General features: G+C 44.2%; 99 protein-coding genes and 1 riboswitch (2 of these 100 running past the window's edge). Of the genes, 74 read left to right on the plus strand and 25 right to left on the minus strand.

Annotation, left to right across the window (positions count from 1 at the left end):
* Window positions 1-630, minus strand: the 5' portion of a protein-coding gene (locus tag ACXHJ2_RS09665) for an ArsR family transcriptional regulator (protein WP_165080706.1). 288 nt of this gene lie to the left of the window's left edge; 630 of the gene's 918 nt are visible here — the first part of the coding sequence; its start codon is at window positions 628-630; its stop codon lies beyond the left edge, outside the window.
* Between the two features lie 451 nt (window positions 631-1,081).
* On the opposite strand from ACXHJ2_RS09665, the gene ACXHJ2_RS09670 reads away from it, so the two are divergent.
* From ACXHJ2_RS09670 to ACXHJ2_RS09690, 5 genes are all read left to right on the plus strand, one after another.
* On the plus strand, window positions 1,082-2,224 hold the full coding sequence (locus ACXHJ2_RS09670) for an MFS transporter (RefSeq protein ID WP_165080704.1): 1,143 nt from the start codon (window positions 1,082-1,084) through the stop codon (window positions 2,222-2,224).
* A gap of 81 nt (window positions 2,225-2,305) precedes the next feature.
* A complete protein-coding gene (locus ACXHJ2_RS09675) occupies window positions 2,306-3,031 on the plus strand; it encodes a phosphonate ABC transporter ATP-binding protein (protein WP_025365016.1) in 726 nt (241 codons plus the stop codon).
* Window positions 3,028-4,362, plus strand: coding sequence for a hypothetical protein (locus ACXHJ2_RS09680; RefSeq protein ID WP_165080702.1), 1,335 nt, complete (start codon window positions 3,028-3,030; stop codon window positions 4,360-4,362). Before ACXHJ2_RS09675 ends, ACXHJ2_RS09680 begins: the two co-directional genes overlap by 4 nt.
* Window position 4,363: 1 nt before the next feature.
* Window positions 4,364-5,062, plus strand: coding sequence for a response regulator transcription factor (locus ACXHJ2_RS09685; protein ID WP_016820715.1), 699 nt, complete (start codon window positions 4,364-4,366; stop codon window positions 5,060-5,062).
* Window positions 5,059-6,489, plus strand: coding sequence for a sensor histidine kinase (locus ACXHJ2_RS09690; RefSeq protein WP_165081196.1), 1,431 nt, complete (start codon window positions 5,059-5,061; stop codon window positions 6,487-6,489). Before ACXHJ2_RS09685 ends, ACXHJ2_RS09690 begins: the two co-directional genes overlap by 4 nt.
* A 79-nt stretch (window positions 6,490-6,568) precedes the next feature.
* On the opposite strand, the gene ACXHJ2_RS09695 is transcribed toward ACXHJ2_RS09690, so the two are convergent.
* The gene (locus tag ACXHJ2_RS09695) at window positions 6,569-7,795 is read right to left on the minus strand and encodes a glucose-1-phosphate adenylyltransferase (RefSeq protein ID WP_165080700.1); all 1,227 of its coding nucleotides are present in this window, start codon (window positions 7,793-7,795) and stop codon (window positions 6,569-6,571) included.
* Window positions 7,796-8,030: 235 nt separating this feature from the next.
* On the opposite strand from ACXHJ2_RS09695, the gene glgB reads away from it, so the two are divergent.
* Window positions 8,031-9,956: a 1,4-alpha-glucan branching protein GlgB gene (gene glgB / locus ACXHJ2_RS09700; RefSeq protein WP_165080698.1), complete on the plus strand. Its 1,926-nt coding sequence runs from the start codon at window positions 8,031-8,033 to the stop codon at window positions 9,954-9,956.
* 21 nt (window positions 9,957-9,977) lie between these two features.
* Window positions 9,978-11,420 (plus strand): glycogen synthase GlgA, encoded by a 1,443-nt coding sequence (glgA, locus tag ACXHJ2_RS09705; protein ID WP_165080696.1) that lies wholly within the window; start codon window positions 9,978-9,980, stop codon window positions 11,418-11,420.
* Window positions 11,421-11,504: 84 nt separating this feature from the next.
* Here the strand turns inward: glgA and ACXHJ2_RS09710 are convergent, their stop codons facing one another.
* Both ACXHJ2_RS09710 and ACXHJ2_RS09715 read right to left on the minus strand, forming a co-directional pair.
* On the minus strand, window positions 11,505-12,575 hold the full coding sequence (locus ACXHJ2_RS09710; protein WP_165080695.1) for a glycine-rich domain-containing protein: 1,071 nt from the start codon (window positions 12,573-12,575) through the stop codon (window positions 11,505-11,507).
* Window positions 12,576-12,613: 38 nt separating this feature from the next.
* A complete protein-coding gene (locus ACXHJ2_RS09715; protein ID WP_165080694.1) occupies window positions 12,614-13,792 on the minus strand; it encodes a M20 family metallopeptidase in 1,179 nt (392 codons plus the stop codon).
* A 148-nt stretch (window positions 13,793-13,940) separates the two neighbouring features.
* Between ACXHJ2_RS09715 and ACXHJ2_RS09720 the strand changes: the two genes are divergently transcribed.
* From ACXHJ2_RS09720 to ACXHJ2_RS09730, 3 genes are all read left to right on the plus strand, one after another.
* Complete coding sequence (locus ACXHJ2_RS09720) at window positions 13,941-15,404, plus strand: ABC transporter substrate-binding protein/permease (RefSeq protein WP_165080693.1); 1,464 nt, start codon at window positions 13,941-13,943, stop codon at window positions 15,402-15,404.
* Window positions 15,391-16,113, plus strand: coding sequence for an amino acid ABC transporter ATP-binding protein (locus tag ACXHJ2_RS09725; RefSeq protein WP_013371435.1), 723 nt, complete (start codon window positions 15,391-15,393; stop codon window positions 16,111-16,113). The genes ACXHJ2_RS09720 and ACXHJ2_RS09725 overlap by 14 nt, the downstream gene beginning before the upstream one ends.
* A 230-nt stretch (window positions 16,114-16,343) precedes the next feature.
* Window positions 16,344-16,524: riboswitch (cyclic di-AMP (ydaO/yuaA leader) on the plus strand.
* Between the two features lie 6 nt (window positions 16,525-16,530).
* The gene (locus tag ACXHJ2_RS09730; protein ID WP_165080692.1) at window positions 16,531-17,199 is read left to right on the plus strand and encodes a 3D domain-containing protein; all 669 of its coding nucleotides are present in this window, start codon (window positions 16,531-16,533) and stop codon (window positions 17,197-17,199) included.
* A 199-nt stretch (window positions 17,200-17,398) separates the two neighbouring features.
* On the opposite strand, the gene ACXHJ2_RS09735 is transcribed toward ACXHJ2_RS09730, so the two are convergent.
* Entirely contained in the window at window positions 17,399-18,205 is an 807-nt protein-coding gene (locus tag ACXHJ2_RS09735; protein ID WP_165080691.1) for a polysaccharide deacetylase family protein, read from the minus strand.
* A 301-nt stretch (window positions 18,206-18,506) separates the two neighbouring features.
* On the opposite strand from ACXHJ2_RS09735, the gene ACXHJ2_RS09740 reads away from it, so the two are divergent.
* The 5 genes from ACXHJ2_RS09740 to ACXHJ2_RS09760 all read left to right on the plus strand — a co-directional run bounded on the left by ACXHJ2_RS09740 (window position 18,507) and on the right by ACXHJ2_RS09760 (window position 22,121).
* Window positions 18,507-19,529: an NADH:flavin oxidoreductase/NADH oxidase gene (locus ACXHJ2_RS09740; RefSeq protein WP_165080690.1), complete on the plus strand. Its 1,023-nt coding sequence runs from the start codon at window positions 18,507-18,509 to the stop codon at window positions 19,527-19,529.
* A gap of 86 nt (window positions 19,530-19,615) precedes the next feature.
* Complete coding sequence (locus ACXHJ2_RS09745; RefSeq protein WP_013371430.1) at window positions 19,616-20,284, plus strand: PspA/IM30 family protein; 669 nt, start codon at window positions 19,616-19,618, stop codon at window positions 20,282-20,284.
* Between the two features lie 129 nt (window positions 20,285-20,413).
* On the plus strand, window positions 20,414-20,821 hold the full coding sequence (locus ACXHJ2_RS09750; protein ID WP_013371429.1) for a DUF350 domain-containing protein: 408 nt from the start codon (window positions 20,414-20,416) through the stop codon (window positions 20,819-20,821).
* 24 nt (window positions 20,822-20,845) lie between these two features.
* Window positions 20,846-21,352 (plus strand): DUF4178 domain-containing protein, encoded by a 507-nt coding sequence (locus ACXHJ2_RS09755; RefSeq protein WP_017427734.1) that lies wholly within the window; start codon window positions 20,846-20,848, stop codon window positions 21,350-21,352.
* A 13-nt stretch (window positions 21,353-21,365) separates the two neighbouring features.
* Window positions 21,366-22,121 (plus strand): DUF4247 domain-containing protein, encoded by a 756-nt coding sequence (locus ACXHJ2_RS09760; RefSeq protein WP_025674568.1) that lies wholly within the window; start codon window positions 21,366-21,368, stop codon window positions 22,119-22,121.
* 138 nt (window positions 22,122-22,259) lie between these two features.
* On the opposite strand, the gene ACXHJ2_RS09765 is transcribed toward ACXHJ2_RS09760, so the two are convergent.
* Window positions 22,260-22,487: a helix-turn-helix transcriptional regulator gene (locus ACXHJ2_RS09765; protein WP_013371426.1), complete on the minus strand. Its 228-nt coding sequence runs from the start codon at window positions 22,485-22,487 to the stop codon at window positions 22,260-22,262.
* 265 nt (window positions 22,488-22,752) lie between these two features.
* Between ACXHJ2_RS09765 and ACXHJ2_RS09770 the strand changes: the two genes are divergently transcribed.
* The 4 genes from ACXHJ2_RS09770 to ACXHJ2_RS09785 are packed head-to-tail and all read left to right on the plus strand — an operon-like array spanning window position 22,753 to window position 24,809.
* Window positions 22,753-23,466, plus strand: a complete 714-nt coding sequence (locus ACXHJ2_RS09770) for a hypothetical protein (RefSeq protein ID WP_040103619.1) — start codon at window positions 22,753-22,755, stop codon at window positions 23,464-23,466.
* 28 nt (window positions 23,467-23,494) lie between these two features.
* Window positions 23,495-23,965, plus strand: coding sequence for an accessory gene regulator ArgB-like protein (locus ACXHJ2_RS09775; protein WP_369126322.1), 471 nt, complete (start codon window positions 23,495-23,497; stop codon window positions 23,963-23,965).
* Window positions 23,938-24,069: a hypothetical protein gene (locus ACXHJ2_RS09780; protein ID WP_013371424.1), complete on the plus strand. Its 132-nt coding sequence runs from the start codon at window positions 23,938-23,940 to the stop codon at window positions 24,067-24,069. Before ACXHJ2_RS09775 ends, ACXHJ2_RS09780 begins: the two co-directional genes overlap by 28 nt.
* A 5-nt stretch (window positions 24,070-24,074) precedes the next feature.
* On the plus strand, window positions 24,075-24,809 hold the full coding sequence (locus ACXHJ2_RS09785) for a hypothetical protein (protein ID WP_013371423.1): 735 nt from the start codon (window positions 24,075-24,077) through the stop codon (window positions 24,807-24,809).
* Window positions 24,810-25,077: 268 nt separating this feature from the next.
* On the opposite strand, the gene ACXHJ2_RS09790 is transcribed toward ACXHJ2_RS09785, so the two are convergent.
* The gene (locus tag ACXHJ2_RS09790; protein ID WP_016820733.1) at window positions 25,078-25,293 is read right to left on the minus strand and encodes a helix-turn-helix transcriptional regulator; all 216 of its coding nucleotides are present in this window, start codon (window positions 25,291-25,293) and stop codon (window positions 25,078-25,080) included.
* A 25-nt stretch (window positions 25,294-25,318) separates the two neighbouring features.
* On the opposite strand from ACXHJ2_RS09790, the gene ACXHJ2_RS09795 reads away from it, so the two are divergent.
* From ACXHJ2_RS09795 to mobB, 3 genes are all read left to right on the plus strand, one after another.
* A complete protein-coding gene (locus ACXHJ2_RS09795; RefSeq protein WP_257125911.1) occupies window positions 25,319-25,621 on the plus strand; it encodes a helix-turn-helix domain-containing protein in 303 nt (100 codons plus the stop codon).
* A 195-nt stretch (window positions 25,622-25,816) separates the two neighbouring features.
* The gene (locus ACXHJ2_RS09800) at window positions 25,817-27,094 is read left to right on the plus strand and encodes a molybdopterin molybdotransferase MoeA (protein WP_039276066.1); all 1,278 of its coding nucleotides are present in this window, start codon (window positions 25,817-25,819) and stop codon (window positions 27,092-27,094) included.
* The gene (gene mobB, locus ACXHJ2_RS09805; RefSeq protein WP_016820736.1) at window positions 27,091-27,642 is read left to right on the plus strand and encodes a molybdopterin-guanine dinucleotide biosynthesis protein B; all 552 of its coding nucleotides are present in this window, start codon (window positions 27,091-27,093) and stop codon (window positions 27,640-27,642) included. Before ACXHJ2_RS09800 ends, mobB begins: the two co-directional genes overlap by 4 nt.
* Before the next feature lie 8 nt (window positions 27,643-27,650).
* Here the strand turns inward: mobB and xerS are convergent, their stop codons facing one another.
* Entirely contained in the window at window positions 27,651-28,751 is a 1,101-nt protein-coding gene (gene xerS, locus ACXHJ2_RS09810; RefSeq protein ID WP_016820737.1) for a tyrosine recombinase XerS, read from the minus strand.
* A 109-nt stretch (window positions 28,752-28,860) separates the two neighbouring features.
* Here xerS and ACXHJ2_RS09815 point away from each other — a divergent pair, with 109 nt between their 5' ends.
* The 3 genes from ACXHJ2_RS09815 (at window position 28,861) to ACXHJ2_RS09825 (ending at window position 34,310) form a co-directional block, all read left to right on the plus strand.
* On the plus strand, window positions 28,861-29,370 hold the full coding sequence (locus tag ACXHJ2_RS09815; RefSeq protein ID WP_017427739.1) for a GNAT family N-acetyltransferase: 510 nt from the start codon (window positions 28,861-28,863) through the stop codon (window positions 29,368-29,370).
* Between the two features lie 228 nt (window positions 29,371-29,598).
* Window positions 29,599-30,771, plus strand: a complete 1,173-nt coding sequence (locus ACXHJ2_RS09820) for a M20 metallopeptidase family protein (RefSeq protein WP_165080689.1) — start codon at window positions 29,599-29,601, stop codon at window positions 30,769-30,771.
* A 467-nt stretch (window positions 30,772-31,238) separates the two neighbouring features.
* Complete coding sequence (locus ACXHJ2_RS09825) at window positions 31,239-34,310, plus strand: X2-like carbohydrate binding domain-containing protein (protein WP_165080688.1); 3,072 nt, start codon at window positions 31,239-31,241, stop codon at window positions 34,308-34,310.
* A gap of 284 nt (window positions 34,311-34,594) precedes the next feature.
* Here ACXHJ2_RS09825 and ACXHJ2_RS09830 read toward each other — a convergent pair whose 3' ends face one another.
* Window positions 34,595-35,512: an AEC family transporter gene (locus ACXHJ2_RS09830; protein ID WP_019687395.1), complete on the minus strand. Its 918-nt coding sequence runs from the start codon at window positions 35,510-35,512 to the stop codon at window positions 34,595-34,597.
* A gap of 240 nt (window positions 35,513-35,752) precedes the next feature.
* Here ACXHJ2_RS09830 and ACXHJ2_RS09835 point away from each other — a divergent pair, with 240 nt between their 5' ends.
* Both ACXHJ2_RS09835 and ACXHJ2_RS09840 read left to right on the plus strand, forming a co-directional pair.
* Window positions 35,753-36,664 (plus strand): copper amine oxidase N-terminal domain-containing protein, encoded by a 912-nt coding sequence (locus ACXHJ2_RS09835; RefSeq protein WP_016820741.1) that lies wholly within the window; start codon window positions 35,753-35,755, stop codon window positions 36,662-36,664.
* Between the two features lie 155 nt (window positions 36,665-36,819).
* A complete protein-coding gene (locus tag ACXHJ2_RS09840; RefSeq protein ID WP_016820742.1) occupies window positions 36,820-37,608 on the plus strand; it encodes an SDR family oxidoreductase in 789 nt (262 codons plus the stop codon).
* 90 nt (window positions 37,609-37,698) lie between these two features.
* Here ACXHJ2_RS09840 and ACXHJ2_RS09845 read toward each other — a convergent pair whose 3' ends face one another.
* Window positions 37,699-38,427 (minus strand): DsbA family oxidoreductase, encoded by a 729-nt coding sequence (locus ACXHJ2_RS09845; protein WP_151255993.1) that lies wholly within the window; start codon window positions 38,425-38,427, stop codon window positions 37,699-37,701.
* 209 nt (window positions 38,428-38,636) lie between these two features.
* On the opposite strand from ACXHJ2_RS09845, the gene ACXHJ2_RS09850 reads away from it, so the two are divergent.
* The 11 genes from ACXHJ2_RS09850 to ACXHJ2_RS09900 all read left to right on the plus strand — a co-directional run bounded on the left by ACXHJ2_RS09850 (window position 38,637) and on the right by ACXHJ2_RS09900 (window position 50,745).
* Window positions 38,637-39,665: a LacI family DNA-binding transcriptional regulator gene (locus ACXHJ2_RS09850; protein WP_017427745.1), complete on the plus strand. Its 1,029-nt coding sequence runs from the start codon at window positions 38,637-38,639 to the stop codon at window positions 39,663-39,665.
* A complete protein-coding gene (rbsK, locus tag ACXHJ2_RS09855) occupies window positions 39,658-40,536 on the plus strand; it encodes a ribokinase (RefSeq protein WP_017427746.1) in 879 nt (292 codons plus the stop codon). The genes ACXHJ2_RS09850 and rbsK overlap by 8 nt, the downstream gene beginning before the upstream one ends.
* On the plus strand, window positions 40,536-40,970 hold the full coding sequence (gene rbsD, locus ACXHJ2_RS09860) for a D-ribose pyranase (protein ID WP_165080686.1): 435 nt from the start codon (window positions 40,536-40,538) through the stop codon (window positions 40,968-40,970). Before rbsK ends, rbsD begins: the two co-directional genes overlap by 1 nt.
* A 31-nt stretch (window positions 40,971-41,001) precedes the next feature.
* On the plus strand, window positions 41,002-42,483 hold the full coding sequence (locus tag ACXHJ2_RS09865) for a sugar ABC transporter ATP-binding protein (protein ID WP_165080684.1): 1,482 nt from the start codon (window positions 41,002-41,004) through the stop codon (window positions 42,481-42,483).
* A gap of 1 nt (window position 42,484) precedes the next feature.
* Window positions 42,485-43,453: a ribose ABC transporter permease RbsC gene (rbsC, locus tag ACXHJ2_RS09870; RefSeq protein ID WP_017427749.1), complete on the plus strand. Its 969-nt coding sequence runs from the start codon at window positions 42,485-42,487 to the stop codon at window positions 43,451-43,453.
* A gap of 34 nt (window positions 43,454-43,487) precedes the next feature.
* Window positions 43,488-44,408, plus strand: a complete 921-nt coding sequence (gene rbsB, locus ACXHJ2_RS09875; protein WP_165080682.1) for a ribose ABC transporter substrate-binding protein RbsB — start codon at window positions 43,488-43,490, stop codon at window positions 44,406-44,408.
* Window positions 44,409-44,629: 221 nt separating this feature from the next.
* Window positions 44,630-45,637 (plus strand): ABC transporter substrate-binding protein, encoded by a 1,008-nt coding sequence (locus tag ACXHJ2_RS09880; protein ID WP_165080680.1) that lies wholly within the window; start codon window positions 44,630-44,632, stop codon window positions 45,635-45,637.
* A 32-nt stretch (window positions 45,638-45,669) separates the two neighbouring features.
* Window positions 45,670-47,385 (plus strand): ABC transporter ATP-binding protein, encoded by a 1,716-nt coding sequence (locus ACXHJ2_RS09885; RefSeq protein WP_165080678.1) that lies wholly within the window; start codon window positions 45,670-45,672, stop codon window positions 47,383-47,385.
* Window positions 47,386-47,422: 37 nt separating this feature from the next.
* Window positions 47,423-48,403, plus strand: a complete 981-nt coding sequence (locus ACXHJ2_RS09890; protein WP_165080676.1) for an ABC transporter substrate-binding protein — start codon at window positions 47,423-47,425, stop codon at window positions 48,401-48,403.
* Between the two features lie 229 nt (window positions 48,404-48,632).
* Window positions 48,633-49,697: a FecCD family ABC transporter permease gene (locus tag ACXHJ2_RS09895; protein WP_017427752.1), complete on the plus strand. Its 1,065-nt coding sequence runs from the start codon at window positions 48,633-48,635 to the stop codon at window positions 49,695-49,697.
* A 1-nt stretch (window position 49,698) separates the two neighbouring features.
* Window positions 49,699-50,745, plus strand: a complete 1,047-nt coding sequence (locus tag ACXHJ2_RS09900) for a FecCD family ABC transporter permease (protein WP_039276047.1) — start codon at window positions 49,699-49,701, stop codon at window positions 50,743-50,745.
* A gap of 80 nt (window positions 50,746-50,825) precedes the next feature.
* Here ACXHJ2_RS09900 and ACXHJ2_RS09905 read toward each other — a convergent pair whose 3' ends face one another.
* On the minus strand, window positions 50,826-50,993 hold the full coding sequence (locus tag ACXHJ2_RS09905) for a hypothetical protein (RefSeq protein WP_007432475.1): 168 nt from the start codon (window positions 50,991-50,993) through the stop codon (window positions 50,826-50,828).
* Between the two features lie 359 nt (window positions 50,994-51,352).
* Complete coding sequence (gene aiiA / locus ACXHJ2_RS09910) at window positions 51,353-52,108, minus strand: quorum-quenching N-acyl homoserine lactonase AiiA (protein WP_165080674.1); 756 nt, start codon at window positions 52,106-52,108, stop codon at window positions 51,353-51,355.
* A 468-nt stretch (window positions 52,109-52,576) separates the two neighbouring features.
* Between aiiA and ACXHJ2_RS09915 the strand changes: the two genes are divergently transcribed.
* The 5 genes from ACXHJ2_RS09915 to ACXHJ2_RS09935 all read left to right on the plus strand — a co-directional run bounded on the left by ACXHJ2_RS09915 (window position 52,577) and on the right by ACXHJ2_RS09935 (window position 58,342).
* Window positions 52,577-53,533 carry a tyrosine-type recombinase/integrase gene (locus ACXHJ2_RS09915; RefSeq protein ID WP_165080672.1) on the plus strand — a complete coding sequence of 319 codons (957 nt, stop codon included), beginning with the start codon at window positions 52,577-52,579 and terminating at the stop codon, window positions 53,531-53,533.
* Between the two features lie 206 nt (window positions 53,534-53,739).
* Window positions 53,740-54,741: an ROK family protein gene (locus tag ACXHJ2_RS09920; protein WP_013371398.1), complete on the plus strand. Its 1,002-nt coding sequence runs from the start codon at window positions 53,740-53,742 to the stop codon at window positions 54,739-54,741.
* A 33-nt stretch (window positions 54,742-54,774) separates the two neighbouring features.
* On the plus strand, window positions 54,775-55,995 hold the full coding sequence (locus tag ACXHJ2_RS09925) for an MFS transporter (RefSeq protein ID WP_013371397.1): 1,221 nt from the start codon (window positions 54,775-54,777) through the stop codon (window positions 55,993-55,995).
* A gap of 565 nt (window positions 55,996-56,560) precedes the next feature.
* Window positions 56,561-57,367 carry an HAD-IIB family hydrolase gene (locus ACXHJ2_RS09930; RefSeq protein ID WP_058710923.1) on the plus strand — a complete coding sequence of 269 codons (807 nt, stop codon included), beginning with the start codon at window positions 56,561-56,563 and terminating at the stop codon, window positions 57,365-57,367.
* Between the two features lie 69 nt (window positions 57,368-57,436).
* Entirely contained in the window at window positions 57,437-58,342 is a 906-nt protein-coding gene (locus ACXHJ2_RS09935; RefSeq protein ID WP_165080670.1) for an ROK family protein, read from the plus strand.
* A 146-nt stretch (window positions 58,343-58,488) separates the two neighbouring features.
* Here the strand turns inward: ACXHJ2_RS09935 and ACXHJ2_RS09940 are convergent, their stop codons facing one another.
* On the minus strand, window positions 58,489-60,450 hold the full coding sequence (locus ACXHJ2_RS09940; RefSeq protein WP_025678946.1) for an endonuclease MutS2: 1,962 nt from the start codon (window positions 60,448-60,450) through the stop codon (window positions 58,489-58,491).
* A 720-nt stretch (window positions 60,451-61,170) separates the two neighbouring features.
* Window positions 61,171-62,385, minus strand: coding sequence for an MFS transporter (locus ACXHJ2_RS09945; protein ID WP_040103641.1), 1,215 nt, complete (start codon window positions 62,383-62,385; stop codon window positions 61,171-61,173).
* 395 nt (window positions 62,386-62,780) lie between these two features.
* On the opposite strand from ACXHJ2_RS09945, the gene ACXHJ2_RS09950 reads away from it, so the two are divergent.
* On the plus strand, window positions 62,781-63,884 hold the full coding sequence (locus ACXHJ2_RS09950; protein ID WP_013371391.1) for a DUF3900 domain-containing protein: 1,104 nt from the start codon (window positions 62,781-62,783) through the stop codon (window positions 63,882-63,884).
* 123 nt (window positions 63,885-64,007) lie between these two features.
* Here the strand turns inward: ACXHJ2_RS09950 and ACXHJ2_RS09955 are convergent, their stop codons facing one another.
* Window positions 64,008-64,937 carry an L-lactate dehydrogenase gene (locus ACXHJ2_RS09955; protein WP_025678944.1) on the minus strand — a complete coding sequence of 310 codons (930 nt, stop codon included), beginning with the start codon at window positions 64,935-64,937 and terminating at the stop codon, window positions 64,008-64,010.
* A gap of 232 nt (window positions 64,938-65,169) precedes the next feature.
* On the opposite strand from ACXHJ2_RS09955, the gene ACXHJ2_RS09960 reads away from it, so the two are divergent.
* The 11 genes from ACXHJ2_RS09960 (at window position 65,170) to ACXHJ2_RS10010 (ending at window position 75,569) form a co-directional block, all read left to right on the plus strand.
* The gene (locus ACXHJ2_RS09960) at window positions 65,170-66,561 is read left to right on the plus strand and encodes an amino acid permease (RefSeq protein ID WP_025678942.1); all 1,392 of its coding nucleotides are present in this window, start codon (window positions 65,170-65,172) and stop codon (window positions 66,559-66,561) included.
* 164 nt (window positions 66,562-66,725) lie between these two features.
* Window positions 66,726-67,976 (plus strand): WD40/YVTN/BNR-like repeat-containing protein, encoded by a 1,251-nt coding sequence (locus ACXHJ2_RS09965; RefSeq protein ID WP_129549407.1) that lies wholly within the window; start codon window positions 66,726-66,728, stop codon window positions 67,974-67,976.
* 152 nt (window positions 67,977-68,128) lie between these two features.
* Entirely contained in the window at window positions 68,129-68,311 is a 183-nt protein-coding gene (locus tag ACXHJ2_RS09970; protein ID WP_013371387.1) for a hypothetical protein, read from the plus strand.
* A 188-nt stretch (window positions 68,312-68,499) separates the two neighbouring features.
* On the plus strand, window positions 68,500-68,895 hold the full coding sequence (locus ACXHJ2_RS09975; RefSeq protein ID WP_013371386.1) for a DUF2500 domain-containing protein: 396 nt from the start codon (window positions 68,500-68,502) through the stop codon (window positions 68,893-68,895).
* Window positions 68,896-69,029: 134 nt separating this feature from the next.
* Window positions 69,030-69,779, plus strand: a complete 750-nt coding sequence (locus ACXHJ2_RS09980; protein WP_013371385.1) for an SDR family NAD(P)-dependent oxidoreductase — start codon at window positions 69,030-69,032, stop codon at window positions 69,777-69,779.
* A 119-nt stretch (window positions 69,780-69,898) separates the two neighbouring features.
* Window positions 69,899-70,321 carry a cell wall hydrolase gene (locus tag ACXHJ2_RS09985; protein ID WP_013371384.1) on the plus strand — a complete coding sequence of 141 codons (423 nt, stop codon included), beginning with the start codon at window positions 69,899-69,901 and terminating at the stop codon, window positions 70,319-70,321.
* 62 nt (window positions 70,322-70,383) lie between these two features.
* Window positions 70,384-70,857: a spore coat protein GerQ gene (gene gerQ / locus ACXHJ2_RS09990; RefSeq protein ID WP_025678937.1), complete on the plus strand. Its 474-nt coding sequence runs from the start codon at window positions 70,384-70,386 to the stop codon at window positions 70,855-70,857.
* 388 nt (window positions 70,858-71,245) lie between these two features.
* Window positions 71,246-72,547, plus strand: coding sequence for a hemolysin family protein (locus ACXHJ2_RS09995; RefSeq protein WP_185156515.1), 1,302 nt, complete (start codon window positions 71,246-71,248; stop codon window positions 72,545-72,547).
* A gap of 200 nt (window positions 72,548-72,747) precedes the next feature.
* Window positions 72,748-73,770 carry a biotin synthase BioB gene (bioB, locus tag ACXHJ2_RS10000; RefSeq protein WP_165080666.1) on the plus strand — a complete coding sequence of 341 codons (1,023 nt, stop codon included), beginning with the start codon at window positions 72,748-72,750 and terminating at the stop codon, window positions 73,768-73,770.
* Between the two features lie 36 nt (window positions 73,771-73,806).
* Complete coding sequence (locus ACXHJ2_RS10005) at window positions 73,807-74,919, plus strand: glycerol dehydrogenase (protein ID WP_064964151.1); 1,113 nt, start codon at window positions 73,807-73,809, stop codon at window positions 74,917-74,919.
* A 158-nt stretch (window positions 74,920-75,077) separates the two neighbouring features.
* Window positions 75,078-75,569, plus strand: a complete 492-nt coding sequence (locus ACXHJ2_RS10010; RefSeq protein ID WP_025678931.1) for a hypothetical protein — start codon at window positions 75,078-75,080, stop codon at window positions 75,567-75,569.
* Window positions 75,570-75,644: 75 nt separating this feature from the next.
* On the opposite strand, the gene ACXHJ2_RS10015 is transcribed toward ACXHJ2_RS10010, so the two are convergent.
* A complete protein-coding gene (locus ACXHJ2_RS10015) occupies window positions 75,645-76,877 on the minus strand; it encodes an aminopeptidase (protein WP_040103648.1) in 1,233 nt (410 codons plus the stop codon).
* Window positions 76,878-77,040: 163 nt separating this feature from the next.
* Between ACXHJ2_RS10015 and ACXHJ2_RS10020 the strand changes: the two genes are divergently transcribed.
* The 9 genes from ACXHJ2_RS10020 to ACXHJ2_RS10060 all read left to right on the plus strand — a co-directional run bounded on the left by ACXHJ2_RS10020 (window position 77,041) and on the right by ACXHJ2_RS10060 (window position 87,543).
* A complete protein-coding gene (locus tag ACXHJ2_RS10020; RefSeq protein ID WP_165080664.1) occupies window positions 77,041-77,337 on the plus strand; it encodes a hypothetical protein in 297 nt (98 codons plus the stop codon).
* 126 nt (window positions 77,338-77,463) lie between these two features.
* A complete protein-coding gene (locus tag ACXHJ2_RS10025; protein WP_064964149.1) occupies window positions 77,464-78,267 on the plus strand; it encodes an MBL fold metallo-hydrolase in 804 nt (267 codons plus the stop codon).
* Between the two features lie 136 nt (window positions 78,268-78,403).
* A complete protein-coding gene (locus ACXHJ2_RS10030) occupies window positions 78,404-79,423 on the plus strand; it encodes an aldose 1-epimerase (protein WP_165080662.1) in 1,020 nt (339 codons plus the stop codon).
* A gap of 153 nt (window positions 79,424-79,576) precedes the next feature.
* Window positions 79,577-80,287, plus strand: a complete 711-nt coding sequence (locus ACXHJ2_RS10035; protein ID WP_165080660.1) for a FadR/GntR family transcriptional regulator — start codon at window positions 79,577-79,579, stop codon at window positions 80,285-80,287.
* Between the two features lie 99 nt (window positions 80,288-80,386).
* Complete coding sequence (locus ACXHJ2_RS10040) at window positions 80,387-81,931, plus strand: 2-isopropylmalate synthase (RefSeq protein ID WP_165080658.1); 1,545 nt, start codon at window positions 80,387-80,389, stop codon at window positions 81,929-81,931.
* 168 nt (window positions 81,932-82,099) lie between these two features.
* Window positions 82,100-83,488, plus strand: coding sequence for a class II fumarate hydratase (gene fumC, locus ACXHJ2_RS10045; protein ID WP_165080656.1), 1,389 nt, complete (start codon window positions 82,100-82,102; stop codon window positions 83,486-83,488).
* Window positions 83,489-83,689: 201 nt separating this feature from the next.
* Window positions 83,690-85,156: a potassium/proton antiporter gene (locus tag ACXHJ2_RS10050; protein WP_165080654.1), complete on the plus strand. Its 1,467-nt coding sequence runs from the start codon at window positions 83,690-83,692 to the stop codon at window positions 85,154-85,156.
* Window positions 85,157-85,375: 219 nt separating this feature from the next.
* Window positions 85,376-86,497 (plus strand): phosphodiester glycosidase family protein, encoded by a 1,122-nt coding sequence (locus ACXHJ2_RS10055; RefSeq protein ID WP_019687364.1) that lies wholly within the window; start codon window positions 85,376-85,378, stop codon window positions 86,495-86,497.
* Between the two features lie 41 nt (window positions 86,498-86,538).
* Complete coding sequence (locus ACXHJ2_RS10060) at window positions 86,539-87,543, plus strand: copper amine oxidase N-terminal domain-containing protein (RefSeq protein ID WP_165080652.1); 1,005 nt, start codon at window positions 86,539-86,541, stop codon at window positions 87,541-87,543.
* A gap of 114 nt (window positions 87,544-87,657) precedes the next feature.
* Here the strand turns inward: ACXHJ2_RS10060 and ACXHJ2_RS10065 are convergent, their stop codons facing one another.
* Window positions 87,658-88,197, minus strand: a complete 540-nt coding sequence (locus ACXHJ2_RS10065; protein ID WP_165080650.1) for a helix-turn-helix domain-containing protein — start codon at window positions 88,195-88,197, stop codon at window positions 87,658-87,660.
* Between the two features lie 270 nt (window positions 88,198-88,467).
* On the opposite strand from ACXHJ2_RS10065, the gene ACXHJ2_RS10070 reads away from it, so the two are divergent.
* Window positions 88,468-88,881 (plus strand): DoxX family protein, encoded by a 414-nt coding sequence (locus tag ACXHJ2_RS10070; RefSeq protein ID WP_165080648.1) that lies wholly within the window; start codon window positions 88,468-88,470, stop codon window positions 88,879-88,881.
* Between the two features lie 49 nt (window positions 88,882-88,930).
* The gene (locus tag ACXHJ2_RS10075; protein WP_165080646.1) at window positions 88,931-89,797 is read left to right on the plus strand and encodes a VOC family protein; all 867 of its coding nucleotides are present in this window, start codon (window positions 88,931-88,933) and stop codon (window positions 89,795-89,797) included.
* 72 nt (window positions 89,798-89,869) lie between these two features.
* On the opposite strand, the gene glsA is transcribed toward ACXHJ2_RS10075, so the two are convergent.
* A complete protein-coding gene (gene glsA, locus ACXHJ2_RS10080; RefSeq protein WP_165080644.1) occupies window positions 89,870-90,808 on the minus strand; it encodes a glutaminase A in 939 nt (312 codons plus the stop codon).
* A gap of 177 nt (window positions 90,809-90,985) precedes the next feature.
* On the opposite strand from glsA, the gene ACXHJ2_RS10085 reads away from it, so the two are divergent.
* The 3 genes from ACXHJ2_RS10085 to ACXHJ2_RS10095 are packed head-to-tail and all read left to right on the plus strand — an operon-like array spanning window position 90,986 to window position 103,889.
* A complete protein-coding gene (locus tag ACXHJ2_RS10085; RefSeq protein WP_238791022.1) occupies window positions 90,986-94,429 on the plus strand; it encodes a non-ribosomal peptide synthetase in 3,444 nt (1,147 codons plus the stop codon).
* Window positions 94,430-103,021, plus strand: coding sequence for a non-ribosomal peptide synthetase (locus tag ACXHJ2_RS10090; RefSeq protein WP_165080642.1), 8,592 nt, complete (start codon window positions 94,430-94,432; stop codon window positions 103,019-103,021).
* Window positions 103,008-103,889, plus strand: a complete 882-nt coding sequence (locus ACXHJ2_RS10095) for a glycosyltransferase family 17 protein (protein WP_165080640.1) — start codon at window positions 103,008-103,010, stop codon at window positions 103,887-103,889. The genes ACXHJ2_RS10090 and ACXHJ2_RS10095 overlap by 14 nt, the downstream gene beginning before the upstream one ends.
* A 110-nt stretch (window positions 103,890-103,999) precedes the next feature.
* Here ACXHJ2_RS10095 and ACXHJ2_RS10100 read toward each other — a convergent pair whose 3' ends face one another.
* The gene (locus ACXHJ2_RS10100; protein WP_043885972.1) at window positions 104,000-104,302 is read right to left on the minus strand and encodes a hypothetical protein; all 303 of its coding nucleotides are present in this window, start codon (window positions 104,300-104,302) and stop codon (window positions 104,000-104,002) included.
* A 295-nt stretch (window positions 104,303-104,597) separates the two neighbouring features.
* Between ACXHJ2_RS10100 and ACXHJ2_RS10105 the strand changes: the two genes are divergently transcribed.
* The 5 genes from ACXHJ2_RS10105 (at window position 104,598) to katA (ending at window position 109,318) form a co-directional block, all read left to right on the plus strand.
* Complete coding sequence (locus tag ACXHJ2_RS10105) at window positions 104,598-105,503, plus strand: NUDIX hydrolase (protein ID WP_058830842.1); 906 nt, start codon at window positions 104,598-104,600, stop codon at window positions 105,501-105,503.
* Window positions 105,504-105,534: 31 nt separating this feature from the next.
* Window positions 105,535-106,017 (plus strand): NADAR family protein, encoded by a 483-nt coding sequence (locus ACXHJ2_RS10110; protein ID WP_013371357.1) that lies wholly within the window; start codon window positions 105,535-105,537, stop codon window positions 106,015-106,017.
* 5 nt (window positions 106,018-106,022) lie between these two features.
* On the plus strand, window positions 106,023-106,922 hold the full coding sequence (locus ACXHJ2_RS10115; RefSeq protein WP_165080638.1) for a TIGR02452 family protein: 900 nt from the start codon (window positions 106,023-106,025) through the stop codon (window positions 106,920-106,922).
* Window positions 106,923-106,971: 49 nt separating this feature from the next.
* Entirely contained in the window at window positions 106,972-107,574 is a 603-nt protein-coding gene (gene cysC, locus ACXHJ2_RS10120; protein ID WP_165080636.1) for an adenylyl-sulfate kinase, read from the plus strand.
* A 286-nt stretch (window positions 107,575-107,860) separates the two neighbouring features.
* The gene (gene katA, locus ACXHJ2_RS10125) at window positions 107,861-109,318 is read left to right on the plus strand and encodes a catalase KatA (RefSeq protein ID WP_165080634.1); all 1,458 of its coding nucleotides are present in this window, start codon (window positions 107,861-107,863) and stop codon (window positions 109,316-109,318) included.
* Window positions 109,319-109,439: 121 nt separating this feature from the next.
* Here katA and ACXHJ2_RS10130 read toward each other — a convergent pair whose 3' ends face one another.
* The 6 genes in view from ACXHJ2_RS10130 to nikA are tightly spaced (at most 5 nt apart) and all read right to left on the minus strand, a layout consistent with a single transcriptional unit that may run on beyond the window.
* Window positions 109,440-110,750 (minus strand): MATE family efflux transporter, encoded by a 1,311-nt coding sequence (locus ACXHJ2_RS10130; protein ID WP_165080632.1) that lies wholly within the window; start codon window positions 110,748-110,750, stop codon window positions 109,440-109,442.
* On the minus strand, window positions 110,717-111,559 hold the full coding sequence (locus ACXHJ2_RS10135) for an ABC transporter ATP-binding protein (RefSeq protein WP_137078583.1): 843 nt from the start codon (window positions 111,557-111,559) through the stop codon (window positions 110,717-110,719). The genes ACXHJ2_RS10130 and ACXHJ2_RS10135 overlap by 34 nt, the downstream gene beginning before the upstream one ends.
* Entirely contained in the window at window positions 111,552-112,388 is an 837-nt protein-coding gene (locus ACXHJ2_RS10140; RefSeq protein ID WP_165080630.1) for an ATP-binding cassette domain-containing protein, read from the minus strand. Before ACXHJ2_RS10140 ends, ACXHJ2_RS10135 begins: the two co-directional genes overlap by 8 nt.
* A gap of 5 nt (window positions 112,389-112,393) precedes the next feature.
* On the minus strand, window positions 112,394-113,248 hold the full coding sequence (gene nikC, locus ACXHJ2_RS10145; RefSeq protein WP_165080628.1) for a nickel transporter permease: 855 nt from the start codon (window positions 113,246-113,248) through the stop codon (window positions 112,394-112,396).
* Window positions 113,245-114,189 (minus strand): nickel ABC transporter permease, encoded by a 945-nt coding sequence (gene nikB / locus ACXHJ2_RS10150; protein WP_165080626.1) that lies wholly within the window; start codon window positions 114,187-114,189, stop codon window positions 113,245-113,247. The genes nikC and nikB overlap by 4 nt, the downstream gene beginning before the upstream one ends.
* A 1-nt stretch (window position 114,190) precedes the next feature.
* A protein-coding gene (nikA, locus tag ACXHJ2_RS10155; protein WP_165080624.1) for a nickel ABC transporter substrate-binding protein crosses the window boundary here: on the minus strand, window positions 114,191-115,343 show its 3' portion. Its footprint extends 383 nt past the window's final position; 1,153 of the gene's 1,536 nt are visible here — the last part of the coding sequence; the start codon falls outside the window, past its right edge; the stop codon is at window positions 114,191-114,193.

Below are 115,343 nucleotides of genomic sequence, written 5' to 3' on the forward strand. Positions count from 1 at the left end.
TTCGGGAATATCTACCGGATACTGGATCAGCAGTGTACGGGTGTAAAAGCAGTATGAATTAATTGGGCGATTATGAACGACCGGAAACAGCACTACTGTATCGAGGTCTTCCATATGTGGCACGACTAGTCCAGCTGTCGCATATTCAACAAGTGCTTCCGGTTCCATTTTACTTAACAGCATGCGCTTTTCCGCAGCATCTTCTTCTGCCAATACACGCAGTTCGCCTTCCAAGGCCCGAAAATAGTCACGATCCCACAATCTGAGGAGCGGTGCATATACCTTACGAATGCGTAAAGATTCTTCAAAGGTTAAAAAAGGAATATGCGGAACAAGCAACTCAAACATATCCTTATCCGGTCCGTGATCCAAGTAAGAAATATAGTCGGATATTTCATCTGATTCTGGTCGAAGCAACGCCCAGGCATAGAGTGCGTCATAATCGCTAAAAGGGCAATCCTGAGCTGTAGCTAGCTCAGTACGAACTTCCTGTTGTAATCGTGCATCCACCTTGTCGATCCATTCATGGCCCAAGTCCATATCTTGGACCCACTTTTTAGTTACATAGGCCATAAAGCTGCCGAGCAATTCATAAATTGGGGAAGTGTCTATTTTAATTTGATAACTCATGGAACCAAATGCCTCCTATTCTGTCTTCTAGCCCAGAGCGGTGAACGTAAATAAAGCCCGTCCATAAGCAAAACATGAGCATTTTGAAATTGCCCACTCATTTATTATGGCTTGTTCTGCCAGGCATTGTCCACTATAATATGAAATAGTGCGTTGTGACGTGAACTTGGTCGGATTGAACATACGAGGCTCTTAACCGAGGAGTCGGATACATACCAGACTAGCTCTATCCGTAAAATCGTCATCTCAGATGGCGATTTTTTTATTTCTCTCTTTAATACACTAAAATTAAACGCTAAAAACATCTTAATATGTAATATATCGATTTTTAAAAAATCATGGTACACATCGTGATAAGATTTATTATTGATTATGGTATCAAATGCAAATCATTTCTAAACATTCATTTTATGATGTTAATAATTTATTTGTTCGAGCAGGAGGAGCTGGGATGTCGTCGTCGTTACGTGTTCATTATTTTATCTTAATTGCAGTTATTATTGTTGCTGGATTATGTCAGGGTTTACTATTGCCCATTCTGTCGATCTCTTTGGAACAAATGGGAGTTTCGTCTTCGCTAAACGGAATGAACGCGGCTGCACTGTATATTGGTTCATTCGCAATGACACTGGTGGCTGAACGGACTTTGGGGTGGCTGGGATTTAAAAAGCTGATGGCTGGTGGTCTTGTGCTTGTGCTGATCACGCTAATCCCTGATATTCGGGTTTGGTTCGTACTGCGCCTGCTAGTAGGTATTGGTGACAGTGCGTTGCATTATTCTGCGCAGTTGTGGATATTGCTGGTAACTCCAGCAGAGAATCGAGGCCGCAACATTTCCTTTTATGGTATGTCTTACGGTCTGGGTTTTGCATTAGGCCCGTTGGGATTATGGCTACTCGATTATGGAATGCTGGTTCCATTTGCTGCGTTGGCTTTTTTGTGCTTACTTGTGTTGCTGCTGGTGTTAATCAAGCTACCTGACTCCAGACCGGAGAAGCAGGAAACTGAGGCGCGTCCCGCAAAAAGATTCCGGCGCAGCTATAGCTGGGCATGGTACGCTCTGTTGCCTGCATTTCTCTACGGTTATATGGAAGCGAGCCTGAACAGTAATTTTCCAGTCTATGGCCTCCGTATTGGCTTCCATACCGATGAAATTGCTGCTTTGCTGCCTTTCGTTAGTTTGGGGGGCTTAGTGCTGCAACTGCCTTTAGGTATATTAAGCGACCGTTGGGGACGTAAAAAGGTGCTAATGAGCGTAGGTATAGCGGGAGGATTGACCTTCATATTGCTACCATGGAGTGGTAATCATTTTATGTTCACTTTGGTATTGCTGACCATCGCAGGTGGATTGGTAGGCTCCTTTTTCTCACTTGGTTTGGCCTATGCAGCTGACCTGTTGCCCAAATCATTTTTAGCGGCTGCGAATGTGCTGGCATCCTTTCATTTTAATCTAGGAAGTGTGATCGGACCTAATATTAGCGGAGGATTGCTGGACATTGGAACTCAAGGCAGCATGTTTCTAGTCCTTGGAGGTAGTTACATTGTTTTTGGATTGTTAGGTTTGTTTTCCCGAATAAGAGTACCAGCTGTTTAAAACTGCGGTTTGCATGGTATTTGTTTCACAATTACTATAAAATATAAACATGTATTGATGGCGGACAAAGGGGAATCATAGATGATTAAAATTCGGAAGCTGACCAAGCAAGTGGGGCCTGAACGTACCCCGTTACTTCGAGGGATTGATACTGAAATTCATCAGGGTGAATTCATTGCTATAGTGGGGCCAAGCGGAAGCGGTAAAACGACACTTCTTCGCTGTCTTGCTTTACAGGAGCCTTGGGAAGAAGGCAGTCTGATTGTAGGAGGCAATGATGTACTGAAATCCGGGTGGACGGGCAAGATGAAATTAAAACGGGAATGGGCATATCTGGAGCAAAATCCGCATCTTAATATGAATCGGACCGCTCTTAAAAATGTGCTCATTGGCAGATCGGGTCAAACCCCCTGGTGGAGAATGGTAACTGGCATGGTGCGTTCTGACGATTATATGGGAGCGATGGACGTTCTGGAGGATTTGGGTCTGTTGGATAAGGCGCATGATAAATGCGACAAGCTCAGCGGCGGCGAACGTCAGCGGGTAGCGACTGCGCGTGCTCTCGTTCACGGAGCTAAGGTTATTTTAGCTGATGAGCCTGTAAATGGACTTGATCCTGCCTCAGCAGCGCATGTACTGGAAACCTTTCGCAAGCTGTGTTCTGACGAGCGAGTAACAATCATTACTGTACTACCGCTGGAAATGGCTGAACGTTTTGCTTCCCGAATCTGGGGTCTGAATGAGGGCGAGCTGGTGTTTGATATCCAGGGAAGACGATTGACACAGGCAGAAAAGAACAAATTGTGAAGGGGACGGCAAGAGAAGTGAGAATAATGCTGTTGAAAATGGTGGCTGGCTGCTGCTCCTTGCTGCTCCTTGCTGGATTTTTAAGCGGCTGTAATGTGATTAGCGATCCGATTTCGCTGATGCAGACACCAACGATGTCTGATGAGAAACAACAGCTGAATGGAGCAGTAAATACGCAATTAGGGGCGGTACAGCCTTTAAGGCCGAATGATCCGGATGATCCTACGCCAATTCGGACGGGAGATTTGAATAATGATGGTATAGACGAAGCGGTGCTTTTTTATGAAACACCAGATGAGAGCGTAAAAATACATGGTGCCTTGTTTGAAGATCAAGGAGGAACGTGGGTAAAGAAGCTCACATTTGATGGGGAAGGCACGGTGTTGGAATCATTTAAGCTTGTAGATTTAACGAATGACGGTACGCTTGATATTGTAGCAGGTTTTTCGAGCGGAGACAGTGGCGAGAACGGGGACCAGAAGGGTCTTATCGTATACTCTTATACTGGAGGAACGTTAGAAAAAATATATGCAACAGGCTATACGGACTTCGTTGTAGACGATTTTAACCATAAGAAGATGGATTTGAACGGGGACAATCTGAATGACTTAACGATTATCTTGCTCCGTCGTAATGAATTTTTTACCGTCAAAACATTCCAGTTCAGCGGAGGGACCTTTAAGGAAATCGGATCGTTGGAATTGGATAGTCAGGCTCTAGGTGTCTACAATGTCGTCGCTGGTAAGGTAGCTCAGGGTAGGCAGGGAATCATTATAGATACAAAGATTGCCCAGACGACTACAGTATCTAATGTTATCGTGATGGATCACGGCAAACTCAGAAAGCTCAATCTTATGGATGTTACCTTTAAGGATGCCACCATCGCCAGTGGTGATGTGGATGGTGACGGTATTCTCGAATTTGGGAATTTAGAGAAGCCTAAAGGCTGGAGCAACAGGCCGCTGGATGAAGTTCCGTATTTTGTATCGTTCTATCAGTGGGATGGGGTCAAAGGAACGATTTTCAAACAGCAGCAGTATCGTGATTCTAATGAACAGGTCTATTTCAGGCTGCCAAAAGAGTTACACGGCAAGGTGACTATTGATCCGAAGGTTTCAAGGAAAGACAGCTATTTGCGGTTTATTTTGGATGATACAGACAAAACGATAGCGGAAATTAAATTTTTCTCATTGTCACAATGGGAGCGAAACAATGAAGGCTATAGCCAATTGTGGCGAACGAACGCACAGGTAGTTGGTATCAAGCGATCCAGCGAGCTGGAACCACGTAAAACCATTAAAAACAAGATGGGGGAAAGGCAGGTAGAATAGAGTGAGTAAAGTTTTAATCATGGAAGACGAGGAATCGATCCGTAGCTTTATCGTTATTAACTTGAAACGTAACGGTTTTGAGGTGCTGGAGGCGGCAGATGGGCATGAGGCTCTGAATATTTTGAACACGGTGCGGGATATTGATATCGCGCTGCTTGACGTGATGGTGCCTGGGATGGATGGTTTTGAGGTTTGTCGGAGAATTCGGGAAACGAATGAGCGTATTGGCATTATCTTTCTAACAGCCAAGGTTCAGGAACAGGATAAAGTGTATGCCTTGTCTGTAGGGGCTGATGATCATGTGAGCAAGCCTTTCAGCCCGACAGAGCTGATTGCACGTATTCAATCGTTATTGCGTCGGGTGAATGTACATCGTGAAACAGCAGCCAAGGTGTCATTCCAGTCCGGTCCGTTTACGCTGGATTTGATAGCTAAACAATTTAAGAAAAACGGACAGCTGATCGAGCTGACACCGACAGAGTTTTCGCTGATTCAGTTTTTTCTGGAGAAAGAAAATACGCCGCTCAGCCGAGATGTACTACTTGACCACGTATGGGGCAAAGAATATATGGGTGATCCGAAAATTGTCGATGTGAATATCCGACGTCTGCGGCAGAAAATTGAAAACAATCCATCCGAGCCAGCTTTTTTACAAACTGTGTGGGGACATGGATATAAATGGAAAGGTCAGTCTCAATGATCAAAAAGGGAATTCGCCGACAGATTGTGCTTCACTATTTTTTCGTAGTGTTCTTGGCGCTTCTGTTAGTAGAGGTCATTTTTATGTTTGCACTCCGGTCGTATTATTATGACACCATTTATAAAAAGATCGAGAACCGTATCCAATCGGTAAGTGAATTTGCATCCAAATTTAAAGAGCCGGAGCAATCATTACAATCGTATTTGTTGGATACATTTTCTCTGCCCAACACTGAACTACAATTGCTGGATGAACAGGGGAATGTAATTGATAACTCGACAAATTTTGCTGCAGATCTAAGTGTGCAAACCAGTGATGTGACACAAGCCTTAGCTGGAGATACAGGCAAATGGATCGGAAAGCAACCGAGTACGGGACAACAGGTAATGGCGGTATCTCAAAAACTGGACAATATCGTCGGGGATCAGGTGTATATTATCCGGTATACGACTTCGCTGGAATTAGTAAATGACAAGTTATTTATCATTACATTATTTTCGGTCGGAATCATGGCGGCTGTACTGATTATTGTATTTGTAGTGAGCACGGGGCTTGCCAATTCCATTGTCAGACCGATTAACAATATTCGTGATGTATCTGCTCAGATGGCCCAGGGTCGATTTGATGCACGTATCAAAGGCGATTATCGCTATGAACTGGGTGAACTGGCATCGACGTTGAACTACATGGCACAAGAGATTGTCAGAACAAATCAAATCAAGGATGATTTTATTTCATCCATTTCTCATGAACTGCGTACTCCGCTTACTTCCATTAAGGGCTGGAGTGAAACGTTAAATTCTGGTGGGTATGACCCGGAAGAAACGAAGATCGGGATGCAGATTATTTCCAAGGAAACGGATCGGCTGATCGGTTTGGTGGAGGAAATTCTCGATTTTTCTAAACTGGAACAAAATGCCATGAAGCTCGTGATGGGAACAGTTGATCTTCGAGAGCTTTTGCAGGAAATTATGCTGAATGTATGGGCTAAGGCAGAAATGAAGCAGATTAAGCTCCAATTGGATTCGGAGGAAACGACATATCTTGTTCATGGAGACGGTAACCGTCTGAAGCAGGTATTTTTGAACATTGTAGATAATGCTATCAAGTTTTCGCATGAAAGTTCGATTATTTATCTGTCTCTTCAACGTACTAAGGGCAATATCGAGATATCGGTACAGGACACAGGGATTGGGATTAGTGAAGAAAACCTTGCCAGAGTAAGAGATCGCTTTTTCCAGGTAGACCACCAAAATGGGGGAACGGGTCTGGGATTGGCAATCTCGCAACAATTTGTTGAGCGTCATCACGGTCAGATGCTCATCAGAAGTGAATTGGGAGCTGGAACGACCATTACGGTTTCATTGCCTGCTCTGCAAGCAGAGCCATCCCCGGAATCACCACAACTCTCAGAAGGGCAAATTTAAAGTCAATTGTAAGAGATAATGATAAAAACAGCCAGTCCTCACTTATTGGAGGGCTGGCTGTTTGAAATTTTAGGGAGAGTTATGAAGTAAAGCCTTCTGCGCGCAAGCGTGTATTACGCTCATACACTTCTTTTAGCATACGTGTAGTTTGCGGCCGTACTGCCATTTTCCCAAATACTGTTTCGTTGGGGCCGATAACCATAATTTCGCTCGGATTACCTTTAATTATAGCGCCGTCACGAATCACAGCACCTTCACCGATAATTGCGTGCTCAATATGCACGTTGCGCCCAATACGTGTGTCAGGCATAACGATACTTTCCTTAATGGTTGAGCCTTTTCCCACCTCGACGCCACTAAACACTACGGAGCGCTCAATTTGGCCTTCGACTTGGCAGGAATCATGGAGGAGGCTATCCAATGACTGCATTTTACCACCAAGCACCTTTTGCGCGCTCAGCCTTGTCCGGCGTTCACGCGTATACATCGGCCAGTCTTGACGCTGAAGGTCAATCGCGCAATTTTCTTGCAGCAGGTCCATGTGGGAGTCCCATAGGCTTTTAACTGTACCTACGTCTTTCCAGTAACCCTGGAATTCATAAACGTATAGAGATTCTTGGTCCGCCAGCATTTTAGGAATGATATCCTTGCCAAAATCATGACTAGATTGAGGATCCTGTGCGTCTTCCAACAGGTAATTTCTTAAGTAATCCCATTTGAAAAGATAAATCCCCATAGATGCCAAATTACTTTCGGGTTTCTCCGGCTTTTCTGCAAATTCAGTGACGCGCAGATCCTCATCGGCGCTCATAACACCAAAACGGTGTGCTTCATCCCAAGGAACCTCCATAACAGAAATAGTTGCCGCAGCTCCTTTTTCCTTATGGTAGTTCAGCATTTCGCGATAATTCATATAGTAAATATGATCACCGGATAAAATAAGCACGTGCTCTGGATTTTGGCTGTCAATATATTCGATATTCTTATGAATAGCATCTGCCGTTCCTAAGTATTCAGCGTTACCTGTATTATAAGATGGAAGCAGGGTAATTCCTTTGTCATCCGTTTTTGTAAGTCCCCATGGAGTCCCATCCCCAATATGTTCGTGCAAGGATTCCGCCTCATATTGCGTCAGTACACCTACAGTATCAATGTTTGAATTTACGCAATTACTGAGAGGAAAATCGATAATCCGGTAATGACCGCCAAAAGGTACGGCGGGTTTTGCAATCGTTGAAGTAAGGGGAGCAAGACGGCGTCCCTCTCCGCCTGCCAGCAGCATGGCAATGCATTCTTTATTAAACATTTCGTTTCCCTCCCGGTTTAGTTGTCTGTTGTAGTACATACATAAACGGTATGGGGTACTCTTGAACCATCAGGTATATAAGATTCCCCAAAAACTAAGGTTTATTTTTTTCCTAGTCATTTTTCTGTTCATTGTGGCTAGAATGGGGTAATAACTCAAGTCAGCTTTGACCCAAAAGCGAATGCATTACCGATTCATACATTTTTACTTACAAACATAAAAGGGTGGTGACGTGATGACAGACCAAACTCTTCCGCAACAGACTATATCATCGGAAGATATTTATTTGTTTCATGAAGGAACGCTTTATCACAGCTACCGATCTTTGGGTTCCCACCTTACTGTGGAGAACGGAGAACAGGGCGTTCGTTTTACGGTCTGGGCTCCTCATGCTCTCCATGTCGGGCTTGCTACAGATCGCAACAACTGGAATGGGGAACAGGATTCCTTATATAGGGTTCCCAAATCCGGATTTTGGAGTCGTTTTTTTCCGGGGATATCCCAAGGAACATTTTACAAATACGATATTACAGGTCCAAATGGTGAACGATTTCTGAAAGCCGATCCTTATGCCGTACGTGCTGAAGTGAGACCAGCTACAGCTTCAGTGGTAGCTTCACTGGATGGTTATGTTTGGAACGATGCAGCTTGGCGCCGCAAACGTAGAGCACCTTATGGTAAACCTCTACATATATACGAGCTTCATCTAGGCACTTGGAAGCAAAAAGCAGATGGTACGTTTTATACATACAGGGAGATGGCTGAGCTTCTTGTGCCTTATGTAACTGATATGGGGTATACACATATTGAGCTGATGCCGCTGAGTGAGCATCCGTATGATCTTTCCTGGGGCTACCAACTCACCGGGTATTTTGCACTCACAAGCCGTTATGGTGAACCACATGATTTTATGTATTTGGTGGATCGTTGCCATCAGGCGGGAATTGGAGTGATTATGGATTGGGTTCCGGCTCATTTTGCCAAGGATGCTCATGGTTTGAGACGATTTGACGGATCGCCACTGTTCGAATACGCGGACCCGCTAATTGCGGAAAAGCCTGGCTGGGGAACGCTAACGTTCGATTATAGCAAGCCAGAAGTACGTTCTTTTTTGATCTCCAATGCATTGTTCTGGATGGATGTGTATCATATTGATGGCCTGCGTGTGGATGCAGTGACGAGTATGCTACGACTGGATTTTGAAAAGCAGGAAGGACAATATTGTCTCAACTCCAAGGGAGGGATTGAAAATGAGGAGGCTATCGCCTTCCTTCAACAGCTGAATGAGACGGTATTCCGCTATTATCCATACGCACTCATGATGGCAGAGGAGTCCAGCGCTTGGCCGATGGTGACCTCCCCAGTAAGCGATGGAGGGCTCGGTTTTAATTACAAATGGAATATGGGTTGGATGAACGATACACTTGATTATATGGAATCAGCGTTTGATCAACGACCCGATCGCCATAATTTGCTGACATTTCCCATAGCCTATGCGTACAGCGAAAATTTTACACTGCCATTGTCACATGATGAGGTTGTTCATGGTAAAAAGTCGCTGCTTGATAAAATGCCGGGCACCTATGAACAAAAATTTGCCGGGCTACGGGCGCTTCTTGGCTACCAAATGACCTCACCAGGTAAAAAGCTTTTATTCATGGGAGGGGAATTTGGTCAATTTATTGAGTGGAAGGATGAGGATCAGCTTGACTGGTTTTTGCTGGACTATGACAGTCATCGGTCTCTGCACGCATATGCGAAAGCACTGAATCATTTATATCTTCAGGAGAAGGCATTATGGGAATTGGACCATTCGTGGGACGGCTATCAATGGATTGAAGCTGAAGACCGTGGGCAGAGTGTGATTACGTATTTACGTAAAGGCAAAAAAACGGGGGATACGCTGGTTGTCCTTATTAATTTTCAGCCTGTGCAAAGAGAAAATTATCGAATTGGGCTGCAAAAGGCAGGAAGCTATATGGAATTACTGAACAGCGATCATAAGGACTTTGGGGGAAGGGGTCAGCTCAACTCCGGAGCGATACGTACTTCCAAAATCCCTTACCACGGACAGCTTCACAGCTTGGAGGTGACGATTCCACCTCTAAGCATCGTTATACTCAAGAAGACACCACCACGTAGGTCTAAAAAAGCAGATTAACCACATAAGGAGGAAGCACATATGAACATTTTGTTTGCGGCAGCAGAAGCACATCCATTTATTAAAACAGGCGGGTTGGCTGATGTTATTGGCGCACTGCCAAAGGCACTTCATCAGGCAGGATGCGACGTCCGAATTATCTTACCTAAATATGCGGGCATTCCTGATACCTATAAGAAGTCTCTGCGTCCGGTAACGGTCAAGCATGTAGCTGTAGGCTGGCGTGATCAGTATTGTGGAGTAGAGGAGCTGACGTTGGACGGGATTAGAGTTTATTTTATAGATAATGAATATTACTTCGGTCGTGACGGCATTTACGGTTATATGGATGATGGCGAACGCTTCTCCTTCTTCAACCGGGCGATTTTGGAAGTGCTGCCTGAACTGAATTTTCGGCCGGATATTGTGCATTGTCATGACTGGCATACGGCGATGGTTCCCCTGCTTCTGAATGCTAATTATCAACATTTGCCCTTTTACAACGATATTCGCACGGTGTTTACGATACATAATCTGTTGTATCAGGGTGATTTTCCATATGAGGTCTTAACGGAGCTACTTAACTTGGATGGAAGCTATTTTACTTCCGAGGGTGTGGAGTATTATGGCAGACTTAATTTTATGAAAGGTGGGCTTACTTACTCGGATCATGTCACAACCGTGAGTCCAACCTATGCAGAGGAGATTCAAACTGAATTCTACGGATACGGACTAGAGGGACTACTTCGTAAATTAGGACAGCAGGGACGCTTAACGGGGATTGTGAACGGAATTGATACCCAAAGCTACAATCCTGCCACAGACAATCGTATTTATACGAAGTACCGCACAAGTCTGGCAAAGAAAAAGGAAAATAAAATTGCCCTGCAAAAGGAGCTAGGTCTGCCGGTGCGTCCGGACGTACCTTTGATTGCAATGGTAACTAGACTTGTGGATATGAAGGGGCTGGATCTGGTTACGAGAGTGCTTGACGAAATCTTGTATTATGACGATATCCAGTTTGTCGTGCTGGGAACAGGGGACCCGGCTTTTGAGCACTGGTTCCGGGAAGCGGCAGGACGATATCCTCTGAAAATGTCGTCCCAGCTTGCTTTTAGCGAGCCACTGTCACGAAAAATATATGCGGCAAGTGACATGTATCTTATGCCATCGAAGTTTGAACCTTGTGGGATTAGTCAACTGCTGGCGCTTCGTTATGGAAGTATTCCCATAGTGCGAGAAACTGGAGGGCTGAACGATACTGTGCAGGCTTACAATGAACTCACAGGTGAAGGAAACGGTTTTAGTTTCACGAACTACAATGCACATGACATGCTGCATACCATTCGTCGTGCTGTTCATTACTATCGCCAACCTGAGCATTGGAACAAGCTTACACAGACGGCCTTTGCAGGAGAGTACAGTTGGGATGTATCGGCCGAGGCGTATATGGATATTTACCGTTCGTTAGTAAAGACCGATTAAACAGGTAGGATATCATTTTGTGCTATTAAAAAAGGGAATGCCTTTAGCCAGTGTCCGGCTGAGGAATTCCCTTTTTTGCTGCGGTCAGTCGCCCCCGCCCCCACAACTGCTTCCACACGAAGATCCGCTGCTACATGAGGAATGACTCCCGGAATCGCCTGAATCGTGGTGAGAAGAGCCTCCACTATGAGAACTGTCATGGGAGGAATGATGGTGCGAGTGGTGTGTATCCCAGTTCGAGCAGCCGCTTGCGGAGCTACAGCCGGATGAGCTGGCTAGTGCGGCACTGCTGGTGGAATCTGGGTGCATGTGTATGGCAAATTCATCAGGCCGATACCATGAATACCACACAACAGCTAAGAGCAGATAGTCAACCTGCAAATAGTTGACCTTGGGGAGTTGCTTGCCCTCAGGATCATCTACAGCTTTATTTACTCGCTCACGAAGGTGTTGGACTATCTTATGAACCGCTTGTTGTGTCTGCTCTGAAATACCCATATTCTCACGTATATTCCATCGGTCACCTAGTGGTTGCGCTGAAGCTGTCATTTTGTAATAGTGTGAAAGCTCATCGTTCGGTAATGGATGATTAAAAAAAGTTCCCCACAAACTGGCGCTATAGCGATTCCAGCCAAAGCATTCGACATATAACCAGTCAAACCACGCCCGCTCCTCTGGCATCGGCTGAGAGCCGCCCGAATGGGGTGCATGGTGAAGCATACGACCAAAAAAAGCATCCGAAAACTGCTGGTATTCGCGCGTAAACATTAACATTTCGTGCCATAGTTCATCCACATCACTACTGAACATAGGCACCCGATTCATAATGGCGCATAGCATGAAGTATCGCTTTAGCTCATGCCAACGCCAATCATATTCTTGTTCAGTCAGGCTAGGGTGGGCTTCCATGACACGTTGCTTTACGTTATGAGCATAGGAGGCTGGAATGGATCGCTCCAACAGTTGCTTCAGCTCCGTAATCTCTCGATGACGCTCCTGCGTAAGTGACGAAGGAGAGGGGGAGCTAAGGAAAAATGCATTCCGGCGCCGCGTACTTCTGTTTCCACGATTCCTGCGTATAGCACGGAATATAAACCAAAGAATGATGAGGTCAACCACAATAAACAACGTCCAAAAGCTACTCATACTATTCATGAGGGCACTCCTTTCTACCAGAAGACGGATCTCCGAATTTAGCTTTTGCTATTCAGCTGAGCGAATTCTTTTTTAATCTGTGCCAGCAGTTCAGAATTTGTGATTACATCGCAAGCCGTCCATGCCAAGGTCCTCGCCGCCAAGAGCATTCCTTCCATTGCGCGGTCCTGCATTGCCAAATCGCGGAATTCTGGTGTATGCAAGGCATGCTTCTCGTCAATAACTTGAATGTACGGGTGGATTGCAGGGCAATGAAGTGATACATTTCCGATATCCATTGAGCCATGATCTTCGCCTTCCGTAATATCTTCTTGCGCAATGCCAGCCTGCACCAAATTTGCAGTAAAGGTGTCGGAGAGAACACGGTTAGTCACCATTTCATCGTAAGAAGTCTCATAATTGGATGTTTCCAAACGACACCCGGCTTGTAAAGCAGCTCCTTCAGCAATTTGAATAACACGACGGGTAAGCGGGTTCAGTTCCTGGCGTGTCGCGGCCCTCACGTAAAATTGGGCTGAGGCGTAATCAGGAATAATATTGGCAGCCTGCCCACCCTGATTAATGATGCCATGGATACGTACCGTACTTTTCACCTGTTGCCGAAATGCGTTAATCCCGTTAAACGTTTGAATCACAGCGTCCAAAGCATTAATCCCTTCGTGCGGACTGGCCGCAGCGTGAGCGGATTGACCAAAAAATTCGAACTGCACAGCATCAATCGCTAGCGATTTGCCTGATTTTTCGTAGCGGTCAAAGGGATGTGTCATCATAGCTATGTCGCAATCATCAAACAACCCGGCCGCCGCCATCGGAACCTTTGCACCGCGTGTTTCTTCGGCAGGTGTGCCGTATACACGTACTTCTCCACCAGTCTCGTCGATAATCGATTTGAGACCTACGGCAGCGCCTGTACTCATCATACATATCAAATGGTGCCCACAGGCGTGTCCTAGCCCTTTCAGAGCGTCGTATTCTGCCAGAAAAGCAATGATTGGTCCAGGCTTGGTTGCTTTGTAAGTAGCAATAAAGGCTGTTTCTATACCCAATACGGGTGCCTGAACGTCAAATCCGTGAAAAGCAAGTTCTTCTTTTAAACGGGCAGAGGCCAAGAATTCCTCGTTTCCAAGTTCAGGGTTTGCGCCAATATATAACGAAATGTCCTTAAACCGCTGGGCATGCTGTTCAATGGTGTGTTGAATGGTCTGTTTGAAATTCATGCTAAAAACTCCCTTATATATGCTGTAATGTAGGTACTGCGATAGATATACTAAAATTGTACTATAACATTCATTGCATAATCATGCATATTCATTTATAATGACACAATCTTATTTATTATAAAGAATTTAAGGAGAGAAAAAAAGATTGAAAAAGGCATATCGTTTTACCGCCCTGGTTTTGTCGGCGGTTATCTTACTGTTGGCTGGTCTTCCCATGCTCACTGCATACGGATCGGAAGAAAAGCCACAGAAAAAACTTGTAGTGGGCATGAGTGCTGACTTTCCGCCGTATGAGTTTCATAAAGTTATTAACGGTCAGGATACCATTGTTGGGTTTGATGTTGAAATTGCCAAGGAAATCGCCAAGGATCTGAATGCGGAGATGGTCCCAGAGGACATGAGTTTTGACTCTTTGCTGCCTGCTCTGCAAAGTGGTCGCGTAGACTTGGTACTGTCCGGTATGACACCGACGGATGAACGCAGAAAGAGCATTGATTTTTCGGATGTATACTATCGTTCCAAGCAAGTCATTATGGTACGTCCAGAGGATAAAGACAAATATTCAACGATGGCTGCTCTAAAAGGAGAGAAGCTCGGTGCGCAGAAGGGGAGTATCCAGGAAGAAATTGCGCAAAAAGTGCCTAATGCTTCTGTAACCTCATTGGATAAAATATCCGATCTGGTACTCCAGCTTCGGACCAAGCGTATCAACGCGGTTGTAATCGAAGATACCGTTGCTAAAGGTTACACGCTAGATGGTACCGTAACACTTGCCAAGGCAGTACCTGAGGATGAAGGAGCAGAAACTGCTGTAGGCATCCGTAAAGGAAATGCGGAATTGCTTGCTTCAGTAAATAAAACGTTGGCTCGCCTGAAAGCGGACGGTTCGATTGAGAAGTTTTCTACAGAAGCGAGTGCACTGTCTGCAGACCGACAAGTTTCTTCGAATAGCATTGTAGATATATTTTTGAAATATCGCAGTTTTTACGCTACGGGTATCGGCTACACCCTATTGCTGTCTGCGCTCGGAGTACTGTTCGGGTTCATTATTGGCCTGATCATATCCTTGCTGCGGATGAGTGGTATTCGTATTATCGAGTGGCTAGGTACCGCATATGTAGAGATACTGCGCGGCACACCTATGCTGGTGCAGCTTATGATCATTCATTACGGAGTTGCTTTGACGTTGGGTGTTAATTTTACGCCACTCCAGTCCGGTATAATTACATTGTCTCTGAATAGTTCGGCATATTTAGCTGAAATTTTCCGTGCTGGTATTCAGGCCGTAGACCGTGGACAGATGGAAGCTGCCCGCTCGCTCGGGATGGGACGAGGCAAAGCGATGCGACACGTCATTTTACCGCAAGCATTTAAATCTATATTGCCTGCTATTGGTAATGAGTTCATTACGATCATTAAAGAATCTTCTATTATTTCGACCATTGGGATGGTGGATATTATGTATCAAGCCCAGGTCATTAAGAATATTACCTACGAAGGCTTGAGTCCGTTCGTAATCGCAGCCGCTATTTATTTTGTAATGACATTCAGCTTATCTAAGCTGTTGGGTTTATGGGAAAGGAAGTTGAGAGCCAGTGATCACCGTTAAACAACTGCGTAAATCATTCGGTAAGAATGAAATTTTAAAAGGTATTGATATAGATATCGCCAAAGGTGAAGTTGTCGTCATTATCGGCCCGAGTGGTTCGGGGAAAAGTACGTTTTTACGTTGTATGAATCTGTTGGAACAGCCAACAGAAGGGGAAATCTTGTTTGAGGGTGAGCCGATTACGGCCCGTGGTCATAATATCAATGCGACTCGGGAGAAGATGGGGATGGTTTTCCAGCATTTTAATCTGTTTCCGCATAAAACAATACTGCAGAATCTGACGCTTGCACCAACGCAGGTGAAGAAGCAATCGGGGAAAGAAGCGGAGAAAATTGCACTGGAGCTCTTGCGGACTGTGGGTCTTGAGGATAAAAAGAATACCTACCCGAACCAGTTATCTGGTGGTCAAAAGCAACGTATTGCGATAGCACGTGCTTTGGCCATGCAGCCGCACGTAATGCTGTTCGATGAGCCTACTTCTGCCCTTGACCCTGAAATGGTTGGAGAGGTTCTGGACGTGATGAAGAAGCTCGCTGAGGGCGGCATGACGATGGTGATCGTGACGCATGAAATGGGCTTTGCCCGTGAGGTAGGGGATCGAATCATCTTTATGGACAACGGTCAAATTATAGAACAAGGTACGCCTGAGCAAGTTTTCGGTACTCCAAGCCATGACCGTACCCGTGATTTTCTTGCTAAAGTGCTGTAAGAAAATGCTTTTATGAAATATTAACAAAGCCCTCTCGTGATAATGTTTCACGGAGGGCTTTTCTCTTTTTGTCACCATATCTCCATATTTTCGTAACAAAAAACCGATTTTTGATGACAAAATTGTAATGAGTATAGTATGATGTTCAAGGTTCCCAACATTTTCATGCAGATAAGGTTACAAAATTGTGATATTATGCAGTAAGCCAAAACTTACCGGAGCAGCAGCAATGATAACAAATGCTCAATGCTGGGCTCAAACCGTGGGAAGTGCGGGGGACGTAACAACGGCAATTATTCCAATGCGTCATAAGATGTTGTGGAATATGCCTAGGGGTGAATTGCACAAGCATAGGGCTTCTCCTGAGTCCGAATCCGACAGCTAACTTCGCAGGCATAACAGAGGAGGTACATAGCTTTGAAACATTTAAAACATATTGGAAAAAACATGAAATTTGCGGTGCTTGCCGCAGCTATTGCAGGACTGGCCCAGACAGCTGGAGTAGCAGATGCTGCTTCGCTTCATACTGCCAAAGAAGGCGATACCTTCTTTTTGCTTGCTCAACGTTATGGGGTATCGGTAGATGAGTTGACGAAGGCTAACCCTGATATTGCGTCCAACAACATATATGCAGGTCTGCAAATTAAAGTTCCAGACGAAAAAAGTGTGAAGGCGGCTTCGGATTCGAAGCCACAGCTTCTTACGGAGAAAGCACCAGCGAATGAGAGACCAACAATTGAAGCATGGGGCAAAACGTTCAATTACAGTAAAGTAGTTGATGTTAAAGCAACAGCATATTCAGCCGCAGCTGATGAAAATGGCAAATGGGGTGCAGTCGATTACTACGGCAATCCGCTTAAACTAGGTACAATTGCGGTAGACCCGAAAGTCATTCCTATGGGAACAAAGGTGCTAGTTACAGGCTATTCCCATCCGGGCTTGCCCGACCATTCTTTTGTGGCCGTTGCCCGTGATCAGGGCAGCGCTATTACCGGAAAGCGGATTGATATCTTTATCCCTGGCAACAAATCATTCGTGAACGATTTCGGTTTCCAAAATGTGAAACTGTACGTCATTGATAAATAGCAGTGTGCATATGTTTAATTTCATTAAACATAATAAATATTATGTAAACTTAATATTATAGCATACAACATATAACTGGGACGACTTCTTATCAGGTCTGGTCGTTTATCGTAAAAAAGGCTGTCTTACAAGCAGAAACATTCTGCTCGTTAAGGCAGCCTTTTTACGTTGTTGGTATATGCGAGGCTTAGACATACTGTTATTTTCGTTCCGATGTGTGAAGTAGCCGGGGGACTGTGACAAACTTGTAGCCCTTAGCTTTTAAAGAGTGGATTAGACCCGGCAAAGCTTGGACAGTACCTTGTAAGTTGGAACTTTGACCTCCACCTGCATGCATTAAAATAATGGAGCCAGGTCCGGTAGCCGGGATCACGTTGCGCTGAATCTGTGTTTTGCTTAATCCCTTCCAGTCTAGAGAGTCCACATTCCAATTGACGATCATGTACCCATGACGACGTGCCCACTGGATTTGAGGCTCCGTGATTTCACCATAGGGTGGTCGTATCAATCTGGGTCGAAAACCTGCGCTGGCTTCTAAAATGCGTTCTGTTTTTGTAATCTGGTGGTGAAAGCGCTCTGGTGTGGCCTTTCTGAAATCCGGATGAGTATAGGAGTGGTTTCCTATAGCATGGCCCTCGCGGATGATGCGGCGTATGATCCCCGGATGCTTTTCCGCACGATGGCCGACGATAAAAAAGGTAGCTTTGATACCGTTTGCGTGTAATACGTCCAAAACCTGCGGCGTATACCTTGAATCGGGCACATCATCAAAGGTTAAGGCAATTTGGCGGGTGTGCGGGCCGCACATTTTAAAAATGTCCGCATGCTTTTTTCGTAGCATCGCTAATGTTGGAGCAGCTCGATCTTTACTTTGATATACCGAAGTAGCGGCAGCAGCTTCCTTGGGATGGGGCGTTCCGATGTTGGGAGACGTATCCGCGTGAACGGGAAAACTTGAAAATGCTAGTAACAGTGCTAAACATGGCAACACTCCCCTGTACCGCATTTATATTCCCCCTTTCCGTGCGTGGTACCTAGTGGTGCTCTCAGCTATTATGTACCTGTCCTATTAAAATTATGCTGGTGATTGAGTGAAGCCCTACACGACTGAAGAGAAGCACATCATGAAGCGGATATCTGTGAAGATGACGAAGTAAACGGACATATTCTCTTAAACATGACCGAAAACTGAAGCATTTTCGCAAGTTTTAGCCTTACAAAGGATTCGGTATACCGTGACAGCTGGTGTATAATGGGGATGCTATTCATAATGATACAGACTGGAATTGAGGGAAGGATGGATAAAAGTGACCGACTTGTTTACTCCTTATCAATTAAAGGGGCTTTCCTTAAGAAATCGGATTGTCATGCCCCCAATGTGCCAATACAGCGTGGAGGCCAAGGACGGCAAACCGACGGATTGGCATTATGTCCATTATGTGAGTCGCGCGGTAGGAGGGACTGGGCTCATAATTGTGGAAATGACAGCGGTTCATCCGGATGGACGCATTACGGATCGTGATTTGGGCATTTGGAGTGACGAACATATTCCTGCATATCGCAAAATTGTAGAGGAAGTCCACAAGTATGGTGCCAAAATTGCCATTCAATTAGGCCATGCCGGACGCAAGGCCGAGGATGCTGAGACACCTGTAGGCCCGTCCTCGATCCCCTTTAGTGAACGCTTTAAAGATCCCCACACTTTGACGAGAGCAGAAGTCAAGGAACTGGTTCAGGCCTACAAAGAGGGGGCTCGCCGGGCGGTAGAAGCTGGTTTTGACACGGTAGAGATTCATGGTGCTCACGGCTATCTGATCCATCAATTTCATTCCCCTTTAACCAATACCAGAGAAGATGAATATGGGCAGGATTTGTCACTGTTTGGTGTTGAGGTGATCCGTGCTGTTAAAGAGGTACTTCCTGCTGATATGCCTGTGCTAATGCGGATATCTGCCAAAGAATATGTCCAAGACGGATATGATGTTGAATACATAGCAGCCATAGGGGAACGATATCGTGATGCAGGTGTAGACATTTTCCATATTTCTTCTGGTGGTGAGGGTCCGATAGGCTCCAGCGGAGGCCCGTCTGCGCGTGCTGGTTATCAGGTCGATTTGGCTCATACCATCCGTGAAAAATTGAATGTGCCTGTCATTGCTGTCGGCTTATTGGATGATTATGAGGATGCCCGCCGAGTCGTTCAGCAAAATGAAGCTGATCTGGTAGCCATAGGGCGTGCCATGCTGCGTGATCCCTATTGGGCGCTGCATGCTTCACGGGCGCTAAAAGTACAGGCAGATATCCCAGAGCCTTATCTACGCGGTTTTTAGATATTTTTGAAACCTCTTTGCAAAGCTTGCGTAAACATGTGTACAGAGCTTAAAATTTAAGCATTCAATTCTAGGAGGAACTTCACATGTCTATTTTCAAACGATTAAGAGATCTTACGATGTCTAACATTAACGCCATTATCGACAAGGCAGAAGATCCAGTTAAAATGACGGATCAATACATTCGTGATATGCAAGAGGATCTGGAAGACGCAGAGAAAGCGGTAGCCGCTCAAATTGCTATTGAAAAGAGATTCAAACAGCAATACGAAGAACAGGCAGCTTTGGTGAAAAAACGCGAAGAACAGGCTCATACGGCTGCAAAAGCACAAAATGTGGATCTTGCTCGTCGTGCGCTGGAAGAAAAGAAATCTGCCGAACAAAAAATGAACGAGTTCCAAGCTGGTTATGAGCAAAACAAAGCTGCAGCTGACAACCTGCGTGGTAAGCTGGATGAAATGCGTAGACAGCTGACTGAAATGAAAAACAAGCGCGAGACACTGGTTGCCCGTTATAACGCAGCTAAAGCGCAAACTGAAATTAACAAAGCTATGAACGGTTTTAGCTCGGATACGGCAACTGCTGGATTGAAGCGTATGGAGGAAAAAATGCTGCAAGCAGAAGCACGTGCTGAAGCGAGCAACGAAATGGCTTCCAAGGAAAAATCGCTGGATGAAGAGTTCAAAGAGCTGGATAAGAAAAGTGCTGTGGACGATGAACTTGCTGCTTTGCTGAAACAATACGAAAACAAATAAGAACTTTTAAGCATTGCCGCTAGTGTGAGGGCTCAGTAAGCGAAGGAGAAACGTTTTCTCCTTCGCTTTTCCCTGCCTGGGGGCGTAAATCAATATATGTAGTCAAGAAGATGTGGAGGATGGTAGCAAATGCATTTTTTAGAAACGATGAAAGCGATGCTGGTATGGACGGGCGCGGGTGCTATTTTGCTGTTCGTATTAATGTATGTCGATTCTTTATTTACAAAGTATAAGGATTTTGCCGAAGTAAAAGCCGGAAATATGGCCGTAACGGTACGGATGATTATGAAGCTGATTGCACAAGGATATATTTTATCAGGTTCAATTGCTACCGCTAATAATTTGCTTGAAGCGCTTGTGTATTCTGTGATTGCCTTTATTATCCTGCTTGTTTTGGAAGTGATTGTGCGTCTGCTGTTGAGATATTGGGCACAGTTTGATCTGGATAAAGGTACCCAGGAAGGTAAAATTGGTTTCGGTCTGTTTTCGGGAGCGCTGCATTTGGTTGGTGCCTTGATCATTACAGCATGCTTCTAGGCAAAGTAAGGAGGAAATATGACCATGAGTGTATGGAAACGAATTTCAAATCTATTTGCTAAGCCTGAACCGCCGAAAGCGGAAAAAAGCATGCTTCACTTAAATCCAGGGGATATTTGTGAGGTGTCGCTTGTCACCTATGAAGTGGTAGGTCGTGTACATAATCGTGCTCGGAATGCTGTTGTTTTGACGCTTCAGGATGGTAATCAAGTGAGTTATCTTCATATTGAGGAACGGGAAACACTGCAATTCGGACTTTATCAGGCCATCGATGGCAGACTAGACAACCCGGAGGAAGTACCGACCATTTTAGAACTGGATGATACAACGTATCATTTGGAAGAACAGTATTTTGGGCATGTTACCGTTATGGGCCGTGCTCCTTTCCGGCAGGGTGGAGAGCAACATGTTTGGCAGTACCAGTCTGATGATTACCATCTATTGCGGGTAGAATGGCAGGACGGTCGCTTTATGCTTTATGAAGGAGAAGAAGTGATTACCGGAGACGTCAAGGTTATTCGGGCAAGCTAGGAGAGGGTTACACATGAGCAAACGCACCTGGCAATATGCATTAAAGGTCATTGTGGCGCTGAGCTTGTTCGTATCCGTGTTAAGCGGCTGCGGCGCGCCAAATGTGAAAGATACGTATCCGCTGGAATCCGTTAGTGGTAGCGGAAACTCGACCTCGTACGTGTATCGGGCGGCAGGCAAAACGGTTCCCGAAGTAGCGGAGGAATTGAAAGAACAGCGTACACCGGAACAAATGTCACCTCAGAGCAATGAGCGGATGTTTCTGGTATATAGTGATGAGTGGTACCATTTGCAGCAGGATCCAGCTAAGAAGGAAGACACACTCATTGAAATTGATAGTAAAAAGTATGTCGAGCAAAATTACAGTTCCAGCTTTCTAAAAGGATACTTAACTGCAACTGTGCTGGATGCTCTGTTCGATTCGTTGCGGGGGTCTGGCTCCTATCGAGGTTATTCGAGCAGAGATGTATACCGACCTTCACAAGGGCAATATCGTGCTCCAACAGCACAGGAGAAAAAAGCGATCCCGCCGATAACGGTGGAGCGAAAAGGCTCAGTTACCCGTAGAGGGAAAAATTCGGATTCCAGCGTTGGATCAAGCGGGAGTCTATTCGATAGAGGCTCCAGCAGTTCACCGAGCAGAGGCTCGATTTCACGTGACCGAGGCAGCAGCGGCGGTTCCAGCATATTTGATTCGCCGCGCAAATCGTATAGTAAGCCTAAAACACGCAGCGGCTCAGGTAAAATCAGCCGACGAAGTCGACGATAATGGTAATGTTTTATATTCTTCTAAAGTTGTTTGCGGAACTGTGAAGCTGTTGCACAGTTCCTTTTTTTGTTGTTTGATATAACCTACAGTGAATTGAACGGATGCTCTCACTTCGATTTTATTACCGTCTACTTTGACCTACACTTGATCAGAGCTTATGTGCTCAATGCCATCGTCTTCGATGATGTTACTTTTTTTGATATGGAGATGACGAGCTATCTTTTCTATAGCACCCATTCGTGGTTCAGAAAGTCCGCTCTCCCAAGCTGAAATTGCTTTATTGGTAACCCCAGCGATCTCAGCAAGCTCTTGTTGAGTCAAATGATATTTTATACGTAATTTTTTAAAATTGTCACTTAAAGCCACTATAATCCCTCCACCCCAAATTAAGTAGATTATAACCTTGATATCGAAAAAAAACCAACATAATACATTAGCAAAAGCAACGTCGCTCACTTGGGGGGATTTTTTTGTTAGCACGAATGGGTGTCGAGTTTGAAGAAGAAAGCCATAGAAAGAAAATTTTACCTCATATTTATACAAAAAATGACAGTTTACTAGATTATTTCATTGCCACATCTATTAGTAAAATATACAATTACATCAGGCGAAATAGGAGGATGATGTAACTGTGTTATCTGCTTTTTTATATATTTTACTTGGTTTTTTCGATGCTTTAGCGGCAGTTACTTTGGTCTTGAAGCTTTATATGCTTCCGGTGTGGGAAAATCGAAGAAAAATACTTTTCTATGCAATTGGCATAGCTTTCTTTTCCTTTCTCATGAGAGAAGTTATAGGCATGCCTAAATTTGATTTTCCGCTTCAGTATTTGTTAATGGTTCTCTTTTTAAGATTTGGTTTAGGGATCAAAACATATCTTGCAGCATTTTCTGCTGGTTCTGGTCTAACAGCTTACATTAACCTACAGCTATTTGTATATATATTTGCAAATTTTTTCGGAGTAGCACAACCTGATATTATTAATAATACTTCTGGTTCTTCCATTTACGTTATACAGTTAGCTTCTATTTTTACTGCGTACTTTATTTCTTTTGTCATGGGGAAATACAACTTTGGTTTCTCATTTATCATTCAGCCCCCACATGATTTTTTGAAAGGTGAAAATTACCTATCACCCCTTAATAAAATGTTCATCATAGGCTCCCTAATATCATTTGTCACTATTCTTGTTACTTTGTATATGCTCTATAACTCCAATACGATAGGACTACTTTCCATCTCATTGCTAACTTTTGGAATTTCGTACTTCTTTTCAGAGAAAGGAGATTACGAGGATGCTAGAAACGCTATCGAGGCACATCGCATCAGAAATAAAGAAAGCTGATCCTGATGGACCTACAAGTGTAGAAGTGATGGAGTATGCGATTGGTATAAAAATAACCGAAATTTCGGCAGTACTAATGGTTGCAGTTATAGCCTGGATAACAGGACATTTTTGGGGGGCATTACTAGCTCTGGCTACGATCATGTTTGTAAGGAGATTTTCAGGTGGGGTACACTTCAGCAACCTTACCCTTTGTGTCTGTTTTACAACGGCCATATGTGTAACTATACCTTTTGTTTCTTTAGGTTTATCAACAATTTTGATAATTAACGCTTGTTCATTATTAGTGTTTGTAGTATATGCTCCCAATCATTTTATCTATATTAATAAGACCAAATATCACAAGTATTATAAAACGATATGTATTTTGGTTTGCATATTAAATTTTTTTGTACAATCTCACATAATATGTTTATCTATAGTTATACAAGCATTCAGTATTCTTCCTTTATGGAAAGGAGGTGAGCGAAAATGGATAAGAAATTGGCGAGAGTTTTAAGTATAAGCCTTGGGAAATACGCTAACGAGTCTACCAAAAAAGAAAAAACAATATTTGGCGCTAAACCGGTACCAGCTGAGCTGAAGAAAACAGAAAAGAACTGAATTTAATGGAAGAGGGAAAGCGAATCCTAGCCACTCCATTGCTTGATGACAATTCACTTGGAGATTGCTCTTTCTTTTGTGAAAATCACCTAGTTGCGATTGAATTGTGGAAGCCTAAAAGCAATTATCACATCCCGCTTTTTCATACTTCTCATGGAAGATTTACAGTTCCCACCACCCTCCATGAATGTTCCGTAGGCTTACCCACTTTTTGCAATTTGGACGGATCTAATTTGGTTAACATCACACAAGTGGACAAGATCGTTACGGGAGATTATGGAGGGGGGCAGGTTGTTTTTAAAAATCAAGACATCAAAGAAAGTATAAATTCAGCCAATTTATCTCGATGGAAACAAATATATGCGGATGCAATGAATGCCGATAGAGAAATTCGTTATATTTTCGGATCGGAAATCAAGGTAGTGGGTAAGGCAACAGTGAGTGGTTTTTTTAAGGTAGGGAATATGCTTAGTGTGGATATGTGGGAACCTAAAAAAAATTACTATGTCCCGCGTTTCCACTCTGGAGATCGCTCTTATACAATCGGGCTAACCGCACAGGCTTGCAGGGAAGCTTTTCCGTATCTATATCCAGCTTATAAAGATACCCTGATAAATCTCGACTTGGTTTGTGAAATTGAGTCTAACGCATTTGGAGGGCTGGTACGATTCGAAGGATCTGACTTCACATGCTCGATGTCTCATAATAAACTTAAAGCGCTTAAAAAACTGTGGAAATGACCCATGAAAATTCAGGGGTCATTTTTATTACCAGATTTAAATGAATAAGTCAATAATCAGTTAGACTAGGATAAGCCGGACGGGTTCGATTTAATTCGACATATTTCCCGTTTTTAATCATTTTCCATGTGATAAAATTGATTATGAAAAAAATAACAATCTTTTAAATTAAGGTGAAACAATCTACATATAAGAAAAGGAGGGTGAAAGCGGGATATATATTGTAAATGCCGGCATGTACAAATGCCCCGAAGGAAATGCCTGTTTGTCAGGCAAGTTCCCACTCATATAAGTCCTCAGCTTTACACTCTAATATCCTAGAAATGAGGACTGCCGCCTCGAATGACATTTTGTCACGTCCCGCGATCCAGTTGGATATTTGTTGCCGCGAATATCCAGTTCGTCGGGCGAGCCATGATTGAGTGCGTCCATGAGATTTGAGCTCCTCTTTCAAAAGGCATTTCCCCCGAGTAAGTTTTTGCACCTTACTTGCTCCTAACAGGGGAAAAGTGTTTCGTTCAGAGTATACAGGTAAATTACTTTTTTATCAATTATATTGTGGAGTTGATTGGATGGTTGCAGATAAAAATGAAAATGTAACTTGCACTAGCTTTTATACAATAAAGATGGCACGACTCGCTTCAGGTTATAGTGAGTTAATAGCTTGCAATATACTTGGTATGTCAATGAATGAATTAAAACATATAGAGGAAGATTCATCGGATTTAACAATAGCTCGAGCGCAGCAAATGTCCTCGTTGTATGAGGTTTCAATAGATTCAATCTATTTCGGTAAAAATAATCTAACTTAATATACGTAGAAAACTGACGTAATGACATGCAAAACAAAAAAGCAAAATCTACCAAAAACAGCCGCGATATGATATTCAGGCTGTTTTTTGGCGGATAGAGACTTGCAGTATCCAATAAACACCGTTCGGATTTGCCAGATAACGGTTTTAGCGTTATAACAGAAAGAGGGTATTTTAGAAGAACGGAGTGAGAACATGAATCAGACGCCATTAAACACAGAAAAATTCCAACGTAAAGCAGTTAAGGTGGAAGAAGCACAAAGCAGGATAGCTAGCTATGTTCAACAGGGTGAAAGGGAGGACGTAGGGCTCGAGCAAGCACATGGTCGCTATCTGGCGATGGATTTGACTGCGCCACATCCGTATCCCCGCTTTCGTCGTTCTGGTATGGACGGCTATGCGATCCTTGCCTCGGACACTGAAGTCTGTTCGACCGGTCAGGAAATCTGGCTACACGTGATTGATGAAATTCCTTGTGGCACCGTATCGGACAAGCGGGTGGAGACGGGAATGGCAGTCCGCATCATGACAGGAGCACAACTACCTGAAGGAGCGGACACGGTGGTGATGCTGGAGGCGACACAGCTGCGTGAGGAAAATGGACAGACATATGTTGGCTTGAAGAAGCGTATGGAAGTTGGCAAAAATGTGACACAAATTGGTCATGAGATTAAGGAAGGTCAGCTTTTGCTCAGTAAGGGAACTTGCGTGGGAGCGGGGCATGTCTCGGTACTGGCTACTTTTGGTGTACATCGGGTGCCTGTTTACAAGAAGCCAAGGGTGGCTGTCTTTTCCACTGGATCAGAATTGCTCGCAGTGGATGAGCCGTTACAACCGGGGAAAATTCGAAACAGTAATACATATATGCTGGCTTCTCAAATTAGAGAGGCAGGAGGAGAGCCGTTCATTCTGCAAGCCATTCATGATGATTTGAACCTTGCTCGTGCTTCTGTCCGAGAAGCGATAGCTGCCTATGATATTGTGGTTACGAGTGGTGGAGTGTCGGTGGGTGATTTTGATATTATGGGTGACCTCGTACGACAGAAAGATGTGAATATGCTGTTCAACAAGGTTACGATGCGTCCAGGTAGTGTAACCACAGCCGCAGTGATAGACGGTAAGCTGTTATTTGCGCTCTCTGGCAATCCCGGTGCATGCTTTGTAGGCTGTGAGCTGTTTGTACGACCAACTATTCAAATGATGTTATCTTCGGCACATCCGTATTTGCAAACCTGGACGGCGAAGCTAGGAGCAGATTATACGAAGGTAAACAACTATACCCGCTTTGTACGCAGTTCTCTGGAGATACGTAGTGGGCAAGTATATGCGATTCCTGCGCGAGTAGATGAATCCAGTGCTATGGTTACGATTAAGGACAGCGATTGTCTGATCGTAGTTCCTCCCACAACAGAAGGCTTGCACGAAGGTGAAGAGGTGCACGTACTGGTGCTTCAAGGCGGACAGGTGACGTGAAAACGAAATATCCATTTGTATGTCAAATCGTCGGATTCAAAAATACAGGAAAAACAACCTTCCTCGGAGGTTTGATTCGTTATGCGCAGCAGTCAGGACTGCGTGTAGCTGTGATCAAGCATGATGGTCATGAATTTGAGATGGATCATGAGGGGACAGATACGTATAAGCACCGACAGGCGGGTGCCGAAGGCGTAGCGATTGTTTCGGCAGGAAGAACTGCCATTTTAGAGGAACATAGTCGGCCTGTGATCGGACTCATCCGGCATTTTCAGGCCTATGACTGTGTGTTGCTGGAAGGTTTCAAGCAGGAAAAATATCCGAAGCTGATCATGGTGCGGGAACAATCGGATGCGCAGCTTGTTCAGGAACTGACAAATGTACAGGGAGTAGTAGTTTGGGAGTACCACATGGATTGGGCTCAGGACTACTACTCAGATGAACAAACGGTGCAAATATTTCCTGCCGATGCCAGCGAACCGGCAGGCTGCTGGCTACTCGAACAGATTCAGAGGCACAAAATGGGATTCCAGACAGAGCAGGGATGAGAGGGCCACTAATTAGCGGAGTCAGTCTGAGTCTCTATCCGTCGTTCGATCGCCTGAGACATCGTTTTGTCAGTCAGGTGGGCATAGACTTCCGTTGTTTCTGTCGAAGCGTGACCCAGCTGTTCCTTGGTTTTGTAAATATCATTTTGTAAATAATAGTCAGTAGCAAAGGAATGACGGAGCTTGTGAACGGTCAAATAGGGCTTGCCGAACCGCTTGGCGTATTTGATGATCATTGCTTGAATCGCTCTTTTAGTCATCCGTTTGCCCTCAGCCCTGCCGTTGGGTCGCGCGACAAAAAGAGCTTTTTCTTTTTTTGGAGCGCGATAACGGGTATGTCTTAAGGATAAATAAAGTGCGAGATCATCTTTGGATTGCTCGCGGAAATATACTGGCGTTTTAAAAGTTTCATCGTTATTTCCTTTACGGTACACATACAGCAATTTATTGTTTATATCGAGATCGTCCATGTTCAAGTTGACGATTTCGGATACACGCAGTCCCGAGTTCAGAATAAGACTTGCGATACAGGCATCTCGCTCCTTGTTCAATTCATAGGAGTATAGGGCTTGCTTGTTATCAGCCAAATCTTGTCCATAGCCTTCATAAATATAGCCGATAAATTCAAGCAGTTCTTCCTCTTCCAGTATTTTCCCTTTGAGCTTGGCGGCCGTATCCTTGGGTTTATGTACGCGCTTAATTTCGACTTTGGCCATAATATTGCGCTTGAGCAACGGATAAAAGTTTTCATCCTCAGCGATTTGGCTCAAATAATGAAAGAGTGAACGCAAGGACGATAGCTTACGTGAAATGGTGATGCGGGAATTGGAGCCTTCGCGTTTGGTAGACAGGAACAAACGAAAACCTGTAATGCTATCCATATGGAGTGTCTCTAATTCTTCCAGTGTCACTTGGGCATTCGTTTCTCCGGCAGACAAGCCTTCCGAGCGAAGCCATGAAAAAAAAGCTTCGTAATCCCGCACATATTCCAGCAAAGTAGAGGGGGATAGGTCGGGAAGCTTGTAATCCATAAATTGCTGTACGTACCATGGCAAATCCGGCAACTTTTCATCCAGTTTGCGCCGGTCGATGATCTTTTGTATGTTCATAGGGTTCACCTCGTCCGGTCATAATACATGTATTTTAGCATATTTTGAACAGCACTGGATGGGAGTAATCAAAGTAAAGAACAAGCTGACCGCCAAGAGAGGTGAAAGTATGGGATATAATATCAAATCAGAATTGAAGCTGTCCATAAAGAGTGTACCAGAGTCGCAGAAGGACATTATTGTCCAGCTCATGCAATTTTACTTATACGATTTTACAGCCTATCTGCGAATTGATGTCACTGAGAAGGGGACATTCCCGGCTTATCCAGACTTGTATCAATACTGGACGAGCGGCGAACAAAAGCTGCCTTTTTTGATCTGGAGACAGGATATTCCTGTGGGCTTTGCACTCGTTGACCGAATGTCTAGCAATCGAGAAGCTGACTATTACATGGCTGAGTTCTTTGTACTTCGTCCTTATCGACACAATGGCGTGGGCACTTGGGCGGCTCATGAGCTGTTTGGACGTTTTAATGGGCGATGGAAGGTGACTCAGATGAGCACGAATAGACCAGCCCAATCCTTTTGGCGCAAGGTCATTGGAAGCTATACGAATGGTGAGTATAGGGAGCAAACACATCCAGTACGAGGGAATATAAGTCAGTTTTTCAATACATGAAAAATTCATAATAGAAAACCACCAGAAAAAAGCCGAGGAGAATATTTTGTCGGCTTTTTTGTTGTCATTTCAAGCCTTCTGTTCATGGATCGTTCCAATTAGAACTTGCATTGACATTGGTAAAAACGCAGGTATACAGTTATTTGGTAATTCATATATAACTTATTGGAATCATTTATGGTAAGATAAGGATAGAAGTATATAAATTCAATAGGAAAAGAGGGTAATATGCTGGAGAAATGGGTTCAGGAACTAAAAGATGGTGAACAAGAACTGATTGCGTGGAGAAGATATTTGCATCAGCATCCAGAGCTTTCTTTTGAGGAAACGAATACATCTGCATTTATCGCAGACCAATTACGCTCTTTTGGTATTGAAGTAAGAACGAATGTCGGTGGAAACGGTGTGCTCGGTTTTTTAGAAGGCGGGCAGCCAGGTAGAACGATTGCATTTCGTGCTGATTTTGATGCACTTCCTATTCAGGATGAAAAGGATGCGCCTTATAAATCGACCGTTCCCGGTGTTATGCATGCTTGTGGACATGATGGTCATACAGCTGCGTTGCTAGGAGTGGCACGAGTGTTAAGCCATCACCGTGAGACACTGAAGGGAAAGCTTGTGTTTATTTTTCAACATGCCGAAGAAAAACCGCCTGGCGGAGCCAAATTCATGATTGAGGATGGTTGTCTGGATGGGGTGGAAGCAGTATATGGTATTCACCTTTCCTCGGAAATTCCACTGGGCAAAATCGGCTTAAAGAGTGGGCCGGCAATGGCTGCTGCCGATGCCTTTTCAATTGAAATCAACGGCAAGGGCGGACATGGCGCCAGACCGCATCAGACAGTGGATTCCATTGTTATTGGAAGTCAAATTGTGAACGGACTACAACAGGTCGTGAGTCGCAGAGTGGACCCTACGGAATCAGCAGTGTTAACGATTGGGGTATTTCAAGCAGGAACTGCCTTTAATGTAATTGCAGATAAAGCCAAAATTGAAGGGACCGTACGTACGTTTAATAAGGATATACGCAAGGAAGTCGAAAACGAAATTCGTAGTATCGTAAAAGGTCTAACGGATGCTTATCATGCGGGATACGAAATTGATTATTTGAATGGTTATCCTGCTCTGGTGAATGCCGATGCCGAAACAGAACGGGTACGTGAGCTAGTCAGTAGGCTGTATGGAGCAGATGCTTTTATGGACTTAAAACCGGCCATGGGAGCAGAGGATTTTGCCTATTATCTAGAACAACGACCTGGAGCTTTTATTATTGTGGGCGCTCGTAATGAGGATGAACGAACCCATTTTGCTCACCACCATCCTCGCTTTGATTTTGATGAGCGTGCGTTACTCATCTCAGGACATATTTTTTTAGCGCTGGCGCTTGAATATTTGCAGTAATTTCAACCTATTAATGAATAGCCATAGCATTACGGAAGCCCGAACCGCGCATAGCGCGGTTTTTTGCTGTAAATCAAAGTATTTTGGTACCTCGTTCAAATGAAATTTAAAGAAAATAATTCATTATATGAAAAATTCATATTAGCAATTTATAAGAGGTATCAACTGTAAGTGGAAGCCAACTCTTTTATTACAAGTTATCAAGCAGAAGATCCTATTACATTATCTTGATTTTTCACACAAGGAAATGAGAAAAAGATGACGAATCTTTTGAGCAGACACCGATGTAAGCGCTAACAAAAAAGAGGTTGCAAATCTATTGGATTACTGGAGGTGAGCTTGAGAGAACGCTTGTTTGATTGATGAATGGAATAATAACGATAGGAACGAATCCGCAATTGACTGCTTACTTTTAGCTCGAAATGACTTGCATTTTTAAATGATTACGGAGAAGGAGGTTGAATTCATTGACTAAGGCAAAAAGCAGGTTGAGAATTGTATGTTTGGCGCTTATAGTAGCGGGTGCTTCCTGGACAGGCATGATAGCACCCACCCATGCTGCTCCAAGTGACGATTATACTTGGAAAAGTGTCGTTACAGGCGGTGGAGGTGGTTTTGTACCTGGTATTATTTTTAATGAAACGGAAAAAGATCTGATCTATGCCCGTACAGATATTGGAGGAGCTTACCGCTGGAATCCTGCGAGTGAAAGCTGGATTCCGCTGACGGATTCTGTGGGCTGGGAGGATTGGAACAAAAATGGTGTCGATGCACTAGCCACCGACCCTGTGGATCCGAATCGTGTATATATAGCTACAGGCACGTATACTAATTCCTGGGATAAACAAAACGGGCAAATTATGCGCTCTACCGACAAGGGGAATACGTGGCAGATGACAAAGCTCCCCTTCAAGGTAGGAGGCAATATGCCGGGACGCTCGATGGGTGAACGTCTGACAATTGATCCGAATAAAAACAATATATTATTCTTCGGAGCTCGAAGTGGTAATGGATTGTGGAAAAGCTCCGATTACGGGGCGACCTGGAGCAAGGTGAGTAGTTTTCCGAATCCGGGGACGTATGTACAGGACCCTTCCAATGAATACACCAGTGATATTGTCGGTTTAGCCTGGATCACTTTTGACAAAAAAACGGGCTCTTCCAGTAAAGCAACACAGACCATCTATGTGGGTGTCGCAGATAAAAAGCAAAGTGTCTATCGCAGTACTGATGGCGGGACAACCTGGTCTGCTATAGCGGGCCAGCCTACAGGCTTTTTGCCACATCACGGCGTTTTATCGCCAGATGGCGACCTGTATATTTCTTACAGCGATGGAGCTGGACCGTATGATGGAACAAAGGGTGAGCTGTGGAAACTGAATACAGCCAGTGGACAGTGGACTAACATTAGCCCCGTTGCCAGCAGCAGCGCAGACAATCATTTTGGATATGGTGGACTGACAATGGACGCCCAGAAGCCAGGTACACTTATGGTTGCAACGTTGAATGCCTGGTGGCCGGATGAAACGATTTACCGCAGTACTGATCGTGGGGCAACCTGGAGCCCTATTTGGGAATTTGATGGTTATCCAGCTCGTAAGCTGAAGTACAATCTGGATATATCCGGTGCGCCTTGGCTGACTTTCAATGCCAATCCTGCACCGCCGGAAGTATCGCCCAAGCTGGGCTGGATGATTGGAGATCTGGAAATAGATCCATTTAATTCAGATCATATGCTGTACGGCACAGGAGCTACGATTTATGGCTCTAAAAATCTGACCAATTGGGACAAGGGAGGTAAGCTGGACATTTCGGTAGCCGCTAAAGGGGTAGAAGAAACGGCGATTTTGGATTTGGTGAGCCCTCCAACTGGAGCTCCTCTGGTGAGTGCAGTGGGTGATGTCTCCGGATTCAGACATGACGATCTGTTCAAGGCTCCTGCTAAAATGCTGGATAATCCAACCTTTACAAGCAGCGAAAGCATTGATTATGCCGAGTTGAACCCTTCTTTTATGGCTAGGATAGGTAAAGCAGACTATAAAAAAGATCCAAACGCCAAATCTATCGGATTATCCAATGATGGCGGAGCGAACTGGTACAAAGCAAATAGCGAGCCTTCCGGTACGGCAGGAGGAGGAAGCATCGCGGTAGCGTCAAATGGTAATGGATTGCTGTGGAGTACATCGGACAAAGGTGTATTTTATTCCAAAACCGGAGGAAACTCATGGACAGCAAGCACGGGAGTTCCAGCTAATGCAAAGATCGCCTCTGACCGAGTAAATCCTAACAAATACTACGCGTTTGCTGCTGGGAAAATATATGTAAGTGTTGATGGAGGCGCATCCTTCACACCATCCACAGTTACTGGTTTGCCAAGTGTAGGTAATGCAGATATTGGTGCTGTACGAGGAGCGGAAGGAGATGTGTGGTTTGCTGGAGGCTCCGAGGACGGAGGGCCATACGGCTTATGGCATTCCAAGGATTCAGGTGTTACATTCACCAAGCTTGATCATGTGCAGGAGGCGGATTTTGTAGGCTTTGGCAAAGCAGCACCCAATCGCACCAATGCAGCAGTGTTTATCGTTGGTAAAATTGACGGTACACGTGGATTTTATCGCTCGGACGATGCTGGCACAAACTGGGTACGCATTAATGATGATAAGCATCAATATGCTCGTGTGACCACCATTATTGGGGATCCTCGGGTTTACGGACGTGCTTATCTGGGAACGAATGGCCGTGGCATTCTGGTGGCAGATCGTGTGAGTGGTGATCAGCCATCTACCGGACAAGCAAGTATTACACCGACGGCTGCAACCTATGGAGTGGCTAACAGTAATACCGATATTACTGTCAAGCTTACTCTTAACGGTAATACACTAGAAGCGATCAAGCAGGGAAGTGTGGCACTGAACAAAGGTGAAGATTATACGGTTAGTGAAGAAACAGTTATTCTTACCAACAAGTATTTATCTAAACTTCCTAAAGGAGAGACAACGCTCAACTTCCATTTTAGTACAGGCAATGATGCGTTGTTCACGATTACGGTGAAAAGGGATACGCCAAGTGAGCCGGGAACAGGCGAGGGTGCTCTGAAGGTGCAATCCTTCAATGGGAATGTATCTGCAACAAGTAATACGATCAGTGCCAAGTTTAAAATAACCAATACAGGAAGCTCACCCGTTTCCCTAGCAGACGTGACATTGCGTTATTATTACACCGTTAACGGGGAGAAATCACAAAACTTCTTTACGGATTGGTCTAGCATCGGTACAGGGAATGTCATTGCTAACTTCAGAACATTAACCGATGCAAAGCCAGGTGCAGATTCTTATGCAGAAATTGGTTTTAAGTCGGCAGCAGGTTCTTTAGAGCCTGGTCAGAGTGTTGAGCTACAAACCCGGATATCCAAAGCGGATTGGAGCAATTATACACAAACTGATGATTATTCCTTTAATCCCACAGCAAATAGCTTACAAGATTCCACTAAAATAACCGCTTACCTGTCTGGGATCAAGCAATGGGGAATTGAGCCTTAAATCTTCATAAAATAATCTTAAGTCAGCCACTCTAATGAGCGAGCTGGCTTTATTTTTGGAGGAATCAGAGGTTTAAATTCAAACACATAAATATTTCACTATATGAAAAATTTATAATAGAAAAAGATTCCTTCTCGCATACCATCATCATCAAACAAACACACCACTATAAACAGAAAAAGGGGTACAGTCACGAACATGTGTTCCTATTTTGATTGAAAAAGAAACGCTCCTGTCCTCAGACAAAAAGCGTTACAAATCAAGCTTTATATTTATCATACACCTCAAGTAAGATGACGAGATATTGAAATTAACAGAGTCATCGTAATGACATTCACAATCGTAGAAAGTAATACTGTCTGTGCCGCAAAGTCAGGTTCATTTTTATATTCTTCTGCCAAAATACTCGTGTTAACACCGGTAGGCATACCTGATGCAATGAGCAATGCTTGAGCGGGAATCCCCTTAAGATCTAGAAAAAACACGAGCATAAAGCCAACTATTGGACCTGCAATTAGGCGTAATACCATACTGATATACACGGCTGTCCGGCGCAAATGAAAAGGATACTGCACAATTTGTGCTCCCAAAGTAAGCAGAGCCACTGCGACCATCGAATGGCTAATATAATTTAGAGGCTCAGCCAGCAAATTAGGCAATGGACTGTGCAGTAGATTCAGGAGCAGGCCCAGCACAAGCGCGTAGGGGACAGGCATTTTCAAAAAATTAATTAAAATTTTTCGTGTATTGGCCTTACCGTTCTGTACAACAAAAGTACCATATGTAAATGTAACAAAGCTTTGAAAAGTCATAATCAGAGCTTGGACAGAAATAGCCAGCGGATCACCTTTAAACACCAACTGATTAATTGGTAGACCATAATTCCCTGAATTATCTAGCATGACACTGTTTGTAAAAGCTCCACGCATTCCGGGGCTGTATTTCAGAGATCTGGCAACAGTAGTACTGATTACGTACAGAATAGCTATGTACAGGGCATAAAAAAGTGAAACCTCACCCATGAGAATTAAAGAAATTTCAGAGTTATAAAGACCGGTAAACACAACTGCAGGGGTGATATAATAAAAATTAATTTTAGCTAGGGTATACAAATCCAATCGAAAATAATATTGCATGATACAGCCAAAACCGATAAGGACAAAAATAGGTAAAACAACGTCTAAAAGAATGGTGCCGAACATGTCTGTCTCCACTTCTTTCTATTATGCGAATGTAAACGTTAACCCTTAAAATACACGTGCATTTCCCATTATACTGTGGAAATAGGTTCACGCATAATAAAATTTATTATATTGGATTAGCCATCAGTCCCTGCAAATGCAACACTAGTAAAAAAGGGCTTCATATTTAGCTTATAGTAGCCGTTAATATATGTAGGTTACATTTAAACCTGGTCTTTTACTATAAGGAGGAAGCGCATCATGAGAAACACTTGGACAGCATTATTAGCGTGTATACTGGTCTTGGGACTGGCAGCAGGAACAGCCGAAGCCAAACAGGGGCGCGGAAATGGTCAGGAGAACAAACAGGAAGCAAAGGCGTCTGATAAAGACCGGAATGAAAAGAGCAACAAAAAAGATAAACACGACGAAATCAAAAAGAACACCCCTGTTGCAGTAACGGATGATACATACGGGGAGTCCAAAGACCATAAAGGTCACAAGGGACACAACGGGTACAATGGTCTGCTTCAAGCAGTAGAAAATACAAAAGATAAGCCGGCAGGAGCGGTTATTGCGAATCTGCTGCTTACAAAATACCCGGATCGTTTGACCTCGGAGCAGGTAGCTGAACTTGAATTGATCCGAAATTCTGACAAAGCACTAACTAAGGCTGCTGAGCTACTGGATAAAAACGGAAATGTAACAGATGCCGTTTACATGCAGGAGGAGGCAGTTTTGGCTGATGTGTCCAATCTGGATAGCTACAAAAAGCTGGATGTATTCTCAAGGAAGGCTGGAAGGTCATCAGGTATGAAGCTGTTCGTGAATGGTGAAAAATATGATGCCGAACCGATTAACCGCAATGGCACCACACTTGTTCCTTTTAGAACAGCTTCCGAAGCCCTTAATGCCAAAGTTTCCTGGGATCCGAAAGAAAAGGCTGTTACTGTCAGTCGCAACGGCGTGTCCGTCAAATTATTCGTGAATAGCGCCAAAGCATATATTAACGGTCAGCCGTATTCTATCGAGCAGCCAGGATCCATAGTGGATGGAACTACAATGGTACCTGTAAGGGTAATCGGAGAGGCTTTGGGAGCAAATGTTAAATGGGAGCCTGAGAGCCAGTCCGTTGTTGTATATGAGCAGTCAACAATATCTGAAGCATTATAGTGCTATAAACCAAGAAAATAGTGTATAATAGAAAAGGCGCCTGACTAAATGTCAGGTCCTTTTTTGTGTTGCCTTGCTACTTTGTACCTAGCTATTAGCATTATGTGCTGGTCATGTGTACAATTAAAGAACACTGAGAAAAGGGAGTGTCATAGATGGATTTAGGATTAACGGGGAAAGCAGCCTTTGTTGCAGGTTCCAGTAAAGGACTCGGCAAGGCAAGCGCAAGGGAGCTGGCACGTGAGGGTGCGAATGTTGTTATTTCTGGACGAAATGAAGCAGAGCTTCAGCGGACTCAGGCCGAATTACAGGAAACAGCGAGTGGTCGCGTTGAATATGTAGTTTGTGATGTAACCAAACCTGAACATATCTCCCAGGCCATTCGCCGTACAGTTGATTGGTTTGGCACCGTCGATATTTTGGTTAACAATGCGGGCGGCCCTCCTGCGGGCACCTTTGATGATTTTACAGACGAAGTATGGATGCAGGCCTTTGAGCAAAATTTACTTAGTCATATCCGGTTGATCCGTGAGGCGTTACCCTATATGAAAAAACAACAAAGTGGTAGAATTTTAAATATCGCCTCATCATCAGTGAAGCAGCCGATTCCGGGCCTGATTATTTCCAATACACTACGTACTGGAGTTGCCGGATTGGCGAAAACATTGTCCATGGAATTAGCCCCATATAATATTCTGGTACATACTGTAGCACCAGGAAGAATTGCAACCGATCGCGTACGTAGCTTGGACGAGCATCGAGCCGAAAAATCCCACCAAACGACGGATCAAGTTCGCAAACAAGCAGAAGAGGGCATTCCGTTGGGACGGTACGGAGAGCCTGAAGAGTTTGGTAAAGTCGTTGCTTTTCTGGCGTCATCGGCTTCATCCTATTTGACTGGCAGCACCATTCTTGTGGACGGCGGAATGATTAAATCACTATAAAAAAATAAAGAAGCGTGCCGCATCAGGTTTAATTGGTGCAGGCACGCTTTTTCATAAGTTATCTAAAAAGAGGTTTAGTTCATTGACTGGTCAGCTCTCGCGGCTTGGAAGTTCGCACCCGTCATCGGTACATACACTAGTTTCATCCTGTTTGGACAAGCTGCCGCTAATCATAGTGAAAGGAGAACGTTCATCCCATGCTTTTTGAAGCGCATCGTGAAATACCTCCTCAGGCTGAGCACCAGAAACAGCAAATTTTCGATCAAATACAAAGAATGGAACACCCTGAACGCCTAACTTAGCACCTTCAGTTTCATCAGCTCTAACTTCGTCGGTAAAGCGGTCACCGGCTAATATGGCAGCGGCTTCGTTATGATCCAAACCAACTTCGGCTGCCAACGCTGCCAGTACTTCATGATCCCCAGTATGCTTGCCTTCCATGAAGACAGCCTGAAATAAACGCTCGCTCAATTCCAGCATTTTGCCTTGTGTGTGAGCCCAATGCGTTAGACGGTGAGCATCGAAAGAGTTTGTCGGCACCATGGCATGAATATTGTACTCCAGACCTGTAGAACGTGCGTTTTCGGTCATGCGATCATTCATGGCATGAGCCTCTTGCAGACTAACGCCATATTTTGCTGATAGTTCCTCATTAATCGTCTTACCACTATCTTTCACAGCATTCGGATTTAATTCAAAACTCTTGAATGTCAATTGAACCTCATCGCGATGTGGGAACTGCTGCAAGACTTGCTCCAAACGGCGTTTGCCAATATAACAGAACGGACACATATAATCAGACCAAACTTCGATATTCATCAGGAAATGCCTCCATATATATATTTTATTGAGCAACTGAGAGTGAATCAGCATACTTTAGTATAAGCGAAAAGGTGAAACTTCATCAGTTACAAAAAGATTATACGGCTATTGCTTTCGATGTGCAAATAATTAATGCTTGTCAAAAAATAAATGCTATGATATTTTATATCTGTAACCGGTTACACAATTGGAGTTGAACCTACATTATGACAACAATTAAGCAGGTAGCAAGTTTTGCAGGTGTTTCCGTGGCGACCGTATCCCGAGTTATTAATGAAACCGGCTATGTCCACGAGGATACACGGCGAAAAGTTGAAGCTGCGGTGAAGCAGCTAAATTACAAGCCTAATGAAGTTGCACGTTCTCTGTATAAAAAGAAATCCAGATTAATCGGCCTGCTGCTGCCGGATATTACAAACCCTTACTTTCCCTTGTTGGCTCGTGGGGTGGAGGATCGAATGCAGGAAAATGATTTTCGTATTATTTTCGGTAATAGTGATGAGGATCGCCAAAAAGAATTAGATTACATGGATACTTTTGTTCAGAATAATGTTGTTGGGGTTATTTCATCTACCAATGACCCTGCTGCCGACTGTTACGCCAAACTGAAAATACCAGTCGTTTTTCTCGATCGGACTTCCAGTGACAGTCTCTCCGTTTATGCGGATGGAGCTCATGGCGGTCGCTTGGCTGCACAGGCTATGGTTGCCCGTGGCAGCAGACAAATTACAGTCATGCAGGGTCCTGCTCATATTCGTCCAGCACAAGATCGTTTTCGCGGGGCAGTGGAAGAGCTTCAGCATTCTGGTATTGCTTACCATATCGTCGAGACAACGTCCTTTTCGTTCAAGGAAGCTGAGTTATGGGCCAAAGAGCTGTTCAGCAAGTATCCGGATACGGACGGAGTTATTGCCAGTAACGATATTGTAGCTACCGCGGTGATGCATGAAGCACATAGATTAGGAAAGAAAATCCCGGAAGATGTTCAAATTATCGGGTTTGATGATATACCATTAAGCAGCTTGTTATTTCCGCCATTATCAACAATCCGGCAGCCTGCTTATGAAATGGGCTGGGAAGCGGCAGGTCTGCTCATTCAATTGATTGAGCAGTCGCAAGCAACGAAGTCAAGTGTACCTAATCTACATTCGAAAGTACTTACCTATTCAAGCATACAATTGCCCGTCAAATTTATCGAACGGGAAACAACGAGAAAGGTGGATCATCATGGCTAAAATTTCGGTTATCGGAAGCAGTTCGATGGACCTCGTAGTTACTTCTTCCAAACGCCCTGGTGCTGGTGAAACGGTATTGGGAGAAAGCTTTACAACCGTACCTGGCGGTAAAGGAGCCAATCAGGCAGTAGCTGCAGCACGACTCGGGGCGGACGTTACGATGATTGGACGTGTAGGAGACGACCATTTGGGACAACAGATTTTACGCAATTTTGAAGAAAATCATGTTCATATTAACTATGTGAAACCGGTTACACATATGGAAAGCGGTACAGCACACATTGTACTAGCCGAGGGTGATAACAGTATTGTCGTGGTAAAAGCAGCGAATAATGAAGTTACACCCGCTTACGTGGAAGAAGCGCTTGATGTTATTCGAAGTTCGGATATTGTATTAATTCAACAGGAAATACCGGCGGAGACGATTGTTTATGTAAGCGAAATTTGTGCGAAGTATCAGGTACCCTTGCTGCTGAATCCAGCCCCGGCTCGTGAGGTGGAAGAAAGCGTAATTGCCAATGCAGCCTACATTACGCCAAATGAGCATGAAGCCGCCATCATGTTTAAGGATATGAGTCTTCAAGAAGCGCTGCGCAAATATCCGAACAAGTTGTTTGTAACGGAAGGCAGCAACGGTGTACGGTTTTTCGACGGAGAACAGGAAGTTGTAGTTCCTACTTACAAGGTCGAAGCCGTGGATACAACAGGTGCAGGAGATACGTTCAACGCTGCTTTTGCGGTGGCACTGGCTGAAGGAAAATCGCTGGCAGACAGTGTGAAATTTGCTAATCGTGCTGCGTCATTGTCTGTTACCAAATTTGGAGCGCAAGGTGGAATGCCAACCCGTCGTGAAGTAGAGGAGCAATTATAATGAAGAAACATGGAATTCTAAACAGTCATATATCCAAAATATTAACGGATCTCGGCCACACGGACTTTATTGTCGTGGCTGATGCCGGCTTACCAGTTCCTGAAGGCGTTACCAAAATTGATTTGGCATTGAAACTGGGTATTCCGTCCTTTCAGGACGTTGTTGATGTCATTGCCGCAGATATGGTGATTGAAAAAGTAACACTGGCTGAAGAAATCAAACAAGAAAATGAACAAGCGTTACAGTATATTATGCGCACCTTTGCAGGAGAGCAAGTAGAGCATTCACAGATCATTCAGCCGACTGCCGTCATTGAGTTTTGCTCACATGAACAATTTAAGACATTAACTCGGCAAGCCAAAGCTGTCATCCGTACAGGAGAGGCTACGCCGTTTGCCAATTGTATTTTACAGGCAGGAGTTCTTTTTGGATAAATTAGTGTTGAATAAAAAAGGGGGGAACAGCATGCAGATTCAAATGAAAGGAATTCACAAAGCCTTTGGAACCAATCAGGTACTAAGTGGTGTTGACTTTGATCTCCGTGAAGGAGAAGTACATGCCCTCATGGGTGAAAATGGTGCAGGCAAATCAACGCTGATGAATATTTTAATCGGACTGCATCGACGCGATGAGGGAACGATCATCATTGACGGTCAGGAAACCTATTTTGCCAACCCCAAGGAAGCGGAGCAAAAAGGAATTGCTTTTATTCACCAGGAACTGAATGTATGGCCAGAGATGACGGTACTGGAAAATCTATTTATCGGCAAGGAAATGACTTCTAAATGGGGATTACTAGATAGCTCTAAAATGAAAGCGCTAGCAAATGAGCAATTTAGCAAGCTTTCAGTAAACCTTCCTTTGAACGGTGAAGCAGGCGAGTGTTCAGTGGGTCAACAACAAATGATTGAAATAGCCAAAGCACTCATGACGGATGCCAAAGTGATCGTAATGGATGAGCCGACAGCAGCCTTAACCGAACGGGAAATACAAAAGCTGTTTGAGGTTATTACTTCCTTGAAAAAAGATGGTGTTTCAATTGTGTATATTTCTCACCGGATGGAGGAGATATTCGCGATCTGTGATCGGATTACCATTATGCGTGACGGAAAAACCGTAGATACTCAAGCGATCCCCGATACGAATTTTGACGAGGTTGTACGGAAAATGGTTGGCAGAGAGCTGACTGAACGCTACCCGGTAAGAACGCCTTCTTTGGGAGAAGTGGTGCTAGAGGTCAAAAACGCATCACATAAAGGTCTATTTGAAAATGTGAATTTTACAGTGCGCTCTGGGGAAATTGTAGGTTTTTCGGGCTTGATGGGCTCGGGACGGACCGAGATCATGCGGTCGTTATTTGGACTGGATACTTTGGATCGTGGTGAGATACACGTACGTGGGAAAAAGGTGTCTATTCGCAAGCCGGATGATGCAGTGAAACTAGGGATTGGCTTCATTACAGAAGATCGAAAAGATGAGGGCTTAGTGCTGGATTTTTCTATTCGGGAAAACATGGTGCTGACGAATCTGTTCAGTTTTACATCAAAAGGATTTATATCAGGCAAAAAAGAGATGGATTTTGTTAATACATTAATTAAGCGCTTACAAATCAAAACCCAATCAGCCGAAGCGACGGTTGGCAGTTTGTCAGGTGGCAATCAGCAAAAGGTGGTTATTGCCAAATGGGTAGGTATCGGTCCCAATGTGCTCATTCTTGACGAACCGACGAGAGGCGTGGATGTAGGAGCCAAACGGGAAATCTACCAGTTGATGAACGAACTGACCGAACGTGGAGTCGCAATTATCATGGTATCCTCAGAGCTTCCCGAGGTACTTGGCATGAGTGATCGTATTGTCGTGGTACACGAGGGGAAGATCAGCGGAGAGCTAAGCAGGGAAGAAGCCACACAAGAAAATATTATGACGCTAGCTACAGGAGGACAGTAATATGACAACTATGAATGAAGCAAAAGGTAGCAAAGGCATTCAAATATCACAAATCACACAGAAGCTTGGCCCATTGTTGGGGCTCATTATTTTGGTGATCATTGTATCGGCCTTAAATCCCAGCTTTTTGGAACCGCTTAATATTTTGAATTTGTTGCGCCAGGTATCTATTAATGCGTTGATTGCGTTCGGTATGACCTTCGTTATTCTTACAGGCGGAATCGATTTGTCCGTTGGCTCTATATTAGCACTATCCAGTGCGTTTGTCGCAAATATGATGTTGGCCGGCTTCGATCCGATTTTGGCGATTATCATTGGCTGTGCATTGGGTGGCGTGATGGGAATGGTCAACGGCTTGATGATTACGAAAGGTAAAATGGCTCCGTTTATCGCCACACTCGCAACCATGACTATTTTTAGAGGATTAACATTAGTTTATACCAACGGTAACCCTATTACGGGGCTCGGAGATAGTCTGGTATTTCAATTATTCGGTCGTGGTTATCAGTTTGGTATTCCGGTCCCGGCGATTACGATGCTCATTACCTTTGCTGCTCTGTGGATCATTCTGCATAAAACACCTTTCGGACGCAAAACGTATGCCATCGGCGGCAACGAGAAAGCTTCGATTGTTTCAGGTATTAAAGTACCACGTGTAAAAATCTGGATTTACTCTTTGGCGGGAATGCTTTCCGCATTGGCGGGTGCTATCTTGACCTCACGCTTGAATTCAGCGCAGCCGACAGCAGGTGCTTCTTATGAACTGGATGCCATTGCGGCTGTCGTATTAGGTGGAACAAGCCTTTCGGGAGGACGCGGACGGATTGTAGGTACATTAATTGGTGTGCTAATCATCGGGACACTAAACAACGGCTTGAATTTGCTGGGGGTTAACTCTTTTTACCAAATGGTCGTAAAAGGAATCGTCATTGCTATTGCTGTATTGATTGATCGTAAAAAATCCGCATAATACACCTAAACTGCATAGAAGGAGACACACAAATATGAAAAAGCTTACATTAATCATGACGGCCTTGCTGCTCCTGCTCATGACAGGGTGTTCCCTGGAACCGCCCGAATGGGCGAAGCCTAAAGCGGCTGCAGACCTGAAGGACATTAAAATCGGCTTGTCGATCTCAACCTTGAATAATCCATTCTTCGTTTCCCTCAAAGACGGAGTTGTTGCAGAGGCCAAAAAGCAAGGATTGCAGGTTATTGTGGTCGATGCACAAAATGATTCTGCGAAGCAAAGTAATGATGTGGATGATCTGATCCAACAGGGAGTAAATGCGTTACTCATTAATCCGACAGATTCGTCGGCTATCTCCACTGTGGTACAGTCAGCGAATGCTTTGAACATTCCTGTAATTACGCTGGACCGTTCCGCTGACAAAGGTGATGTGAAAGCGCTAGTCGCTTCAGACAACGTCGAGGGAGGACGGATGGCTGCCAGATACGTGATTGATCAAGTCGGAAAAGGCGCCAAGGTTATTGAGTTGGAAGGCGTTCCAGGCGCATCGGCTACCCGTGAACGTGGGAAAGGCTTCCATGAAGTGGCAGATAAGGACCTGAAGGTCATCGCCAAGCAGTCGGCTGATTTTGATCGGACCAAAGGTTTGAATGTGATGGAAAACCTGCTGCAAGGCAACCCGGATGTTCAGGCGGTATTTGCCCACAATGATGAAATGGCGTTGGGAGCGATTGAAGCCATTCAAAGCTCTGGTAAGAAAATTCCAGTCATCGGTTTTGATGGTAACGAGGATGCGCTTAAATCAATTAAGGAAGGGAAACTAACAGCCACCGTGGCTCAGCAACCTGAGTTGATTGGACAATTGGCAGTGCAAGCAGCCAAGGATGTACTTCAAGGTAAAACCGTGAAAACATCGATTCCCGCCAAACTGGAGTTAGTGGATCAATCCAAATAAGAATGGGCATGGAAACCAACCTATGAAGCATTCGAACTGATGCAAAGAATACGCATCAGTTCTTTTTTTTTGGATATTTTGCCAAGACGATATATACACATGAATGGAAGTTTTTAATTTTTGTATTGTAAGAAGAGACGGTAAAAGATAGAATAACACTTGTATGATAATGAGAATCACTATCATTTTATGAAGGCATATATCTAAGGAGGACGTATATTGTGCAACAAAAGAACAGATTAAAAAGAGGAATTATGCTTGGTTTTGCCGTTTTTTTGATGGTTGTATTGGCTGCATGTGGAAATGCACCAAGTAGTAACCAGACCAATGACAAGAGTGGAACGGATGCCCTTAACGGACAATCCAAATCAGTTGCCGCGCGCGAATATGTTGATGCCACTGGCAAAAAGATCAGTATCCCTGCAAATCCACAGCGGGTTGTCACGACACAATATTTGGATGAGATGCTGGCTTTAGGTGTTAAACCAGTAGGGGCTGCTTCTCATGTGTTAGAAGGCGACTATTTGAAAGGTAAGATTGACGGGATTGCTGATATTGGGAATCCGACAAATTTGGAAAAGGTATTAGAGCTACAACCTGATCTGATTATAGCAACAGAAGATACCTCGCCAGAAGTGAGGGAGCAACTGGAGAAGATTGCTCCAACCGTAGCCGTTTCTTTTGGAGATGGAGATGTATTTAAGCAGCTGCGGGATGTCGCAGCCGTACTGGGTAAGGACAAGGAAGCCGATCAGTGGATTGCTAGTTTTGACAAAAAGGCTGAAGAAGGTCGAAAAAAGCTGACTGGAAAATTCAAGAAAGATGAAACGATTACCATTTATATGACCTACGGTAAGGACGTGCTGAGAGTGTACGGGGCGCGAAATGTAGGACATGTCATCTACCGTTCACTGGAATTGAATCCTCCAGAGTACATACGTCAGAAGCTCGCAAAGGACCCGAAGTATAACTTTGTATACGATAGCATTTCGATGGAAAAACTGCCTGAACTGTCAGGAGATCGTATTATTATGCTGGTTTACGATGAAGCGACTAAGGACGGAATGTTGAAGGAAATTGAACAAAGTGCGCTGTGGAGAAATCTCCCGGCTGTCAAAAACCACAAAGTGTATTTCATCAAGGCCGATCCTTGGTTTACCTACTCACCACTGGCTATCGATCAATCACTGGATGAGGCCGTTAACATGTTTTCCGTCGAACCTAAATAATCAGCTCATTTAAATAGGAAGGGAGAAGTCTTATGCTAAGACGATTTTTTGAATATTACCGTCCCTACCGGACTTTGTTTATCATTGATTTTACTTGCGCCATACTAGCTGCACTGCTGGAACTGGCTTTTCCACTTGCAGTCAATCGGGTAGTTGATGATTTGCTACCCAGTGGAAATTGGAAATGGATTTTATTTGCCTGTTTATCTTTGCTTGGGATTTATGTCGTAAGCGCCGGATTGAATTATGTCGTTACCTATTGGGGACACAAGCTGGGGATTAACATTGAGTCAGATATGCGTAAAAAGCTGTTTGATCGAGTACAAAAGCAATCCTTTCGCTTTTTTGACAATAACAAAACAGGCCATCTGGTCTCCCGTATGACCAACGATCTGATGGATATTGGAGAGATTGCCCACCACGGACCAGAAGATTTGTTCATTGCACTGATGACTCTGGGCGGGGCTTTCGGTATCATGCTTAGTATTAACTGGAAGCTGGCTGTGCTGACATTCATTATTGTTCCACTGATGATCTACCTGTCTTTGTATTTTAGTCGCAAAATGAATGCTGCATTCCATCGTATGTTTTCTGATATTGCGGATTACAACGCCCGGATTGAAAATAACATTAGCGGTATCCGTGTTGTTCAAGCGTTTTCCAACGAAGCACATGAAATGGATCGTTTTGCTGAGAATAATGGACGGTTTCGTAAAACAAAGCTGATCGCATATCGCATTATGGCATGGAATTCTTCAATTAGCTTTATTCTGATGAAGCTGGTCTCGTTGTTTGTGCTTGTATGTGGAACATGGTTTGTTATTAAGGGGCAGATGTCCTATGGGGAATTTATCGCATTTGTAATGCTGTCCAATGTATTCCTCGCACCCATCAAACAAATTAACTCTGTCATTGAAACGTACCCCAAAGGAATTGCCGGCTTCCGACGTTACTTGGATTTGCTGGAAAGTGAATCTGACGTAGAGGATCTTCCAGGTGCGAAGACCGTTAAGCATCTCAACGGAGATATTCAATTTGAAGGCGTAACGTTTGGCTATGAAAACAAAGACAAGGTACTGCGCAAAGTGGACCTTGCTATTCATGCAGGAGAAACTGTAGCTCTTGTGGGTCCTTCAGGAGCAGGCAAAACGACACTTTGCAGCTTGCTGCCACGCTTCTATGATGTCGAGGAAGGCAGCATTAAGATTGATGGTATGGATATCCGTGAAATGAAGCTGGATTCGCTGCGGTCCATGATTGGAATCGTACAGCAGGATGTATTCCTTTTTGATGGAACGATTCGTGAAAATATCGCTTACGGCAAACTTGATGCTTCAGAAGACGAAATCTGGGATGCTGCCCGTCGAGCCCAGATTGAAGAACTTGTTCGATCCTATCCAGAGGGGCTGGATACGATGATCGGTGAGCGAGGCGTAAAGCTGTCCGGTGGTCAAAAGCAACGTTTATCCATTGCCCGGATGTTTCTGAAAAATCCGCCAATTCTCATTTTGGATGAAGCGACATCGGCATTGGATACAGAGACAGAAGCTGCAATTCAGCAAGCCCTGACAGAGCTATCTCAAGGTCGCACGACACTCGTGATCGCCCATCGTCTGGCAACGATCAAAAATGCTGACCGTATTATTGTAGTTGCAGATCAGGGGATTGCCGAGCAAGGAAAACATGAAGAATTAATGGCTGTAAAAGGTGCATATAGCCGCCTGCACCAAGCTCAGTATGGAACGTAAGAGTCAATTGCGACTTCGTAAATAGAGAGAGGAATGAATGAGTTTGACAAAGAAAATGTGGATTGTGACGATGCTTTTGTCAGTCATTGTCATTCTTAGCGCCTGTAGTGGAAAGGTAAATCAGCCAGACGAAAAGCAAAATCAAGCTTCTGGTGAATCAAAGTTAGCTGCAACGAAAACAGTTAAGACGATTCATGGGGATATTCAGATTCCGGTTCACCCTCAGCGGATTGTAGTAGATATGTACCAGAATGATTTATTAGCATTAGGAATTAAACCTGTGGGAAGTGTTAAATATTATCTGGATAATCCGTTTTCGAAGGATCTTGTACAAGGCATTGCAAGTATTGGAGACCGCGGTAGTGTATCCATTGAAAAAGTATTGGCTCTACAGCCGGATATGATTCTGATTGGTTCCAAGGATGCTTCTGAATATGGAAAATATAGTAAAATTGCTCCGACGATAGTCATCCCTTATGGAACATACAAGAATGTGCATGAGGAACTGACAGCTTTTGGTGAGCTGCTGGGAAAAGAACAGGAAGCCAAAACATGGCTTGCCCAATACGACCAGCGATTGCAAGCTGCACGTGACAAATTAAAGGGAATTGTTCAACCCGGGGATACTTTCACAGTAATGGAAGCCACAGATAAAGAATACTATGTATACGGTGATAATTTTGGCAGAGGAGGACAGGCGGTTTATAGAGGATTGAATTTGACACCTCCACCACTTGTCCAAAAAGAACTATTAGGCGAGACTCAATGGAAGTCAATTTCCAAGGAAGTTATTAATCAATATGCTGGCTCTTACATTTTTCTGACGGTTAACAAGGATTTGAGCGGTTATGAAGGAGACAGCATATGGAAATCACTGAGTGCGGTCCGTAATGGGAAGGTTTTTGAGCTTCAGGAGGATCGATACTGGTACTTCGATCCTATCGCTATTATGGGGCAAGCTGAAGAATTGGCAGATATGATCGTCCAGCGGAATAATGAAAACGTCTCACAGAAGTAATGGTTTCGGTAATGTTGGCAGCCCTTTGGTATTTTTGCCGGAGGGCTTTGTTTTTTCACAAAATAGCAGGGCATTAGAGAATCGTCGAAATTTTGCTATTGAAGCCGTTGCCACATTAATTTACAATAGTAAAGATTGCATGATAATAATTCTCATTATCAAACATTATCTCCACTACAGGTTTTCGTGATACCTACATACTATTCAACAGTAAGGGTGAACCATAGTTATGAAATTATCAGAATCTTCGGATAGTCCTGCTCAAAGTAATCACAATCAGCCGCCGACTCAATTTCACTCGCGGCCATGGGCGGCTTCGCTTATCCTGACAGCCGGATTAGCACTGTTAGCGTTCGGTATCGCTCTTTCTTTATCATTTGGTGCAGCCTCAATCAGATTGGAGGAGGTCTGGAACGCCGTCTTTCATTTTAATCCTGAGCTGCAAAACCATCAAATTATATGGGAAATCCGTCTACCTCGAATTCTGGGTGGTGTGTTAATCGGAGTTTGTTTTGCCGTAGCAGGGGCCATTATGCAGGGAATGACCCGCAATCCGCTTGCGGACTCTGGCTTGCTTGGGCTGAATTCGGGCGCCAGCTTGACGATGGCGATTTGCTTTGCTCTTTTTCCGGGTACTTCCTTTTTGCAGTTAATGTTGTATTCTTTTGTAGGTGCAGCCTTGGCGGTTGTGATGGTCTATGGTACAAGCGCTATTTCCAAATCAGGTATTACGCCAGTTCGTCTTGTATTGGCGGGTGCAGCTGTCACGGCGTTGCTGTCTGCCTTAGGTGATACGATCAGTTTATACTTTAATGTTGGACAGGATTTGGCCTTTTGGTACGCTGGGGGACTTAGTGGAACTAAGTGGGTTCAGCTAGGCATTGTCGTTCCGTGGGTTGTGGCAGCTTTTATCGGTGCTCTCATGTTATCACGCTCTATTACGTTACTTAGTCTAGGCGATGAAATTGCGTTGAGTCTTGGTCAGCGAACTGGGATGGTAAAGATCGCCGGGATGATTCTCGTATTGATCCTGGCAGGTGCCGCGGTATCGCTGGTTGGTTCTATAGGCTTCGTGGGTTTGATTATTCCCCATATTACGCGCAAACTGGTTGGGGTTGATTATCGCTGGATTATTCCTTGTTCGGCTATAATGGGAGCTTTACTTATCGTTTTTGCCGATCTGGCGGCCCGTATGATTAACGCACCTGAGGAAACACCAGTGGGCGTACTTATTGCCTTAATTGGTGTTCCATTCTTCCTTTATCTGGCACGTAAAGAAAGGAGGGCACTGTAAGATGAGTAACGTTACGAATGGTGCTATTGCCAAAGCAAGTCACCGTAAAAAAATCCATGATTGGATCGTTGTTATCATTTTGCTTGTATTGCTCGTTGCTGCATTCACCATAAGCGCGAATACGGGAACGATCCGGCTTTCGCCAATGGAGCTTTTTAGAACCTTGTTCGGACAAGGGACTCCACAGCAGGAATTAATTCTCTTTGAATTCCGGTTGCCGCGAATGGTTATTTCCATTCTGATCGGCGCAGGTTTGGCTGTTTCCGGTTGCATCATGCAGGGGGTATCGCGTAACAGCCTAGCGGACCCTGGTATTCTGGGGATTAATGCAGGTGCCGGGCTGATGGTTATGCTGTTTGTACTGCTTTTCCCATCGATGCAAACGATGAATTCATTATTTTTACTTCCCGCTCTTGCACTCATTGGATCGGGAGCGGCTGCTATTCTGATTTATGCTCTTTCTTACAAAAAAGGCGAAGGTATTTCTCCGACAAGGCTATTGCTGAGCGGAATTGGGGTAGCGGCGGGTATCAGTGCTACCATGATCATTATGACTCTTAAGTTAACACCTGAAAGCTACACGTTTGTAGCTAATTGGTTAGCAGGAAGCATATGGGGTTCAAATTGGAAATTCGTAATGGCTCTGCTGCCTTGGCTAATTGTATTGCTTCCTTTCGCATACTATAAAGCAAATGTTATGAATGTGCTTAATTTGGGGGATCAGACGGCATCCGGGTTAGGTACACCTATCGAAAAGGAACGTATTCTTCTCCTCGCGGCTGCGGTCGGACTGGCTAGTTCAAGTGTGTCGGTTAGTGGCGGAATCGGTTTTGTCGGTTTGGTAGCTCCACATTTGGCAAGAAAGCTGGTGGGTCCGAAGCATAAAATGTTGCTTGTAACGTGTGCTTTAGTCGGAGCACTTCTGGTACTCGTAGCGGATACGATCACACGAGCCTTACCTTTACAGAAAGAAATTCCGACAGGATTAATTGTTGCCATCATAGGTGCGCCATACTTCTTATATTTGCTGAGTCGCTCAAAAGGATGAAAAATAAAAAATAACCTTCAACACCACTAAGGAAGTGGAACTGAAGGTTATTTTTTTATTTCTTGTAGCAGCCTTTCATCTCAACGGGAAGTATTCAAGGCATGAGAGGTTTGATGCAGCTCTCTGATCATTTTATGCAACGTGTAATTTTCCTGCCGTGTCACACCGTGTTGATTTTCCTGAACCAGCAGCTGATGAATGTTTCGTTTTAAAATCTCACTTCGACGTTCCAGCATTTCGGTACTCATAAATAAATGAACACTCCCTTTGTCATGAATAAATCTACATTTTAGAAATAAGCATAGACTGAATATAAGGTTGCCTTTCGACTTCTTTAAGTATATCGTGCTGGATGATCAAGGGAAAACGGAACGAGACAGCAAAATACTTATCCTCATCATCCATACCGTGTCGACAGCTACTCACCCCATGAGTTCTTAGATATACTTCCTTATGCTGGCGATAACAGGAGATTAGGGACAATTAGCTTCACATATATGGAATCACTTATCAATTTGCTGGAAGCTGTGGTGAGGAGCCAACCAAAACTGCAAAGGTTACAACTACCTAATGAGAAGAAAAGAATAAGAGGCTACAACATTTATCATTATTTATATTGTGGATATACCGGCTGAACAGCTACTTGCTCAGGATCATGACCGAAGAACAACAGACTAGGCTTGACCTCCTGCACAATCTGCTGAATGCGGGCAATTGACTGGCGCGTCTGTTCACGGTCAAAGCCGTCAAATGGCACGTCGTTTGCGTAATTCTCCTGAGTGTAGGCAACATCAATCGTCAGCATGATCGGACCCGATTCCTTTGTTGTGATCAGCGCGGACTGATGACCCGGCGAATGACCCGGAGTATAGAGCAGTTGCAAGCCCGGAACCAGCTCATGGTCCCCTTGGAGCAGTCGGTAATTCAAGGTTGTCTGCACGCATTCCGGCGGCGCATACTCTAGATTACCGATCGCAGCGTCTGCTTCGGTCTGCTGCACATAAATCGGTGTATTCGGAAAATGCGGATTGCCTCCGGCATGATCCATATGCATATGGGAGATAACGATGGCATGAATATCGTCTGGTTGATAGCCGATCCGATCCAGTACTGCCACGATACTATCATCGGCTGTCATACGGGGGATGAAGCGTCCTTCAAACGGTGTATTTTTAAAATAATCTGGGTTGTCGATAAACGAATCTGGCATACCGGTATCTATGAGGATCGGACCGTGATCTGTCTCCAGCAGATACGACCAGATTTGCAGGCGCACCAGTTCACCAGGCTGTGCATGATGGTTGAGTGAGGAGCGATCAATATCAAGCTGACCGACCGGTAACCAGTACAATTTGTTAATCATACAATCATCCTCCAGTCTTAGTTTACATAATAATTATTATGTAGTTAATGAACGGAATTACAGCTGGCAGAAAGTGATGCTTGTATTTCATTTGTAAGATGGTGCGATGGAACCTCATGCTTTCGCAGTAATCCCGCACTTTCAAAAATTAATTTCTAATAGTTTAAATGATAGGGTATGTAGGCGTCCAGCAGGAATCTGCCGTCACACAGGCCAGTACGTGCGGATGTATAATAGGATGAGCAAAAAAGGGTAAGTACATAGGCTGGACAAGAGGGACACGCTTTATTTATACTTAAAAAGTGCTCAAAAAAACTGCGTATAATATAAATTATACGCAGTTTAGGTTTAAAACGACTTTTATATGCTCTCCTGCATAAGATGTCGATTGGATTGTCGATAAAAATCAGACGAAGATGATCGTTTTACAGCATATTTCGAAATTTGAACTGAATGGGGGTAAGCGGAATGAAAAAAGAATTACGACATATGGAGCTAGATACGATAGAAGAAATTGATGAAGTGTATGCTGAAAAACTGGAAGCTTTTTTGATTTGGATGAAGGATGCGGGGTATACGATACATACGCAAAAAAATTACATGGGGGATGTAAAACAGTTTTTACGTACGTTGAGTGATAAATCACTTGACCAGGTGAAAAAGATTCATGTGATGTCGTATTTGTCTAAAGCGCGGGAAGGAGGCGCCGGAGATAGTACACGAAACCGGAAGCATGCAGCGGTGAACAGTTTTTTTAGAGCGCTACAGGAATTTGAGTTATGCAGCGCAAATCCGGCAGCGGGAATCAAAAAAGCAAAAACTGAAAAGAACCGTATGCCTGTCTATCTGGATGAAAAGGATATTCAGCCGTTCTTGCTCGCGGTGGAAGGGAAATATGCAAATCGTAATATGGCTATCTTTCTGCTCATGGTCTACATGGGATTGCGGGTGGGGGAGGTTCATTCGTTGAATGTCTCAGATTACAGTCGAGAAAGACGCACATTAGATGTGTTCGGTAAAGGGCGTAAGTGGCGTACCCTGCCAGTACCGGCGGCTGTATGTGATTTTGTAGAGCATGCATTGGAGGAAAGATTGACGCCGTGGAGAGGTAAGGAAGACGCGATGTTCATATCCCAAAAAGGTCGCCGTCTGGCGGTGCGTTCTATTCAACAGATTGCTACAGAAACGTTTGAACGATTCCAGCAAGATAAGGGCACAGAACGTCGGGAGGCTTATTCCAGTCATAAGCTGAGACATACATTTGCCACGATGCTTTTACGCAAGGGAGCAGATCTGCGTACAGTGCAAGAGCTGCTGGGGCACTCATCCATTCAGACGACCACGGTATATACACATGTCACTGATCGGGAAAAAGAAAAAGCGATGGATAAACTGGATATTCAGATACCTATAACGGGATTGTAAGTATATTCACCAATGCATTATGTCATGAAACGAAGTTGGTTTACGTAACTAATATTATGTAAACAAATTAAAAAAGAATTGAACCGATCTTGAAAATGGCATCTGCCTTGACAAAGGTAATATTTTGCTACAAAATTAGTGGAACCACTTTATAAATATGGTTTATGAAGTGGTTCCACTAATTTTGTAAAAGAAGGAGCACCGATATGGAAAAAGCTAATACAAATTTAATTAAAGAAATAAATCTGAATCTGGTTCGCAAAGTATTAAAGCAGATCAGCAAGGCCACAAAGCCCCAACTGGCCGCATTGACTGATTTAAGTGTGGTGACTATCAATACGCTTATGCAGGAATTGCTTAATAATGGAGAGATTTTTGAAGATGAGATTGTGCCTTCCAACGGTGGTAGACATGCATTAACCTATCGTTTTAATTATGAGTATAGTCTGGCACTGATTATACATATTAATGAAAAACAAGGAACGGATGTAGTATCAACCACGGTCGTTAATTTAAACGAGGACGCTCTCATGAAAGAAGAACATCCCTTTCAAATTTTTGATGATGCACAATTTTATTCCACGATTCAAGGCATCATTTCACTTTATCCTTCTATTAAGGTTATTGGTATTGGAATCCCGGGACAATCGGTTGATGGAGAGATTACAGTCAGCAGCCATGAAAGGTTGAATGGAATCCGGTTGGCAGAGGATGTGCAGAGCAAATTTGGTTTGCCCGTTATGGTGGAGAATGATGTAAATGCGGCTGTATGTGGATACGTTTACAGAGAACAGTTAGATGAAGATCAATGTGTGCTAGCTATCTATTTTCCTGAAAATTCTCCACCAGGGATGGGGATTTATTTACGCAATGGAGTTTTAAAGGGCAAACATGGATTGGCTGGTGAAATCAAATTCCTCCCGTCTATAGTGTGGGATGAAAGCAAGGGAAGAGAAGTTTTTTTCAATAGTATATGTGAAATAATTCAAACATTACAATCTATATTTGATCCTGATCAAATTGTAGTCTATAGAGAGAATATAGAAGAAGACTCTTTCTTTCGTTTTTTGGAAACCTACAAAGCTAAGCATGAGATGCCTTTGTATCCTGACATTGTTCTCTCCGATTTATTTTATGAGGATTTTAAAACAGGGTTGAGAGAGTTAACCCTAAAAGAATTAGAGCGTCCTATTATTGTTTTTAGATAATGACATCTATCGTTTGAGCAGAGGAGGAGAAACATGATGGCAACCTGGTTTCTGATTATTATTTATCTAGCGTTTATTAGCTTGGGAATCCCGGATTCCCTGTTTGGGGCAGCATGGCCTGTGATGTGGCCGGAACTCGGGGCTGATTTTGGGTCAGCCGGAATAGTATCCATGGTCGTTGCAGGCGGAACCATTGTATCAAGTCTAGCCAGTGGAACTATCATTGAAAAAATAGGTACAGGCAAGATTACTCTAATGAGCTGCTTTTTGACTGCAGGAGCGTTACTCGGGTTTTCTTTTGCACCTTCATTGTTCTGGCTCGTACTCTTAGCAATTCCTCTTGGCCTCGGCGGGGGAGCTGTAGATGCAGCACTCAATCAATATGTGGCTACTCATTATAAGGCACATCATATGAGCTGGCTGCATTGTTTTTGGGGTGTTGGAGCTACGATGGGACCAATCATTATGTCTTTCTACATTTCGAACTACAATTCATGGAGAAGTGGCTATACAGCCGTATCCATGATTCAGTGGGGACTTGTTATTATTTTGCTTATTACACTGCCATTATGGAAACGTGTAAACGCGATACAAGATTCGATTATTTCTGAAGCTCAATCAGACTACTCACAGATGGATCACAATATAGCACAAGTTGAGAACACACCCAAACAAAATCTAATTCGAATGAAAGGAGTTAAGAACACGCTCGTTGCTTTTTTGTTTTATTGTGGTGTAGAGGCAACGGTAGGTTTATGGGGAGCCAGCTTTTTGGTAGGGGCTAGAAACATCCCAGCTGAAACTGCTGCTGGTTGGGTATCTTTGTACTACGGTGGAATCACGGTAGGCAGGCTGATTACGGGGTTTGTAACTTTAAAAATAAATAATCGTATCCTAATCCGGATTGGCCAACTTACTGCTGTTGCAGGCGGACTCATTTTGCTGTTTCCGTTGCCTGTTGCCTTTTTATTGCCCGGTTTTATCCTTATTGGATTAGGGCTTGCACCGATTTATCCTGGACTTCTTCATGAAACGCCAACACGGTTCGGTAAGGAAAACTCCGCCAAACTCATGGGTTATCAGATGGCAGTTGCTTATACAGGCACAACATTACTCCCGCCCATTGTTGGGCTGATAGCATCTCAGGTAAGTATTCATTTTTTTCCGGTTGCAGTCCTTGTTTTCCTTCTTTTTATGCTACTCAGTTCAGAACAAGTGAATCGTATACTGAGAAAGAGAATTTTGAAGGGTTAAGACAAATTACAACTTGACTTGAAACGCGTTTCATCAGTTAAAGTAAATGTATACCCTAAAAGAGAAAGGAGAGCACTCTATGATCTCACTCATTTTATTATGTTTAGTTATATGGTGTGGTACTTACTGGTGCTTAGCATTATCAAGACAGCCTATGGATGTAAAACCTTACCGCTCCATCGATGATTTTTTTGAGTAGCTTTATAATCACTTAATAAAGGTACTTTTTTTACCATCTTTATTAACGTCTTTAATTAAATCTTTTATGAAGTGGACTGGAACTGTATCGAGCTGTTTAAATGGATTAGATGTTGTATAAAAGTTGCAGATACGACAGAAGGGAGTGCGACAATGTGGGGATTGAAGGAGTCTTATGCGTTACCGTTTTATGCATTACGTATTTCATAATCAGTAGTTTGGCCCATTCTTCTTTTGTTCAAAAGCTTGCAGCACGTAAGTTTGAGAATTTTAATAGAGACTTTGATGTTGATCCCTGGAATGAACATAAAAAAACGTAAGTATGAACTGACAATGAGTGTATCAAACAACTAAGGGAGGCTTATTTATGTTTAAACTGGTAGTAAGTGATTTGGATGGTACTTTTCTGAACAATAGTGGCACGTTTGATATTGAATTATTCAATCAAGTGTATGAAGAAATGCAAGAAAATAATATCTCCTTTGTTGCTTGTACAGGTAAGCAATGTGAAAGAGTAGAAGAATTGTTTGGTGAACATGGAAAAGGGATCTGGATTTTAGGAGACAGCGCGACTCGCATTAAAAAGGATGGAGTCGTTGTAAAAGAGTTTACAATTGAACGTAATTTAGCATTACAAGCGATCAATCAAATTGAAGCTTTTGCTAAGGATTTTATTATCATAGCATGTACAACAGAAGGAGCTTATGTTCACTCTCATATTCAAGAGGAATATTACAAAATTGTGAAGGGCTCCTACAAGGAAGTGCTAAAGATTGATTCATTTGATCAAATAAACAGCAACTTTCTTAAAATAACGGTTTACGATCCATCCGGGAGGAGTTCCTTGTTAAGAAAACATGTTGAAGAAACGCTGCTAGATCAAATTTATATTGTCGATTCTGAAGCAAATTGGCTGGATATAACAGCGCTTCATACTCATAAAGGGGAGACGGTAAGAAAACTCCAAGAGATATTGGGCGTTACTATGGATGAAACCATGTCTTTTGGAGATGGTGAAAATGATGTGGAGCTTATGAGTATTGCCAAATACAGTTTTGCTGTAAAAAATGCTTGTGAGAACACTAAAAATGCAGCAAGTTTTATTACCAAATCCAATGAAGAAAACGGTGTATTGTTAACGATAAAGAAAATGATGGATTTACAAAAGCACTAATATTAATTATCGTTTATGAGAGATAGACCTCCAGATTTCACACTACCGAATGAAGGGACTATACGCAGCATGAAAAATAAAATACTGGTTTTTGATATTGGCGGCTCTTTTATTAAATTCAGTTTATATTCTCAAGGTGAATTTATGACAAAGGGCAAAGTTTCTACACCGTTAGATTCACTAGAGAATCTGCTTATAGCTTTGAAGCAAATTCACAGTCAGTTTATAGATGAATGTGAAGGTATAGCCGTCAGCATGCCAGGTATTGTGGACTCTGTCACTGGTCATATGGTGCATGGTGGTTCATTAAGGTATATAAACGATATCAATATGATTGAAGTTTTTAAGAAAGCGTTTCATTTACCCGTAGCCATTGAAAACGATGGAAAGTGTGCTGCTCTTGGAGAAGTATGGCGCGGCTCACTACAGGGGATCGCTGATGGTGTTGTTTTGGTTGTTGGAACAGGGATGGGCGGTGGAATCATCTCTCAAGGTAAATTGCTGAAAGGCCATCATTTATCGGCTGGGGAATTCACCTTCATCAGAACTAACAACGAGCATGCAGACAATGTGGATTATCTGCTTGGTATGCAGGGTAGTAGTTCTGTTTTAGCTAAAACGGTTGCCAAGGCTAAAGGACTTCCAGCAGATTCTATTACAGGTGAAAAAGTATTCAAGCTCATTGAAGAAGGTGATCACACGGTACAAAAGATTTTTCGAGAATACTGCGGGAACATCGCAACACAAATTATTAACCTACAAACAATACTTGACCCTGAAAAGTTTGTGATTGGGGGAGGCATATCTGCCAATCCTTTGCTGGTTGTTACTATTAGGGAAGAGCTAGAGAAGCTTTATTTGCATTCAATCTTAAATTTTGTGCGTGCAGATATTGAGCAAAGTAAATTAGGCAATGAAGCGAATTTGCTAGGTGCTATATACAACTACATGCAATCACACCATCTTGAAGTATGAGATAAAATAAAAGCAAAAGAGCGTGTCTTTAAGCTTAAGACATGCTCTTTTGTATTCACCTAGTTTACATAATATATATTATGTTTATTTGGTGTGTATAACATTCCGAAGCAACTTATTTTTCAATGAAGAATATGCACGTACGCTTACTTTTCATTTTCCGGAGGAGATTCAATGATTAGCCCCTGAACATGCTTGCGCGCTAGAAGCTTTCGTTTTTTTCGATTTTCCTTTGTTTCTAAAACAATATCCAAATCATAATCGTCTGGATACAATTCTGTTGCTGCGATGTGAAGAACGAGCCTCTTTTTGTTTATGATCAGCTTTTGTCCTTGAATCAAAACTCCAACATTGCCTCGTTCATCCTCCGTTTTGCAAACAATACCAGTTCGATCTAGGTAGCCGACATAAACACTATCTCCAAGAGCAAACGACCTGGTTATGAGTGGGTTCTCTTGTTTTTCCTGTTTTGCGACTGTACGGTCTGTAGATGCTTTTTTAGAGGTAGGTTTACATACATCCTCAGGCCTTTTATCGTCAAAAGAAGGGGGAGGAACCAAAGACTTTTGTGTATTCTGAGACGTTCTTCCAGCAGAAATGGCCTCCGAACGTTCGATAATGCGAGTCCACATGCCTAGTTTCAAAGCAATTGCGTATGCATAGCTTTCCCCAGCCTCACCGATGCGAAGTCGGTACAAGGGTTGCAACGTTTCGGTATCAAACTCCATACGAGCATTTTGAAATCCCGGTGTGTTTTCAGCAAAATGCTTGATTTCGCTAAAGTGGGTGGTAGCCACTACTGTCGTCCGTCGACGATGAAATTCTTCCAGCAGTGCGATAGATAGGCCTACGCCTTCTCCCGGATCAGTACCAGAAGCCATTTCATCGATCAGGATTAGAGTAGAGCTGCCGGCCGTTTCCAAAATGCCAATCATGTTGCGAATATGTGCAGAAAAGGTGCTCAAAGCATGTTCAATACTTTGGCCATCCCCGATGTCTACCACAATGTCCTCGAATACAGCCATGCGGCTGCCTTGCAAAACAGGTACCAGCAGGCCCGATTGCACCATGAGTGTTAACAGACCGACGCTTTTGAGAGCCATCGTTTTTCCGCCTGTATTCGGTCCGGTAATAATAAGCGAGGAATAACCCTCACCAATTGAGAAATCAAGCGGCACCATAGTATTCGCCATCAATGGGTGACGTGCACCATGGATATCTATAATCCCCTCATCGTTAAGCTCGACAGAAACAGCATCCAGGGTCATGGCGTATTTAGCTTTAGCCAATAAAAAATCCAGTATGCCTACCGTCTCTGTATTAATGCTTAGTTCCCGGTTGTATGACTCAGCCATTGCGGTCAGATCTCCCAGCACTTTCATTTCCTCTTTTGATTCCTCTGCCATGTTTGCGCTTTGTTCGAATTGTAGATTTACGATCTCTGCAGGTTCAACATAGACCGTTTGACCGCTTCCCGATTCATCCAGTACATTGCCTTTCACCTGTTTGCGGAATTCCTTTTTGATCGGAAGTACATAACGGCCATTGCGCTGACTGATCATATTTTCTTGCATGATGGATCGATGACGGCTGGTGAGAGAGTCTAATTTCCTCTTGATACGTTCTTCAGTAACTGCAATTTTTTTGCGAATTTTAGCTAGCTCTTTACTGGCGTTATCCGTCACTCGACCCGAATAAATGCATCTCTCGATTTCGGATAGGAGTGACTCCATACCATACATGGAAGAGGCATAAGCACTGACGGTTGGAGCTGCATCCGCCTTGGCATGCATATATTTCATCAGCTGCATGCAGCTTCTGATGAATTGGGCCAAATGAGAAAAATCACGCTCGCTGAACATATAGCCGGTTCCCAAGAGGTGCAGAATGTGCTCCATTCCTTCCAATGAAGGAACGGGTACGCTAGCTCCGTGGCGAATGAGCTGTAAAGCTTCGCTCGTTTCGTTAAGACGAATTTTGATTGTACGGATATCTGTAATTGGTTGCATGGAAGCGGCATGATGCTTACCCAGGTACGAAAAAGCACATTCAGATACTCTTGTTTTAATCTGATCATATTCCAAACGCAGCATTGTAGTTTCGTTCATGAATAAATCTCTCCTTTAGTTGTGTATTGACAGGATTTTTTTAAAACTTTTCTGAAAAACAAAAAAAGGGCGGAGAATGAACAAAACGTTCATTCTCCGCCCTTTAAGGAAGAGGGAATGTATCATCAAATAAGCCTATAATCCAGCATGTGAACTCACCAATTCTGCGTTTTAAACCACAGGCCAACCAACATATCAGTTAATTGGCTTATGAATAGAAAAACGTGTAAAAGGAGTTCACAAAGCTGGAAACAAAAAAACCGTGCTGAACACAGCACGGAATAAGGCCTAAATGAAAATAATCCCTAAGGCGATTTATGATATCCGCATGTTCTTAACTAATACCAGGGTGAAAACTCAGCAACAAACAAACCTGTCCCTGAAGGGTACAAGCGCCTGATGGTTTTCCCTGAATATGCAATTGCTTAGTTAAGAACGTTCACCGACATTAAAATCTCTCCCTTAATTGAAGATATATCCACAATATACAATCAGACAGGTATGGAAGTCAAGGCTGACTTCATCAATTTGATGAAAAAGTGATCATGAGGACAATGAGTTAACGAAAAATATATTATGTTAACTAATTTCGATTAAATGATTTATGAAAATGATCCCACTCCAGCAGGAATACAGCATCCATATGAAACAGAGTACTAACATTAAGAAACCGCCCTAGTAGCTGGCATATCATATCTCCCAGGGCGGTTTCTTGTGCTCTTATTTAGAATCAACGGATGTGACAGCTTGTACAGGCTGTCTGTCACGAAGCAGCGGTAACAACAACATCGATCCGACTAAAAATAAGCCGGCGCTCACGATATATACGGTGTACAGGGAGGATTCGCGTTTGAGTGTACCGCCGATGCTCATACCGACGACCATCATCCCCGAGAACAGGGGAGAGAGGGCACCACCGACTCGGCCGATAAAAGCAGCTTCGGCATTTTTCATCATCATCGTGTTGATACCGATATGAATGCAAGGATAAAATAGACCGCTAAGTACTTGTAATGCCATTGTCAGCACAATATTGTGCGACCATCCGACTCCAAAGGTTGTCAGTGTGCTGACCAGAAGTCCAGTCGCCAGCAGCAATTGCGGCTGAACTTTTTTGGCAATCGCCATAATCAGACCGCCGCCCAACAGCATAGCCGCTCCGTTCGCCATTAACGGCCATTGTAAAAATTCCTTATCTTGTCCGAGGTTCTCGATAGCGACAAAAACCATTAATGGTTGAATAAGTCCGACTGCCAGCCCAATTATGGTAAATGTTCCTCCAAGCGTGCGAAGTGTACGGTTATTCCATACATAACGTATTCCTTCTTTAAGCTCTTCAATAAAATGAGTTGGTCGATCTATCTCAATTGCTTGTTCATCTTGTGGGATACGAGTCAGAACAAGCGCAGAGATGAGAAACAACATTCCTGTTATAGACAATGAAGAGAAAATACCAAAGTGTTGATAAATAAATGTACCGACGACAGGACCGATAACCATAAATAATGCCATGAGAGACTGAAAAAGAGCCATCACTCCCTGAAGCTGTTCTGGTGCTACATGCTGCTTTAATATCTTCATCGCAGATGGCTGAGAAAATTGAGATAGAATGGCCGAGAAGAAAGTGGATAGCAAGAGCACTTGCCATGACCCGTACCACAATGCGAGCAACACGATAAAAATGGATGCAGCCGACAGTAGATCGCAACTAACCATTGTCCGTTTAGGCCGCCAACGATCCGCAAACGTACCTCCAATGATGGCAAACAGAAAGATAGGCGCAAATTCAGCAACCGAAATGAGCGATACGTATACGGGATCATTATGGGTCAGATCTGTTACATACAACAGTATGGCAAAGTTCCGCACCCAGATGCCCAAATTTAGCAACGCATTGGAGGCGATAATAGTCCTTATATATGGATTTTTAAACAACAACAAACTCTCCTTTCCAGTTTTCAGGGGGTAAAACCCTTAGGGTTTATTTTTTGTTTTTTATAAACAAAATTAATATTTGTCTATATAAAAATAGATAATATAATAAATATACTACTATTTAGTCAAATGTTTTTTTGTGATTATGAATGAAGTAGAGCAGGCAAAAGGAAGTGATCAATCATGCTAAAGAATGCGGATTAGAATAGAAGGGAATGAGTCACTACATATTTATAAATTGGAAATTATACCCAAATAAAAAAGACGAACATAATTAATATTATGTTAACTAATAAGCGCATCTTTATCTATCAGAATCTGAATCCGATGTACCTTTTAAAATCATAGTGATATAATTACGCGTACATGCCTGAAAAGGAGCGTATAGAACGTAAATGAACTTTCAAGTGGACTTTTTATCTTTTTTTGTGATTCAGGTAGACGGAAAAGAAGGACAAGGCGGTAAGTCCTACAAGCATTATGCTACAATGGATGACTATGATTACGACGAGAGTGATGTCAAAAAATTTCTGGACGGGGAATTTGCTCGTATTAGCAAGCGAAAGGTTGAAAAAAATCCCAGCACAGAGCAGGCACCGACCAAAATTGGCCGCTTTATCGTCGAACCGGAACATGAACTGAGCAGTAATCCGAATTTCAATATGTTCGCCCGACTACGTGCAGCAGAGGATAAGGAAGATTTTAAAAATGCATGTGATGATCTGGTGCGGATGTATTTGGATACAAGCGCGGTACGAGGTGGAGCACTGATCATTGTACAGGCTACATTAAATACCCACTCTGACGACCCGTTTATTTTTGTACTCAAATGTGATTTTGAACCTAAAATTGCACGGATTACTGAGAGTAGTCTGGTAAGTGAGGTCGAAATGGCGATTTCAGCCCGTAATATGAAATCCATCATGTATCCTTACATGCTGGAGGAGGGTATGAACGATGAATGGGAGCTTAAAATACATCAGTCTTCGCATGCACGGTATTTTGAAGACTTTTTGAAATTCGTCACTTATGAGCAATCCATGCCGGAAATCGTTAATGAGCATGTCATGGGCTTTGTTCAGAACTATGTAGAAACCAAATGGCCGGATGCATCTAATGAGGAAAGACAGCAGGAAGAGCGCGATCTGGAACTGTGGGCAGCCAGCGAAAAACGGGATTTGCAAGGGAAGTGGGAACCCCTTCAGGTCGTAGAGGCTGCGCAGCATATTGTCGAGCTAAAACCGGAAATTGAAGTTCGTTTCAAACTGGATGATACGGCTGTGCGTGGTTTACTATCCGACTTTGGTGCCAAGCTGCATATCACAAAACTTCATGATAGATATGCACTTATTATTGAAGGTGATGCATTTACGTTTGAAAAGGGATTTTCTCCGATTGAACTACTACAACCTGAATCCTTTGAAACAGTGGCTGAGCGGCTGAAAGAGAAAAGGCAGCATGAAAATGAGGGTGTGGATGGCGATACACCACCTTGGTAATTTGGAACGCATAGCAGGGCGACAAACGAACGAAATTATATTATAAAAAAACGGACCTCACAACGGATGTATCCGCTGTGGAGGTCCGTTTTTGTTTAGCTTATATATTTTTGACTTACTGAATTACATATGCACTTTACTAATTTGATCTTTCAGCTTGTCCGCAGATTGAACCAACCTTGCACGTTCCTCGTCATTGAGCGGAAGATCCAAAATTTCACGTACTCCATTGTGATCCACGATACTTGGAACACCTAAATAAACGTCAGATACACCGTTATAATCTTCCAGCAGGGTGGACACATTAAGTACCGACCCCTCGTCTCCGAGAATAGCGGCTACGATACGGTCAAGAGCCAGCCCGATGGCGTAGGATGTAGCGCCTTTGGCATCTATAATTTCATAGGCAGCATTCTTCGTATTCTCAAAAATTTCATTTTTCGTTCCTTCGTCCAACTCCAGTGGAGTTCCAGCCACGTTGGCTGTGCTCCATACAGGTAACTCAGAGTCACCATGTTCTCCAATAATATGGGCGTGGATGCTTCGTGGATCGATGCCCTTTTGCTTCCCGATCAGATAGCGGAAGCGTGCGCTGTCCAGCAACGTTCCTGATCCAATGACTCTGCTTGAAGGCCAACCACTGCGTTTCCAAGAGATGTAGGAGAGAATGTCCACTGGATTGGTTGCGATCAGCAAAATGCCATGTGTATTGACCTTGACGATATTATCAATAATACTTTCAAAAATTTCGGCATTACGCTTGAGAAGATCAATACGTGTTTCTCCCGGCTTTTGTGAAGCTCCCGCTGCAACAATGATGATATCTGCATTACGGCAGTCTTCATAATCACCCGCCCATACTTTGACACCGCCGAGAAAAGGAAGCCCATGATTCATATCGAGCATTTCCCCCTTCGCCTTTTTGACGTTGACATCAATAAAGACAAGTTCTTGCATGCGTTGGCGCAGCAGCAGGGTGTAGCCGGTTGTTGTGCCAACCGCTCCCATGCCGACAATAGCCACTCTACTTCGTTTGTAAGGTTTTAAGCTCATAAAATCCTCATCTCCTTCTCGGGTTGTATACCTTTTCATTTTGGGATATTACTTAAAAATTTATCTTTCCAACTTAGTGTACCCTATATACTAACCCACCGCAAAGAAATATGACATTTTTCCTTGACTTCAAAGGCGAGCTCGCTAATAATTAATCGAATGATAAGAACACGCACTAAAGCGTTGCAGCACCGATATTGACGCATGAAATTATGGAAAGAGGATTAGGAATATGGACTTATTTCGAAAAAAAACAGGACTGCTCTCGCACGAGGAAAGCGGATCTACAGGTCACTTAAAGAGAACAATGGGGCCTTTTGATCTCACCATGCTAGGAGTAGGATGCATCATCGGGACAGGGATTTTTGTTATTACTGGCAAGGCAGCAGCAGAAAATGCAGGTCCCGGCTTGATGCTTTCTTTTGTTATTGCAGGGATTGCCTGCGTATTGGCAGCCTTGTGCTATGCAGAGCTTTCATCTACAGTTCCCGCGGCTGGGAGCGCTTATGCATATAGTTATATTGTTTTTGGAGAAGTTCTGGCCTGGGTACTGGGTTGGGACTTGATTCTGGAATATGGAGTAGCGGCCGCCTCTGTGAGTAGTGGCTGGTCTGCTTACTTTCAAGGCTTGCTGGCCGGATTTGATATACATCTACCGTTAGCTTTAACCGCAGCCTTTGATTCGACCAAGGGGACCATTATTGATCTGCCAGCGGTGTGCATCATCATGCTCATTACACTGTTGCTAAGTCTCGGAGCCAAGGAAACGGTCCGATTCAATTTCATTATGGTTTGTGTCAAAGTTGGGGTTGTACTGTTATTCATTGCGATTGGAATCTTTTATGTTAAGCCTGCCAACTGGACACCATTTTTGCCTTATGGATTTTCTGGTGTATTAAGTGCTGCGGCAATCGTATTTTTCGCTTATCTGGGTTTCGATGCTATCTCAACTGCAGCCGAAGAGGTACGCAATCCGCAGCGGAACATGCCCATCGGCATTATCTCTTCTCTAGCCATCTGCACGATATTGTATATTGCCGTTTCAGTTGTGCTAACGGGGATGGTACCTTATACGCAGTTGGGCGTTAGTGATCCGGTTGCGTTTGCTCTCCGCTTTATTCATCAGGATTTCGTAGCTGGATTAATTTCAGTCGGTGCGATTGCAGGGATGACGACCGTTTTACTGGTTCTGTTGTACGGCCAGACACGATTAATCTTTTCCATGTCACGTGATGGCCTTTTACCCGTTTTTTTATCTAAAATAAATACCAAAACCCAAACACCAATTCGAAGTACATGGCTGGTGGGTAGCATTATCGCATTGGCTAGCGGCTTGTTCCCGTTGCATGCACTGACCAATCTAACGAGTATTGGAACTCTGTTCGCTTTTGCTGTAGTCTCGGTCGGGGTCATCGTTCTGCGCAAGACACGCCCGGATTTGAAAAGAGGGTTTACCGTACCATGGGTTCCGTTGCTTCCGCTACTGAGTGCTTTGGTTTGCATCGGTCTGATGCTTCAGCTTCATATCAGCACCTGGATCGGATTTATCGTGTGGCTACTGCTTGGATTACTGATTTATTTCTTCTATGGATATCACAAAAGTTTGTTGAACCATAAATCCTGAACAATATTAGTATAAAAAAAGCCGGTATCCTTCACTTTTGTGAAGGAGCCGGTTTTTTTTGTCATTACGCGAAAAGTGTCACATAGGGGTGTTTATGGTATAATTCTGTTTCAGATAAGCTTTTGGCACGTGATTACCGCATGCCATCGAGGGAGGATTTTGATATGAAACTGCGCTGGCGTGCGCTCTTGGGAGGAGTAATGCTGTTGACGGGTATTTTGCTAACTGCCTGTTCTGCTGAAACCCCAAAAACTGTAACTAAACCTTCGATTGAGGAACCAGATGACCAGGGACAGACGATAACTATTAATCCGCCGGTGACCCCGAAGGCGGGTGATCCAAACGCCAAATATGTTGTACAAACACGAATCGCGGATTTTCATTTAATCGATAACAATAAAGGGTTGGTTTGGGGAGTTACCCATAATGAGCTGCGCCTTTATGATACCCATGATGGTGGGAAAACATGGAATAATATTTCTCCCTCCGAAAATGTTCAATTTCAAGACAAGCTTGAATATGGCAAGGATATCAGCTTCACAGATTCCCGTCACGGTTGGGTTGTCCGTCAAAATCTGGACCAAACAGCAACGGTCATTCTAAGAACGTCAGATGGAGGACAGAGCTGGGATGTATCAGCGCTACCAAGCGGAGACCATGTAAGCTCGATTCAATATGTAAATCCAACTACAGGCTGGATCATGGCTTATATAAAACTGAATGAGCAGGATCAACAAAAAATGTTGTATCACACCACCGACGGAGGAGCCACGTGGAATAAAGTTGCCCAAAGTTCTGGTATGACATCCAACAAGTCAGGCTCAGGTTTACCCGATCAGGGCAGTGTGGCGGGAATGAGCTTTTCTTCCAACAATCAGGGTTTTGTGGCGATTAATGTGGACAGCAGGGTGAAGTTGTATAAAACTTCGAATCTAGGGAAAACGTGGACTCCGGTCGCTAACAGCATGCAGGGTTGCCCTCAGGCTAAGGCAGAAGCTCAGCAGTCTCTTGAAGGTAACAGTTCTTCATATTGGATTCCGGTTCTCTGCTACGGGGATAAAGGTACAAAATATAACGGGCTATTTACGAATAATACAGGAACACAATGGAATGATGTGCCATTGGGTCTGAGTAGCAATAATACTTCTATAACTCCTGGGCGTACCTTTCTAAGCGATAAAGAAGGGTGGGTTATAACCGTAAACGGAATGAGCCGTACAATGGATGGAGGGAAGACGTGGACAAGTCTCAGAGGCAACAAGGTGCTGCCTTCGAAGCTAAAAGACTATCCACGATCAGTCAAGCTACGTTTTGCTTCTTCATCGGTAGGTTGGCTGCTTTTGGAACGACTAGACGACAAGAAATCACTGCTGTTAAAAACAACGGACGGTGGTGCAAACTGGAGGATTTTATAATCACGATAAAGGTGATTGCCCTGGGATGTCTTCCCAGGGCGTTTTATTTTTAAAAAATTTAAATTTTATACGACAACATGTGAAAAAAATCACAAACTAACAAATAAGCCACTGTTATACTAAACCTGTAAACAACGATAGGAGTGATAATCATGAGAGCGAATCAGGATCATATGTTAACCCAATACTACCTTCAATTTTGCTACACTTGTCAGGATGCCTACGGTTGCACGACTGAAGAGGACTGCAAGCAATGCGCAGAGCGTTACGCCGAGGAAGAAGATCATGAAGTTCTGGATGAAACACAACGTTATCTCCAGCTTGTACATGTGTAAATCGATGAGCTATTCTGATATCGCCATATCTTGAGCCTCCCGGATTAATCCGTGGAGGCTCTTGGCGTTCTTGAGGGTTACTATCAAATTTGGGCAGCAACATACATATACTGTTATAGAAGGCTTGAGGCAGGTCAGGATGCCCGGTGGTTTCCCTGTGGAATGCCTGGCGGAGAGGAGTGCGGTGCATGGGATTTGAGTCATTATGGATGTTCGATTGGCTGGGTACGGTATTGCCCGTATTTTTCGTAGTTGTGTTGGGTATTGTCGTGTTGTCTGCGGGCAGGGAAGTCATGGAATGGAGCCGGAACAAGCGGCAGCCTGTGTTGACGGTGGGTTCCCGCATTACGGCCAGAAGGACACATCTCCAACAGAGGCGCCAGGAGGAACAAGGCACTCGTACCTATACCTTCTATTATGTAACCTTTGAGGTGGAGAGTGGCGACCGGATGGAGTTCAAAGTATCTGGGGAAGAATATGGTCAATGTGCTGAAGGGGATGAGGGACGGCTTACTTTTCAAGGTACAAGGTATATTGGATTTCAGCGTCTTAATCGCTATAGTTTGGAGCAGGTTAAAATGTAGGATTCAGTCAAAAATATTCATGCTCATTTACAGCCTTCTGCTAGGAGTCAGGGTAGGGGGCTGTGAATGTTTCTTGTACGGCACATTTTGGTACATATATACTAAAACAGAGTAGTTCAGAGGAGGAATAAGTCGTGTCATTTGAAGGACAAGTTGTTATTGTAACAGGAGCAGCGCATGGTATCGGGAAAGAGGTCGCTTTTGCCTACGCTGCTCAGGGTGCCAGAGTCGTGTTTGCTGACTGCAATGAGGAAGAGGGCGCCGCAGCTGCTGCAGCAGTCCGGAACGAGGGTCATCAGGCCATTTTTATCCCTTGTGATGTGCGTAAGGAAGAAGATATTGTAGCGCTGATCCGTGCCACGGAAGAAGAATACGGTACAATTCATACATTGATTAACAATGCAGGCGTGTCCAGATGGAAATCTCCATATGAGTTAACCGTAGCAGAATGGGATGACATTTTGAACACAAACGTACGCAGCTGTTTTATTGCAACAAGAGAAGCGGCTAAGGTAATGAAGCGGAACGCAGAAGGGGGCTCAGTGGTTAATATGACCTCTACACGAGCTTTCATGTCAGAGCCGGATACAGAAGCCTACGCAGCATCCAAAGGAGCCATAGCCGCCCTTACACACGCGATGGCCATATCGCTAGGAAAGGATAGGATTCAGGTCAATTGTATTAGTCCAGGATGGATTGAAACCGGGGATTACGAGCAATTGCGTGCTGAAGACCATCAACAGCACCCGGCTGGACGAGTAGGGACCCCTAAAGACATCGCACGAGCCTGTCTGTATTTGACACAACCGGGCAATGATTTTGTAACAGGCACGAATTTGGTGGTCGATGGTGGCATGACGCGTAAGATGGTTTACGAGCCATGATAAAAGCCTAAATAAGTAGTCCCATTCTTGGGGCTATTTTTTTATTTTCTGGACTGTCACTTATTGGGCATTTGTACCATAGGATAGGGTATGTGATTGAGAAGCAAGGAGGGGACGCGATGGCTGTAATCAAGACCAACTCAGGGGATGTGAGGACCCTCGCCCGGCTGATGCGGGCTGAGGCCGAAGGTGAAGGTGAGATGGGAATGCTCATGGTTGGTAATGTCGGTGTGAACCGAATTTTATCCAATTGCCTGGATTTCCAAGGGATACGCCTCATGAATGACATGGTGTTTCAAAGCCCCGGAGGTTTTGAAGCTACTCAGAAGGGGTATTTTTATCAGAAAGCCCGTGATCGGGACATTCGACTTGCCCAGCGTGTAATTAATGGAGAAAAAATACGTCCGGCATCCAATGCATTATGGTTTTTCAGACCGGCTGGTGAATGCCCGGGTACCTGGTATAACCAGACCAATACCGGACGCTTTAAAGCCCACTGCTTTTTTAGCCCGACTGCACAGGACTGTCCTAATGTATATTAGACACCTTTCAGAATGGCTTGAAGAATTAAAGTTAAATTAAAACCATCTTAGGAGGAATTTACATGATTTCACAGCAAGCTTACCGTCCCGTATCTTATGCTTCCGGTAATGGATATCCCGAGTGGCCAAGAGGGATGGCTCCAGCCGGAACCATGCAACCTATGCAACCTATGCAACCTATGACTGGCTTTCCACCTCAAGTAAGTAGTGGCAGCCCTATGACACCAACGGGTACAGTGGTGCAGGTTCAGACTCCGCAATACGAGCAATCATACATCGAGAATATTTTACGCTTGAACTTGGGCAAAACGGGAACCTTTTATATGACCTATGAAAATAACCGGGAATGGAATGCTAAAATATTCAAAGGCATTCTAGAAGCAGCAGGTCGGGACCACATTATTATTAGTGATCCGGCGACAGGCAAACGGACCATTCTGCTGATGTTAAACCTGGATTATGCAACTTTTGATGAGCCATTGTTGTACCAATATCCCGGCGTCATCGGGAACCCGGGCGGATCTCCGGTTCGCTGATGCCTTCATATATATGAGTTTACATCCTCTGCCAGACGGCAGGGGATGTATTTTGTTTATATTCTTTCTCAAATATAGTTGCTTTCTTGGTGGTAAGAGGCGAAAATGAGAGCTTTCCGACCTAAATGATAGAGGGATTGATTTTTCTGACATTGCTTGTGGTTTGACTGTATAGAGTATAGTTATATAATTAAATATAAGCTGATAAATGATTTAATCATTTTGCGGAATATGGCTTAGGGAAGCCGGAAGGGGTGAATGTGTTGGGAAGTTGACGCTGCTTATGATGTGTTATCGTTCTGTCTATGATGAAACTATCCGAAGGAGGTGCGCCTGTCTGCCGTAATGACGGCTGATGGGGAGCATATTGAGTGACCCTTTACCGAGTATGTTTAACTTATTTATTGTTTTTGCATTAGTATTATTGAATGGATTTTTTGTATCTGCGGAATTTGCCATGGTGAAGGTTAGGGGCAGCCGTATAGAAACCTTGGTGGAGGCGGGCAATAAAAAGGCCGTATACGCCGCCAATATGATACACAATTTGGACGCTTATTTGTCTGCTTGCCAATTGGGTATTACCCTAGCATCGTTGGGACTGGGATGGATCGGAGAGCCGGCCATCGCACATTTGATTAAACCTATATTTACTGCCGCTGGCTTGGGAGCGGTATACGTGCACGGTACTGCCGTGGTCATTGCATTTATTATCATTACGATTCTGCATATTGTATTGGGTGAATTGGCACCCAAAACGATAGCTATTCGTAAATCTGAGACTATTACGCTGTATTCGGCCATGCTGATGACTTGGTTCTACAAGTTGATGTATCCATTCATATGGGCGTTGAATGGAATGGCGAACAGCCTGCTGCGTTTATTTCGTCTGGAGCCGGTATCCGAATATGATGATTCCGCGCATACGGGGGATGAAATACGCATTCTGATGAAAGAAAGCAATAAGAGCGGACTAATTGATAATACGGAATTGGCGCTTGTTGATAATATATTTGATTTTGCCGACACGACCGCCAGGGAAATCATGATTCCGCGCACGGAGATGATCTGTTTATACAGTAATGAGTCTACAGAAGAAAATCTCGCGATTGCGACGGAAAGCATGAGAACCCGTTATCCAATCTGCGCCGAAGATAAGGACCATATTATCGGCTTTATCCATATTAAAGATCTTCTACGTGCAAACACGCTGGATACCCGTACGATGATTCGCCCGATTCTTGCTGTTCCTGAATCAACGCAAATTAGTGATCTGCTCAAACGCATGCAGCGTAGCAAGACGCAAATTGCAATTTTGATTGATGAATACGGTGGCACATCGGGTATGGTAACGCTGGAAGATATTATGGAAGAAATCGTCGGTGAGATTCAGGATGAGTTCGACCAAGAACGTCCGAGTTGTGAGCAGATTAATGACGAGGAATTTTCCATTGACGGTATGTTATTAATTGATGAAGTGAACGATCGCTTTGGACTGGATCTTGATCATGAGGATTATGATACAGTAGGAGGCTGGCTGTACTCACATGTAGAGGTTATTCCTCCACAGCCAGGCCAGTCTGTAGTGTTTGAAGGATGTATGTTCATTGTGGAAGAAGTTGAAAACAAGCGGATTTCACGTATTCGGCTAATTAAACAGCCTATCGTCGTGGAGGAAGCAGGAGTCTCATAATGGAATAAATATGGAAAGCGACCTTCAATGATGTGGGGTCGCTTTTTAATTTGCCTTCTTTACATAAAGGATATGAATTGATATGATATTCGTGTTATTGTCAACCTAATCGCATATCAATAGGTTGACAATAGAGCGAATTTCCTTACGCTAAAAATCTCATCTGGTTACATGTCCATTTAAATGAGGGAGGAAGAAATATGAATTTATTCAATAAGGATGTATTCAATAAGGATGTAGATTGGGGCCGATTAGCTGAAAAAGCGATCCATTTCAGCAATCTGACGCTGGAAGAAGGTACGGCGGTACTGGAAGCGGACGATGCAGAAATATTACCGATTATGCAAGCTGCATTTCAGGTGCGGCATCATTTTTACGGAAAAAAAGTAAAGCTCAATATGATCATGAACGCCAAAAGTGGTCTGTGCCCGGAGGATTGTAGTTATTGCTCACAATCCATCGTTTCCACGGCACCTGTCAGCAAGTATAGTATGCTGGACAAGGAATCACTGTTGGCTGGGGCAAGGGAAGCCGTAGCACGAAAAGCAGGGACATATTGCATTGTAGCTTCCGGCAAAGGTCCGACAGATCGGGAGCTGGATCAGGTAATTGATGCTGTACAGGAAATTACTCGTACCATGCCGCTCAAGATTTGCGCTTGCTTGGGGATTCTCAAGGGAGATCAAGCACGGCGATTGGCAGATGCGGGGGTACACCGTTACAATCATAATTTAAATACAAGCAAGGCCAACTATCCCTCGATTACAACCACACATACATATGATCAACGCGTCGAAACTGTGAAAATGGCTCAATCACACGGAATGTCTCCATGCTCTGGCGTTATTATCGGTATGGGGGAGACGAATGAGGAAATCGTTCAAATGGCTTATGCCTTACGAGAGTTGGATGCCGACTCTATTCCGATTAATTTCCTGAACCCAGTCCCCGGAACCCCTTTAGGAGAAGCACAGCGGATCTCGCCGATCCAAGCTTTGAAGGTGTTGGCGCTGTTCCGGTTCATCTGTCCATCCAAGGAAATACGCGTTGCAGGCGGAAGGGAGTTAAATCTGCGTTCATTACAACCGCTATCCCTTTATGCAGCAAATTCGATTTTTGTAGGAGATTATTTAACGACAGAAGGCCAAGAAGTTACCGCTGATCATCAAATCATAGAAGATCTTGGCTTTGAAATTGAGATGTGTGCTCTTTCAGCCGTATAATAGAGATTGTACAAACATGGAAGGGAGAGTTGAATGATGAGCGAAAAAGTATTTATTAGTCCAGGTAAATATGTGCAAGGGAAAAATGTGATTGATAAAACAGGTGAATATGTTAAGCCTTTAGGTCATACGGCCTTGGTTATTGCGGACAAGCTGGTTTGGGAGATTGCAGCCGATCGGGTGGTCAAAAGTCTAGAACAGGCTGAGATTACGGTGGTAAAGGTTGAGTTTCAAGGGGAAGCATCCAAAAATGAAGTAAACCGTATTGCTGATGAGGGACGAAGCGGCCAGGTCGATATTGTCATTGGTGTAGGTGGCGGTAAAACGTTGGATACCGCCAAAGCCGTTAATGAGCTACTCGATTCCTCAGTTGTGATTGTTCCAACGACCGCCTCTACAGACGCACCCACCAGTGCACTATCTGTTTTGTACACCGATGAGGGTGCATTTGATACGTATTCCTTTTTCAGTAAAAATCCAAGCTTAATCCTGGTTGACACGAAAATCATATCTCAAGCACCGCCTTTGTTCCTCTCCTCAGGTATTGCCGATGCTATGGCAACATGGATTGAAGCCCGCGCAGTCATTGAAGCTCGTGCTACCACTATGGCTGGCGGCTTGCCAACGTTGGCGGCAGAAGCCATTGCGTCCAAGTGCGAGGAAGTTCTTTTCGATTACGGACTGCAAGCTTATGAATCTGTGAAACGCAAAGTTGTTACACCAGCGCTTGAAGCGGTGGTGGAAGCCAATACGTTGCTAAGTGGTTTGGGTTTTGAAAGCGGTGGCTTGGCAGGCGCACATGCCATTCACAACGGTTTTACCGTACTCGAAGGAGACATTCATCACCTGACGCATGGTCAAAAAGTAGCCTTTGGCACCTTAGTACAGCTTGCCTTGGAAAAAAGACCTTTAACTGAGGTGGAGCGGTATATTGATTTTTATCTAAAACTGGACCTGCCTGTTACGCTGGAAGACATTAAGCTGCAAGAAGCCTCACGAGAGGATTTGTACCGGGTAGCTCAGGCTGCTACCAAAGAAGGCGAAACAGCTCACAATTTACCATTTGCTGTTACAGCGGATGATGTGCTTGATGCAATCTTAGCAGCTGACCAGTATTCAGTTGCCTACAAGGCTAAAATTGGATATTGAAACTAATCCCATACTCATAAAGTAGGTTCAGAGGTCGCTAATAAGCGGCCTTTTTCCATTATTTAACTTGCAGCTTATGGTATGATTTTCATGGTACATAATTAGGAAATCCCGGGAGTATATTTACGGCTCCCCTAAATTTTGAGAGGAGTTTAGCGATGGCAAAGTGGAATGTAGAAGATCAAGGTACTCAATATACTATTGAGTATAAGCGTGGCTTTAACGGTGGAAAAGTCATTGTGAATGGTAGCGAGCAGAAGGTGAAAAGCCAGAACGCATTTTTAAACTTGATTGATTTTCCAATAAGATTAAAGGAGAAAGCTCTGAATGTTGTAGTCATTGGCAACAAAGCAGATTTAGCTGTGAACGGTATATATCTTGGGTCCAATCAACCTTATGTTCCAGTAAGTAAGGCTCCTGGCTGGAGTTGGGCTTTTGTCGTGGTCAGCTTGGTTATAGGGTGGTTATTTGCAGGCGTCTTTGGTCTGTGTTTAGGGATATTAGGTAGTATGTTCTATGTGAAATCATCTTTATCCTTACATCAAACCATTAATCGAAGAGTCGTAAGCTGCTTTATTGTCTTTTTCATCATCAGCATAGTACAAATCGTTTTTGGACTTGCAGCGAACTATTGGATTAATACACTGTGAATATAGGTAACATATCCTAACGGACGAAGCAAGAAGGCTCTCCCGCATGAAGCGGTGAGAGCCTTTTTTGCCGTGTTAGATCGCCCAATTTCCTTTACGGAAGATCGGTTCCTCAGTACCGTCTTCGGTAACGCCGTTGATGTCCATTTCACCTGAACCAATCATAAAGTCGACGTGAGTCAGACTGGAGTTCAGACCGTTGGCAGCCAACTGCTCTTGAGTCATATCTTTACCACCTTTAAGGTTGAATGCATAGGCATTACCGATAGCCAGATGGTTCGAGGCATTTTCATCAAACAATGTATTGTAGAATAAAATATTTTTGTCAGAGATCGGTGACTTGTGAGGCACGAGCGCAACCTCGCCCAGGTAGTGTGAACCTTCGTCCATTTCTACGAGATGCTGGAGAGTCTCCAAGCCGGTTTCGGCCTGTACATCGACAATACGTCCATTTTCAAAGGTCAGTGAGAAGTTGTCGATAATGTTGCCACTGTAGCTGAGTGGCTTGGTGCTGCTGACTTTACCGTTTACTCCCGTTTTAAGTGGAGCAGTAAATACCTCTTCAGTAGGCATGTTGGCTACAAAACTATGTCCCTGTTGGTTGATGCTTTCGGCTGCTACCCACAGATGGTCTTTTGCAAGTTCGATGGTGAGGTCTGTGCCTGGAGCCAGATAATGCAGCTTTTTATAGCGTTTGGAGTTTAAAATATCAGCTTTGCTGGAAAGAGTTTTCAAGTGCTCATTCCACGCCTCCACAGGGTTGTCCAGATCCACACGTACAGTGCTGAAAATGGCTTCCCACAGTTTATCCATTTGCTCGGAAGCTGGCAGATCAGGGAACACTTTGGCTGCCCATTCTGCTGAAGGATAAGCAATCAGAGACCAGCTGAACTTGTCAGCCATTTGGTATTCACGGTATTGCCGTAATTCATGTGATCGCACACGCTGGGCAGCGGTAATTCTGCTGGACGGAATCCCTTGAAGCAAATCAGGATTCTCGGCAATGACATGGAGTACTGCAGCGCCATTTTCCACTTCTTCAGTCATTTCGGCTGCGTACCATTTGGGAGCAATATTAAAAGTTTCATCAGGAGCTAGTTCATACTGTAATCGGGTAACCGTCTCATCACTCCATTTTACTTTTACCAGCTTGGCTCCGACAGTATACGCTGATTTAACGATAAGTCGTACGAGTTCGGCGGACGAGATTGGCGCATGAACGATAAGTGTCTGCCCAGGTTGGACATTCGCGCCCACTCGAACGGCTAATTCCGCATATTTCTGCAATTTTTGTTGAAAATCTGACATATAACTTTCCTCCATTTCACGAAAAAGCCTCAAATAAGAATAGGGTAATTCGCACAGTTTTTTTGCAAATTCCACACATAGCTTATATATTGTACAATGTAACGAAAAGGTTCACAAATCAGTTTTGGTACTTTTTAGTGAAAATGAAAGGGCGGTTAAATAAATGACAGAGCAAAATTCTTCTCAGGAATTGAAAGAAGTACATATTCAACAGGCACAAATGACAAGAGATGAGAACGGTGCATATTTAGGTCAAGTGGTATTTGGAGTAGACGGACAGAGTTCTATATATGAAATTACCTTCCACAGTAAAAAGGGAAAGGAGTGGGATTATAGTCTCCATTTTGCTGGAGAGCCGCGCTTGGAGGAAGAAATGCTACAGATGGATAGCTGGATTGAAGAGAATGATGATCTTTTCGACTATTTGCTGGATACGGCATGGAGTAAATTACCCGAGTAATGTAAACATGGTCTATTTTCGTGACAAGCGGATTATATTTAGCAGTGTCCGCATAATCTGCTGACATGGGGGAAGCCTATAGGTCGAGTATAACAAGAAATTCCATGTGAATAGGAGGGTGAAGCTTTGGCAAATCATCTGTTCACCGAAGGAATGACGGCAAATGAAGAGGCTGCTCCCGATCTCCTGAGCTTACGGACGCTGTTTGTAAATGTGTGTTTTATCGGAGAGCCGGGAAGCCGATCCTGGGTGCTGGTGGATACGGGGATGGCAGGATTCACAGACTCGATTATACGCCTGGCTGAGGAACGGTTTACGGGTCCTCCGGTTGCTATTGTGCTTACTCACGGTCATTTTGATCACGTTGGTTCGGTTATTGAGTTGGTACAGCATTGGGGTACGCCTGTCTATGCACACCCTTTGGAACTACCTTATTTGACGGGAATGAAAGATTATCAAAAACCTGACCCTAGTGTGGGGGGAGGTTTGATGTCGGGAATTTCCTTTTTGTACCCCAATGATGCTATAGATCTCGATGATCGCATCACCTCCTTGCCCAAAGATGGCAGTATCCCCGGCGCCCCTGGTTGGAAGTGGCTGCATACACCAGGACATACACCTGGTCATGTATCGCTTTTTCATGAGCAGAGACGCTTAATGGTGGCTGGTGACGCTTTTATCACGGTAAAGCAGGAATCAGCATTGGCTGTGCTTTTACAAGAAAAAGAAATCCACGGACCGCCTGCATATTTTACAACAGATTGGCAAGCTGCACAGCGGTCAGTGAAAATGTTAGCTGGTTTAAAGCCCGCAATTGCAGTTACAGGGCATGGACATTTCATGCAAGGTACCGAGCTGACCGATCAGTTGGAACGGCTGGCTGGGAATTTTGAACACATGGCAGTACCCAAACAGGGACGCTATGTGTAATATGTGTGAAAGACGATGCCTTGCGGGGCATCGTTTTTTTGTATTGACGTGGAATTTTTTTGCTGGACATGGTATAGTCAAGCCAAAAGCTAAACGCTTTCATTAAACATCGTCATTTCATCAAGGAGGATTTTTGATGACACAACAGCATACTGCAATTGGTGATCTTTATTATGGAATACCGGCGATTCGTCTTAAATTTGGACGATATGAAGCGGTTGCCCTGCCAGGAAACGGCGCAAATCTGATTTCTTTTCGTGACAATGAGACGGGATATTCTTTTCTACGTGAGCCGGATGCTGAGAGCATAGAGGCTTTTAAGCAAAGCCCATCCGTTTACGGAATTCCTTTTTTGTTCCCTCCGAATCGGTATGAGGATGGAAAATTCCTGTGGAATGGTGTTACATATGAGCTGCCAATTAATGAAGAGGCTACCCATAACCATTTGCACGGCTTTTTACACACCGTTCGGTGGGAGGTTGAGGACTATGGTTCCGGGGAGCAAGGTAGTTATGTAGTAATGAATCAGCATGTAAGGGAAGGGCATCCTATGTTCCGTTATCTACCCTTCACCTTTACAATGAAGCTGACGTACAGCCTGGACGAATTCGGCCTGCATCAGCGTTATGTGATTCATAACGAGGGGGATCAGCCGATTCCCAACTTGTTTGCCTTTCACACAGCCATTCGGGTACCGTTTGTACCTGATAGCTCGCCTGAGGAGTACAAGATTAAGGTTACGATCGGTGAGCGGCGTGAGCTGACAGATCGATTGTTGGCCACTGGGGAGTTCCAACCGTTATCCCCGGAAGAGGAATTGATGAAGACAACAGGAGTTAGCCCTTATTTTGCTTCTATGGATAATCATTATACGGCGGCTCCGCAAAATGGACGTAACTACATGGAACTCACACACAGTAAGACAGGTGCTACCCTTGTATACGATGTAGGCACTGCTTATAAGCATTGGATGATCTGGAACAACAAAGCGAACAAGGAATTTATCTGTCCTGAACCGCAAATGAACATGATCAATGCACCGAATCGACCGGACTTGCCTGCGGAAGACATCGGGTTAATTGCACTGGCTCCGGGGCATATTTTTGAAACAACCAGCCGTCTGTATTGTGTTACTCCGAATAAAACGAAATCTTAATATGTTCTCTATCCTCATAAGCTTGCATCGTGATGAACGGTGCAAGCTTTTTCGGTTGGTAAGGTCTTATATAAAAGATAATGGGGAAGGAAGGTGAAATAGGTTGCAGAAAAGCAATGTGTCATAGTATGATACGAAACAGGAGATGATCAGATGAATTATGAAATGGTGCCTTTTCAAGCCGTCAAACGTAAGCAAATTGCCGATGAAGTGGCTGAGCAGCTGCAACGAAAAATTGCTGCTGGTGAATGGAATGTAGGCACTAGGATTCCAACCGAACCCGAGCTTATGAAGCTATTTGGAGTCGGGCGATCTACAGTTCGTGAGGCGGTTAGCGTACTGGTGCATGCCGGTCTATTAGAGAAAAAGCAAGGACACGGAACCTTTGTCTGCCAACCAACGACTTCTCAAGAACCATTGGATTATCGACTAAGCCGCGCTAAAATTATTGAAGTTTATGAAGTGCGGAGCGTGCTGGAACTGGAGATTGCCAGATTAGCTGCGTTACGTCGTAATGACGAAGATTTACGCTTGATGCGGGAGGCGCTGGACCGTCGAGCTGCGACATTGGCCGCTGGAGATATGAATGGGTACTTGGATGCGGATATCACTTTTCACTTGGCTGTTGCAGCAGCTACAGGCAATAAGGTGCTTACGGACGTCTACCGCAGCTTTGTAGAGGCTATTCGCAAGGCGCTGAGCAATCTGATTACCGATCCAGCAATACAAAATCATTTTACACTTCAACATGAAAAAATTTATGAAGCGATCTTGGAGCAGGATGGCAAAGCTGCAGAACTGTATAGTATTCAGCATTTGGACGGCACCAAGCTGGAGCTGCAAAAGCATATGGGAAGTTCTTAATTTTTTTAACCTTAAACATCAGATGATCAGATGAATAGAATGATGTATAAACCTTCTACTTTGAGCATCTCCTAAAATCAAACCAAAGGTGGTATCTGTATGCGAAAAATATGGGTGTTGGACACAACGTTAAGAGATGGAGAACAATCACCAGGAGTTAGCTTAACCAGCACAGAAAAGGTGGAAATAGCTCTTCAGCTTCAAAAATTAGGCGTAGATCGGATTGAGACTGGCTTTCCGGCAACCTCACCTGGTGAGATCGTCAGCATGCAGAAAATTGCCAAACAGGTCACCCAAGCAACACTGGTTGGTTTTGCACGCTCAAAAGAGCAGGATATAGATGCGGTCAGAGAAGCTCTACGGGGGGCGGAGGACGCTTGTCTTCACTTGTTCCTAGCTACCTCACCTATTCATCGCCAGCATAAGCTGCGAATGGATAAAGCGAAGGTATTAGAGACCGCTGCCGCTGCCATTCGTTATGGACGCAAGTATTTTAGCAAGATAGAATTTTCGGCAGAGGATGCCAGTCGTACCGAGTTGGACTTTATTTGTGAAGTTGTAGATATGGCAATTCGCGCTGGGGCGACAGTCGTCAATTTGCCGGATACGGTGGGATATGCCTCGCCAGATCAATTTGGAGAAATGTTTAGAATCGTAAAACAACAAGTACCAGGTATCGAAAAAATACAGCTTAGCACACACTGTCATGATGATCTTGGCATGGCAACAGCCAATACGCTGGCAGCTATCCGTAACGGTGTAGATCAATTTGAAGGTACCATTAATGGCATCGGTGAGCGAGCCGGAAATACACCTATCGAGGAGGTCGCACTGGCCCTTGATACGAGAACCGATCTCTATGGTGCACAAACGAGTCTGATTTTGGAGGAGCTGTATGCCACCAGTCGACTGGTAAGCAAACGTACGGGGATGTCGGTACCAGGAAACAAGGCTATTGTGGGGGCCAATGCATTTGCACATGAGTCCGGTATCCACCAGGACGGAATGCTGAAGGAGCGTACAACGTATGAGATCGTGTCCCCTGAGCGCATTGGTCTGAAGACGAGTAAACTTGTATTAGGCAAGCATTCGGGACGTCATGCGTTTAAGGAAAAGCTGGCGGACATGGGCTTTGATGTTTTGACAGAGGAACAGCTTCAGGATGCGTTCCGCAAATTCAAAGCCTTGGCGGACAAGAAAAAACAGGTGCTGGATGAAGATTTACTCGTCCTGATGGATGAAAGCCGCAATGCCTCGCCTCAAATTTACACGCTAAATTCCATTCAGGTGTCTTATGGTAATCAGTCGGTCCCAGTCGCCTCCATACGGCTGAATAAGCAAGATGGTACATCGATTGATGAAGTAGCGATGGGTAATGGTTCTGTAGATGCGATTTTCAATGCGATAGACAAGGCCAGTGGTGAACTGGTGGAGTTGGAGGATTACTCCATCCAGTCTGTAACGTACGGCAAAGATGCGTTGGGAGAAGTCCACGCTATTTTGAGGCAAGGTGAATACACAGCACTGGGAAGAGGTACAAGTACAGATATTTTGGAAGCTAGCGCTAAAGCTTATATCGACGCACTAAACAAGCTACTGGGCAGAAAAGAAGTTCATGCCAAAAGCAACATCACGATTAGCTGAGACTGGTAATCAAGCTCATAGCTGAATTTTTTCTTCTATCTCTCCTCTGACCCTATTGTAAAAAAAGCGCTTGCAAAATATATGATAACATCTGAAATTTAATGTATAATAGGCAAAGAAGATCACCATATTTTGTCTGAATTACATAGGCCAAGAGGAGGAAATGAGTTGAACTACCGCATTGAAAAGGATACGTTGGGCGAAATCAAAGTACCGGCAGACCGTTTGTGGGGAGCGCAAACACAGCGCAGTAAGGAAAATTTCCCGATTGGCTCGGAGAAAATGCCATTAGAGGTCATTCAGGCGTTCGCGGTGCTCAAAAAGAGTGCGGCGATCAGCAACTATAAGTTGGGTAAGCTATCTCAGGAAAAGCAGGACGCCATTATTTATGCAGCGGACGAAATTTTAGCTGGACGAGTCGATGACCATTTCCCGTTGGTTGTATGGCAGACAGGGAGCGGAACGCAGTCCAATATGAATGTCAATGAAGTGATTGCTCATCTGGGCAGCCAATGGCTACAAGAACAGGGAAAAGATACGAAGCTGCATCCAAATGACGATGTGAACATGTCACAAAGCTCAAATGATACGTTTCCTACAGCGCTTCATGTAGCGGGTGTTATTGCCGTTGAGGACCGTTTGTTGCCTGCCATTGATAAGCTGAAAGAGACTTTTCAACAGAAGTCAGAACAATTCAAGGATATCATCAAAATTGGCAGGACCCATTTACAGGATGCGACACCACTTACACTGGGTCAGGAAATCAGCGGCTGGTATGCCATGCTGGATAAAAGCAAACGAATGATCGTCGATACGGTTCAATATATGAAAGAGCTGGCGATTGGCGGAACAGCAGTGGGTACAGGAATTAATGCTCATCCAGAGTTTGGTTCCCGAACCTCTGCGGAAATCTCCGGCTTCACTGGCAAAACGTTCACTTCTGCACCTAATAAATTTCATGCACTGACCAGTCACGATGAAGTGGTGGCTGTACATGGAGCAATCAAAGCGTTAGCTGCAGATTTGATGAAAATCGCCAATGATGTTCGCTGGTTGGCTAGTGGTCCACGGAGCGGCTTGGGCGAAATCACGATTCCTGCTAACGAGCCAGGTAGCTCCATTATGCCTGGTAAGGTAAATCCGACCCAGAGTGAAGCACTAACGATGGTCGTTACGCAAGTCATGGGTAATGATGCAGCCATCGGCTTTGCAGCAAGTCAAGGGAATTTCGAACTGAATGTGTTTAAGCCAGTAATCATATACAATTTTTTGCAATCAGTTCATCTGCTGGCTGATTCCATCATTGCTTTTAATGACAACTGTGCCGTCGGCATCGAGCCTGATCTCGCTAAGATTGAGCACAATTTGAATAATTCACTGATGTTGGTGACAGCATTGAATCCACATATCGGCTATGAAAATGCCGCTAAAATCGCCAAACTTGCACATGCGGAAGGACTGTCTCTAAAGGAAGCGGCACTCCGTAGCGGACTGCTGACTGAAGAGCAGTTTGATCAATATGTTGTACCAGCGCATATGATTCATCCTAAAGCCTAAAGCACGACAATTGTCGCAGCTTAACACCTATAAAAATTACAGACCAGCTTATGGAGTGCCGATTTAGCACAGACCATGAGCTGGATTTTTTAATTTTCTCCTATAATTTTTTTTACTTAAGATTAGTATTCTGTGTGATTTGAGGGTATATAGTTAGAAGGCGAAAAAATGAACATTTATTTTCAAGATAGGAGAAGCCGTATGGAACAGACAACCGTGATTAATTTGATTGTGCTTTTGCTGTCCGGCTTGCTGCTGGTCGGTGTGCTGACTACCAAATTTTCCAGCCGTTTCGGTATGCCTGCGCTTGTTTTGTTTATTGCCGTAGGCATGGTGCTCAGTCAGTTTATTTATTTTGATAATGCCTTTATCACACAGCTGGTGGGCATTCTTGCGCTCATTGTAATCTTGTTTGAAGGCGGGATGCAGACAAAGTTTGCAGATGTTAAGCCAGTAATTCGACCTGCGTTGTCATTATCAACGTTGGGGGTCATCATTACGACTGTAGTCATTGGCGTCTGCGCCAAGTTTATTTTAGGCGTGAGCTGGATGGAATCCATGCTGTTTGGCGCTATTGTTGGTTCGACGGATGCGGCAGCTGTGTTTTCCGTTTTAGGAGGTAAAAACATCAAAAAGCGAATTACCTCGACGCTTGAAGCGGAATCCGGCAGCAATGACCCGATGGCTGTATTTCTCACAGTAACATTGATTGAGCTGATACATCACCCTGAACAATCCATTTGGATACATATCTTGTTGTTTTTATGGGAAATGGGTTTTGGTTTAGCCGTTGGTTTTGTACTCGGACGCTTAGGTATATATGCGATTAATAAAATGAATTTTGATTCATCCGGTTTGTATCCTGTGATGGCATTGGCATTTGCGGTATTGACGTATGCGGCGGCATCGTTACTGGAGGCGAGCGGATTGCTGGCGGTTTATGTCATGGCCATTGTATTGGGAAATTCCGACTTGACCTACAAGCGATCCATTATTCATTTTAACAATGGCTTCGCCTGGATGGTGCAGATTATGATGTTTGTCCTGCTCGGCCTGTTGGTCTTTCCCGATCAATTACTGGGCATTGCGTGGCAAAGCTTGGCGCTTTCCTTCATCCTCATGCTCGTGGCTCGTCCAATAGGCGTGTTCCTAAGCTTGCTTTTTTCCAGGTACTCTGTACGCGAGAAGACACTGTTATCCTGGGCAGGACTGCGGGGGGCGGTACCCATTGTACTAGCAACTTATCCATTACTGGATGAAATGGATGTAGGACCTTTGTTTTTTAATGTCGTATTTTTCGTCGTGCTCACCTCTGCGATTATTCAAGGTACCACGATCTCGTGGCTAGCGGTGAAGCTTGGCTTGATGGACCCTAACGAGACATCGTCGCCTTCACTGCTGGAATTAGTTTCTTTGGGAAAAACCACTTCGGAAATCAACCACATTCAGGTACAAAAGGGGATGTCGATAGCCGGCAAGGCGATTCAGGATATACAGCTGCCTGAAGACATCTTATTCACAGCCATTATTCGGAACGAGCAAATTATTGCCCCGAGAGGTACAACTGTGATTGAACCGGGCGATACTTTGTATGTGCTTAGTCCCAAACTTAAGCGACAGCAGATGAAAGAGCTGTTCATGCTACTCGAACCGGAGGCTGCTCCGTAAATAGGATATCCCCCCTATTTACAGTCCTTCACATAAATGTGAAGGGCTTTTTGCTGTATTCTTTTTCAGAGTGGATGAATCTGTTAAAAAATTGACACTATCATTCTACAAAATTAGTTTATGATATTGTCGTTAGATGTCGCAGCCTATCGCTACTGATCATTTGATGGGCAATAGTGAAGAAATACGATAGAAGTCACCAAACAGGAGAGATGATGAATGAAACCGGAAGTCTTGCCACAGCGTGCAGCAGCTCGCAGGCAGAAAAATAAGAAAAAGAAACGAAAAGGAAAATTTGGTCGCTTTATGTTGCGACTTTTTATTGTATTCCTGTTAGCAGGAATTGGGGGCGGTGCATGGTTGTTTTTAACCCCTTCTGGCAAGGAGATGCGCTATTTGGCTGCGGATACGCTGATTACGACTCAGCATCGTCACTGGGCGAAATATTTTATCGGCGAAGCAGAGGCGAAGAAGCGCGTGGCTGAATATTCGGCCCGGTTCGAAGAGATGGGAGAGGAAAAGGATAGACATACAATCAATCTGCCTGATCTGATACCTACTAAAGTACAACAGACGCCGTTGGTTGAAGTGGAAGAGGTATCGGGTCGTAACTATCATGGCTATGTTATGACGGTGCATGACCCCACTAAAATTAGGCTCGGGGTTCCTGCTAAAGTCGGCCGGGGAGAACATGTATCTAGTATGGTCGAGCGTTTGGGGGCCGTTGCTGGTGTAAACGGCGGTGGATTCGCTGATCCCAACTGGAACGGGAATGGCTTTAAACCGATTGGTGTTGTCATTTCTCAGGGCCAGATATACTACAACGATATGGGTAAAAATGCCTCTGTTCAAATCGTAGGTATTGATAAACAGGGAAAAATGATAGCCGGTCACTATTCGTTGTCCGAGTTGTCCAAAATGAATGTGCAAGAAGCGGTTACTTTCCAACCACGCCTAATTGTGAATGGAAAAGGCCTGATTCGTAATGCAAGCGAGGGATGGGGCATTGCTCCCCGTACCGCGATGGGACAGAGAGCAGACGGGGCAATCCTTTTCGTAACCGTCGACGGTCGCCAGCCTGGGTACAGCATAGGTGCCAACTTGTATGATATGCAAAATATTTTACTTAAACATGGAGCGGTTATCGGTGCTAATCTGGATGGAGGTTCATCAACGGTGCTCGTCAAGGATAACACCATTGTCAACAAGCCTTCCTCTGAATACGGAGAACGATATTTGCCGACTGCGTTTCTCGTATTTGAGCATCCAGAGGCCGTCAGTATCCCGAACATCTGGGCAGGGATGAGACCTGGAGACATTGACGCAGCCAAAAAGAAATAGAGCCGGAATGAACAAGTCTATTAAGTGAACGGAGACTCATAATGAAGCTAGATCGAACAGGATTTCAGCGATTGTTTGTCGCCTTGCTGATGCTTCCATTACTCTTGACAACAATGCATCAAGGAGAAGCCAAAGCGGTTGAACAGGGAACCACAGCACCTCAATCAACACAACTAACAGATATTGTTATAGCCGGTCAACCCTTAAACAACAAGACCAAATCTCTATTGATTGACGGTAAGCTCATGGTACCGCTTAACCCTTTGGCTGAAGCTGTAGGTGCAAGCTACCATTGGGATGCTAAAAAAAAGCAGGTCACGCTGCAAAAGTGGGCTGAACCCTTAGTTCTTAAGGAGAAATCACGTAAAAACAAGCAGCAGCTTACATTTGAGGTTGTAGGTAAAGACGTATATGTGCCTCTTAGAGATGTATCGCTTGATTTAGGTTATACGTTGGAGAAGACAAATACACAGATTCAGATCCAGCCACCGATTCACGGTAAACTAAAAGAACAAATATATGAGGGAGATCTCGTGGCAGCACGTGAAGCATTAATCCACTTAGAAAGACGTTCTGTCCATCCTTATATAGAAGCACATCGTCCTAACACTGAGCTGCTGTCCAGTGTCTATATGTTCCCCCAAGGCGAAGCATTGCGGTATTTTACAGTGAACGGGGATGTGCTGAGTCTGGTTGAAGTGAAGGACGGTTTTCCGATTGTTACCTATGAAGGGTATGTGGGAGCTCCCTTTGATAAAACCTTTACGATGGAATACGATCCACTGGAGCTGTTTTTGGCCAATAAAGCCAAAGATCAGTGGGGAACCTATCCGAAATTAAATAAGCCGCTGATCTACGAGTATACTACAGGATGGGGGGACAGCAGCTCTACTTATTATGGGCGTATTACTACGAATAAAAAAGAAGAGCTGTTGGGTACGACGGGTGATCCGGTAAGCGGACTCCGAGCCAATGCCAAGCAGATCATGAAAACCTTCAAGCTGCCGTGGGAATCGCGTACAGATGCCCAGCAGGCGATAGAGTAAGATGAGTTAAACAGCTATTACAAAAAGCGTGTATCGTTGAAGTTAATTTAACTTCCCGGTACACGCTTTTTACACTGAAATGATGATTGACCTTGTAAGTTGCTCAAACTTTTATTAGACGTCATGTTCTGCTTCGAGAAATACGGCGATCAGAATACGCGCGTTGTTTTCTCCAACATTTTTGGCATAGTGGGGGATGGCTGCTCTCCAGCTAAAGGAATCTCCTGCTTCCAGCGTAGCTGAATCCTCGCCCTGCTCCACGTATACCGTACCCTCCAAAATAAAGTGAATCTCATCCCCGGCATGAGCATGCTCTTCTTCTGTAGATGAGCCTGGCGGCATGTCCACCAGCATCATTTTGACATTACCCTGACCACCCAAATGATCGACCTGGAGCTTGTTTTTACCATACAATGTTTTACGGCGCTCGTCCTTACGAATCACTTGCATCCGTTCCTCTTCTTTAAGAAGCAGAAATGCGAGAGGTACGTTCAGCGCATTAGCGATGCTGTCCAATGTAGCGATGGAAGGGGAAGTTTTATTATTTTCTACTTGACTCATAAACCCTTGAGATAGACCGGTTCGTTCGCATATTTGCTGGATGGATAAATTTTTACGTTTACGAGCCGCGCGAATGTTGCATCCTATACCCATAGAGCGTTCCTCCTTTTAGAAAATATAATGTATACTAATTTATTATTCATCATACCAAATAATTTGTTGACAGACTATAGTTTCTTATGCTAAATTCACTTTACAAAATAATTATTACTATTACTAATAATTTGAGTTTGATTCACACTTATGTGTTGCTGTATAGATTCAGAAGTTATTATTTTTTTAACTAAATTATTAGTAATATAAATTAATTATTCATATACGCTTGTATGAGTGTAATAAAACAAACAGAATGGAGAGATAAACATGAGTTCAGCAAGCAGAAACGTTTCTACAATTATGCGGGTGGCGCTCGGAATTTTGTTTTTGGTACACGGAATTGCTAAATTCCAAATGGGGTTGGGTAATGTAGCAGGCTGGTTTTCCAGCATTGGCGTCCCAGGATTTTTAGGTTATGTCGTTGCGGTGATTGAGTTGGTCGGCGGGATTGCATTAATTCTTGGATTGCTTACTCGCTATGTATCCGGACTTTTAGTTATTGTATTGATCGGTGCCATTTTCACGGCCAAATTGTCCGGCGGGTTGATGGGGAATGGTCAAGGAGCTGGCTATGAGTTGGATATTGCTTTTATTCTGGTAGCTCTTCATCTCGTATTTGCACCGACAACTCGCTGGTCTCTGGATTCTTTATTCAGCCGTCGTGGGTCAACTGAACAATAATTTCGTTTCATCCTTAGTCCTCCAATCCATGTAGAAAGAGGGAAATCTGATGACAGCACATATTCATGACAACACTAAAATCGGGCAGGTATCATTAAAAGTTAGTAACTTGGAGCGTTCTATTCAATTTTACACTGAGGTCGTTGGTTTACAACTTCTGCGCCAAACGGCAGATACGGCTGAATTGTCTGTCGACGGAAAGCATGCGCTACTGGTTCTTAATTATATTGAAAATGCAGTTATTCTGCCGCGCCAGTCCGCAGCCGGATTGTATCACTTTGCTATTCTCCTACCGAACCGTGTAGCTCTTGGCCTGTCTTTGCGTAATCTGCTGGCTCATGAGATTGAAATCGGACAGGGAGATCATGATGTAAGTGAAGCACTATACATCCATGATCCCGATAATAACGGGATTGAAATCTATGCGGATCGTCCTCGTGATCAATGGAAAAGAGATGCAGATGGATTTTACATGATGGGAACAGGTCCTGTGGATGCAGAAGACCTGATTGCCATTTCTGAAAATTTACCTTGGCAGGGACTGCCACAGGGAACGGTAATTGGGCACGTTCACTTCCATGTATCTAATTTGCTCACAGCACAGCAATTTTATTGCGATGTGCTTGGCTTTGACATTACATGCCGATACGGATCTTCAGCCCTGTTCGTTTCCGCGGGTGGCTACCACCACCATATGGGCTTGAATATATGGGCAGGTGAAGGAGCACCACCAGCTCCCGAGCAGGCTGCTGGATTGGATTATTTTGAACTGATTGTTCCAGACCAACAAGAATTGGATGCCATTACTGCTCGTTTGATTGCGGCAGGTTATGAATTACAAAAACGTGATGGGGCCTTGTATGTGGCTGACCCGTTCCGTATTCAAATCAAATTGGTTCATGGTCAAACCATTTAACATAGCAAGAACGTAACAGAAGAAGGGTATTCCTATGAGCCGTACTGGCTGGGAATACCCTTTTTTTATATCCTAAAACAAGCTCCAATCCAAATCGCGGGACATTGTCTCCAGCAAGTGTACCCCCGCTGTACTGTTGCCCATACGATTCAATGAAGGTCCCACTAACCCGATGCCGTATCGTCCAGGTACCATCGTCATTATACTGCCAGATACGCCGCTTTTGGCAGGGAGCCCGACTTGAATGGCGAATTCACCAGAGGCGTCATACATACCGCATGTTGTCATAAATGTTTTGGCGATCTGTACATAGCGACGGGGAATCAGAGGTATACCTGTGACCGGATCACGGCCATTGTAGGCTAGTATGAGTCCCATACGTGCTAAATCTGTGCAGTTCAATTTGACAGCACAATGTCTGAAATAGACGTCAAGCACATCCTCCACATGACCTCTTAAAATCCCCTTTTCCATTAGAAAATAAGCAAGGGAACGGTTTAAATGGCCTGTGGCTGATTCTGAATCGTAGACATCCTGATCATATTCCAATGTGTCATTATGAGTAAGCAGACGGAAAAATTGAAGGACACGGGCAAATCTCTCTTCTGGACTGTTTCCGCGAATCAGAGAGGAGACAGCAATTGCTCCAGCGTTAATCAGTGGATTAAACGGTATCCCCGGCTCAACCAGTTCTAGCTTTAGCATGGAATTAAAACGGTCCCCGGTAGGCTCCATCCCCACCTTAGAGAAGACAACGTCCTCTCCATTATCCATCAAGGCCAGAATGAGCGTAAATACCTTTGAGATGCTCTGCATCGTAAATTGTATTTCCGTATCTCCGGCTACCACGGTCTCACCCGCACCGTTCATTACCACAATACCCAGCGCGTCGGCCGGAGCTTTGGACAGTTCGGGAATATATGCTGCTACCTTGCCATGAATATACTCATGGCGGCTTTGTTCTACCCATTCCGGCAGTTTGGTCTGTAATCTTTGCCACTCCGATATCATTTCTTTTCCTCCAGTCGAGTAACCAATCTGTGGTATTTTATTGTAGAGCAAGAAGTAGCTATACACTTATTTTAAAGAAATTTTCAGTCGAAAAACAAGCTCTGATGTCAATTCTTTTTCTCCAGTTAAATATCCAACCTATTGTAATATCTGGATTATGGCTGACAGGAGAAGGAGATGATCTTAAACATGTTACACGGTATGTTAGCGGATTACCCGCGGGAGAAAACGATTCATCAATTGTTTGAGGAGCAGGTTGAGCGTACACCGGACCACGTAGCGGTTGTATTTGGGGACAAGCACTTGACGTATGCCGATCTGAACAAACAGGCCAATCAGCTTGCACATGTTTTGCGAGCCAAAGGTGTAGATAAAGACGAGCCCGTCGGGATCATGGTTGACTGCTCATTGGAGATGATTATCGGGATTTTCGGAATTTTAAAAGCCGGGGGAGCCTATGTGCCGATTGATCCGCAATATCCCAAGGAACGTATACGCTATATGCTGACGGATTCCGGCGCAACCCTCCTGCTGACCCGGCTTCCAATCCACAACCCATTGGGGCCCGACAGTCTTGTACTGGATTCGATGGACAAGCGGAATTATGGAAAAGAAACAGGGAATCTCACATCTATTCAAGGTTCCGATACGCTAGCATGCATTATGTATACGTCCGGTTCTACGGGCGAACCTAAGGGAACCTTAACGATGCACTACAACATTACACGTGTTGTTAAAAAGCCAAATTACATCCATTTCTCGACAAAAGATCGGATATTGCAAGTGTCCAGTTTTTCGTTTGATGGTGCTACATTTGGTATTTATGGGGCTTTGCTTAATGGGGGCACTCTTGTTTTGAGCACACAGGATCAATCTATGAATGCACGGGAGCTATCAAATATACTACGTACACAACAGATTACAAAATGCTTCGTCACGACAGCTCTTTTTAATGCATTGGTGGATATTGATCCCGGCTGCTTTGCAACCATTGAAACCTTGCTATTCGGTGGTGAGAAGGTGTCGGTCAGCCATGTGCGTAAAGCGTTCGCAGTTCTGGGTCCCGGCCGTTTAATTCATGTCTATGGACCGACGGAGAGCACGGTATTTGCTACGTATTACCCGATTGATCATTTGGACGAAAATGCAAATACTGTGCCGATCGGCAAACCAATTAGCAACACGAAGATTTATGTCCTGGATTCGAAGCTGTGTCCTCTGCCGCAGGGAGTTGCAGGCGAATTGTACATCGCTGGCGATGGATTAGTTAAAGGTTATTTGAATCGTCCAGAGCTGACAGCAGAGCGGTTTATTCAGTCTTCACGGGTACCTGGAGGCAGGTTGTATCGTACCGGAGATTGGGTACAAGAGCAAGCGGACGGAAACATCGAATATATTAGCCGGATCGACGGTCAAGTGAAAATACGGGGGTACCGAATTGAGCCAGGAGAAATAGAGTCGCATCTATTAAAAGTAAATGATATACAAGAAGCGGCTGTTATTGCCCGCGAAAATGAGGTCGGTCAGAAGCAACTGGAAGCGTACTTTACAGCGACCACAAAACTGACAACAGATGAAATTAAATTTGCTCTCTCTATAAAACTGCCGAATTACATGATTCCCTCTTTTTTTACTCAATTAGAGCAGATGCCACTGACACTGAATGGTAAGCTGGATCGCAAGGCACTATTGGCCCTTCAAGGAAATATGCATGCTGGAGCGGAATATGTCCCTCCTGAGCCGGGACTGGAGACGAAGCTGATGGATATATGGCAGGATGTATTGGGACTGCAGCAGATCAGTGTTTTAGATAGCTTTGTCGACCTCGGTGGACATTCTATTCATGCGCTTACATTAATGTCAAGGATGGAGTGGGCAGGATATCACGTCACTTTAACAGACATTTATCACTATAAAACGATTCGGGCCCTCGCTGATTACCTTCGTTCAACACAGAATAGTGTTATCGGGTCCCAACAGCAGCAGGGCATCATTAAAACAAGGCATCAGCTGATGTCTTGGCTTCACCAAGAAACGGATGGTGTTTTTGAGTGGGTGAAATACCAAGTAAGGGATTTTATTCACGAAGTTAGAGATATTCAGGTGCTTTACTCCGACATGGTGGCTGACGTTAACCATATCTTGCGGATTATGGACGGAAAAGTAGCTCCAGAGCTACTGCCACACTATATTGTACCACTGCATCTAAGAGCTGAAATGGCTGATCAATACTGGACGATGGATGAAGAGGAATTTTTCCAGCGTCTAGGCTTAAAGAGCATGAATTCGGATCCAGTGGAAAGTTTACGCAAGCAATTGAAAGATGATTATTTGAAAAAAGATCAGTTTCTTAAAAGAGGGGAAGTGGCACAAGAATATCCGCTAAGTGGAATTCAACAAATGCAAATTTCGTTTCAAACACCACCAAGTTTAGGTGTATTTAGGCTGGATGAGTGTGTACATTATAATTTTTTGAATCAGGCCTACAATCATTTTGTCCAAAGTCAAGGATTACTGAGGAGTGTTCCGACCCAAAGAGATGGATGGACTTATTGGAGGGAATACGTACTGCCTAGTGATAGTGTGCCAAGACTTAACATTGTTGACGTGTCAGCTTACAATCCATGTGGCCCCCTTATGGAAATGATAAATGATTATGTTACAAATACCCGATTCGCCGGAGAGCATATGTTGTTTCACATGTTTGTGCTGAAACGGAACCTGCGTGAACATTATGTCATTACTATTTATCATCATGCGATATGCGATCGGGTGACCTCGGAAGTAGCTGAGAGACAGTTGATTGCTAGCTACAGGAGTCTACTTCAAAATCGCTCCCTTCCTACGGATGAAGTGAAGCCCTATGTGGAGTATGTTAGACAAATCCAAAGTGGACCAAAAGGAATCACGGAACCAGAATTAATATCATCTTTTAATTTGGAAGCGTTCCAAAAAAGCAAGCAATACATCTTCCAAGCCCCGAAGCTTCGAACGAGCACAGAAGCCTACCTGTTTAACGTATGCATTCCCGCTGCAAATCCTTCTTTAGAGCTGGCGCTTTATGTCTATACAAGGGGCCTGCAAACTTATTTAGGTATGGATAAGCTGCCATTGTTATTTTTATATGATGGAAGAAGATACGACGAGGAAGCTTATTATAACACGACCGGTGAATTTATTGATTTTGTGCCTATGCTGTTGGATCTGAAGCAAAATTCAGATGAAATGATGCAGTCTGTCAGAAGCAGACTGGATTTATTAAAATACCATACGATCAATTTTATGCATCTTCTTACAAGCCCTGATTACAAAGACAAGTGGAAGCGGACCAGAACACTTGCACAGTTGGGGAAGCAGTATGAGCAACTGGATTTATTCATGTTTAACTATTTAGGAAACAGCACGAAGGCAGGCTCAAAATACAGCAATTATTATGATGATACCGTTATAAAGCAACCGAATCCACTGCCGATCCATTCACTGTTCAATTGCATTGCTTCTTCCTACACGGATGGTCTTATCTTTTCTATACGATGCAGTTACGAGATAGAAGTAGAGGAAGTCAGGACCGCTTTTTATCAAGCTGCTGGTATAGCATCCCGGATAGGGGAGGTACAATAAGTGATAGAGTCATCCACTATACCTAGTCAGAGTGGGTCTGATAGACCACGACGTTATTTGCCTTTATTTTCTCACTCCAGTAGAAATATCTCACAGCCTGCAGGCCACAATCAAGTGCTTTACGGTATTCGTTTGGAGACAAGACAGGTCCAAGCGATTTTAGAATTTGTACAGGATCATCAGATAGGTATGCCTTCCTTTATAACATCCATATGGTCCGTACTGCTATCCCATTACGCCAATCAATATGCTTTGCCTGTTGTATATTCTATGATATCCGACAAAGAAGAAAAAGGAGATCGTCTGGATTATCCGCTACTCATTCATATACAGAGGGAAGATGATCTTTTCTCTTTGATACAAAGGACACAAATGGATTGGAACAAACGACATACCAGCGGCGATTGGAGAGAGGATTCTTCGCAGCAAACTAAAGTCGATCCTCGATCAGGAGGAGAGAAGGATTTCTTCAATGTGGGTATCACAGAAATGTGTGATCATTTCCTATCTCCAAGTTCAAATGTGAAAGCACAGGCTCTTTTACAAAGTATAGATCAGCTAGAAATCGCACTCTGCTACCATTATGATGCGGATGTATTGGAGTGCGCAATACAGTATGATGGCAATCGTTTTGGAGAAAGACAAATCGCTAGCTTCGCAGGCCATTTTCAAACATTGTTGGAAAATGCACTCCTTTTTCCGCAGAAAAAGATACTATTTCACCCCATGCTGACCACGGAAGAACGCGAACAGATGCAACAATGGAATGATACAGAACAAGCCTATCCTTTGGATAAAACGGTGGTTCAATTGATCGAGGAGCAAGCTGATCGAACACCCAATGCGATCGCTTTGGAGTTTGGTGAGCAGAAGCTGACCTATTATGAGTTAAATCACCGGGCAAATCAAATCAGCCACATGATTATAGAGTCGCATTTGCTGCAAGGACATGGCTCTCTGCCGACTGGCACGCTGATTGCTATCATTATGGACAGGAGCGCAGATGTGCTCCCGTCAATGCTCGGAGTTATGAAAGCAGGAGCTGCTTACCTTCCGGTCGATCCCCAATATCCTGGAGAGCGGTTGCGATTTATTTTAGAAGATGCACAGGCCCAAATGATTATAACGCACAGTCAATTAGTAAGTAGAATAAATCCATATATTTCTCAACTGGGTATGAAACCACATACGCTGATTTGTGTGGATGAATGCTCGGAGCAACAGGACTGCTATCCTTACGAAAATTTGCAGATCGGGCTGAAACAGAATGATCTGGCTTATGTCATCTACACATCCGGGTCTACCGGAAAACCGAAGGGCACTCTCATTGAACATGCTGGCTTGGTTACGTTGATCCCTTATCTTGTTGAAAAGTTTGGTATTACGTCCGACTCAAGAGTCATGCAATTCGCCTCCATGAGTTTCGACGCTTCGGTCTACGAATGGATCGGCACGTTATCAGTAGGCGGGACTTTGGTTGTCCTTTCAGACGATGAACTCCCCCCTTATGCAGACATTTCAGATATTCTGGCAGAGAAGAAGATCCACATTGCCATGCTGACGCCATCGGTGCTCCGAACAATGAAACATAGAGAATTGCCCAAATTGCGTACACTTGTATCTGCTGGAGAACCCTGTACACCTGATATTGTCGACTATTGGGGAAGAGGAAGACGATTTGTGAACGCTTACGGGCCGACCGAAGTAACGATTATTTGTGCTACTTCTGTCTGCCAGCCAGGAAAAGAAATTACGATTGGCAAACCCGTTTATAACAAACGTTTAATCGTCTTGAACTCATTCGGTAATCCTGTGCCTGTCGGCGTCCCCGGCGAACTATGGGTAGGGGGCATTGGACTTGCCAGAGGATATTTGAATCGTGAGGAACTGACTCGAGAACGGTTCGTTCACAAAGAGATTGCAGTCAGCAGTGAATATCCGTCACACAGTGAGCGGTTATATAAAACCGGGGACATTGTGAAATGGACGCCGGATGGAGAACTGGTATTTATAGGGCGTAGTGATGAACAGATTAAAATCAGAGGGTATCGTATCGAACTGGGTGAAATAGAATATCAGCTACGCCAACATCCTGACATCGGTCAATGTGTCGTTCAAACCTGGAAGGACGGGTCATACCATAAACTGGTAGCTTATTATACTGCTCTAGAAGAACTAGAAGAGGCGGAATTGACGCAGCACTTAGGTGCTGTATTACCAGCTTATATGGTTCCTTTATATTTCTCCCATTTGGATTCTCTTCCAGTAAATACTAACGGTAAAATCGACCGCGGGGCTCTCCCCGACCCGAAGAGTACCTTATTTCTTCAAGCTGATGAAGTTGTGGAAGCAGACGAGGATGATCTTGAAAAGCGTTTGCTTAGGATTTGGCGACAGATTTTAAAAAGGGGAGATATCGGAGTTAACGACCATTTTTACGCTGTTGGGGGAGATTCAATTCTTGCCATTCAGGTCGTATCTATGGCCAGAGATCACGGTATGATACTTACTCCAAGACTAGTGGCAGAGCATCCAACTATTAAGAAATTAGCTACTGTTGTTACTTGGACAAACAGTAATCAAACGGAAGAGCTTATGGTTGATTTGACAGGCGAATTTGGATTGACACCGATTCAGCAGTGGTTTTTCGAGCAACAGTTTGTAGAGCCGCATTATTTCAATCAATCCCAGCTGTTTGTGCTCCGTGATTTTGATCCTGTGAGATTGGAAACTGCCATTTATCAATTGATTCGATTACATCCAGAGCTTTCGACGGAGATTGTGGTCAGGGAACATGTGTATTCGCAGCGCTATCGAACGGATGCCTCCATTCAACTGGCTAGCTATACCCTTCAACAAATTGATTATCCTGAATCCGAAATTTTAAGCATATGTGATGCGTGGAACAGACAATTGAATTATGAGACCGGCGCTATGATATATGCAGGAGTAATCCAAGGTCATCCTGATGGTAAAGCTCGTTTATTTATGACTATACATCATCTGGTCATTGATGGAGTTTCCTGGAGAATATTGGTTCAGGAATTGTGTCAATTGTATCAGGGGACTGCACTGCCGCCCGTTTTGAATCCATACAAAAAGTGGCACTCTGTATTGATGAGTTATTCTGAACATAAGGATACGTTAAGTCATATTGAGTATTGGAAAATAGTACAGTACCAAGCTGCAGCATTTGTGCTGCCAGTAGACCATTACCCGGCTCATAAAAAGAGCAGTGCATCGTCGGAATTGGTTACGATGCTTACTTTCGACGATACGGAGCTGCTTTTGCACCATTGCTCCCAGGCTTACCATACTGAGATCAACGATTTGCTGCTTACAGCTTGGTCCTTGGCACTCTCCGATTGGTCTGGACAGACAACGATTGCATTTCGCTTAGAAGGTCATGGACGTGAGCATTTTGTATCCGATATAGACCTTACAAGAACTATCGGTTGGTTTACCTCTATGTTTCCGGTATGCATTCGGATTTTGGATAGCGGCTCTTTGGGAGCGACGATTAAATCTGTCAAAGAGCAATTGCGCTATATTCCTCACCGTGGTATGTCATATGGTGCTTTGAGATACTGCCACCCGCACGAAGAAGTCCGTTCCGAGTTAGCAGCTTCTGAACCTCAGGCTCTTTTTAATTACTTGGGCCAATTTGATCAGGGTAATATGAACGAGTCAAACGAGTGGCTAGAGTTTACACGTGACGCAGCACAGGATTATAGCTCACCGCTTAATCATGGAACAAGCCTATTGGAACTCAATTGTTCCATAGTTCATGGCAAGCTGCATCTGTTTATGAAATATAGCAAATGTCACTATGAAGAAGTAACTATAACTCAATTGCTAGAAGCTTTTGTAACACGTCTGCTTGCTATTATCGAGCATTGCAGCCAGGCTGAACACGAAGAATTCACGCCTAGTGATTTTCCATCCGTGTCCCTGGAACAGCATTCGCTCGATCAGATCGTAAAGACATATCATTTGAAACATGGTCTAGATAAAATGCTGTATCTAAGTCCCTTACAGGAAGGACTACTGTTCCATTACTTGGACCATCCCGCCTCCGATCAATATTTCGTGCAGGTTCATTGGAAATATCATGGCAGGCTAGAGGTAGATCGTTACCGGGAAGCCTGGAACAGCGTCATTGCCGAAAATGATAGCTTGCGGACTTGCTACATTTGGGAGACGTTGGACAAGCCCATACAATGTATTGTCCGAAATGCAGAATTGGAATGGACGTTTTTGGATTTTGAAGCAGAGCAACCAGAGCGGCAACAAGAGCATATCGAACGCTGGATGACAATGGATCGTAATCGCCGTTTTGATCTAACTCAGCCTGCGTTCCGCCTAACCCTAATTCAGATTGCTTCGAACGAATGGACGATGATTTGGAGTTACCACCATATTTTGCTGGACGGTTGGAGCCTGCCGCTACTACTGAATCGGGTACATGAGCTCTATGCTTGCAGCCTGCAAAATCGGATACCTCAACGCAACTTGAACCGTTTTTTTGAATCTTATATTCGTTGGCTAAATAATAAGGATCGCACGGAGGCCGAGACATTCTGGAGGGCATATTTGGCCGACGTAACGGAGCCGACACGACCACTGATAGAAAAAGGTACACTTCCCGATGTACATCAACCGATAGAGAACCAGCAGATCGAAACGCTTATTATCGATTCAAGACGAACCAAGCAGATCGCCGATTTTGTACAGCAAGTACAAGTTTCGCTAAATACACTGGTACAGTTCGCATGGGGCAAAATGCTACAAGTCTATCATGATGCCGATACAACCATTTTTGGCATGGTGGTATCCGGGAGAGGATCGGATCTTGCACAAGCGGATCGGATCACAGGTATGCTGATTAATACACTGCCTTTAGTCATGCACTGGAATGTGAAGCAAACCATCACGGAGTATGTACAACAGCTGCACCAAACCATTCAGAAACTAAACGACCACAGTTATGTGAGTCTGAACGAATTGAAGAGCTGGTCTGGTATTCAAGGACATGCCATGTTTTATAGCATCGTGGCATTCGAAAATTATTTGAACGACTATCGGCAGCCTGAAAATGAATTGAAGATGTCAGCTATGGAGGAACGAGAGAAAACGAATTATCCAATGACGATCACCGTGGCTCATGACGGGGAACAGATCATCATCAAGTTTATATATGACGCAGATCGACTGAAGCAAGAAACGGTTAGCCGATTGGCAGAACAACTACAAAATACGGTGCAATATGTGCTGGAATATCCGAATCACACCGTCGGAGACGTTTGCTTCATGAATAAGGATGAATATGATCGAATCGTCTATGACTGGAATAATACGTATACAGCATATCCCAGAGATCGTTCGATTGTTGACTTATTTCAGGAGCAGGCAAAGCTGCGGTCTTCACAGCCAGCAGTAATCGCGCACAATCAGGTTATGTCCTACCACAGCCTAAACCTCATGTCTCAGCACATTGCCAACAGGTTAGCGGATGATGCTAATGCCAGTAGTCATGGAAAGTTTATTGGAGTTTACTTGCCGCGTTCTCTTGAATTCATTGTTTCCATCCTGGCGATCATGAAAGCGGGATATGCCTATGTTCCTATTGATCCTGATTTTCCGGCAGAAAGAACCCGAGAATTAATCAAGGATGCTGGACTGGACACTATCCTCACTTCACAGGAAGGAACAAAACGTATCTCGGAAGCTTGTAAGGGAATCCGTTTAACATTGATTGATACAGAACATTTTGACCAAAATGGAGTTGTACAACAGGAAAAGAAGGAAAATAGGGTTGCTCCCAATGACCTTGCTTATCTCATGTATACGTCCGGATCGACGGGAAAACCGAAAGGCATAATGGTGGAACATCGCAATGTCATTCGCTTGGTCAAAAACACTTGTTATTTCCCATTTTCCTCTGACATCAGATTACTCTATACGGGTTCGCCTGTTTTTGACGCTTCTACGTTTGAAATTTGGGGGACGTTGCTGAATGGCGGCCAGCTGTTTGTAATTTCCAAAGACGATCTTTTAAATATCCATGTGCTGGAGCAGCGAATAAAGGAGTGGAGAATTAATACCCTATGGTTAAGTTCTGCCCTGTGTAATCACTGGATTGAAGAAAATGAAAAGCTGTTTGCTGGACTCCAATGGTTGGTCGTAGGTGGGGAAATTTTGTCGGTTAAACATATCAATCGTATCCGGCTCGCCTATCCGCAACTCTCGATTCTCAATGCATACGGTCCTACGGAGAACACCACTTTTTCGACGAGCTACCGGATCGAAAAGCCATTTGAGCAGAATATTCCTATCGGTAAGCCCATAAGTAATTCAACTTGTTATATTTTGGACAAACGGGGCCGTGTTCAGCCTGTCGGAGCAGTCGGGGAATTATACGTGGGAGGAGACGGGGTGGCGAGGGGGTATTGGCAGCAAAACCAATTGACACAGCATGCGTTTACTCCAAATCCACACCGCTCTGCCAAAGATCGTGAAAGAGGCACAAATTTAGTATTATATCGTACGGGAGATCGAGTGAGATGGTTGCCAGACGGGAATATCGAGTATATCGGACGGGTTGATGATCAGGTAAAACTCCGCGGATATCGAATCGAACTCGGAGAAGCCGAGTTCCGTCTTAGCAGCTATCCTGCGATAAAAGAATGCCTGGTCCTTATGCAGGAGGTTCATGGTGATCTCCGAATGTTCGCTTACTATACAGCGGAAGAGGAAGAACGAGAGGAACAGCTTCATGCTTTTATGGCCGACGTTCTGCCATCATATATGCTGCCGTTTCGTTACATTTGGCTAAAATCGTTCCCATTAACGATTAACGGGAAAATTGATCGCAAAAAGCTTCCTTTACCTGAAATCCATAGCGATAAAGAAGCAAATGCTGGACCGTGGACTGAATTGGAGCAAACCATAGAAGAAGTTTGGAGCATGGTCCTGAAGCTAGATTACATTGGCAAGAATGAAGACTTTCACACGTTGGGAGGACATTCACTCCATGCATTGCGCATAGCCAGCCTGCTGCAAAAAAGCGGATATCCGGTTACGGTTAACCAGATATTTCGCGAACAGACGATCGAACGTTTGGCACTTTCGTTGAGCAATGCAATGACGGATACAGCGGCTGCCCTCTTTCCAAACATGGATAACCCGTATATTCAGTCTATAAGAAAAACATACCCGTATGACGGATTTCCACTGTCTGCTGTACAAAAACGTTTTTTCCAAAGAGATCTTGTGAATCGCAACATGTTTAATGTACCTTACCTGGCTCTGCTCAAAAATTACATTCCTACAGAATTGCTGAACACGTCGATTGAACAACTATTGAGCAAACATGCGGCGTTACGGCTGTCATTTGCTCAACTGGAGGATGATGAATGGTATCAATTTGAGCAGAAAATAAGTGTACAACAGGTGGTTTCTTACGTGGATTTGCGCATGGTTTCGGGATCACATGACGCCTATATTTCGGACTACTGCTCGAAAGTGCAGCATGAATTCGATATCAAGGAAGGACCTTTATGGAAGGTTGTATGGTTTGCGCACTATTACGACGAGAGCCAACAGGTGATATTGCTTCTGTTCCATCATTTAATTTTTGACGGAATCTCTATAAACATTTTTTTAGAGGATTTGAGACATCTTCTCTTGCCGGGACAAGGGAGTAATCTGGCGCTACATGTGGAGGAGGGAAGCAGTTATCGGGATTGGTGCATGGCGTTGACGCAATATGCGGCGAAAGACACTTTTTCTAAAGCATTCACTTTTTGGAACAGGATTGTAGAAGGCGGACAATCTTTGCAGGTTGACACAGAATCTGAGGCACAGCCTCTCCATCGCCACATGAAAACTATAACGCTTGATTTACTTGAAGGAGAAGAGCATCTTCAGCTATTAAAGGCATTGGCTGTAAAGCATCAAACTACACCACTGAGCATCCTACTAACGGCATTATCACAGGCTTGTTTTCAATTGAAAAACCAATCGGATTTGCTGCTGCATGTCATGTCTTATCAACGTGAGTCCTTTTTGCCGGGTATTGTGATTGATCGTACTATTGGTTTTTTTGCTGGAGCATATCCCCTTCGTATTCAGATCCCGGCAGGAGATCAGTCGGACAATTGGGAAATGGCACTGAGACATGTCATACACATGTTGCAGCATGTTCCATCTGAAGGCATGGATTACTTTATTTTACGTTATATGATACAGGATGTTTATCCAAATACGAAACCACTGAGAGACGGAACGCACATGCTTTTCCATTACCAATCAGAGGAAATGAACGGAATAGCTGATGATTTGTATGAGCCTTTATCGATTTCTTACGGAAACACGAATGCGGCGGACAACCCCTCTGCTTACAAGTTAAATATGACGGCAGACCTTAGACGAGATAGATTAAGTTTAACCTGCTATTATAGTTCACTGCATTATAAGGATCAGACGATCGCAGAGCTAATACGCTTTATATCCGAATATCTGTATCGAAGCATTGGTGTTCGACCATATAGCATGATAATGGAGGGAGCCTCAGATTATGAAAATATATGAATTTTGCCCTTTTTTCAATGAAAATCGCATTGCAGAGATTAAAATAAAAGAAAATGCCAGCTGGATCGACGAACTGCACGTAATCGAAGCCAACAAGACATTCAGCTATTTGGATAAGCCCTGCAACTTTAATCCAGGTTATATAGGTCCAAAGGTCTTTCACCATCCATTTCATGCGGATGAACTGTTTCGCGCACCTGAAGAGCATTCATTGTATTTTGATGTGGATCGCTGCGGCGCAGATCACTTTGACCACTGGTACTGGAGTCTGCTCAGTCATAACAGTGCGTTTCACAATGAAGCTTGCCAAAGAAACAGGAGCACCTTTATTTTGCAGGAAAAGGTTGAGGATGATGATGTGATCATCTTGGCTGATTTCGATGAGATCATTGACAGCCGGATGGCGGATCGTATTGTTGCGGAAGTGAAGAAACATCATATTATTACGATAAAAATGCACTATTCTGTATTTTTCCTGAATCTTTTTTGCCAATCTAATCATGGTGCTCCTCATTGGAGCTATCGCGTGTTTGCTATGACCGGACGCTACTTCAAAAGTATGCCTTTCTCACCCGATTATCTCAGGAAAAAAGGAATTGCTGAAGCGTTGTATCATGACATTTATTGTCTGGAGGAGCCGGCTGGATTCCATCATTCGTGGCTTGAATATCAGAAAACTGCACTTCCCAAACTACAAGCATTTGCCGCCAATGTAGAAGATAAAAGTATTTTGAATGTAGAGTATATTGATCAATGCTTACAAGATAAAAAGCTGTACTATATCGACACCGAACTTTATGTTGATAACTCAAAATCGTTTTTGAGCAGCCTACAGGAGCTCGAAACCGATGATCTTTGGTACAAGTAAAGTGAAAGAGATCAAATAAAAAAACTGCCGACAGGATCGGCAGTTTAGTTTAAAGCCTTCTGATGGTTCAGATTGATTCATCGGAAGGTTATTTTGCTATGTACTTGAAATCAATAGTAGCTGCTGGAGTTCAATGAGCTTATAATAGCAGGCAATAGAGCAACAGCCATAATGATATAGATCACAATTACAATAGCAGCCCAAAGAAGACCTGCCTTAGCGTAGTTCGCTTTGCTCGGATTCGTCGAGCCGCTAAAAGCCCACACAAACAGCATAACAAGCCCAACTACCGGTATAGCCATCAGGAGTAAACTGATCATCCACTCCTTGAATGAAACAGGTGGCGGGTAAACAGGGGCTGGTCTGGATGGTGCTCCTTGTTGATTGTGTTGCGGATTAAACTGGTTAGACAATTGAATCTTCTCCCTACGTGTTTAGTATGTTGTGTTTCCTATATTGACCAAAACATCATACATGATATGACAATAAGCAACAAGCAAAATTCAGTAAACAGTCTAATAGTACTATCATATGATCAAAAATAGGTCTATACACCCTATTGACGAAGCATTATTTATATATTATTGTATTGATATTAACATTTTGTTTTTATCAATTGATTCAAATTAAAATTTACATAAAGCATTCGTTGCTTGCTTGTGAAGCAAAAGCGAGGATGCCCCAAATATGAGCAGGTAGGTGACACAAATGAAAGATAAATTGAAACACAATCACAGTGGCTTGACGGAAGAGCAGTTTCTGGCCCTTTATGATGCGAATCAATATGAACGCCCATCCGTAACGGTAGATATGCTGCTATTTACTGTAATGGATCAGCTCCAGCAAAATTACCGTAAGCTACCGGAGAAGACACTTCAGCTTCTATTGATCCAAAGAGGAGAGCACCCCTTTATAGGACAATGGGCGTTGCCTGGCGGTTTTGTAGACATGAATGAAAGCCTCGAAGAAGCTGCACGACGCGAGCTTAAAACCGAAACCAATGTAGATCAGATTTATATGGAGCAGCTGTATACTTGGGGAGATGTGGCACGTGATCCGCGTATGCGGGTGATCAGCTGCGCTTATATGGCGTTAGTTGATCATGAATCCTTGGAGGTACAGGCAGGGGATGATGCCGCAGATGCTCAATGGTTTGAACTGGATTACAGTGTGGCTCAGGAGACGCGGACGAATCAACCGGAAGGTTATACATGGGAGCAAAACATTGACATTACATTGAAGCATGCGGACATCCTCCTGTCAGCCAAAGTGAAAGTAACTGAAATTCTTAAGGGGAAAACCATAGAAATCAAGCGAGAAGTGCTGGAGTCACAGGGAATTGCTTTTGATCATGCCAAAATTATTGCGTATGGTATTGAGCGTTTGCGCAGCAAAATTGAATATACAGATATTGCGTTTCACCTGATGCCAGCTCTGTTTACACTGAGTGAACTTCAGCAGGTGTATGAAATTATTTTAGGTAAGGAGCTGTTGGCCGCAGCTTTTCGTCGCAAAATAGCAGATCTCGTGGAAGAAACCAATGAGTACAGGAAGGCGGCTGGGCATCGTCCGTCCAAATTATACCGATTTAAGCCACGGTCACGTTTTATATAGCATAAAAGAAAGAAGAAGTGAGGAATATTAAATGGAAAAGTTTACATTTTTTTATCGCAGTCATTCGCCATTTTCGCAATGGTACCCATGTGAATTTGTCGTGGATGGGTTGGAGTTTAACTGTGCCGAGCAATATATGATGCTAAAAAAAGCGCAGCTTTTTGGAGACGAAGAGGCAGCCCTGAAAATTATGCAAGCCCCCACCCCAAGGGAGCAAAAAGCCCGTGGTCGCAGTGTGCGCGGATTTGACCAATCCTTGTGGGAAGCAAATTGCCAGCAAATCGTGTATGACGGAAATTATGCCAAGTTCACCCAAAATCAGAATTTGCTCAAGCACCTGCTTAAAACGAAGGGAACTACTCTGGTTGAGGCTAGTCCGACGGACACCATTTGGGGTGTAGGCTTAGCTGAAAATGATGCTCGTATACGGCACCGGAAGCTATGGCGGGGTACGAACTGGCTGGGGGAAATATTGACGAATTTACGTGAGGATCTATTGCAAAAGGAGGATTAGTCACCATGAAAAACACAATGAATTCCCGGAGTAATCGGGATGTTCGATCATATATGGCGCATGAAACACTGTCCATTTTGGAAAATGGGCATTATACGAATACCAAACAGGTACAAGTAAATATAGCAAAAGAGGTAGAAAATGCGGTCACAGGCTCGAAGCTATATAGACCTTCTCAACTGGTAGCCATAAAGCAAGAGGCAGAGCAAAGAATAAAAAGTATATGGGGAGCTTCTTCCGATGTAGGCGAACAGGCGATCATTGGAAAGATAGAAGTTACGGGAGAAAGTACGTTGCAGGCCGCACATAGACTCCAGATCGAGGAGAAGCGGGAACACGTAGCATGTTTGAATTTTGCATCAGCCAAAAACCCAGGAGGTGGATTCCTCGGAGGCAGTCAGGCTCAAGAGGAAAGCTTAGCTCGTTCATCAGCGCTGTATCCTTGCATTTCACAAATGGAGGAAATGTATCAACATAATCGGAAGCTGCGGAGCTGTTTTTATTCAGATTATATGATTTATTCTCCCCAAGTTCCTGTTTTTCGGGATGATCAGGGAACATTGCTGGAAAATCCGTATTTAGTCGATTTCCTGACCGCGCCTGCTGTGAATGCTGGAGTCGTGCGTGAACGGGAGCCAGAGCAGGTCAATCGGATTGGAGAAGTCATGTTGGAGCGTATCCGTTATATTTTGGGAATGGCCATGCAAAATGGTGTAGAACATCTTGTGCTTGGTGCTTATGGTTGTGGGGTATTCCGCAATAAGCCGGAAGAGGTTGCCGACTGGTTTAAGCAAGTACTTGTAGCTGAAGGATATGGACTGCTGTTTGAACAGATTGTGTTTGCGGTATTGGACCACAAAACAGAGCAGCGTACTTTAAACAGTTTTAAAAATGCTCTATCCTGATATCAGAGACATATTAACCATTAATACTGATGAAATAGGAGAGTGCTGAATGAACCCATCTTCCAACATTACCTGGCATGTATCAGAAGTGGATAAGCAAGCTCGACAGCTTCTGAACGGACATAAGAGTCCGGTGCTTTGGTTTACGGGGCTGTCTGGCTCGGGAAAGTCAACGGTATCCTCCACACTCGAAAAAGCGTTATATGCACGAGGGATACGTACGTTTATTTTGGATGGGGATAATGTTCGGCATGGTTTGAATCGCAATTTGGGTTTCCTACCCGCTGACCGCAAAGAAAATATTCGTCGTATAGCGGAAGTGTCCAAGCTAATGGCACATGCGGGGGTTCTAACGATTTGCGCTACCATTTCGCCTTATCGTGAGGATCGTGAAATGGTAAAGGACATTTTACAACAGGAAGGCTGCTACGAGATTTATATCCAATGCAGTCTAGAGGAATGCGAGCGTCGTGATCCAAAAGCCATGTACAAGAAAGCAAGAGCTGGAGAAATTCAACATTTTACAGGGATTGATGCTCCATATGAAGTACCGTTGGAACCTGATTTAATCGTATCTACTGAAGGCCGGGACGTAAGTCAGTCGGTACAGGATATTCTGGACTTTCTCGATAGAAAGCAGCTGCTATTATGATTTTATGATGAATTCCATATGAATATTGTCTAAAAGTCTCCATAACAAAACCTAAAAAGTGATCAATGTAATTATTACAGAACGTAAAAAATTGAAGTCATTTTATTGTAAATAAATACAGCACGTATTACGGCAAGCCTTAAGGGGCTTGCTTTTTCTTTTTTAATTTAAACTAATTCTAAATCCTAGATTATAATAATTATAAAAAAGTATTGATTTTTGTTTGTGCACAATTTATAGTGAAAAGCACATGGTCAACCAATTCAATCAAGAGGTGATTTCAATTATGAGTAACCAACCAACGAACCTGACTACAAGCTGGGGCGCTCCTGTTGGAGATAATCAGAATTCGATTACAGCAGGCTCACGGGGGCCTGTATTAATTCAGGATGTGCATCTGCTGGAAAAATTGGCGCATTTTAACCGGGAGCGTGTGCCGGAACGGGTTGTTCATGCTAAAGGTGCGGGGGCACACGGATATTTTGAAGTCACTAATGATTTGTCTTCATATACAAAAGCAAGCTTTTTGTCCGAAGTGGGTAAGCGTACACCGATGTTTATCCGTTTTTCTACTGTGGCAGGTGAGTTAGGCTCGTCCGATACTGTACGCGATCCACGTGGATTTGCGGTAAAGTTTTATACAGAAGAAGGAAACTATGATCTCGTGGGCAATAATACACCTGTCTTTTTTATTCGGGATGCCATTAAATTTCCTGACTTTATTCATACGCAAAAACGTCATCCTCAAACGCATTTAAAAAACCCGAATGCGGTCTGGGATTTCTGGTCCTTGTCTCCTGAATCGCTGCATCAGGTAAGTATTCTCATGTCTGATCGCGGTATTCCGGCTACACTTCGACATATGCATGGTTTTGGCAGCCACACGTTCAAGTGGGTGAACGCCGAGGGGCAGGCCGTATGGGTGAAATATCATTTTAAAACAGAACAAGGCATACAAAATCTCGATGTGGATTTAGCTGCGAAAATTGCCGGTGAAAACCCGGATTATCATATACAAGATTTGTTTAATGCGATTAAAAAGGGCGATTTCCCGGCATGGAAACTTTATGTGCAGATTATGCCCATAGAAGATGCGGATACGTACCGTTTTGATCCATTTGATGTGACCAAAGTATGGTCTCAAAAGGATTACCCTCTGATCGAGGTAGGGCGCATGGTGCTGAATCGCAATCCTGAGAACTACTTTGCTGAGGTAGAGCAGGTGACATTCTCGCCAGGTTCATTTGTTCCAGGTATTGAGGCATCCCCGGATAAGATGCTGCAAGGACGCTTGTTTGCCTATGGTGATGCACATCGCTACCGTGTAGGCGCAAACCATAATGCGTTGCCAATCAATCGGCCGCATGCGGAAGTACACAACTACCAACGCGATGGTGCATTGCGCAGTGACAGTAATGGCGGGGGATCTGTCTATTATGAGCCTAATAGTCTCGGTGGACCGAAAGAATCACCAGCTCACAAAATTGCTCCTTTTGAAGTGTCTGGCGAGGCACAAAGTGTAGCCTATGATCATCACGATCACTACACACAACCAGGGGACCTGTACCGCTTGCTCAGTGAAGAGGAGCGCTCACGCCTGGTCCGAAACATCGTAAATGCGATGAAGCCTGTAGAAAGTGATGAAATCAAACTGCGTCAGATCGGCCATTTCTATAAAGCTGATCCTGAATACGGACGTCGTGTAGCGGATGGTCTAGGCTTGACCGTTCCACAAGGCGAGTAGAAGGATTGGTAAACTCCTATCCTAAGAACCGTATGAATAAATAATAAAAGGATGTCCCCACACCACGTACATGGTGGATGGGACATCCTTTGTTTTTGAGATCGATGTAAAGCAGGTGCTGCTAAATCCTCTTCAACCGAGGCAAATAGATCACCAGAAACAGTGACCGTCCCAGGGCAAAGATGATAAAGGATAACCAAAGTCCATGATTCCCAAAATGGGGAACGCACCAGAAGAGAGCGATCAAAAAGCAGACCAGTGAAATCAGCATCGAATTACGGATCGGATACGTTACCGTCATCCCTGTAAATACACCATAGAATACCAGTCCCAGCCCGGCTGCTAGGGGAAAGACCACCAGCCACCCATTGTAAGGAGTTGTCAGGCTAATCACTGTAGCGTTCCCCGTAAATAGCGAGATCAGCGGCTCTTTCAGTGCAAGGTACAATCCTCCCGTCACTACACCGGTAACCAGTGTCCAAAACCAGGACAAATGAATAACTCTTTGCAGCATTTTACGATCTCCGGCACCACGAGCCTGACCCGTCATGATGCTACTGGCGTTGGCGAATCCATCAAAAAAGTAAGCCATAATGTAATGGATCTGCAACAAAATAGCATTTGCCGCCAACTGATCGGTGCCAAAGCTCGCACTGCGCGCCGTAAACAGATTAAACATCGTCAACAGGCAGGCTGTACGAATCATGAGATCAAGGTTCGTCGCCATGACACTTTTCAACTCTGAGGCACCGAACCATTCTCGCCAATTCCTCTGTCCACTGCGCTTCCATTCTCTCCAAATCGGTGAACGGAACACCAGTGCAAGACCCAATACACATGCAAGAGCTTCTGCAATCAGAGTAGCGCTTGCGACCCCGGTGACATTCCAATGCATGATCTGTGTAAATACAAGAGCTAAAAGCATATTGATTACATTCATTGATATTTGTAAAAATAATGTAGCTTTCACGCGGGACAATCCCATCAGCCATCCGAGCAGCACATAGTTCACCAATGTAAGGGGTGCTCCCCAAATGCGGATGTTAAAATAAATTGCAGCTTGCTCTGCCACATCCTGAGCTGGACGGATAAGCTGGAGAGAAGCTAGCAGGATGGGCTTTTGCAAGACAATAAATACTGCACTGATGAGTAGAGCTATAGCCAGTGGGCGCATGAGAGCAGCTATGCCTTGGTCGTTATTTTGTGCACCTGCGGCTTGTGCTGTGAAAGCTGACGTACTGACTCGCAGAAAGCCAAACAGCCAATATAAAGTATTGAAAATCAGAGTACCGACTGCCACGCCGCCTAAATAGGCAGACTGGCCCAAATGACCGATTACTGCTGTATCCACCGCACCGAGTAGCGGGGTAGTAATCGTCGAAATAATTAAAGGGATTGCTAAAGCAAGATAGGCTCGGTGGGAAGGCAGCATGTTGAAAAAACCTCCAGTAATGATTGTGTATAGGGATGCCGATCCGAATGAAATAATGCTTCCTTGGAAAAATGCTCAAGCACACGGCCTTCTTTCATAACCATGATTCGATCACTCATAAAGTGCACAGCCGCCAGATCATGCGAGATAAACAGATAAGCCAGTCCAAACTCATCCTGCAAATCCTTGAGCAGATTTAAAACGGTGGCTTGTGTGGTCACATCCAAACTTGCAGTCGGCTCGTCCAATACGATAAATTCCGGTTCTGTACTAATGGCGCGTGCAATGGTTACGCGCTGCTTTTCCCCACCGCTGAGCTGATGTGGAAACTTATCCAGGTAGCTTGCCGGAAGCTTTACCATACCTAGCAGTTGTTCTGCTATATTCCAACGTCCAGAGGGCATCCCCGCCATAAAGGAAGGAACATAGCATTTGAGCTGATCCAATGGCTCCAGCAGGGATTGCAAAATGGTTAGTCTGGGGTTCAAAGCTGCGGATGGATGTTGAAATACCGCCCCCAGTCTGCTGCGAATCCGTTTTAATTCACTTCGCTTTAATCCTCGAATGGACTGTCCATCCAGTTTAAGCTCACCTTGATCAAACGTGTCCAATGTCAAAATACAGCGAGCAAGTGTGCTTTTCCCACTGCCGCTTTCTCCGACAACACCCAGACATTCTCCGGGTGAGACCGACAGAGCAACATCGTGCAGTACAGTTTTGCCCCCAGCGTAAGCCTTCGTCAAACCGGAGACGGTAACAACAGGATGAGGGCTGTCTTGCCACTGAGCGCAGGCGGCTTGATTATTCATGTAATATGCTCCTTTCCGGTGCAAGCTGTTCATCGGTGCTGTTGCATGGCAAACGTGAAGGAGCGTCTGGAGACAGCGGCGGAATAGCCGCCAGTAAGCGACGCGTATATGGATGGGCTGGATGGTCCAGCACCGCTTGCGTTTGACCAGCTTCAAGCAAAACACCTGTACGCATTACTGCAACTCGATCCGCATACTTCCGTACATGCCGTAGATCGTGAGTGATCCACATGACGGAAATCCCCGTTTCCATCCGGATTTGGTCAATGAGCTGGAGTACTCGGTGTGCAGTGAGCGTATCCAGCGCAGTTGTTGGCTCATCGGCAATGAGCAGCTTTGGCTCTAGAAGCAGTGCAGCTGCAATAGCTGCTCGCTGCAATTGACCGCCGCTGAGCTCGAATGGATAGCTGCGGTACACACGCTCGGCGGGAAGCTGTACGTGCTCAAGCACCTCGATACAGCGCTGCTTACGCGCTTTACGGTCTTGCTTGCCGTGAGCACGCATCAGCTCATCGAGTTGGCTGCCCACACGCAAAAAAGGGGTAAAAGCCCCGTGATAGTCTTGAAAAACGTAAGATATTTCACTACCAAGCAAGGAACGTCTTTGTTTAGCGGGTAGGGCAAGCAAATTCTCATCATTCCACATTATGATTCCTTCAGCGCTAACAGAAGCGGGGAGGAGACCGCCAATAGCGAACGCAGTCATGCTTTTGCCGCTTCCGCTTTCTCCTGCCAGAGCACACCATTCTCTCGGACGAATGGCAAGCTCCAGTTGTTCTACAATCGTTTTTGCTTTTGTCCGAATCGTTAAGCCTTCAATAGTCAGCATGTAGTTCACTCCTCTGACCGGGTTTTAACATCATAACGGTCGCGTAGCTCGTCTCCAAACACATTCGCTAATAGTACCGTGAGCACGACAGCTATGCCGGGACCCAGCATTAAATGAGGGGCCATTTGAAAATATGCACGCCCTTCATTCAACATCGTGCCCCATTCGGGAATGGGCGGCTGAGGACCTAAGCCCAAAAAAGATAGAGAGGCGATCATTAAAATGATTTTGCCGATATCCAGCGTAGCCAGTACCAGTACATTCCCAATGGCATGGGGCAGAATATGCCGCATGACAATTCGCAGGGAGGAGGTACCCGCGAGTATGGATAACGAAATGTAATCCTTTTGCTTTTCAGCCAGAACGGTACTGCGCACCAGTCGGGCATAACCAACCCATTTTACTGCAGACACCGCAAATATAAGATTCCCTAAGCCTGGTCCGAGCAGGCCGCTTAGTACAATGGCAAAAATATAATCAGGCAAAGTCATGAAGGCATCGACCACACGTTGGAATACACGATCCATCCAGCCTCCAATAAATCCTGACAGCAGACCGAGGGGTACCCCGACAACCAGTGAAACGATCAAAATCAACAAACTGGTTCCGACTGTCGTCCGTAGTCCTGCTATGACCCTCGATAGCACATCTCTACCCAAATGATCGGTTCCCAGCCAGTGCATTGCACTGATCGGTTGAAGTCGACTCCCCATCTGGATATGATACGGATCTTGTGGAGCTAGGAAGGGTATGACTGTAATGGCTGTAAGAATGAACAGGATGAAGAGTGATCCGATCCATGCTTTGGACAATCGTGCCCTGGTGAACTGCCTGTTTTCCGCATGTACGGATTTTATCATGATAAACGTTTCTCCTTCAAAGCAATTTCAGGATTGACCCAACGATAGGACAGCTCTACCAAGATATTGAGACATATAATGAATATGGCCATAAAAATTGTATAGCCCTGTATAATGGGATAGTCCCTCGCGGCAATTGCATCCACAATCCATTTGCCAAGCCCCGGATAGGCGAACAGCACTTCGATTACCACCGTACCTCCCAGTAGGCTGCCTATGCTCTCACTGAATACTGTAATAAGTGGAATTAAGCTGTGACGGAACATGTGTCTGAAAAAAATGCGAACCGGACTGATTCCACGGGCTTGAGCCGCTTTGATAAAATCCTGTCCCGAGCTTTCAATCAGACTTGCGCGAATCATTCGTACATAAACAGCCGCCATTGCCAATCCGAGGGTAAGAGAAGGGAGGACTAAATGAAAAACGGTTCCATCCCCCATAGACGGCAAAATACGCAATTTAACTGCAAACCATTCGATAAACAAAAGCCCCAACCAAAAGCTGGGAATTGAGGAGCCAATTAAGGCAAACACACGACTGGCACTGTCAATCCAGCGGTTACGGTACAGTGCAGACATTGTGCCCAACGGGAGAGCTATCAGCAGCATAATGAACAGAGAGCCTCCAGTCAGGAGGAGTGTATAAGGCAGCTTTTCTATAAACTCTGTCAAGACTGGACGATGGGTTAGATAAGATTGTCCAAAATCCAACTGTAGCAACTGAACCAACCACTTACCATATTGCACAAGTAATGGTTGATCCAGCCCCAGTTGGCTGCGCATATCCGCAATTTGCTGATTGGATACAGCTACATCATCTACTCGGAGAATGCTCCGAACGGGATCGCCCGGAACAAGCTTAAGCAGACAGAAGCTCACAAAGGAAAGAATAAGAAAGAACAATATAAGCGTCAGAAACTTTTTGGCAATAGATTGAAGCATGCTAGTTCACATCCAAGTCCTGGGTCAACAGATAGTATTCACTTTGGCTGGTTACCCAGTTATGTACGTAATTACGATAGGCCACTACGTTGTTTGGATGAACTAGAAAGGATTGCAGATTTTCTTGATCAATCAGCGTGACAGCCTGCAGCGCTAGCTTGTTGCGTTGCTCCTCATTCACGGTTGTGTTCAGCTGCGTAATCATACTCGCGAGTTCTGGTACATGCACACGACCGTAATTCAATGCTCCCTCCGGCATATAGGCCGCATTCAGGAAATAGCTTGCATCGCCGCGCGGAGCTGTAATGTTACTGTAAGTCGCCAAATCCCAATCCTGATGAGCGGCCAGATATTCATCAATATTATCAACCTGACGGATATCAATCGTGATGCCAAGCTCCTTAGCGTTAGCCTGAATCAGCTGTGAAATGAGTGGAAGCTCCGCTCTCGACTGGTAGGTTAACAATGTAAGATGAAGGGAGGACCCGTCAGAATTCGTAACTTTTCCGTTCTGCACTGTATATCCAGCTTCTTTGAAGCCTTCTCGTGCTGCATTCAAATCAAACTTTTTCGTAATATATTCCGGTGAAAAAGGAAAGTCCGGCAAGAACGGACCTTGAGCAGGGGTTCCCTGACCAGACATAATACCGCTTGCAATCTCATCCCGGTTGATCAAATTATCGAATGCTTTGCGCACAGCTGTTTTTTTCAGATCATGATTGTTCATATTGTAAATAATTTGGTGCGTCCGCAGGCTAGGAAGTGAGTCAACTTTAACGGTAGAATCAGCTTTCAAGAGCTCCAGACTTTCAACGGGCGGACGATACACAATATCGGCCGTCTTAGCTTGAAAAGCAAGTTGACGTGCATTGGCATCTTCGTTAAACATGAATTTGGCATGTTTCAATTTTACTTCACCGTTCCAATAGTCCTCGTTGCGATCCAGATTCAGTTCACTTCCGGCACGGAAACTGACAACTTTGAACGGCCCCGTTCCTGATGGGAAGCCACCTGCGGCTGTGGTGTCCATAATTGCGGTATTCGGATGAACCAGCTCAGATACAAATTCCGGGAAGGGCTTGTCCGTCGTAATGCTCAAGATCTGCCCTTCTGCATGAATATCACGGATATGTAGCGCATTTTTAACCGATGGA

This window comes from Paenibacillus sp. ALE3 (assembly GCF_054113405.1).

Coding starts and splice junctions, on each gene's coding strand:
- ACXHJ2_RS09670 (WP_165080704.1), top strand. CDS start 1,082: ATGTCGTCGTCGTTACGTGTTCATTATTTTATCTTAATTGCAGTTATT.
- ACXHJ2_RS09675 (WP_025365016.1), top strand. CDS start 2,306: ATGATTAAAATTCGGAAGCTGACCAAGCAAGTGGGGCCTGAACGTACC.
- ACXHJ2_RS09690 (WP_165081196.1), top strand. CDS start 5,059: ATGATCAAAAAGGGAATTCGCCGACAGATTGTGCTTCACTATTTTTTC.
- ACXHJ2_RS09695 (WP_165080700.1), bottom strand. CDS start 7,795: ATGTTTAATAAAGAATGCATTGCCATGCTGCTGGCAGGCGGAGAGGGA.
- glgB (WP_165080698.1), top strand. CDS start 8,031: ATGACAGACCAAACTCTTCCGCAACAGACTATATCATCGGAAGATATT.
- glgA (WP_165080696.1), top strand. CDS start 9,978: ATGAACATTTTGTTTGCGGCAGCAGAAGCACATCCATTTATTAAAACA.
- ACXHJ2_RS09710 (WP_165080695.1), bottom strand. CDS start 12,575: ATGAATAGTATGAGTAGCTTTTGGACGTTGTTTATTGTGGTTGACCTC.
- ACXHJ2_RS09715 (WP_165080694.1), bottom strand. CDS start 13,792: ATGAATTTCAAACAGACCATTCAACACACCATTGAACAGCATGCCCAG.
- ACXHJ2_RS09735 (WP_165080691.1), bottom strand. CDS start 18,205: ATGCGGTACAGGGGAGTGTTGCCATGTTTAGCACTGTTACTAGCATTT.
- ACXHJ2_RS09745 (WP_013371430.1), top strand. CDS start 19,616: ATGTCTATTTTCAAACGATTAAGAGATCTTACGATGTCTAACATTAAC.
- ACXHJ2_RS09750 (WP_013371429.1), top strand. CDS start 20,414: ATGCATTTTTTAGAAACGATGAAAGCGATGCTGGTATGGACGGGCGCG.
- ACXHJ2_RS09755 (WP_017427734.1), top strand. CDS start 20,846: ATGAGTGTATGGAAACGAATTTCAAATCTATTTGCTAAGCCTGAACCG.
- ACXHJ2_RS09760 (WP_025674568.1), top strand. CDS start 21,366: ATGAGCAAACGCACCTGGCAATATGCATTAAAGGTCATTGTGGCGCTG.
- ACXHJ2_RS09775 (WP_369126322.1), top strand. CDS start 23,495: ATGGAGTATGCGATTGGTATAAAAATAACCGAAATTTCGGCAGTACTA.
- ACXHJ2_RS09780 (WP_013371424.1), top strand. CDS start 23,938: ATGGATAAGAAATTGGCGAGAGTTTTAAGTATAAGCCTTGGGAAATAC.
- ACXHJ2_RS09785 (WP_013371423.1), top strand. CDS start 24,075: ATGGAAGAGGGAAAGCGAATCCTAGCCACTCCATTGCTTGATGACAAT.
- ACXHJ2_RS09800 (WP_039276066.1), top strand. CDS start 25,817: ATGAATCAGACGCCATTAAACACAGAAAAATTCCAACGTAAAGCAGTT.
- xerS (WP_016820737.1), bottom strand. CDS start 28,751: ATGAACATACAAAAGATCATCGACCGGCGCAAACTGGATGAAAAGTTG.
- ACXHJ2_RS09815 (WP_017427739.1), top strand. CDS start 28,861: ATGGGATATAATATCAAATCAGAATTGAAGCTGTCCATAAAGAGTGTA.
- ACXHJ2_RS09820 (WP_165080689.1), top strand. CDS start 29,599: ATGCTGGAGAAATGGGTTCAGGAACTAAAAGATGGTGAACAAGAACTG.
- ACXHJ2_RS09830 (WP_019687395.1), bottom strand. CDS start 35,512: ATGTTCGGCACCATTCTTTTAGACGTTGTTTTACCTATTTTTGTCCTT.
- ACXHJ2_RS09835 (WP_016820741.1), top strand. CDS start 35,753: ATGAGAAACACTTGGACAGCATTATTAGCGTGTATACTGGTCTTGGGA.
- ACXHJ2_RS09840 (WP_016820742.1), top strand. CDS start 36,820: ATGGATTTAGGATTAACGGGGAAAGCAGCCTTTGTTGCAGGTTCCAGT.
- ACXHJ2_RS09845 (WP_151255993.1), bottom strand. CDS start 38,427: ATGAATATCGAAGTTTGGTCTGATTATATGTGTCCGTTCTGTTATATT.
- ACXHJ2_RS09850 (WP_017427745.1), top strand. CDS start 38,637: ATGACAACAATTAAGCAGGTAGCAAGTTTTGCAGGTGTTTCCGTGGCG.
- rbsK (WP_017427746.1), top strand. CDS start 39,658: ATGGCTAAAATTTCGGTTATCGGAAGCAGTTCGATGGACCTCGTAGTT.
- rbsD (WP_165080686.1), top strand. CDS start 40,536: ATGAAGAAACATGGAATTCTAAACAGTCATATATCCAAAATATTAACG.
- ACXHJ2_RS09865 (WP_165080684.1), top strand. CDS start 41,002: ATGCAGATTCAAATGAAAGGAATTCACAAAGCCTTTGGAACCAATCAG.
- rbsC (WP_017427749.1), top strand. CDS start 42,485: ATGACAACTATGAATGAAGCAAAAGGTAGCAAAGGCATTCAAATATCA.
- rbsB (WP_165080682.1), top strand. CDS start 43,488: ATGAAAAAGCTTACATTAATCATGACGGCCTTGCTGCTCCTGCTCATG.
- ACXHJ2_RS09885 (WP_165080678.1), top strand. CDS start 45,670: ATGCTAAGACGATTTTTTGAATATTACCGTCCCTACCGGACTTTGTTT.
- ACXHJ2_RS09890 (WP_165080676.1), top strand. CDS start 47,423: ATGAGTTTGACAAAGAAAATGTGGATTGTGACGATGCTTTTGTCAGTC.
- ACXHJ2_RS09895 (WP_017427752.1), top strand. CDS start 48,633: ATGAAATTATCAGAATCTTCGGATAGTCCTGCTCAAAGTAATCACAAT.
- ACXHJ2_RS09900 (WP_039276047.1), top strand. CDS start 49,699: ATGAGTAACGTTACGAATGGTGCTATTGCCAAAGCAAGTCACCGTAAA.
- ACXHJ2_RS09905 (WP_007432475.1), bottom strand. CDS start 50,993: ATGAGTACCGAAATGCTGGAACGTCGAAGTGAGATTTTAAAACGAAAC.
- aiiA (WP_165080674.1), bottom strand. CDS start 52,108: ATGATTAACAAATTGTACTGGTTACCGGTCGGTCAGCTTGATATTGAT.
- ACXHJ2_RS09915 (WP_165080672.1), top strand. CDS start 52,577: ATGAAAAAAGAATTACGACATATGGAGCTAGATACGATAGAAGAAATT.
- ACXHJ2_RS09920 (WP_013371398.1), top strand. CDS start 53,740: ATGGAAAAAGCTAATACAAATTTAATTAAAGAAATAAATCTGAATCTG.
- ACXHJ2_RS09925 (WP_013371397.1), top strand. CDS start 54,775: ATGATGGCAACCTGGTTTCTGATTATTATTTATCTAGCGTTTATTAGC.
- ACXHJ2_RS09930 (WP_058710923.1), top strand. CDS start 56,561: ATGTTTAAACTGGTAGTAAGTGATTTGGATGGTACTTTTCTGAACAAT.
- ACXHJ2_RS09935 (WP_165080670.1), top strand. CDS start 57,437: ATGAAAAATAAAATACTGGTTTTTGATATTGGCGGCTCTTTTATTAAA.
- ACXHJ2_RS09940 (WP_025678946.1), bottom strand. CDS start 60,450: ATGAACGAAACTACAATGCTGCGTTTGGAATATGATCAGATTAAAACA.
- ACXHJ2_RS09950 (WP_013371391.1), top strand. CDS start 62,781: ATGAACTTTCAAGTGGACTTTTTATCTTTTTTTGTGATTCAGGTAGAC.
- ACXHJ2_RS09955 (WP_025678944.1), bottom strand. CDS start 64,937: ATGAGCTTAAAACCTTACAAACGAAGTAGAGTGGCTATTGTCGGCATG.
- ACXHJ2_RS09960 (WP_025678942.1), top strand. CDS start 65,170: ATGGACTTATTTCGAAAAAAAACAGGACTGCTCTCGCACGAGGAAAGC.
- ACXHJ2_RS09965 (WP_129549407.1), top strand. CDS start 66,726: ATGAAACTGCGCTGGCGTGCGCTCTTGGGAGGAGTAATGCTGTTGACG.
- ACXHJ2_RS09970 (WP_013371387.1), top strand. CDS start 68,129: ATGAGAGCGAATCAGGATCATATGTTAACCCAATACTACCTTCAATTT.
- ACXHJ2_RS09975 (WP_013371386.1), top strand. CDS start 68,500: ATGGGATTTGAGTCATTATGGATGTTCGATTGGCTGGGTACGGTATTG.
- ACXHJ2_RS09985 (WP_013371384.1), top strand. CDS start 69,899: ATGGCTGTAATCAAGACCAACTCAGGGGATGTGAGGACCCTCGCCCGG.
- gerQ (WP_025678937.1), top strand. CDS start 70,384: ATGATTTCACAGCAAGCTTACCGTCCCGTATCTTATGCTTCCGGTAAT.
- ACXHJ2_RS09995 (WP_185156515.1), top strand. CDS start 71,246: ATGTTTAACTTATTTATTGTTTTTGCATTAGTATTATTGAATGGATTT.
- bioB (WP_165080666.1), top strand. CDS start 72,748: ATGAATTTATTCAATAAGGATGTATTCAATAAGGATGTAGATTGGGGC.
- ACXHJ2_RS10005 (WP_064964151.1), top strand. CDS start 73,807: ATGAGCGAAAAAGTATTTATTAGTCCAGGTAAATATGTGCAAGGGAAA.
- ACXHJ2_RS10010 (WP_025678931.1), top strand. CDS start 75,078: ATGGCAAAGTGGAATGTAGAAGATCAAGGTACTCAATATACTATTGAG.
- ACXHJ2_RS10015 (WP_040103648.1), bottom strand. CDS start 76,877: ATGTCAGATTTTCAACAAAAATTGCAGAAATATGCGGAATTAGCCGTT.
- ACXHJ2_RS10020 (WP_165080664.1), top strand. CDS start 77,041: ATGACAGAGCAAAATTCTTCTCAGGAATTGAAAGAAGTACATATTCAA.
- ACXHJ2_RS10030 (WP_165080662.1), top strand. CDS start 78,404: ATGACACAACAGCATACTGCAATTGGTGATCTTTATTATGGAATACCG.
- ACXHJ2_RS10035 (WP_165080660.1), top strand. CDS start 79,577: ATGAATTATGAAATGGTGCCTTTTCAAGCCGTCAAACGTAAGCAAATT.
- ACXHJ2_RS10040 (WP_165080658.1), top strand. CDS start 80,387: ATGCGAAAAATATGGGTGTTGGACACAACGTTAAGAGATGGAGAACAA.
- ACXHJ2_RS10050 (WP_165080654.1), top strand. CDS start 83,690: ATGGAACAGACAACCGTGATTAATTTGATTGTGCTTTTGCTGTCCGGC.
- ACXHJ2_RS10055 (WP_019687364.1), top strand. CDS start 85,376: ATGAAACCGGAAGTCTTGCCACAGCGTGCAGCAGCTCGCAGGCAGAAA.
- ACXHJ2_RS10060 (WP_165080652.1), top strand. CDS start 86,539: ATGAAGCTAGATCGAACAGGATTTCAGCGATTGTTTGTCGCCTTGCTG.
- ACXHJ2_RS10065 (WP_165080650.1), bottom strand. CDS start 88,197: ATGGGTATAGGATGCAACATTCGCGCGGCTCGTAAACGTAAAAATTTA.
- ACXHJ2_RS10070 (WP_165080648.1), top strand. CDS start 88,468: ATGAGTTCAGCAAGCAGAAACGTTTCTACAATTATGCGGGTGGCGCTC.
- ACXHJ2_RS10075 (WP_165080646.1), top strand. CDS start 88,931: ATGACAGCACATATTCATGACAACACTAAAATCGGGCAGGTATCATTA.
- glsA (WP_165080644.1), bottom strand. CDS start 90,808: ATGATATCGGAGTGGCAAAGATTACAGACCAAACTGCCGGAATGGGTA.
- ACXHJ2_RS10085 (WP_238791022.1), top strand. CDS start 90,986: ATGATCTTAAACATGTTACACGGTATGTTAGCGGATTACCCGCGGGAG.
- ACXHJ2_RS10095 (WP_165080640.1), top strand. CDS start 103,008: ATGAAAATATATGAATTTTGCCCTTTTTTCAATGAAAATCGCATTGCA.
- ACXHJ2_RS10105 (WP_058830842.1), top strand. CDS start 104,598: ATGAAAGATAAATTGAAACACAATCACAGTGGCTTGACGGAAGAGCAG.
- ACXHJ2_RS10110 (WP_013371357.1), top strand. CDS start 105,535: ATGGAAAAGTTTACATTTTTTTATCGCAGTCATTCGCCATTTTCGCAA.
- ACXHJ2_RS10115 (WP_165080638.1), top strand. CDS start 106,023: ATGAAAAACACAATGAATTCCCGGAGTAATCGGGATGTTCGATCATAT.
- cysC (WP_165080636.1), top strand. CDS start 106,972: ATGAACCCATCTTCCAACATTACCTGGCATGTATCAGAAGTGGATAAG.
- katA (WP_165080634.1), top strand. CDS start 107,861: ATGAGTAACCAACCAACGAACCTGACTACAAGCTGGGGCGCTCCTGTT.
- ACXHJ2_RS10130 (WP_165080632.1), bottom strand. CDS start 110,750: ATGCTGCCTTCCCACCGAGCCTATCTTGCTTTAGCAATCCCTTTAATT.
- ACXHJ2_RS10135 (WP_137078583.1), bottom strand. CDS start 111,559: ATGAATAATCAAGCCGCCTGCGCTCAGTGGCAAGACAGCCCTCATCCT.
- ACXHJ2_RS10140 (WP_165080630.1), bottom strand. CDS start 112,388: ATGCTGACTATTGAAGGCTTAACGATTCGGACAAAAGCAAAAACGATT.
- nikC (WP_165080628.1), bottom strand. CDS start 113,248: ATGATAAAATCCGTACATGCGGAAAACAGGCAGTTCACCAGGGCACGA.
- nikB (WP_165080626.1), bottom strand. CDS start 114,189: ATGCTTCAATCTATTGCCAAAAAGTTTCTGACGCTTATATTGTTCTTT.